At 36.2% G+C, this 97,202-nt stretch carries 80 protein-coding genes, 2 tRNA genes and 2 riboswitches; of the genes, 40 read left to right on the top strand and 42 right to left on the bottom strand.

The window, feature by feature from the left end:
* Positions 1-246 precede the first annotated feature (246 nt).
* The 6 genes from ACE3RB_RS07120 (at position 247) to ACE3RB_RS07145 (ending at position 7,458) form a co-directional block, all read left to right on the top strand.
* Complete coding sequence (locus ACE3RB_RS07120) at positions 247-1,476, top strand: phage integrase SAM-like domain-containing protein (protein WP_374463590.1); 1,230 nt, start codon at positions 247-249, stop codon at positions 1,474-1,476.
* Between the two features lie 849 nt (positions 1,477-2,325).
* A complete protein-coding gene (locus ACE3RB_RS07125) occupies positions 2,326-2,835 on the top strand; it encodes a hypothetical protein (protein ID WP_374463591.1) in 510 nt (169 codons plus the stop codon).
* A 352-nt stretch (positions 2,836-3,187) separates the two neighbouring features.
* Positions 3,188-4,648, top strand: a complete 1,461-nt coding sequence (locus tag ACE3RB_RS07130) for a hypothetical protein (protein ID WP_374463592.1) — start codon at positions 3,188-3,190, stop codon at positions 4,646-4,648.
* Positions 4,645-5,751: a hypothetical protein gene (locus ACE3RB_RS07135; protein WP_374463593.1), complete on the top strand. Its 1,107-nt coding sequence runs from the start codon at positions 4,645-4,647 to the stop codon at positions 5,749-5,751. The genes ACE3RB_RS07130 and ACE3RB_RS07135 overlap by 4 nt, the downstream gene beginning before the upstream one ends.
* A 10-nt stretch (positions 5,752-5,761) precedes the next feature.
* Positions 5,762-6,964, top strand: a complete 1,203-nt coding sequence (locus ACE3RB_RS07140; RefSeq protein WP_374463594.1) for an RHS repeat-associated core domain-containing protein — start codon at positions 5,762-5,764, stop codon at positions 6,962-6,964.
* Positions 6,965-6,978: 14 nt separating this feature from the next.
* Positions 6,979-7,458, top strand: a complete 480-nt coding sequence (locus ACE3RB_RS07145) for a hypothetical protein (protein ID WP_374463595.1) — start codon at positions 6,979-6,981, stop codon at positions 7,456-7,458.
* Between the two features lie 93 nt (positions 7,459-7,551).
* Here the strand turns inward: ACE3RB_RS07145 and ACE3RB_RS07150 are convergent, their stop codons facing one another.
* The 4 genes from ACE3RB_RS07150 to ACE3RB_RS07165 all read right to left on the bottom strand — a co-directional run bounded on the left by ACE3RB_RS07150 (position 7,552) and on the right by ACE3RB_RS07165 (position 12,848).
* Entirely contained in the window at positions 7,552-8,610 is a 1,059-nt protein-coding gene (locus tag ACE3RB_RS07150; RefSeq protein WP_374463596.1) for a hypothetical protein, read from the bottom strand.
* A 327-nt stretch (positions 8,611-8,937) separates the two neighbouring features.
* Entirely contained in the window at positions 8,938-9,264 is a 327-nt protein-coding gene (locus ACE3RB_RS07155; RefSeq protein ID WP_374463597.1) for a helix-turn-helix domain-containing protein, read from the bottom strand.
* 1,077 nt (positions 9,265-10,341) lie between these two features.
* Positions 10,342-10,698 (bottom strand): hypothetical protein, encoded by a 357-nt coding sequence (locus ACE3RB_RS07160; RefSeq protein ID WP_374463598.1) that lies wholly within the window; start codon positions 10,696-10,698, stop codon positions 10,342-10,344.
* Between the two features lie 2 nt (positions 10,699-10,700).
* Entirely contained in the window at positions 10,701-12,848 is a 2,148-nt protein-coding gene (locus tag ACE3RB_RS07165) for a zincin-like metallopeptidase toxin domain-containing protein (RefSeq protein WP_374463599.1), read from the bottom strand.
* Positions 12,849-13,125: 277 nt separating this feature from the next.
* Here ACE3RB_RS07165 and ACE3RB_RS07170 point away from each other — a divergent pair, with 277 nt between their 5' ends.
* The 6 genes from ACE3RB_RS07170 (at position 13,126) to ACE3RB_RS07195 (ending at position 16,067) form a co-directional block, all read left to right on the top strand.
* Entirely contained in the window at positions 13,126-13,446 is a 321-nt protein-coding gene (locus ACE3RB_RS07170) for a hypothetical protein (protein WP_002983076.1), read from the top strand.
* 66 nt (positions 13,447-13,512) lie between these two features.
* Positions 13,513-13,767: a 30S ribosomal protein S20 gene (gene rpsT, locus ACE3RB_RS07175; RefSeq protein WP_002983073.1), complete on the top strand. Its 255-nt coding sequence runs from the start codon at positions 13,513-13,515 to the stop codon at positions 13,765-13,767.
* A gap of 10 nt (positions 13,768-13,777) precedes the next feature.
* Positions 13,778-13,849: transfer RNA gene (locus tag ACE3RB_RS07180), tRNA-Glu, on the top strand.
* Between the two features lie 81 nt (positions 13,850-13,930).
* Positions 13,931-14,002: transfer RNA gene (locus tag ACE3RB_RS07185), tRNA-Glu, on the top strand.
* A gap of 289 nt (positions 14,003-14,291) precedes the next feature.
* Positions 14,292-15,065: a T9SS type A sorting domain-containing protein gene (locus ACE3RB_RS07190; protein ID WP_374463600.1), complete on the top strand. Its 774-nt coding sequence runs from the start codon at positions 14,292-14,294 to the stop codon at positions 15,063-15,065.
* A gap of 246 nt (positions 15,066-15,311) precedes the next feature.
* Positions 15,312-16,067, top strand: a complete 756-nt coding sequence (locus ACE3RB_RS07195) for a T9SS type A sorting domain-containing protein (RefSeq protein WP_374463601.1) — start codon at positions 15,312-15,314, stop codon at positions 16,065-16,067.
* Between the two features lie 136 nt (positions 16,068-16,203).
* Here ACE3RB_RS07195 and ACE3RB_RS07200 read toward each other — a convergent pair whose 3' ends face one another.
* The 20 genes from ACE3RB_RS07200 to ACE3RB_RS07295 all read right to left on the bottom strand — a co-directional run bounded on the left by ACE3RB_RS07200 (position 16,204) and on the right by ACE3RB_RS07295 (position 40,113).
* Positions 16,204-18,462, bottom strand: a complete 2,259-nt coding sequence (locus ACE3RB_RS07200) for a DUF5074 domain-containing protein (protein WP_374463602.1) — start codon at positions 18,460-18,462, stop codon at positions 16,204-16,206.
* 35 nt (positions 18,463-18,497) lie between these two features.
* Positions 18,498-19,691 carry a cell surface protein gene (locus tag ACE3RB_RS07205; RefSeq protein ID WP_374463603.1) on the bottom strand — a complete coding sequence of 398 codons (1,194 nt, stop codon included), beginning with the start codon at positions 19,689-19,691 and terminating at the stop codon, positions 18,498-18,500.
* A gap of 15 nt (positions 19,692-19,706) precedes the next feature.
* On the bottom strand, positions 19,707-20,840 hold the full coding sequence (locus ACE3RB_RS07210; RefSeq protein WP_374463604.1) for a YncE family protein: 1,134 nt from the start codon (positions 20,838-20,840) through the stop codon (positions 19,707-19,709).
* The gene (locus tag ACE3RB_RS07215; protein ID WP_374463663.1) at positions 20,837-21,517 is read right to left on the bottom strand and encodes a TonB-dependent receptor domain-containing protein; all 681 of its coding nucleotides are present in this window, start codon (positions 21,515-21,517) and stop codon (positions 20,837-20,839) included. Before ACE3RB_RS07215 ends, ACE3RB_RS07210 begins: the two co-directional genes overlap by 4 nt.
* A complete protein-coding gene (locus ACE3RB_RS07220; RefSeq protein ID WP_374463605.1) occupies positions 21,457-22,866 on the bottom strand; it encodes a TonB-dependent receptor in 1,410 nt (469 codons plus the stop codon). Before ACE3RB_RS07220 ends, ACE3RB_RS07215 begins: the two co-directional genes overlap by 61 nt.
* A 108-nt stretch (positions 22,867-22,974) precedes the next feature.
* Positions 22,975-23,161: riboswitch (cobalamin riboswitch) on the bottom strand.
* A gap of 92 nt (positions 23,162-23,253) precedes the next feature.
* Positions 23,254-24,201, bottom strand: a complete 948-nt coding sequence (locus tag ACE3RB_RS07225; RefSeq protein WP_374463606.1) for a transporter — start codon at positions 24,199-24,201, stop codon at positions 23,254-23,256.
* An 11-nt stretch (positions 24,202-24,212) separates the two neighbouring features.
* Entirely contained in the window at positions 24,213-25,262 is a 1,050-nt protein-coding gene (locus ACE3RB_RS07230; RefSeq protein ID WP_374463607.1) for a cytochrome-c peroxidase, read from the bottom strand.
* Positions 25,255-26,085, bottom strand: a complete 831-nt coding sequence (locus ACE3RB_RS07235) for an MbnP family protein (RefSeq protein ID WP_374463608.1) — start codon at positions 26,083-26,085, stop codon at positions 25,255-25,257. Before ACE3RB_RS07235 ends, ACE3RB_RS07230 begins: the two co-directional genes overlap by 8 nt.
* A gap of 213 nt (positions 26,086-26,298) precedes the next feature.
* Positions 26,299-26,667: a hypothetical protein gene (locus ACE3RB_RS07240; RefSeq protein WP_332388356.1), complete on the bottom strand. Its 369-nt coding sequence runs from the start codon at positions 26,665-26,667 to the stop codon at positions 26,299-26,301.
* Positions 26,668-26,671: 4 nt separating this feature from the next.
* Positions 26,672-27,346: a superoxide dismutase gene (locus tag ACE3RB_RS07245; RefSeq protein ID WP_374463609.1), complete on the bottom strand. Its 675-nt coding sequence runs from the start codon at positions 27,344-27,346 to the stop codon at positions 26,672-26,674.
* A 186-nt stretch (positions 27,347-27,532) separates the two neighbouring features.
* Positions 27,533-28,210, bottom strand: a complete 678-nt coding sequence (locus ACE3RB_RS07250) for an SCO family protein (protein WP_374463610.1) — start codon at positions 28,208-28,210, stop codon at positions 27,533-27,535.
* Complete coding sequence (locus ACE3RB_RS07255) at positions 28,197-28,472, bottom strand: YHS domain-containing protein (protein WP_374463611.1); 276 nt, start codon at positions 28,470-28,472, stop codon at positions 28,197-28,199. Before ACE3RB_RS07255 ends, ACE3RB_RS07250 begins: the two co-directional genes overlap by 14 nt.
* A 176-nt stretch (positions 28,473-28,648) precedes the next feature.
* Complete coding sequence (locus ACE3RB_RS07260; protein ID WP_374463612.1) at positions 28,649-29,011, bottom strand: hypothetical protein; 363 nt, start codon at positions 29,009-29,011, stop codon at positions 28,649-28,651.
* A 598-nt stretch (positions 29,012-29,609) separates the two neighbouring features.
* Positions 29,610-31,583 (bottom strand): heavy metal translocating P-type ATPase, encoded by a 1,974-nt coding sequence (locus ACE3RB_RS07265; protein WP_374463613.1) that lies wholly within the window; start codon positions 31,581-31,583, stop codon positions 29,610-29,612.
* 44 nt (positions 31,584-31,627) lie between these two features.
* Positions 31,628-32,047, bottom strand: coding sequence for a Fur family transcriptional regulator (locus tag ACE3RB_RS07270; protein WP_002983024.1), 420 nt, complete (start codon positions 32,045-32,047; stop codon positions 31,628-31,630).
* 17 nt (positions 32,048-32,064) lie between these two features.
* A complete protein-coding gene (locus ACE3RB_RS07275; protein WP_374463614.1) occupies positions 32,065-32,961 on the bottom strand; it encodes a cation diffusion facilitator family transporter in 897 nt (298 codons plus the stop codon).
* 18 nt (positions 32,962-32,979) lie between these two features.
* Positions 32,980-33,861: a bestrophin family protein gene (locus ACE3RB_RS07280; protein WP_374463615.1), complete on the bottom strand. Its 882-nt coding sequence runs from the start codon at positions 33,859-33,861 to the stop codon at positions 32,980-32,982.
* A 134-nt stretch (positions 33,862-33,995) separates the two neighbouring features.
* Positions 33,996-35,225, bottom strand: a complete 1,230-nt coding sequence (locus ACE3RB_RS07285) for an efflux RND transporter periplasmic adaptor subunit (protein WP_374463616.1) — start codon at positions 35,223-35,225, stop codon at positions 33,996-33,998.
* Position 35,226: 1 nt separating this feature from the next.
* Complete coding sequence (locus ACE3RB_RS07290; RefSeq protein WP_374463617.1) at positions 35,227-39,588, bottom strand: CusA/CzcA family heavy metal efflux RND transporter; 4,362 nt, start codon at positions 39,586-39,588, stop codon at positions 35,227-35,229.
* Positions 39,589-39,735: 147 nt separating this feature from the next.
* Positions 39,736-40,113: a DUF6660 family protein gene (locus ACE3RB_RS07295; protein ID WP_374463618.1), complete on the bottom strand. Its 378-nt coding sequence runs from the start codon at positions 40,111-40,113 to the stop codon at positions 39,736-39,738.
* A gap of 321 nt (positions 40,114-40,434) precedes the next feature.
* Between ACE3RB_RS07295 and ACE3RB_RS07300 the strand changes: the two genes are divergently transcribed.
* The 5 genes from ACE3RB_RS07300 to ACE3RB_RS07320 all read left to right on the top strand — a co-directional run bounded on the left by ACE3RB_RS07300 (position 40,435) and on the right by ACE3RB_RS07320 (position 47,957).
* Positions 40,435-41,289 (top strand): cell wall anchor protein, encoded by an 855-nt coding sequence (locus tag ACE3RB_RS07300; RefSeq protein ID WP_374463619.1) that lies wholly within the window; start codon positions 40,435-40,437, stop codon positions 41,287-41,289.
* Positions 41,290-41,295: 6 nt separating this feature from the next.
* Positions 41,296-41,763 carry a hypothetical protein gene (locus tag ACE3RB_RS07305; RefSeq protein ID WP_374463620.1) on the top strand — a complete coding sequence of 156 codons (468 nt, stop codon included), beginning with the start codon at positions 41,296-41,298 and terminating at the stop codon, positions 41,761-41,763.
* Complete coding sequence (locus ACE3RB_RS07310) at positions 41,726-44,314, top strand: SpvB/TcaC N-terminal domain-containing protein (RefSeq protein WP_374463621.1); 2,589 nt, start codon at positions 41,726-41,728, stop codon at positions 44,312-44,314. The genes ACE3RB_RS07305 and ACE3RB_RS07310 overlap by 38 nt, the downstream gene beginning before the upstream one ends.
* 248 nt (positions 44,315-44,562) lie before the next feature.
* Positions 44,563-45,831, top strand: a complete 1,269-nt coding sequence (locus ACE3RB_RS07315) for a hypothetical protein (RefSeq protein WP_374463622.1) — start codon at positions 44,563-44,565, stop codon at positions 45,829-45,831.
* Positions 45,828-47,957: an RHS repeat-associated core domain-containing protein gene (locus ACE3RB_RS07320; protein ID WP_374463623.1), complete on the top strand. Its 2,130-nt coding sequence runs from the start codon at positions 45,828-45,830 to the stop codon at positions 47,955-47,957. Before ACE3RB_RS07315 ends, ACE3RB_RS07320 begins: the two co-directional genes overlap by 4 nt.
* Before the next feature lie 275 nt (positions 47,958-48,232).
* Here the strand turns inward: ACE3RB_RS07320 and ACE3RB_RS07325 are convergent, their stop codons facing one another.
* Positions 48,233-49,726 (bottom strand): RagB/SusD family nutrient uptake outer membrane protein, encoded by a 1,494-nt coding sequence (locus ACE3RB_RS07325; RefSeq protein WP_374463624.1) that lies wholly within the window; start codon positions 49,724-49,726, stop codon positions 48,233-48,235.
* 18 nt (positions 49,727-49,744) lie between these two features.
* Positions 49,745-52,678, bottom strand: coding sequence for a SusC/RagA family TonB-linked outer membrane protein (locus tag ACE3RB_RS07330; protein ID WP_374463625.1), 2,934 nt, complete (start codon positions 52,676-52,678; stop codon positions 49,745-49,747).
* Between the two features lie 83 nt (positions 52,679-52,761).
* Positions 52,762-52,861, bottom strand: a riboswitch (SAM riboswitch).
* Between the two features lie 245 nt (positions 52,862-53,106).
* Between ACE3RB_RS07330 and ACE3RB_RS07335 the strand changes: the two genes are divergently transcribed.
* Positions 53,107-53,514: a type II 3-dehydroquinate dehydratase gene (locus ACE3RB_RS07335; RefSeq protein WP_374463626.1), complete on the top strand. Its 408-nt coding sequence runs from the start codon at positions 53,107-53,109 to the stop codon at positions 53,512-53,514.
* A 165-nt stretch (positions 53,515-53,679) separates the two neighbouring features.
* Here the strand turns inward: ACE3RB_RS07335 and pckA are convergent, their stop codons facing one another.
* The 12 genes from pckA to rimP all read right to left on the bottom strand — a co-directional run bounded on the left by pckA (position 53,680) and on the right by rimP (position 73,269).
* Positions 53,680-55,296 carry a phosphoenolpyruvate carboxykinase (ATP) gene (pckA, locus tag ACE3RB_RS07340; protein WP_374463627.1) on the bottom strand — a complete coding sequence of 539 codons (1,617 nt, stop codon included), beginning with the start codon at positions 55,294-55,296 and terminating at the stop codon, positions 53,680-53,682.
* Between the two features lie 127 nt (positions 55,297-55,423).
* The gene (locus ACE3RB_RS07345) at positions 55,424-56,329 is read right to left on the bottom strand and encodes a GYDIA family GHMP kinase (RefSeq protein ID WP_374463628.1); all 906 of its coding nucleotides are present in this window, start codon (positions 56,327-56,329) and stop codon (positions 55,424-55,426) included.
* Positions 56,330-56,339: 10 nt separating this feature from the next.
* Positions 56,340-57,215, bottom strand: coding sequence for an ACP S-malonyltransferase (fabD, locus tag ACE3RB_RS07350; RefSeq protein WP_374463629.1), 876 nt, complete (start codon positions 57,213-57,215; stop codon positions 56,340-56,342).
* A 71-nt stretch (positions 57,216-57,286) separates the two neighbouring features.
* Complete coding sequence (locus ACE3RB_RS07355) at positions 57,287-59,257, bottom strand: LysM peptidoglycan-binding domain-containing protein (protein WP_374463630.1); 1,971 nt, start codon at positions 59,255-59,257, stop codon at positions 57,287-57,289.
* Between the two features lie 38 nt (positions 59,258-59,295).
* Entirely contained in the window at positions 59,296-60,882 is a 1,587-nt protein-coding gene (gene bshC / locus ACE3RB_RS07360; RefSeq protein ID WP_374463631.1) for a bacillithiol biosynthesis cysteine-adding enzyme BshC, read from the bottom strand.
* A 12-nt stretch (positions 60,883-60,894) separates the two neighbouring features.
* Positions 60,895-62,835, bottom strand: coding sequence for a putative porin (locus ACE3RB_RS07365; protein ID WP_374463632.1), 1,941 nt, complete (start codon positions 62,833-62,835; stop codon positions 60,895-60,897).
* A gap of 89 nt (positions 62,836-62,924) precedes the next feature.
* A complete protein-coding gene (locus ACE3RB_RS07370) occupies positions 62,925-63,749 on the bottom strand; it encodes a hypothetical protein (protein ID WP_374463633.1) in 825 nt (274 codons plus the stop codon).
* A 20-nt stretch (positions 63,750-63,769) separates the two neighbouring features.
* The gene (locus tag ACE3RB_RS07375; protein ID WP_374463634.1) at positions 63,770-65,308 is read right to left on the bottom strand and encodes a RagB/SusD family nutrient uptake outer membrane protein; all 1,539 of its coding nucleotides are present in this window, start codon (positions 65,306-65,308) and stop codon (positions 63,770-63,772) included.
* A gap of 13 nt (positions 65,309-65,321) precedes the next feature.
* Positions 65,322-68,213, bottom strand: coding sequence for a SusC/RagA family TonB-linked outer membrane protein (locus tag ACE3RB_RS07380; protein WP_374463635.1), 2,892 nt, complete (start codon positions 68,211-68,213; stop codon positions 65,322-65,324).
* 305 nt (positions 68,214-68,518) lie between these two features.
* Positions 68,519-71,473: a translation initiation factor IF-2 gene (gene infB, locus ACE3RB_RS07385; protein WP_374463636.1), complete on the bottom strand. Its 2,955-nt coding sequence runs from the start codon at positions 71,471-71,473 to the stop codon at positions 68,519-68,521.
* 76 nt (positions 71,474-71,549) lie between these two features.
* Positions 71,550-72,785 carry a transcription termination factor NusA gene (gene nusA / locus ACE3RB_RS07390; RefSeq protein WP_002982960.1) on the bottom strand — a complete coding sequence of 412 codons (1,236 nt, stop codon included), beginning with the start codon at positions 72,783-72,785 and terminating at the stop codon, positions 71,550-71,552.
* A gap of 16 nt (positions 72,786-72,801) precedes the next feature.
* Positions 72,802-73,269 (bottom strand): ribosome assembly cofactor RimP, encoded by a 468-nt coding sequence (rimP, locus tag ACE3RB_RS07395; protein ID WP_374463637.1) that lies wholly within the window; start codon positions 73,267-73,269, stop codon positions 72,802-72,804.
* Positions 73,270-73,482: 213 nt separating this feature from the next.
* On the opposite strand from rimP, the gene ACE3RB_RS07400 reads away from it, so the two are divergent.
* The 18 genes from ACE3RB_RS07400 to ACE3RB_RS07485 all read left to right on the top strand — a co-directional run bounded on the left by ACE3RB_RS07400 (position 73,483) and on the right by ACE3RB_RS07485 (position 90,969).
* Positions 73,483-74,796: a UDP-glucose/GDP-mannose dehydrogenase family protein gene (locus ACE3RB_RS07400; RefSeq protein WP_374463638.1), complete on the top strand. Its 1,314-nt coding sequence runs from the start codon at positions 73,483-73,485 to the stop codon at positions 74,794-74,796.
* 4 nt (positions 74,797-74,800) lie between these two features.
* Entirely contained in the window at positions 74,801-75,880 is a 1,080-nt protein-coding gene (gene rfbB, locus ACE3RB_RS07405) for a dTDP-glucose 4,6-dehydratase (RefSeq protein WP_374463639.1), read from the top strand.
* Positions 75,881-75,882: 2 nt separating this feature from the next.
* Positions 75,883-76,332 (top strand): hypothetical protein, encoded by a 450-nt coding sequence (locus ACE3RB_RS07410; RefSeq protein ID WP_374463640.1) that lies wholly within the window; start codon positions 75,883-75,885, stop codon positions 76,330-76,332.
* A gap of 3 nt (positions 76,333-76,335) precedes the next feature.
* On the top strand, positions 76,336-77,199 hold the full coding sequence (gene rfbA, locus ACE3RB_RS07415) for a glucose-1-phosphate thymidylyltransferase RfbA (RefSeq protein ID WP_374463641.1): 864 nt from the start codon (positions 76,336-76,338) through the stop codon (positions 77,197-77,199).
* A gap of 174 nt (positions 77,200-77,373) precedes the next feature.
* Positions 77,374-78,222 carry an ABC transporter permease gene (locus tag ACE3RB_RS07420; protein ID WP_374463642.1) on the top strand — a complete coding sequence of 283 codons (849 nt, stop codon included), beginning with the start codon at positions 77,374-77,376 and terminating at the stop codon, positions 78,220-78,222.
* Positions 78,223-78,254: 32 nt separating this feature from the next.
* Positions 78,255-79,490 (top strand): polysaccharide ABC transporter ATP-binding protein, encoded by a 1,236-nt coding sequence (locus tag ACE3RB_RS07425; RefSeq protein WP_374463643.1) that lies wholly within the window; start codon positions 78,255-78,257, stop codon positions 79,488-79,490.
* Positions 79,491-79,493: 3 nt separating this feature from the next.
* A complete protein-coding gene (locus ACE3RB_RS07430) occupies positions 79,494-80,798 on the top strand; it encodes a glycosyltransferase (RefSeq protein ID WP_374463644.1) in 1,305 nt (434 codons plus the stop codon).
* Complete coding sequence (locus ACE3RB_RS07435; RefSeq protein WP_374463645.1) at positions 80,795-81,919, top strand: acetyl-CoA carboxylase biotin carboxylase subunit family protein; 1,125 nt, start codon at positions 80,795-80,797, stop codon at positions 81,917-81,919. Before ACE3RB_RS07430 ends, ACE3RB_RS07435 begins: the two co-directional genes overlap by 4 nt.
* A complete protein-coding gene (locus ACE3RB_RS07440; RefSeq protein ID WP_374463646.1) occupies positions 81,916-82,548 on the top strand; it encodes an acetyltransferase in 633 nt (210 codons plus the stop codon). Before ACE3RB_RS07435 ends, ACE3RB_RS07440 begins: the two co-directional genes overlap by 4 nt.
* Positions 82,549-82,550: 2 nt before the next feature.
* Positions 82,551-83,693, top strand: coding sequence for a dTDP-4-amino-4,6-dideoxygalactose transaminase (rffA, locus tag ACE3RB_RS07445; protein ID WP_374463647.1), 1,143 nt, complete (start codon positions 82,551-82,553; stop codon positions 83,691-83,693).
* Between the two features lie 33 nt (positions 83,694-83,726).
* Positions 83,727-84,341 carry a DapH/DapD/GlmU-related protein gene (locus ACE3RB_RS07450; RefSeq protein WP_374463648.1) on the top strand — a complete coding sequence of 205 codons (615 nt, stop codon included), beginning with the start codon at positions 83,727-83,729 and terminating at the stop codon, positions 84,339-84,341.
* A gap of 1 nt (position 84,342) precedes the next feature.
* The gene (locus ACE3RB_RS07455; protein WP_374463649.1) at positions 84,343-85,467 is read left to right on the top strand and encodes a glycoside hydrolase family 99-like domain-containing protein; all 1,125 of its coding nucleotides are present in this window, start codon (positions 84,343-84,345) and stop codon (positions 85,465-85,467) included.
* Positions 85,460-86,305: a glycosyltransferase family 2 protein gene (locus ACE3RB_RS07460; protein WP_374463650.1), complete on the top strand. Its 846-nt coding sequence runs from the start codon at positions 85,460-85,462 to the stop codon at positions 86,303-86,305. The genes ACE3RB_RS07455 and ACE3RB_RS07460 overlap by 8 nt, the downstream gene beginning before the upstream one ends.
* A gap of 44 nt (positions 86,306-86,349) precedes the next feature.
* Positions 86,350-87,018 (top strand): NAD-dependent epimerase/dehydratase family protein, encoded by a 669-nt coding sequence (locus ACE3RB_RS07465; RefSeq protein WP_374463651.1) that lies wholly within the window; start codon positions 86,350-86,352, stop codon positions 87,016-87,018.
* A gap of 185 nt (positions 87,019-87,203) precedes the next feature.
* Complete coding sequence (locus ACE3RB_RS07470; RefSeq protein WP_374463652.1) at positions 87,204-88,070, top strand: glycosyltransferase family 2 protein; 867 nt, start codon at positions 87,204-87,206, stop codon at positions 88,068-88,070.
* A gap of 109 nt (positions 88,071-88,179) precedes the next feature.
* Positions 88,180-89,007: a glycosyltransferase gene (locus ACE3RB_RS07475; RefSeq protein ID WP_374463653.1), complete on the top strand. Its 828-nt coding sequence runs from the start codon at positions 88,180-88,182 to the stop codon at positions 89,005-89,007.
* 15 nt (positions 89,008-89,022) lie between these two features.
* Positions 89,023-90,021, top strand: coding sequence for an acyltransferase family protein (locus ACE3RB_RS07480; protein ID WP_374463654.1), 999 nt, complete (start codon positions 89,023-89,025; stop codon positions 90,019-90,021).
* 9 nt (positions 90,022-90,030) lie between these two features.
* On the top strand, positions 90,031-90,969 hold the full coding sequence (locus ACE3RB_RS07485; RefSeq protein ID WP_374463655.1) for a glycosyltransferase family 2 protein: 939 nt from the start codon (positions 90,031-90,033) through the stop codon (positions 90,967-90,969).
* A 22-nt stretch (positions 90,970-90,991) separates the two neighbouring features.
* On the opposite strand, the gene ACE3RB_RS07490 is transcribed toward ACE3RB_RS07485, so the two are convergent.
* Positions 90,992-92,026: an acyltransferase family protein gene (locus ACE3RB_RS07490; protein ID WP_374463656.1), complete on the bottom strand. Its 1,035-nt coding sequence runs from the start codon at positions 92,024-92,026 to the stop codon at positions 90,992-90,994.
* Between the two features lie 165 nt (positions 92,027-92,191).
* Here ACE3RB_RS07490 and ACE3RB_RS07495 point away from each other — a divergent pair, with 165 nt between their 5' ends.
* From ACE3RB_RS07495 to ACE3RB_RS07505, 3 genes are read left to right on the top strand one after another with little or no spacing between them, the layout of a single operon-like run.
* Positions 92,192-92,734, top strand: a complete 543-nt coding sequence (locus tag ACE3RB_RS07495; protein WP_374463657.1) for an acyltransferase — start codon at positions 92,192-92,194, stop codon at positions 92,732-92,734.
* Entirely contained in the window at positions 92,734-93,573 is an 840-nt protein-coding gene (locus tag ACE3RB_RS07500) for a glycosyltransferase family 2 protein (RefSeq protein WP_374463658.1), read from the top strand. The genes ACE3RB_RS07495 and ACE3RB_RS07500 overlap by 1 nt, the downstream gene beginning before the upstream one ends.
* Positions 93,573-94,727, top strand: a complete 1,155-nt coding sequence (locus ACE3RB_RS07505; RefSeq protein ID WP_374463659.1) for a glycosyltransferase — start codon at positions 93,573-93,575, stop codon at positions 94,725-94,727. The genes ACE3RB_RS07500 and ACE3RB_RS07505 overlap by 1 nt, the downstream gene beginning before the upstream one ends.
* Positions 94,728-94,733: 6 nt before the next feature.
* Here ACE3RB_RS07505 and ACE3RB_RS07510 read toward each other — a convergent pair whose 3' ends face one another.
* The 3 genes from ACE3RB_RS07510 to ACE3RB_RS07520 are packed head-to-tail and all read right to left on the bottom strand — an operon-like array spanning position 94,734 to position 96,722.
* Positions 94,734-95,492: an SDR family NAD(P)-dependent oxidoreductase gene (locus ACE3RB_RS07510; RefSeq protein WP_374463660.1), complete on the bottom strand. Its 759-nt coding sequence runs from the start codon at positions 95,490-95,492 to the stop codon at positions 94,734-94,736.
* Positions 95,492-95,725, bottom strand: a complete 234-nt coding sequence (locus ACE3RB_RS07515; protein WP_047380387.1) for a phosphopantetheine-binding protein — start codon at positions 95,723-95,725, stop codon at positions 95,492-95,494. Before ACE3RB_RS07515 ends, ACE3RB_RS07510 begins: the two co-directional genes overlap by 1 nt.
* A 25-nt stretch (positions 95,726-95,750) precedes the next feature.
* The gene (locus ACE3RB_RS07520; protein ID WP_374463661.1) at positions 95,751-96,722 is read right to left on the bottom strand and encodes a 3-oxoacyl-ACP synthase III family protein; all 972 of its coding nucleotides are present in this window, start codon (positions 96,720-96,722) and stop codon (positions 95,751-95,753) included.
* A gap of 53 nt (positions 96,723-96,775) precedes the next feature.
* Between ACE3RB_RS07520 and ACE3RB_RS07525 the strand changes: the two genes are divergently transcribed.
* Positions 96,776-97,202, top strand: a 427-nt coding sequence (locus ACE3RB_RS07525; RefSeq protein WP_374463662.1) for an acyltransferase, incomplete at its 3' end; no start/stop codon positions are given.

A 97,202-nucleotide genomic window follows, 5' to 3' on the forward strand; every position in this document is an offset into this window, starting at 1 on the left:
AGGACTCAAGATTTTCATTCTTGCAACAGGGGTTCGATTCCCCTATAGGCTACCGAAAGCTATACATAGCTTTACGCAAGATTAGCTAAAGACCCCTTTTAAACAATGTTTATCAGGGGTTTTATTTTTAGCAATATAAAGTAGTGTAAAGTCCCGTAAAGTGTTTTTTGTCCCTAAGATGTCCCCATTCTTTTTAAATTAATATTCTATCTCAAAATTATTTTTAACTTTAAATAAATATTTGATATGAACGTTAATTTCTATTTGAAAGAACCAAAATCTAAGGATGAAACATTAATCCACTTTAGTATAATAATTAATGGTTCAAGAGTAAAACGCTCAACAGGTGTAAAGGTCAAGCCAAATCAATGGAGCGGAACTAAAGTAAAACCATTAGCACCCAATTCCGAAAACAAAAATCTGAAACTAGAAAACATTCAACATATTATTAATGAAATTGAGAGGGACTATTTAAGGGACAGGAAAGATTTAACAATAGATTTATTCAGAAATGAATTTGATAAAAAAATCAATCCTGAACACACAAATACAGATAATCGTTCTTTTTCAAACGTAATTGACGAGTTTATTAAATTAAAAACTCCTATTTCCTCCGAAAATACCATAAAGGCATATAACACTCTAAAAAAGACAATTTTAGAATTTGAAAAAGAAAAAAAATATAGTGTTGATATGCAATCATTTAATTTGGTTTTTAATGACTACTTTCAAAATTATCTGATTGAAAAAGAGTTTTTGAACTCTACAATTAACAAATACTGTAAAAATCTGAAAGCTTTTCTAAATTGGACGTATAAAAGAGGTTATCATAACACTACTGATTACAAACAATTTGATTTACCCAGCTATGAGACTGATAAAGTTGTATTAACGGCAGAAGTTATCGAAAAACTTAGAACACAAGATTTTAAAAATGAGTTAAAGAATTGCATACGAGACATTTTTATTCTAAGTTGTTATACAGGTCTCCGTTATATTGATATTTCATTAATCACTAAAAACGATTATGATGACAAATTTTTGAATTTACACATCAAGAAAACGAGGGAAAATTTAACTATCCCCTTACTTCCACAAGCAAAGGCAATTTTAGATGCTCAATTCGAGCATTTTGGTAAAATGAATGTTCCACCAAATCAAACATGTAACCGAATATTGAAAGATTTGTTTGAAGAGATAGAATTTACTCACACTGTAAAGTTTACAAAGCACTCAGGCGGTAATAACATTATTTTAGAGCAACCTGCAAATAAATTTATTACTGTTCATTATGGTAGATCATTTTTTATAACCAATTCTTTAACATTAGGAATGAATGAAGAACTCATTAGAAAAATTACAGGACATAAAGACTATAAATCCTTTAAGAAATATGTTAATTTTTCAAAAGAAATGGTAGCTGAAAACTTACATTCTCACTGGACTGTAAAGAAAGAACCTGAAATTGTGAAATAATAAAACGGTATATAAAAATTTTATGAACCTGATATTTGCTATCGCAGAAATCTGGTTTTTTCTATTGCGTTCATCATATCATTAAAAATTGCACTACCTTATTATTTTGAAACATCAACAGGAAAGCATTTTTAGTACCATATTACACATATAGAATATATAAGGAGCTAGAATTTTTAACAATGAATTTTAGCTCTTTTTTAATGCTTTTATTTATAGTAAAAATAAACAATTCCATTTTTAGGAGTGCATCACACCTTTGTTTTGATATATCAATCCCCTTGATTCCTTTTTCAATACATACATCATTGAATAATCAATCATCTACACAATAACAGCTACATGGTTTATGAAGTTGTAGACGTTCTCTGAAAAAGTATCTGAAAAAATGCTGAGATTGCTAAATGGTTAGTGAAAATAATTTATTGGATGTAAAAGGCAGGGGGTGTAGGCAAAAACGCCTTTTCAGGGTATCCCTTAGACTGATATGGGTACAATATCGACACATATTTAATAAAAATTGGAAAAGAGCAATTATCTTTTGAATAATTTCCTCAAATTTGCAATAATCAACATTTTAAAATGGTTTAATTATTGATATAGAAAACAATCTAAATGGCTAATATGTTCATTTAGAAGACATCAACGGAAATAAATAAGTGTTAGACTTATTTGCTTGTTAAATAAAATTTGGCGATTTTAAAATAACAAACCGAGCAAATAAAGTTGAACTCTCACGCTTTGGCGTGGGCTGTTCTGCTTTGGTTTGTTAGGTTACGCCAAATACCTTTTTAACGAAGCATAGAATTAGTTCACGCTTTTTTGTTGCCTAACAACAAATTAAAAGGTATGAAAAATTATTTATCGCTGACTTTACTAACTTTTGCTTTTTACGCAAAATTACCAGCTCAAACACAAGACAACCTCCCTGCTTCTTTTCCTATCGAATCAAGTATGTATAATAGAACAGGTAGCGGAATAAACAGCAATGAAGCGCCCCCAAATAGTCCACTCCCACCACCACTTAAATTAAAAAAATTAGAAGAATACTCATCCAGCTTGGACTCTATTAAATATAAAAGTGAAGAATTAGAGGTTTCACCCGAAACAGCAGAATTTAGAAGAGGAGCAATGGGAAATAATCCCGATGTGTTTAGTCAATTAACAACTCCTAAAAATCCTGTTGAAAGCTCAAGCAATACAAGTGTTAATACAAGCGATTACAACCCAAATATCACTTTAAATAGTGAATCACCTAATCAAAATAAATCTTGGCAATGGCTAATGTTATTAGGGATAATCTGCTTTGCTATTTATCTCCTTAGAAATAGAAAAACATTTACTCAAAAGCACAAATAAAATGATAATACAGTCTCTAACCTCTACAATTGGATTTGGATGTTATAGTCCACCTTTTAAGCCATATAGCATTTGGGACGACATTAATTTATTCCTGATGTTAATCTCATTTGCTGTTTTGTATATTGGGTGTGCTTATTATTTGCTGTCTGGTTTAAAGTTTATTACTGATAGACTACGAAAGCATTTTAACAGAGGAAAGGTAAAATAATTAAATCCGTTTATAACACGTCACGTTTTGACGCTATGCCAAAATACATTTGTGAAAAACTTATATAGATTGTTATTTTCACCAGTCATAGAAAAATTGTAAATTGCAGGAAACACAAAACAAACTAAAATATTAATATCCATGATGAAAAAACTACACGTTTTTCCCTTATTGTGTTTAAGTATTGTAAGTTTCGGACAAATCCCAAACTTTCCTACTCCACAAGCAAGTAGTTTAGGTAATTATTCTAATAATAATTTTGGAAGTCCTACAAATAGCAGGACTTCCAAAAGGAACTATGAGCCATCTTTACCAAGTTCTTATCAAAAATCCTCAAATACAGTTCAACAACATAAGGCTTACGAATCACAGGCAAGATCACAAAATGATGCTATAATGCGAGGTATAGAACAAGATATGGTAGAAGTTCAACAAATGCAGTTCCATAAATGGGTAGAGGGCGGCAGAAGCATATCATACAAAATGCCTTCCTTATCAGGAAAAGCAGGAACACAGGCATATTATGATGCATTTAGCAAACTTTCTGGAATGGATACAGAAAACTATTCATTAGCAGAAGCTAATTTCACTGTGGAGAATGCTTTTTATGACAATAAACAGAATTTGCAACAATTTAAATCGGGAATACAGAGAACTGCAAAACAACTGTTGCAGAAAATGAAAGAACAGAAACAGGATACTGAAAGCCATGTTTCTAAAAATCTGATGATTTTTGAGTATTTTTCTAAGGATATGAAATTGGGAGGAACTACCCACAAAGCCTTTGAATACGATTTTAAGGATTATTTGGGCGAAAAGGATTATTCCAAAATGTTTGTATCAAAACTTCTTAAAACAGGATCGGGGCAATGCCACTCAATGCCGTTGTATTATCTTATTCTTGCGGAAGCTATGGGAACAGAAGCCTATTTGTCATTAGCCCCAAACCATTCTTATATCCGTTTTGTGGATGATGAGGGAGAAATGAGAAATATAGAACTCACTAACGGAGTTTTTTCTACTAATACCTTTTTATTAGAATCAGGATATATTAAATCAGAAGCATTACAGAATAAAATCTACATGGAAAACCTAACCAAAAAGGAACTTTTGGCAATGGCATATTTTGATTTAGCGAGGGGATATGTGCATAAATTCGGATATGATGAATTTGTAGGCAAAGTAATTGAAAAAGCATTAGAATTATACCCTAATGGAATAGCGCAGAATATGGAAAAGGCAAATGTTGATCGGGCAAGAATATTATCCGTATTAAAACAATTAGGCATTAATCCTGATGATAAAAGAGACATGCAGAATGTCGGTTATTTCCCAAAAGCAGTTGAGCAATTTAAACAACTTCAAGAACAGTTTAAGCATATTGATAATTTGGGATATGCAGAAATGCCTGCATCTGAGTATGAAGCATGGCTTGGAAGCCTGAAAACAGAAAAGGGCAAACAGGAAAGTGAAGCACTGGCGCAAAGAATACGTTTGTACCAACTTCAAAAACAAAAGGAAAAGCAAGAACAGGAAGCCATTAAAAAGAAAAAACAAGAACAAAAGCCTAAGTATTTCCCAATTGATCCAAATAAACTATGATGAAAAATTTACAAAAAACATTCTTTTTAATTGTGTTATTATTTTTGAATACAGGAATAACTAAAGCACAAAATAACCAATTTTACAATGATGCTTACCAAACTATTGACAATATGCTTAATGATAGACAACAATACAGCTTCAAAGAAGCCGTTTTTAGCGTGGAAAATGCGTATTATCAGGGTAAGTTAGATATTGATAAATTAAACGGAGAAATAGCCTTTTTAAAGAACTTTGCTAACTCCATTTTACAGAGCCGAGATTTAACCTACAAAGAAGCAGATAAAGACAAAGTAAGCAAATATGCTACTGTATATTCAATTATGTGCCAGTCTTTGCCTGTTGCCACAAAAGATACAGTAATACAGTATAAACCATTTTCTTATGATTTTACAGATGTATTCGGGCATAATGACATTACGAATTTGTTTGTATCAAAATTATTAGCAACAAAAAAAGGGAATTGCAATTCAATGCCATACCTGTACAAGATTTTAGCCGAAGAAATCGGAGCAGATGCAAATCTGGCGTTAGCACCGAATCATGTTTACATCAAGCACAACATTAAAGCAGGAGGTTGGTTTAATACAGAGCTTACAAGTGGTATTTTTCCAATTGATGCATGGTTGACAGCTTCGGGGTATATTCATTTGGATGCTATTAAAAATGGTGTATTTATGAAAGCCTTGAACAATAAGGAAAGTTTAGCATTATGTCTGTTTGATTTAGCACAGGCTTATAACAGAAGTTTTCCAGGAAATGACGGAGAATTTGTATTGAAAACAGTCAATAGAGCATTAGAGATTTACCCTAATTTTGCCAAAGCATTAATATTAAGAGCTGAAACCCACAAAGAGCAATTTATAAGGCTAATGGATAAACATAACCTTAAAATAGATAATCCTGAAAGTATGAAACTTGTACAACAGCAAGACCCGAAAGCTAAGGAGTTAATGGATGTAATGAATAAGGAATACGGACATATTTATGAGATTGGATATAGACAAATGCCCGAAGAAATGTATTTGGATTGGTTGGTATCATTAAAAACTGAAAGAGGTAAATACGAGAATAAGAAATTAATAAATAACTTTACAAAATAACCAAATGACTATGAAAAGAATATTATTGATTGCTTTTGCAGGGTTAACAGGCTTGACACAGGCACAGGTCAAGAAAAAGAACTCAACAGTACAGAAACAGAAAACCGAAAAGAAGTGGGTAAACCCTGTGAAACTAACAAAGGAAGAGCGTAATCGTCCATATATGGATGAGGTATTGAAAACAAAGGACACAATAACACCAGAAGAAGCCGAAAGACGAAGAAAAAATATCGCTGTCGGAAATCCCTTTGCTAAATATGGGGTTTATCCAAAGATTGCAACACTTAGTAAAGGAAAATATCTAGAGTTTCACGATTTGGAAAAAGTTGTGAATATCGGCTCGGTAAAATTTGACAGAAGAACAAAAGAAATTACAGAGTTCAGGAAAATAGATTTGAGTGATCCTGATGCACAACCATATTTAGATACCGCAGGGCGCTGGATCAGTCCTGATCCACTTAGTGAAGAATTTTCTAGCTGGTCGCCATATAACTATGCATTTAACAACCCTGTTAAAAATGTTGATCCTGACGGTAGAGCCCCTTTTTCTGTTGTGCCCCCTGATGACCATTTTAACCAATTTGGACAATTTTTATACACAGACAATAAACCAACAAATAATATTGTTATAGATTTTCAAAACCCTATCACGGGAAAATTAAATACAGCCCCTTGGCTATCAACCGAATTAAAAGATTATAGTTTTAATAAGGGCAATATGCAAACGTTAATAAATATTGGAAATTATTATGCCGATCAAGCTGGAGTTGATGTCGGAAATTTAAGAAATGAATCCGTTTCTGTTGCTATGTGGAATGATAAAGTTTATTCAGGAGGTAGCCCAGATAGAGACAAAGGAGAATATAAAACATTTAATGGTGGGCAATATTGTTACGATTGTTTGATGCAGAGCAATAAGGAAGAAAAGACAATTAGCATTCAAGTCAACGAACATAAAGTTGATTCTAAATTAAATAATAAGTATAACTTTATGAGCACTATGGAGCACGAAGGAAGCGCAAAAACTCCAAGCCATTTTTCAGTCAATGTAAAACCTAGAGATATTTCGACTAAAGGGCAACGTAACGAGCATCTTAAAATTTATGAATACCAAACAACTAAATCATCATTCTTTAAAAAAACAACACCTGAATTTCAAAAATTGATAAATAACAATTATAGAGATGTAAAAAATGGTGCTACTGGAAATTAAGACTATATTACATTATGAAAGATAAAGTATACATATTAATTATTTCATTAATTACAATCTGTTGTAGTAATAGCAGACATGAAAACAATTACTCTATAAATACTCATTATCAATATGTAGTTTTTAAAGGAAATGATTTGAAAACATATAATATCTATGTTGAGAATTTTTTAAATATTAAAAATAATACTAAAGATACATTGATTATTCCACATAAAGATATTAAAAATCATTTGAAAATGGTTTATAAAGGAGATTCTTTATCATTGAGCTTTATGTCAGATAGTGATATTAAAATAGCTCCATTAGATTCAATTGATTTGAATTGTGCTGTAAATTTGAATGATTTCGTGAAGGAAATTCCTACTAAATTAGATAAAGAAAATTATAAAATTTATAACAACTATTCAAAGAAATATTTATCTAATACTGATGATTACGACATAATCAGAACTACAAAATTTGGAGTTTTTAAAGAAAAGTATTTGAATTAAAAAGAAAAAAGTAGGAAGGCAAGAAAACTCTCCTACTTTTTCATTTTGATTTGTTTTTCATTATATACATTGTTGAATAATCAATCATTTATACTATTCTATATCTTGTATATAATCATCCACAACCCCATAAAATAGCTGTTCATATTTCCTATCCAAAAGGTCTTTGAAATACTCTTTTGTTTGCAACATATCATTTTCTGCCAGTAACTTTTGAAACTTTTGTTTAACCCTGTTGAGATTAGGTTTACCCTTTAAATCACGCCAAAATGAGGGCTCTAAATAATTTCCAATCGTCTGTTTTACATTTTCTGCAAGTCCTTCTTTTTGGTTTCGGTTATCTGTCAAAATAAAATTATTCATTTTCTCACAAAAGTATGCGTACAATTTCTCTATACTACTATCCGCAAATAAATCACCGAATTGATTTATACCCAGTTCCCTTAAATGGTTAGACTTTAAAACAATCTCGACCCTCATAATATTAGTATGTAAATGTTTTTGTTTCTTTTTACTGTACACCTTAAAGCCGAATTTACTATGTAAGAATTTTACAAAGCCTGTATTAGCGTCATTATAATTACTTGTTGGGGCTTTATAATCATACAGCAGAAAATTATAGTTAATATAATAATCTGGATCATGTTCCACTTTTAAATTGAAACCGAACTCTAGCTCCGTTATGGTCGCATCATTTAAATCCAGTCCCTCAAAAAATTCCTGTAATGTTTCCAATGCCTGTAGAATCTGCGTATGGTAGAAATCATTATAATTATTATCCTCTAAATGACTGTAATCATCATTACCCCTACTACTTAAATCTTTATGTACTAAATGATTAAAATACTTATGTATAGAACCCTCTAAAACAGCCATCTTTTCGCTTATTCTTAATTTTAGATTCTCTACATCAGCTATTATAGGATAAGTCGTAAATGAGGCTTTATTTTCCGTTGTTTTCTTTTTCTGCAAAGCAGGAATATTATTCCTAAGAACATCTAAACATTTCTCTACTAAAGTTTTTTGTTTGGATTCCGCAACATTTGTAGTGATGTGTTTTCTCTGTACAGTAGGAAATTTATCTCCATTAGCATTTAACCACTTTTCTACAACGGTTTTATCTTTAAATTGTAGTTTTATATTATCTAACATTATAAGCGGTTTTAAGGTTGTACAAAAAATTCACATCACTATTTTTAATGAAAACAGGAGCATTAGCTCCCGTTATTCTTATTTTGTTATATATCTGTCTGAACATAATTATTTAATTTTTAGGCAATAGAAACCCTATACAAAGGGATTTTCCAATGCAGATTATAGATTAACTTTAAAATTTTAGTTTTAAAGCCTGAAAGGGTCTAGAATGTTCAGACTTTTATAGATTATAGTTCTAAAACCTCAGATTATAAGAAGTTTAGAATGATTTGTTACGATTTTATTCATAATTTTTTATTTGATTTGGTTATTAAAGATTACAGCTCAGGCATTACAAACCTTTCCTGAATTACTAATAAAATTCAATACATCGCTTTTCCTGTAAAGATAATTTCTCCCTGATTTACCAAAAGGTTTTAAAATACCTTTTTTACGCCAATCAATAATAGTAGGTCTCGTTTTTCTAGTAAGTTTACATACCTCATTAGTTAATAAATATTCTTCATCTACATTTGAAGAAACTTTTTCAATACTTTCTATTTTAGAAAGAATTACATTCATTTTTTCATCAGAATTATTTACTGAGGAAAAAGCTGTTAAAAACTGTGTAAGTGCAGTAATAACATTTGAGTTTTCAATATTTTTACTCATTTTTTATTTTATTTTTATATTAATTACTATTTCACGCATAATAATTTTTTGGGTATAAAAAAAAGGCCTCCTCATTCAAAAGGTCTTTAATCTATCTCAAATTATTATATGTTTATTATTCTTTTTCTACTATTCTATTTAATACATTTTTAATTAAATGACATAATCCTGTTAAACAGCAAAATTTTACTTATTGCCTTTAAAGCAAAAAACCTATCAATGCTAATGTAACATTTATAGGTTTTCTATAATATTTCAACTTTTATTTGTCAAAATATTTAATGAAAGTTGATTTATGCTATTTATTTAACAAAAGCATTGTTTAACCTTCTAATTAACCTCCTATCAATAATCGTGCCAAATTTTTATTATTTTTTAAATACTTACATTTTTTTATAATTTCTTTTGGAAGCATTACATTATACAATACACTTAAATCATACTATAATTGTAATGTTAGAAAAATTGCTTAATTTTGCAACCACATTATTCTTTAAAGAATTGAGGTCAAATTAAGACACAAGTCCCCAAAATGTCCCCAATTTACAAGAGAGAAATGTAAGTTATTGAATATTAATTAAATGGGTCACAGGGTGATATTCCCCTATAGGCTACAACAATAAACAATCCCTGATCAGTAAGATTCAGGGATTGTTTATTCCAAAATTCAACGGCATACACAAATTTTAAAAGAACTCTTGTATACGCTTTATGCAAAGCAATTGCATCTTTCTGAAGTCCTATTTGAGGAACAAAAAATTTTCTTATTGATTGATGGGATTCTCTGACATTTAGAATTGAAAACTTCGATTTTATCAACCGAAACTTTTGCTTTGTATTTTTTGCATTCAATCGCAATTTTAATTTCAAAATATTAATTGCTGATTCAATCAAAACATCAATTTCGCTTTTATTCCCACTTTCGTTGGAATTTTATAATTACTATGGACTTTTGTGTTCGGATTGGTTTTGTAGACCTCTTCAACAATTCTTGCCATTTTTCGCCATGTTTAATGATTTTTGCCTTTTTGTTGTCTGTTGATTTATTTTTTCAATTGTCTCATTTTTTCTTCACATTTATTGCTTGTTGTAAGGAAAAGAAGGGCTTATAAATTTTTTGTTCTTTGCTTCTCCTTTATCATTGTAAATAATTTCCCACACCCCATGATCAACTTGGATCCCTTTTACTTTCATTGTTTCTGCATCTATGTAACAAGTACATAATTTTGCTTCTCCAAATACTTCATTATATTCTGTATAAAAAGAAACATTATAGTAATCCCATTCTTTTTCATCAAACATTTTTTCTCTTTTATTATAATACGCAGTCATAGATTCAAGCTCTTCTTCACTTTTATCATAACTAAATTTCAATTGATCTAAGGTTTTTAAAGCAACCTCTATAAGTTGTTTTTCTTTAGCTTTATCTTCCATATTTATAAATTTTTAACATTAATACCAAGTTCCTCAAGTCTTTTAATAGCTATATTTAAAACTCTGTCGGCATCTTTTAATTCTAACTCATTAAACAAATGCTTCTTTTCCATTATTCTGTCATACACATATTTTTCTCTTTTGTAGGTTCTAATTACTTTTTCTACTCTTGTTCCGTTGGCTCCAGCCAAATACGCTTCTTTTCCTAAAAGTTTAAATTCCAAAGCGTGTTGTATTTCGTGAAAAGCCTCATAAAAAGTAAATCTTCTTCTAAAGAATAACTCTCTGCTCACTGGAGAGAAACCCGCTTGAGCTCCACTGGCATCTAAAAACTTATCTTCTCCCTTTCGCATAACTATTCCAACATCTCCTAAAACTTCCGCAATGTATTTTTCGAGAGCCTTCATTTGCCTGTTATTCATATATTCTCTGCCCAAGAATTTTCCACGTTTACTCGCTTCTTTTCCTTCCCAGCCTAATTCATCCAACAATTCATCAAAAACCTCTTCTTCTCTGCCTAATAATTGATTAAATTTGGTCTTTAAGTAATTTGCTAATCTTCCATTCTTTATCGCTTCTACCAATTCCAAAAACTCCTTTTCCAACCATTTATAAAGGTCTTTTGCAGAATTAGCAACTTTCTTTCCTAAACCTTTTCCAAAATTAAGAGCTTTTGCTCCTGCTTGCTCTGCCTTAGCTGTTATTCTGCTGATCTTCGCAGAAACTTGTGCTGCTAAGGAACTACCTCCTGTAAAATAAGCAATAACAGCATCTAAAATAAATTCAAAAGCAACAGCACCAATGAAGTATGCCCAGAAATACTCATTCAGGTCTTTTATTTGGATGAATTTCTTTTTCAGCATATCAAAGAACTGAGAAATTTCTCTCCCTATCTTTCCCTCACTGAAGAGATTCTTAATACCCTCAAAAAATTCTTTGGAGTTTTTTGCAAATAAATCTACAAAATCTTCTATAAATTCCAATTTTTCCTGATGCTTTGCCAATTCCAAAGGACTGCTTTTTTCTATCTCAAAAAGTGGAAAATTTTCCACTACCATAGACAAAAGCATAATAATGGTTTGTACCAATGAGATAAGTCCATTGAGTAAACCACACAAGAAAGCATTAATTTTAGCTATCTCGCTATTGAGTTCCGCTTTAATGAAGTTTTCAATTCCTGAAACAGTATTCAGCAGCTCATTAAAAACAATTTTTAGCTTGTTGAATACAATTTTAATGCTTTCAGGCATATTGTCTTCTATAACATTTTTCACTAAAAAAGTGACAGCAAAAAGAATCTCATCCGCAATAGTAGGTGTAGCCCGTACAATATTGAAAACGGCAGCAGTAGAAATTTCATCAAATGAAGCAATGAAATCTTTAAGATTTTTCAAACCGTTTGCCACAATATGTGGAGATTCGGACATATTCTTGTATTGATTGTTAGGAAAAGGAATAGGAATTACAGGTTTGTATTTCATTTCCTGTTGCGGAAAGCCAATTGTTCCTATTTTATTTTGATAGTTGCTGTACATAGGCAACACATAATATTTTATGTAGTCGTAATTTTCCTCTGTGAACTTCCATTTTTCAGTAGCTTCTATACCACCACTCAACCAATCTGCCAATTGATTGTTCAATGAAGATACTTTTTTAAGAGCATCATTTATCTTGCTTTTATCCAATATTTCCAAATAAATAGCACCTTTCAAAAGGGTTGCATTAATTCCATAATCTTCTGCAATAACTTTCATAAGACTATTGAAATCCGATACACTTCTGTCTAAAGTATTTCCGTCATAATTGATTGTTTTTCCTTTAATATTATAGTGTTTTATCAATTGCTCCCTTGCATAATCTCCCATTTTTACCCGACATGCTGTTCCAAAAAAATTACTGGTATTTTTGGAGGTCATTTCGTAATAAATTGTAAAGTAATCAGGCTCAATAGGATCTTTTTCATACCTATCAAAAACCTCTGTTCCACTTTCACAAAAAACAGCCTGATGATGAACCACACTGTATTTTTCTGATTGAGGATAACTGTCTTTTAACTCTGGAGGTACAACAAATGTTTCAAAAAACACACTGTTTTCTCCTAAAGGGCTGTCAATGTCTCTGCTCAAGACATAATCTAATCTTTGTATCATATCATTTGAATTTATTGTGAGCCAAATGTAGATACAGGTAGCGACAGAAGTTGACGTTTTATTTGAGTTTAATTTCTAAATCATTCTTCTAAATTCTATCAATCTTTGTGATGTATTGAATTATTTAAAAGGCATTCTATATATGTTATATGTAACAAAAGCATTATATTTGCAAAAATTTTAGCCATAGTTGGTCACACAATATGGTCACACTGATGAAAAATAATATTGATAAATCATTGTTTGTAGTTTGCTACAGGCTATCAAATTTTATATCATGCCGGATTTAAAAATACAAGAAGCGAAATTGCTTTTTAAGAAAATCCACTCTAACCCAAAAAGTTATGATTTACAAATCAATGAAGACGGGATTACAGGCAAAGATGATAAAATCAGTTTCAGACTTTACAGGACTGGAGAAAGGGTTGCTTTTGAAGTAACAATTGACGGACTTACTTTCACCAATACTACTGGAGAATGGAACAATGCACTGATCATGCTGGGAAATACGATCAAAAAATTAGAAAAAGAACAAGAAAATTTAAAAATAGAACAGGCAATAAATAAACTCAGAAAGTACCTATCAGAAGAAAATTAATTTTTTTAAAAATAAATTTGGTAGTTTAAAAAAAAGTTTATAGTTTTGCACTCACATTTAAACGATATGGCAAATCATAAATCAGCACTAAAGAGAATCAGACAAAACGAAACTAGAAGACTTCGTAACAGATATTACCACAAGACTGCTAGAACAGCTTTAAAAGCTTTAAGAAATGAAGAGAACAAAGCTGCTGCTACAGAACAATTGCCAAAAGTTATCGCTTTATTGGATAAATTAGCTAAGAAAAATATTATCCACAAAAACAAAGCGGCTAACTTAAAAAGCAAATTAACAAAGCACGTTAATAAATTAGCGTAATAATATAGCCGGCCCGTTCGTCTATCGGTTAGGACCTCAGATTTTCATTCTGGTAAGAGGGGTTCGATTCCCCTACGGGCTACTTACATCTTAAAAAACCATTGTATAACATCAGTGGTTTTTTAAAGACAAAGTAGTAAAGCTATATAAAACATAACTAACCGGCCCGTTCGTCTATCGGTTAGGACCTCAGATTTTCATTCTGGTAAGAGGGGTTCGATTCCCCTACGGGCTACAAAAGGACTTTTTCGGAAGTCCTTTTTTCGTTTCTATGCAAGACTTCAGCTATTATTCCAAAGCATCCGCAGATTCCTGCTTCTGCCATCATTATTCAGTCTAATATCAAATTAAGTGACAGCCTCTGGTAAATTTATCATTAACCAGGCAGGTCATGCTACTTCCATTATTACGATGAAGTATATTAAATTTTATTAAAAATATCACTAATAATGGAAATATTATTTCCTGTTTCTTCCTTTTATTCTTACATTTGAATAAAAACTATTCACTCTAAAATATATAACATGAAATTCAATTTACTTTTGGGAAACCGAACTTCTTTTAAGGCTGGTTTGATGGCTTTATTTTTATTTTCTGCCAGCACAATGTCCTTTGCTCAGAACAGAATTTATGCGCATGCACAAAGCTCAGGCGTATTTGGTGTTGCGTGCCTGGGATGTCATATAGATAATCCGCTCAATGCCGTAGGAGATAATGAAAATGATTATTCAACAATGGTATTGGGAACGGCTCTACTGGGAGGAATTCAGCAAACGCTGATTTTTCCTGACCTGAGATCAGACACAAGGCTGGTTGTAGGAATCGGGACGGATAACATTCCATTATCCGTACAATTATTAAGTGGTGTAACTCTTGAAACAATGAATGGAGGTACATCCAATGAGGACAGAAGAACGATTGATGTCAGCCTTCTTAAACTGGGAGCAATTCCCAACAGAGGTACAGTAGAATTCAAGCCAACAAAACCTTATGACGGAATAAGAATTGGTTTAACCGGAGGAGTGTTGAGTCTGGGTGGTGGCTTCAGGATTTATTATGCCTATCAGGATCCTCTGGTAAACATTATGGCACACAGCCAAAACGGACAGATTACTCTTGGAGGAAATGTTCCGGTGGAAGGTTCTGAAGTAACACTGTTCAATACTTCGGGAAAAGAGGTATTCCGTTCAACACTGAAATCAAACACATTTGAACCCAGACAACCAGACGGTCTTTATATAATGAACGTAGAAACTAAAGACGGGAAAACATATTCCAAAAAAGTTTTAATTAAATAATTCAATACCGACAACAAAAGTACGGTAGGTTCTAGCCTGCCGTATTTTTCATTTACTTTCAAAGCGGTTTTAAAAATCACATTAAATAAAACAAATTCATAATCACAAATATCAACAAATTATTAACAAATCACATAAATATGAAATAAAATAAACAACATAATCATTTTATTTATAAATTTACAAAAAGCTAAAACCCAAAATTTTCTACATATGAAAACTTATTTATTACTTAGCCAACGCACAATGAAAGCTGCAATTTTGGCATCATTCCTATTTTTAACGAGCGCAATGTCTTTTGCACAGATTGTAAAAACTTATGCAAGCAGCCAAACCAATCAGGTACTTGGTATATGCTTAGGTTGTGGTGTTTTGAATCCTCAAAATGCAGTAGGAAGTAACGAAAATGACTACTCTACCCTTCAGGTTTCAGTAGGTCTTCTGGCGAGAACGGAACAGACATTGATCTTCCCTACTACCAATATCGCGAACAATACCAACAAGCTTGTTCTAGCCATTGGTTCAAACGGAACTCCTCTGTCTGCCCAGGTATTGGGAGGTGTTTCTATTGAAACATTTAATGGAGATGTTTCCAACAACGATTACACAAGTCTTGCCACAAAACTGATCAACCTTGGCGCCGGAGATCCAAGCAAAGGTGAAATCGAGCTTACAATGAATATTCCTTTTGACCGTATCAAAATCAATGTAAATTCAGGATTATTGAATATTGGCGGTGAGCTTAGAGTATATTACGCTTATCAGTATAAAGATCCGTTCATCAACTTTATGGCTCATAACCAAAACGGACAGTTTACTCTTGATAAAAATATTTCTGCGGCCGGTTCAGAAGTAACCCTGACCAATACTTCAGGAAAAGAAGTATTCCGTTCCAAGCTGACATCCAATACATTTGAAACCAAGCAGCCGCAAGGAGTGTACATCATGAATATCACTACAAAAGAAGGAAAAACATATTCTAAAAAAGTGACCATCAAGTAAGGAAAAGATACATAACAGATCGGGCCCGGCAAGCTTTTAAGCTTGCCGGGTTTTTATTTACAATTCAATATTTACTAAAAAACCCTGACCAATTTGGCCAGGGTTAGATTAACAAGATTGACTATCTAAAATAGTATTAGTTTTTGATAACTTTTTGCTGATATACCGCTTTATCTGTTACCGCTTTTACAATATAAACACCCTTTGGAAGAGCACTTACATTGATTTGTCCATTATTCAGCTGTGCATTGATAACTCTGCCAGAAGCATCATAGATAGAAACATTCTGAATTTTCTCCTGTGTTTTAATGGTAAGAATATCAGTAACCGGATTAGGATAAATGCTGAATTCAAGTTTCTTCACCTCAGCAGTAGCCAGAGTTGATGTTGTACTGTTCACCGTAAGTGTTTTCTCCACTAATTTACCATTGGAATTAAAGCTGATCACAATATCAGATGTACCTGAAGCAAGTGGTGTCAAAACAAGCTCATCATTATTATTAATCACTGCGGCAACAGCTGTAGGATTGCTGTTTGATTTTATAGACTTTACAACGGATACCGTCATGTTGTCCGCATCAGAAATTACTGATTTCAGATCAATCGAAGTCGTATTAGTTGCTGTAAGCTGTGAAGGTAAAGTATTGCTTACAACAGGAACTGAATTATTGGTAAATACCGTCAATGCAGGGAACCAATAATAATCATTCAGTGTTTTGGTATTGACAAGAGTTCCGCTCATATTGTAGATATGAATCCAGTTTTTCTGGAAGTGTGCACCATACCCGCTTTCTGTGGTATTCAGAACAATTTCACCGGTAACGGGGTTTACACGAAGAGCTGCACCGTAAGGAATTTGCTTAAACTGCCCTGTCTGTCCCGGAATTGCTGCAAAGTTTTCGTTAAATGTTTTTGTTGTAACATCAAATCTTACAATCTGTGTTCCTGAACTAAAGCTGCTGATAGAATTGATCCAGTATAAGGCATTTTCTTTATTACTTGCCGTAAATCTTCCCGCATTCCATGCTCCCCAGTCCCCAATGTATTTAGTGGTAGGAATATTATAAACCTGTGTTGCAAAGGTGGTAGGGTTGATGCCGATCAGCTTCTGATCCTGAATTCCCCATACACTTCCGTCTTTAGCCTGAACTACTGAATAGAATCCCCCGGCAACAGTGCTCACGATAGTATCAGTATTGGGATCGATTACTAAAATTCCGACCCCCTGCTTCACTGCAAATACATATTGTGAAGTACGGATCATATTTCCAATCTGACCGGTTCCGCCGGTTCCGGTAATCAAAGAACCTACCTGCAGATTATCAATATTGAAAAGGACAATTCCGGTAGAAGTACCGATATAACCTTTATGTACATTCACTCCTACAAAAGATCTTCCATCACCACCTCCGATGTTATTAAATCCTGCAATTTTCTGCATGGTCTGCGCATTGGCTACAACCAGTCTTCCACCCGGCGTATACTGGGTATCTCCTCCATCGGCAGCCTGCTTTGATACGAAGTAAAATTTATCCCCGTAGATTGTTCCGTATTGTGTAGTGGCACCGAAAGCCTGGTTATTGTTTGCATTACTGTAGACACGATAATTGATCTGACCATTATTATCAATAAAATTTACAGAACCGTTGGTATGGCCAAACCATTCTTCGTTTACCATAAAATATCCGTTGGTATAGTTTGTAGAGGCTACATATGGAGAAACCGGAGTAATAGTAGAAGAAACAGGTGTTTCATTAAATCCTACATTGAAATTCCATACATCCCATGAACCATTTTGCAATGTACGTGAGGAAGCTCCAACACTGGAATATCCGAAATCTGCATCAGTCGGATTTTTCACCCAATACGCCCAGTATCCGTTAACGGTCCATCCTGACTGCCAGTGATCATTGGCCGCGTCTACAATTGTATAGCTGTCGAAATCATAAGCCGTTGTGTTTACAAAACCGTTTACAGGATATAACGGATATGTGGTATTTCCGTTTTTAATGAGAGCATTGGTACCTTGACCGTTAAGATCAAAACCTATTCCCCCGACTGCTGATCCGAACTGTGTTCCCTGATACAGCAATGTGTACAGCCTGTGATCTGCTTTAGCAATAGCTTTCAGCATGTCTTCTCCTGTGGCATTTCCGTCCCATTTGAATCCCCAGACCATAGCATCAGGATTTTTAGCGTCATTCCACTGTACTACAAAAGCAACCTGGTTGGCTCCTGACCCTACCCAATACTGAATATCAGAAAAACTGATGGTAGTGGTATTAAGTTGACTGATCCCCGAAATATCATTTCTAGGTACTCCCTGAACTTTTATCTGTGCATTGGATAAACATGCAAACAGAAAAAGCATCATAAAAAGATAAAACTTTTTCATTTTTATTAATTTAAATAGATTGTATTATTGACTTGTTATTTGAAATGTAAGTCGTAAGCTCCTGCCACTTCTGTAGAAACCTCTCCCAGCCAGCCGGCTTCCTGATTAACTCCTGTATATATTTTCATAAAATCAATTCCGGGAAGTTTTACATATTTTCCGCTTCTGTCTACTGCCCAGGAAATATCGATGTTGGAAGCTTCATCATTATTCGGAGCATTATCAGCATATCCAAACGCATACGATTTTCCTACCCAATAGGAACCGTCTCCGTTCTGATCGAAGAAATTATTTGCAAGCCTTGTCCCCGAAAAGCCGTAAGAACTATCGGTAAACCACAAAGGATAATAGCTTTGTGCGTGAAAGGTATTTTTTGTTTTGAATCCCTGATTACCCAGATTGTCACTCCACTTGATATATTCCACATCGGTCTGCCAGAATTCAGTTCCGGCTACAGGTGTTTTATTTTCGTTAGGTTTATAATAGGTTATGCTGTAATCTTTTACGGTTGTGTTTTTAAAATATTCACTGCCAGCAATTTCGTACCATTCATCATTATCCGGCTTTCCGTTTTTGTTTCTGTCATAAGCGACCATAATAACTCCCGGTTCACAGGATCCTGAACGTTGATCCGCGGCATCATTTCCAAAGAATGCATTTCCGAGTATTTTAAAATCACGTCCATTTAAATTCGGAATGGTATGATCAAAACCGAACACTACATATCCTCCATATCCTCCCAGGCTGATCATGGTAGAATTTCCTCCCACCAAAGATTCATTGGCCTTCTGAAGCATATTCGCAACAGTATTTCCTGGTAAATATTCCGGGATTTCATTCATGAACTGCCCTACCGCAGGACGAAACTCCAATACTTTTGAAATGTATTTACTGTAAGGTGTTTTTTCTTTGTTAACAATGATTTTAGAATGAAAAATCTGTTCGTTTCCTTTACTGTTAATCTTTAAAGTCAGAGGATAAGCATCTGCATTCAGACTTATAAATTCAAGCTCAGGGCTTTGAGAAATAATAGAATCGTTAATACTCCACGTAACCGATCCTGATGCATTCGTAGGAATACTTAATACTTTCAAGCGCTCAATAGTGTAAGAATCATCAAGCCCTTTAAATGTAAATTCATCTTCGTCATCGTGTTTACATGCTATTACTCCTATAAGGAAGCATGATAGAATTCCGGCTTTTAAATAAGTAAAGCTATTTCTGTTCATTTCTTTAATGTTTGGTTATTTGTATAAAAAAGCGAAATGGGCAGGGATATTTCCGCCTTCCGTTTTCCATTTAAAGTGTCCGTTTTTATCAAAGCAGTACACAAATCCCATGGAAACGTAATTTCTGGCATCTGTGATGTAGATATCTTCTGTAATGGGGTTTACGGCTATTCCGTAAGGGGTTTTAATAGCGGTTTCATATTCTTTATCAAAAATACTGTTGGCGATAATCTCTTCTGTTTTCACATCAATGATCCCGAATGATTTTTTATAGCTGTGGGTATTGTAATTGAATTCATTGCCATAGAAATAGAGTTTATCATTAACAATTGTCATTTCACTGACTGAGAGGTGAAAATTTTTCTTGACAGCTCCTGTTGATGCATCTATTACATAAAGGTTGGAAGGAACATTATAATAGTCTCCTCTGGAGCTCACATACAGATCACCGTAATTGTCTTTTTTAATGTGATGAAGATTAATGGCAACTTCTATTTTTTTAATTTCTGTAAAAGTATTCAGATCGACTACGGAAACTGTATTGTCATAATCAGGCGCTTTGTATCCTCCGGAATTGGCTACAAATAATGTATTTCCCACAATTTCCATTTCTTCAGGCTGGTATCCTACTACAACTTCACGCTTGATAGTGAGAGATGTTGTGTCAATTTCCACTACTTTCCCTTTCGGGGCTTTCGGGTTAATCGCTACCGGGCCGGCATAACTGCTGGCATAAGCTTTTCCATCTTTGAACACAAGATATCTGCAGTTTTGCAAAGGAATTGAAGTAATACGTTTCGCGGTTCTGGCATCCAGCACTTCAATTTTGTTGGAAACGTTAACAACAATATAGAGTTTGCTACCATAGATTTTAATATCATTTCCCACATCTCCCAGTTCTTTTACCACATTGGGATTGATTTCCGCATAAATATTTCTGAAATAAGTTCCCTTCGTATAATCAAAAAAATCAAGGGTACATTTGTTACTTCCCATATTGCCCTCATTCAGCATATAAAAACCTTTTATGGCTGTATTTTCTGAAGGCAGCCCTTCCACCACTTCCTGGCGTACAATAATATCATCTGTACGGCATGACGCAAGAAAAGCTAAGACAAGAAATAAAAAATAAAAGTTTAGTTTTCTCATAGGGTGAAGTTTAGAATAAGTTTAAAGTTTCTTCCTGGCATCGGATAATTGATGACCACATCATAGTATTGATTGAAAATATTATTCATCTCAAGGCTTACTTTAAATTGATGATTCGCCCAGTTGAATTTTTTCTGAACAGAGAGATCATGCGTATACCAGGGCTGCACATAATTGTACTGAATATTGTCCTGGTTCACATCATATCTTTTTCCTACGTACATTGCACTGTAATTGAAACTCCAGTCTTTATAATCTGCCATCAGACTGAAAGATCCGCTATGCCATGGCGTATAGGGAATCTGATTTTTGTAGAAAGTATCTTCAGGATCACTCACATCTCTTGCACTTTGATAAGTATAGGAAAGCAAAGGTCTAAGAGTTACTTTTCCCAGCTGAAGTTCTGTCTGTATATTCACATCAGCACCAATGATTTCAACCATTCCAAGGTTCATCATCAGCCAGCGGAACATGCTTCCGTTGGGAGCGGCTACAATTTTGTCCTGTACTTTATTGTAATAACCATCTACTTTAGCATAAAAGGTTTTAAAGAAACGATTGGTATAATTCTTCTGATAGGTAAATCCAAGGTCATACTGATTGGTAAATTCAGGCTTTAAATACGTGTTCCCGATATTGGTATAATACAGATCATTAAAGGTTGGAAGTCTGAAGATTCTTTTATAGAATTAAGGGTAAGCTCCGGAATGATCTCCGGCTGATAACTCATAAATACGGCTGGCGTCCATTCTCTGGCATCTCCCGGCCTTTTGTTTTTCCTTACTTCTTCAAATGTAAAGGTTCCCAACAGGCTCCCCAGAATTTTGAATCTGTTCCACTGATAGGTTGTTGCCAGGGCAACCAATGTGGTATACCGTGTAGGATAAGAAAAGTTATCCAGATTAGCATCCAGATTATTGTACTGAAAATCCCCACTCAGGCTGACATCCCAATTGGGAGTAATTGAATAAATATTAGATGAAGAAAGATAAAGCTCCCTTTGAATATAGGTGTTATCAGTATGAATAATAGACTGCGAACGAACCGTATCCATAAAATGGGTATAATCATAAGCGAATTTAGCTTTTAGCTGAGTTTCGAATTTCGGAAACAGCTTTTTCCTAAGATTGGCCTGTACAAAATAATTCTCATCGGAAAGTCTCGCTCCTCTTCCTCCAAAACGGCCATTCACAATGGGAGCCGGCATTCCACGGTCTGAAATATAACCATACCCTCTGATATTCCAGCTTCCGTTATTTAAAGTTCCGTTGAGAGCAGTTTCAAAACGTTTTGCTTTGATATCTGAGTCCTGTCTCTTTGCGATGGTATCATAAGCCTGCTGTCCGTCCGGGTATTTCTTGGCATACCGGAACCTGTAAATTCCGTCACTCTGCATAAATTCTCCGCTGAAGCTGGCAGAAACTCTGTCTGAAATCTTCTGTTCCAGCCTGAATGAAGGATTAAAGAGATCTATGGAAGCACTTTTGGCTCTTATCACAAGATTGGTTTTTCTTGTTCCTTTAAACAGAGGAGTTTTAGGCTGTAAATAAATAGATCCTGAAGAACCGAAATCTTTTGCAGGTTGAAAAATCTCACTTTTCTGTCCGTTGTATAATGATATTTCTTCAAGATCATCCAGAGAATATCTTCCGAGATCAACAAGTCCGTTCTGGGCATTCCCCAACTGAATTCCATCATAGAAAACCCCTACATGCTGGCTTCCCATACTCCGGATATTAATGGTTTTTAAACCACCTAATCCGCCGTAGTCTTTAATCTGGACACCTGAAAAATACCGTAAAGCGTCAGCAACAGAGTGGCTATTCAGCCTTTCCAGCTGCTCGCCTTGTAATGTTTGTGCAGGAAGGATTTCTTTAAAATTCTTTTTATAAAGATTGATTCCTTTAATGGTCTCCTCCTGAAGACTGTCTTTTTTCTTAGTTTGGGAAAACAAAAGCTGAGATGTTAACACCAGTATGGTGAAAACAGCTTTATGAATTGCAGAAGTAGTTAGTTTTGCCACCATTAGCTCATTTAGGATAATGATGACGCTAATGGATATAAGAATACAACGATAAAGCACAGCTGTCACTGCACAGAATCATTGATGTCCTAAGCTTTATTCCACGAAAGCGTCAAACGATTATTATCTGGCAGGTCTTCTGACTTACTCCATTTTTGAAATCCTTCCCATTCCTAAAAACAGTGGATATATTCTTCAAAAACTTTGGTGCGGAGCTTACAGCAGCGGGTCTGTCCCGGATTTGCACCGGATTCCCTTTTAAGAGCTTTTACGGCTCACCAAATTCCGGCAAAGATAAATAATTATTCCTAATACCCAACTAAAATCATGATTTATAAACAATTAAAGCTCCCGAAGGAGCTTTAACATGATTTCAACAAGGGTTTCTTTTTAAATTCCAATATTCAGAAAAATACTGAATCTTGATCTGGCTTCAATATCTCCTCCTGCCAGATGAGTGTACATGGGAAGCATGACTTCACTTCCCAGGCTCAGCTTTTTATAGGAAGCTTCAAAGCCTAATTTTCCGTACAAGGCACTTCCTGCAGTATTCGGTAGCGCTTCATCAAACTGTTTATTCTGAGCATATACTTCTCCCTGAACTCCGGTTTTTACAGAGAATATAGATTTTTCGTTTCCGGCAACCTGATAAAAACCTGTCGCAGCATAGTTCCATTGGTTTCCGAAACGGTAATTTTTCTTGTTCTCTGTTTTGATCGTATAGTCTGTATTAACCAATACTGCTAACTTATTTTTCTGAAATTTGTAATTCAAAGCTGCCTGATAATCCCAGCTTCCGGTCCCCAATTGAAAACTTGGATTGACACCGGATGCTCCTTTCTCATCAAATTTTCCCAGAGGAATTTTCACACCCAAGCCTCCGCTCACATGATGGAAATTATCTTTAGAACTCATCAACTGGTAAATTCCCATCAGGTTCAGGTCTCCTATCCCATTGATTTTAATATCTCCCTGCATCGTTTTCTTTTCATGGAAATGGAAGGGCAGACTTGCGTAAACGCTCAGTTTTTTCGTCAATGGAATTTTCCCCCAAAGCTGCAGGGTATTAAAATACTGATCTTGGGTAAGGTCTTTTACAAATAAATTCTCTTTGGCTTTGTAATGCTGGGCGAAGTATTTGATTCCAATAAACTGTGGATTCAGCAAAGATTCAAAACCGGAAGATCCGTTTCCTGCTGCACAACCACAAGCATCACAATCATCATCAAAATCGAATCTGCTAAAGGTCTCCGGAGCGCTATAAGCACTGTCTCTTATGGTTTTTGCCTGATACTGATTCAACAGGATCAAACTTAGTATCATTATAATCTTCTTCATATTTCTATAAATTATTCTGCAAATTTTGGATTGGATATAAAGCTTTTATCCGATAATGTTTTCAGGAATGCAATGATCGATTGCTTTTCCTGACTGTTCATGGCAATTCCTACATGATCGTTCTGTTTCAGCCGAGGATCAAGATTGGGATTATCTTCCACCTGATCTGAATAGAAATTGAGCACAGCCTCTAAGGTGTAAAACCTTCCGTCATGCATATAAGGCGCTGTGTATTCTACGTTTCGCAAGCTTGGGACACGAAATTTCATCCAGTCAACCTGATTGAGAGAAACTCTGTACCGTCCGGCGTCTTTGAACTCCGTATTGTAATACATTCCTGTGTTCCGGAAACTTTCGTCAGTAAATAATTCTCCGCTATGGCAAGAAGCACATTTCTGATTAAATAATGCCATTCCCTGAGATTCCGCCAAAGTCAATTGTTCTTTTCCCTGCCTGAATCTGTCATATTTTGAATCTGCAGAGATTAAAGAAGCCATAAACTGTGATAATGCCTTTAGAATTCTTTCACCGGTAATGGTTTCGTCTCCATATGCTTCTCGGAACAGTTTTTTATATTTCTGATCGTCTTTTATTTTCGAAATCGCTTCCGGTATAGAGCTGTCCATTTCATTCACATCTGTAATGGGACTTATTGGCTGTTCATTCAGATTATGAATCACACCGTCCCACATATATCGTTTCAAAAAAGCCATATTCTGAATAGGTGGCGCATTCCGGATTCCTATTCTGTCATCCACGCCATGGCTTACAGTATGGCCGTGATGAGTAAAAGCATTTTCCTGGATATGACAGAAACCGCATGAAATGGTATTATTCCTGGAAAGTCTGCCTTCATAGAATAATTTTCGTCCCAGCTCCACTCCGTTTTTTGTCACAGGATTGGCTGACTGATCGAAAGTCATTTCCGGGAAATACGAAGGAAACTTCAGGTTGTAAGCTTCGTCCTTTTCCAGTGGCTGGATAATCTCATCAGAACATGAAATAAAGCTTAATACGAATACAAGCAGAACCAGGATTGTTTTGATAAAAAAATTAATCATTGTGAACGTGGTCTACTTTGAACATTTTTGTAAGATTATTGGTAACATCTACCAGGTGCTGATTTGAGCCCATCAGCATGTCATTGGCTGTGGTAAGTGTAAGGGGTTTATCTCCGCTCAGGAACTGGTTCAGATCTGCCAGAATATGAAGAGATGGACGAATCTGTCCTGTTACTCTTGCTGTTGTCGGAAGATTTAATGTGATTTCACGGTATAGGTCAGCCTGTTCGTTAGCAACAACATTTCCCATGTTTCCGGTATGGTTCATAAATTCCTTGGAAGGAGCATCTGCACCATATTTTCCTTCCAGTTTTACAAAAACATATCCTGCAGCCCATGACCAGGACATTCCTTTCTGCTTGGCTTTCGTCCAGAATTCAGCCTGTCCGTCCTGTCCCAGCAGATACGCTTTCTGACTGATTCCCAATCCGAATCTTATTTTTTTATAATTGTTTTTCGGAATGCCATCCAGATTAAGGTAGATAATTCCGGCTACGGCATCTGCCTGATCGACAATAAATGCACCTTTATCAGGGTTGTTTTTATTGTATTTAAACTCGTTCCCGTTCTCGTCTATCAGTGCGATATTACTGATGACGTATTTCAAAGCAGAAAAATTATGTTTCTGTCCGTTGGAAGAAGTCTGAACGGTCTGATTCAGGACAATGTCTCCTACGTTATTAAATCCGTTTTCAAACTTGATCTGAAGTTTCCCGGGTGTAATATCCTGTGGATTATCATCATCTCTGCTGCTTTCGCAGGCTGTAAAAGAGAATAAAATAAAGGCAATACAGAATAGTGATAAAAATTGAGAAATTTTCATTGTTGATTTTTTTAAGTTGAATGTTATTTTGGATGTGTTATTTTGAATGTGAAAACATTCTTTTTTACCACAAAAGACACAAAAGCTCTTACACTCAAGCTATATAAGTGATAAGTGTATCTATAATAAAAACACTTAAGCTTTTAAAAATCAAAGACTTTTAATTTAAATAAGCTTTTGTGACTTTTGTGGTTGAATAGTGAGAGTTTTAACTTAAAAAACCGGTGGTTTGAAAATGTGGGTAAGAAACAGAAAAGAATAGGCTGTTTCGTAAGTGAAGTTGAAATTGAAAAACGGTCGTCTTTCCGTAGCATTAATAGCCGTAGTTTCAGGAAGGATATAAATATCAAGAATTTTCTGTCCTGAGTTTTTAAGTTTCTGGAAAGGTGAAGATTCTGAATCATTAGCTTTGGCCAATTCTTTACTCAGATAACATTTTCCATTACAGTGAATCTCTGGTCTGTTTTTATTAATGCAGAGAACCTTAACGATATAATCATAATTTACAGCATACTCTACCACGGGTACTAAAGGTCTTAGCACCATATAAAAAGTAAAAAGTATGCTGTAAAATAATTTCATCAGATTATTTCTTGCTTATCGCATCGTCATATCTTCTGCTGATTTCTTTCCAGTTGGTAACATTCCAGATTGCGGTAAGATAATCTGCTCTTTTGTTCTGATATTTTAAATAATAAGCATGTTCCCAGACATCAATTCCGAAGATAGGAGTTCCTTTTTCTTCTACGACATCCATCAGAGGATTGTCCTGATTTGGAGTTGATGAAACGAATAGCTTCCCGTTTTTATCTACAGAAAGCCACGCCCAACCGGAACCGAAACGGTCTGCTCCTGCTTTGCTCATTTTCTCCTTGAAGGCATCCAGACTTCCGAAAGTTTCATTGATGGCTTTTGCTAATTTTGCAGAAGGCTGTGTATTTTTCTGAGGTGTAAGAACCGTCCAGAACAATTCATGGTTGTAATGTCCTCCGGCATTATTTCTTACTGCAGCAGGCAGTTTTGATACATTGGAAAGAATCTGAAACAACGTTTCTTTTTCCTGTGGGGTTCCTGCAATGGCTTTATTCAAATTGGCTGCATAAGCTGCACCGTGTTTTGAATAATGAATTTCCATCGTTTGGGCATCAATATTTCCTTCCAGAGCATTATACGCATAAGGCAGAGGAGTCTGCTTAAACTGAGCCAGTACGAACTGAGCCGCGAAAACTGCACTTAAGGCAGCTATTTTCATAATCTTCATAACGTTTTTGTTTATGGTTGAACAATGTTTATTCTTAAGATGGAAGATGGGAGATGGAGGCTGGAAGTAATGAATGTAGTAACATATTTCTTCAACTTCTATTTACCTTTACGGCCATCTCAAAAATCGCCAGAGCTGCATCGTCTGGAATAACTTCCAGCTTCAGGCACCTAGCTTCCATCTTCCCTATTTCAATAATTTCTTAATATCCTCAATCAGAATTTCTCTGTCCGGGTGGTATTTTCCTGTGAGCATTGGAGTTTTACCTTCCGGATCTTCATAGTTTAATCCTGAATAATAAAGGATCGGCATATTTTCTTTATTATATCTGCAGCGGATATTTCCGTCCTGATCTACCAGAGCAATCATTCCGCTGTGGTTCAGGCTTTCTCCTTCATCTTCTTTATCGCCAACGTAGATATTAAATTTATCCGCAAGATCACCAATATAGGTTCGGTCTCCAATCAGGAAATGCCAGTTCGGGGATTTTGCTCCTATTCTTTCAGCATGTTCTTTCAATGCTGCAGGGGTATCATTTTCCGGATCAATACTGATGGAGATAATACCGAAATCTGGGTCATTAATCTGATTCTGAATCGCCTTCATATTGGTATTCATCACCGGGCATATGGTAGGGCATTTGCTGTAGAAAAACTCAACAAGATATACTTTTCCCAGCATGTCTTTATTGGTGATTTTTTTACTGTTCTGATCGGTGAGTTCAAAATCCGGAACTTTCATCACAGTGTAAAGATTCTTTTTAAAATAACCCATTCCTACGCCAATTCCCAGGAAAAGCAATGCAAATAACGCGATAGGAATGATTACTTTACTTTTATTATTGGGCTTCTTATTTTTGGGCATATTTTTCAGGATTTTTTTTGAATTCACCTTTGCAGTACACACTGCAAAAACCGTACGTTTTATTTTTATATACCACGGTATCTTTAATAGATCCGGCTGTTTTCATATGACAGACAGGATCTTCTTCGTTCACTACCTGAACATTTTCTATTTTCTTTCCGGAGGAGTCCATGTGGCTTGCATGCTTTACCTTAGGCGTTTCTTTGGTACATGACAGCAATGATACCGACAGCACAGCAGCCGAAATAATAAGATATTTCATTGTAATGTTAAATTGAAATTAATAATGTTAAATAAATTAATAACACAAAAACACAGGTTTAAACTTACGGAATCATAAGTCGTTTATTGTATTGTGCAGTGTGTTTTCAATGAATATAAGTAAAAGCTTTTAAGAACCTCAACTTATAAACTAAAAACATAGTTTAAAAATAAAAATTAAGCTAACGGAGGATGGAATATCCTTGAAAAGTATTCTGAAGAATGAGAATTAAAGTAGCCCGAATCCGGAACATCAGTAAGTAACTCCGAGTTCAGCTGTGAGGAAAATGAAAGAATATCATGAGATATAAAGACATCTAACCCGGCAATCTTTATCGTTTGAGAGCTATTGGACTGTTTTTCTGTTTTGGCTAGTTCTTTTTCCACATAGCATTTTCCGTTACAAGTTGATTGCGGTACATTTCTGTTCTCACAAAGGTTTTTAACAATATAATCATAGTTCACAGCATAGTTTACCAGTGGCAAAACGGGACGTAATGCAATGGTAAAAATGATGAATATAGAAAGTATTAACCTCAATGATTTATTCTCTGTTACAAATATACTACTTCAAAATTGTTTTACCACAGATTTATGATGAATGTCATTATGGCTATCTACTGTTACCTATAAAAATCGCAAAACTGTGCCTGTCGCCGGTGTAATATTATTCCGAACTTTGAGTAAGACTTTAAACCTGAATAAAAATTTAGTTCTTTATATACAATTTAATCTTGTTGATAAAAGCTTTGCTGATGTTTTTGGCAGAGCTTTTTTATATTCTTTGTTTTGTTGGAAATCGCAAAGGCGCAAGTTTTTTTTAAATGCTTACTGTTTTAAGGCGCTAGGATTTTATCTTCGATAAAATTGCAATGTTAGTGTGATTTCTCTTTTTAGAGATTCCTACGGAATGACAAACTGTGTGTGTTATTTTATACTCGTTATAATTGTCAGACAGATAGTTTATACGGAAAATAAAGGCAATCCCGTTGTCGCTCTGTAGGAGTCTCTTCTACATTATATGCATTTAAACGGAATGACCGGCATTATATTAATATGTTATTTAAAACAAAAAGCCCCACTGTAGACCAGCAGAGCTTTTATTAAATATAATTGAGTTGTGTTTATTATTTGCTTCTTAAAATTTCATCCTCTGGATTCTCACTGCATTTAAAATAGCGAGCAGCGCTACTCCTACATCGGCAAAAACTGCTTCCCACATGGTTGCCAGTCCTCCGGCACCAAGGATTAAAACAACAGCTTTTACTGCAAAGGCAAGAACTATATTCTGCCAGACTATCTTTTTCGTTTGTTTCCCGATGTTGATGGCCATTGGAATTTTACTCGGTTTATCATCCTGAATCACGACGTCTGCTGTTTCAATGGTAGCATCACTTCCTAAACCTCCCATTGCGATACCCACGTCACTTAAAGCTACTACAGGTGCATCATTCACTCCATCACCTACGAAAGCTACGGTTTGGTTTTTAGCTTTGATTTCCTTAACCTTATTGACTTTATCTTCAGGCAACAGATCCCCGAATGCATTGTCAATACTCAGTTGATCCGCTACATATTTCACGACTGTACTTTTATCACCACTCAGCATCGTGGCCTTTACATTCATTTTGTGCAAATTGTCTACAGTTTCTTTGGCATCTTCTTTTATACTGTCTGCAATCGTGATATATCCTGCAAATTTTTTATCGTACGCTACCGCAATTACCGTGTACACAATATTGGCATGATTGAGATCATAAGTAATGTTGAACTTATCCATCAGTTTAAAGTTACCAACCAGAAGTTCTTTTCCGTTAACGGTTGCTTTCAGTCCGTGACCTGCAATTTCTTCAACATTTTCCAGAGGAATGGAATGGTTGATCTCTCCTACATAATTATGGATGGCCGTTGCGACCGGGTGTGTACTTTTACTTTCAAGGACATTCACCATCTGAAGGATTTCTTCTTTATTAAATTCAGGCCTCATACTTACTTCCTGAACTTTGAATACACCTTCTGTCATCGTTCCCGTTTTATCCATCACTACATTCTGGATTTCTGCAATGCTGTCCAGGAAATTGCTTCCTTTGAATAAGATACCGTTCCGGCTTGCCGCCCCAATTCCTCCGAAATATCCTAACGGAATAGAGATTACCAAGGCACAAGGACATGAAATTACCAGGAAGATCAATGCTCTGTACAGCCAGTCTCTGAATTGATAGTCACTTACAAAGAAATAAGGCAGTAAACAGATTCCTATGGCAAGAAATACTACGATAGGAGTATATACCTTGGCAAATTTTCTGATGAATAATTCTGTAGGAGCTTTCTGAGCGGTGGCATTCTGAACCAGCTCAAGAATTTTACTAAGCTTGCTGTCTTCGTAAGCTGTATTTACTTTAACCAATGCAATACTGTTCATATTGATCATGCCGGCAAGAACAGCTTCGCCTTTATTTTTGGTATCAGGTTTACTTTCTCCCGTTAAAGCTGCTGTGTTAAATGATGTAGAATCTGAAAGCAGTTCGCCATCCAAAGCCAGTTTTTCACCGGGTTTCAACTGTATGATGTCTCCAATTTTAGCTTCTTTAGCTTTTATTGTTTTAGGCTGATTATTTTCCATCACCGTTACCTCATCGGGGCGCTGATCCAATAAAGCTTTTATGTTTCCTTTGGCTCTGGTAACCGCCATAGACTGAAATACTTCTCCTACGGCATAAAACAGCATTACTGCTACGCCTTCCGGATATTCTCCGATAGCAAAGGCACCAATGGTTGCAATGCTCATCAAAAAGAATTCTGAAAATACATCTCCTTTAATGATACTTTTATAAGCATCTTTCAATACCGGGAAGCCTACAGGAATATAGGCTGCCAGGAACCATACCAGACGTACCCAGCCTGTAAACCATGCAGGTTTTATATAGTTATCAAGGGCAATTCCTGATAATAAGATGATAAAGGATATAATCGCAGGAAGAAACATCTGGAAGACTGTTTGGTCTCCTGAATCATGAGAGTGATCGTGGTCATGTCCGTCTCCTTCTGCGTGGTTATGTCTGTGTCCTTTTGTATCTGGTTTTTCCGGGGTTGTACTACAGCATTTTTCCATAACTGATATTTTTATACAAATGTAAAGATGTGACTGATGCAATGCTATTGCAAACTTTCAAGACAGTTTTCGCAGATTCCTTTGGCAAACAATCTTATTTCGTCAATCCTGAAATTGGTCTGTATGTTTTCAGGAAAGGAAATATCTTCTTTACAGGTGGTTTGTTTGCATATTTTACAGTAGAAATGCAGGTGCCAGTCTTTGTGTGTTTTTTCGTCACAATCATCTTCACAGAGCTTGTATTTCGTGGTTGTATTCTCCTGAATGCTGTGAACAATTCCTTTTTCTTCAAAGGTTTTCAATGTTCTGTAGATGGTGATTCTATCAGCATTGTCGAAATGATTTTCTATTTCAGAAAGGGATAAAGCCGCTTCCTGAGAGCTTAAGAAATCATATACCAGAATCCTCATGCTGGTAGGTTTGGTATTTTTATCAATGAGCTTATGTTCTATGTCTTTTTTCATTGTACGTTTTTAAAATTTTACAGATGTACTTCATTTTCTTCATAGCCTTCCTCTTCTATCTGAAAAGTTGTATGACTGATCTTAAAGTTATTCACAGTGATATCTGTCAATGTTTTTAATAATTGATTCTGGGAATACCCGTTCTCTTTTACAACATGTGCACTCATCGCATTCACACTGGATGTCAGCGACCATACATGCAGATCATGGACATCTTTCACTCCGGGAGTTTGTTCTAATGATTGGCGAAGTGCATGGATATCCACATCTTTAGGAGTTCCTTCCAGTAAAACATTAATGGCTTCTTTCAACAGTCTCCATGTTCTTGGGAAGATCAGCAGTCCGATGGCAGCTGAAATTAAAGGATCAGCATAGTACCAGCCGGTTGTCAGCATAATTATTCCGGCAATCATTACTCCTACTGAAGTAAGCATATCTGAAAGCACTTCAAAATAAGCTCCTTTCATATTGAGGCTGCCTTCCGAGTCTTTTCTCAGGATCATCATTCCGGCAATATTAACGATCAACCCGATTCCTGCAACGATCAGCATTGATTTGCTTTGTACTTCAGGCGGATTCTGAAATCTCTGGTATGCTTCAAACAAAACATATATTGAAATTCCAAGTAAAACAACAGCGTTGATTACTGCTGCCAGTATTTCTGTACGGTAATATCCGTATGTTCTGGAAGGATCTGCTTTTTTCTCTCCTATTTTGATGGCTATAAATGCCAGCAATAATCCTACCACATCAGTCAGCATATGTGCTGCATCTGCCAGTAATGCGAGACTATTGGTAAGAATCCCTCCAATCACCTCGGCAATGAGATAGGTACCACTAAGGCATAATACGATCAGCAGGCTTTTTTTATGTCTGCTTCCTGCAGAAACGGTTTGTGTTGGTGTGTTTTCCATATTGTATGTATGGTTTAATTACATTTCGTAATAAGATGTATTTTCTTTTTTGGGTGGAACATTTTGTTCACCGATCATTTGTCTGATATTGATTTCTATGGTCTGCGCCAGAGAAGTCATCGGAGTATCTACAGGGCCATTTTCAAAAGGATCCTGCATAATGATGGATGTCTTCTCAATAGCAATGAATGTCACCGGAACCAGGAAAGTGATTGCAATTTCTACCAGCAGCTGTGAATCATCAAGCCCAAACGGAAGTATGGCAGCAAAAACGTAGATCAAAATATGGACTAAAACACTGTAAGAACGCGGAAAAACCGTATTCTTCAGTCTTTCGCATTTTCCCATACTGTCACAGAGCCTTGTGATGATATCATTCAGTTGCATCTGCTGGAAATCCGTCAATCCTTTGGATGCTGCAATTTCTTTCAGCTGTCTGGAGTGTTCATCCAGGATTGCATTGGGAATATTAACCGCTTTGATCTGATGTTTATCCACATATTGCTGAACTTTTTCAGAAAATGGAAGCTTTCTCAGCGATTCTCCAAGGGCATAGGTCCAGATGATCTGTCTTTCGGCAAAATCTTTTATGGTTTTATCATCTCCGGCAGGCATAAACTGGATAACCAGTCTTACAAAAGTTCTGGAATCATTTACTATGGCTCCCCAAACGGTTCTGGCTTCCCACCATCTTTCGTAGGACTGGGAAGTACGGAATGCCAGCAGCAATGATACTGCTGTTCCCAGCAATGCAGGGATATTCAAAGGCAGCGAGATCTTACGAAACCATGGCAGCTCGTCCAGAAGACCAATCGCTATGGCAAATATCCCGATGAACAGAATTTGGGTTTGTATTTCACGAATGAAATACCAGACTGATATTTTTTTGTTCAGTAACATAATCAGATCATTTATTAAAAATTCGGTGAGATACTCTTTACTTTTTTCCTGCCGTTTTTATTCAATAAAAAATTCCGTAAACAGCTCTAATATAAGGATAAAAATCGACATTTTACGGGTTCCGGCTGCTTTCATTAATGTTCGTGCTCCCCTGAATTCACCAGTTTTGCGTTCACGAAAAAGGCTCCTTTCACCACAATTTTTGCATTGTCCGGAATATTCCCAACTGGGGTAATCGCAGTATATCCCATGTCAGTTGTTCCTTTTACGACTTCTATTTTTTCAAAGTTCAGGGTCTTTGGATGTGGCTTCCCTTTTTCTTCGTGCTCTTCTTCCACTTTTTTATCGGTCTGAATAAACACGTAATATTTTCCGTCTGCTTCTACAATAGCCTCTGTAGGAACGGCTGGTGTTGTACTTTTATCAAGGCTTACAATTCCGGTGATATTCATTCCGTCGATCAGCCCGGATTTGTTTCCGATCACTTCGCAATGCATAGAGATGGTTTTACTTTCGTTCTCAAAAGAAGATCCTATGCTGTAAATTTTTGCATCATATTCGGTTTCCGGATTGTTGGTCAGTTTAAAATGAACAATCTGCCCTACTCTCATTTTGGGAAGATCCTTTTCAAACACCTGAAGATCGAGATGGATAGAGCCGTTATCAATTACTGTCGCCACCGGAGAAGAAATATCAACATAGCTTCCTATCTGTGCTGTAATACTACTGATCGTCCCGCTGATAGGTGCCGTAATCACCAGACCGGATTTCATATTTCCATTGCTGACTTTTCCCGGGCTTATTCCCATCATCTGAAGCTGTTTCAAAAGGGAAGCCCTTTTTGTCCTTAATGTTTTAAGCTCTGCATCGGCACTCTGAAGGTTTTTCTTCGCTCCTGCATCATTATCAAAAAGTTCTCTCTGTCTTCTGTATTCCTGTTCTGCATAGGTAATTCTGCTGTTGGTGGTCAGATAATCTTCCTGAAGCTGGATGTATTCCGGATTGGCAATAGTGGCAATCACCTGTCCTTTTTTTACAATACTTCCCACCTGAATATTGATGGTTTTAATGATCCCTCCATAAAGAGATGTGATAGTAGCCTTATTGCTGTTGGGTACACTCAGCAAACCATTTGCTTTTATCGTAGACGTAAGCTCTTTCATTTCTACAGTTCCCAAAGCAACTCCTACAGATTTCATTTGTTCTTCTGTAAGAGAAGCTATGTTTTGGGGCTCTTCGTCATGGCCTTTTTCGGACTGCTCAGTTTTTACATCAGCATTTTCCGTTTCCTTTTTCTGTTTTCCGCAGCTTATGATCGAAAAGGCTGTGACTGCAAGATATATGATATTGTGTTTTAGTTTCATGTTATTTATTGATGATTGAATTAATAGTAACGACAGATTGGTTCACCTGCTGGATAGATTCCAGGTATTTTAACTGAATATTGGTTGCAGTCTGCAGGGCAAAAAGATATTCCACATAGGAGATTTCCCCTGTTTTATATCCTAATTGCGCTGCTTTCACGATTTTCTCAGCGTTAGGAAGCGCCTGACCTGTGTAATATTCATATTGCTGGATATCCTGCTGATATTGACTAAAAGCATTTTCCAATTGTGCAGAAAGCTGTTTTTGCTGCATTTTCGCATTGGTTTCAGCAACCTGCCTGTCATATTCCAATGCCTGAATTCTTGCTTTTGTAGCTCCAAATGTCAATGGAATTGCTACTCCTACTGTTGCTGACTGAAAACGCTTTCCTGAGTTATAAAAATTCTCCTGTCCGTTAACAGTATGGAAACCTATCAAAGACTGATTGGTATATCCTAAGCTGAAATCAGGAAGCCCGAGGGATTTTTCAACTTTCTTGTTTTTCTCGGCAATCTCCATTTGCTGATAAAAAGCTTTTACAGCAGGATTGTTGGCAACAACTGTACTGTCGAGTACATTTTCTGCTTTCAGAGGAATATAGTCTTTATTAAACGGTACTTCAATATCTTCTGAAGTGTTCATAAGGGTTTTTAAATTCTTATACGCATTGTTCAGAAAGACTTCATTTTGTCTGAGCAGCAGATCAATTTCTCCTTTCTGGGTTTCCGCAGTACTTATTTCTATCTTCTTAATATCACCTGCTTTGAATCTTACGGTTGCAATTCTAATGAATTCCTCATAATATTGATCCAGACTGGTCAGCTGGGCCTTGTTATACTGAAGGTATTCAATCTGATAATAGTAGGTGCGCACCTGTTTTATCAACTCATTGGCTGTAATCTCCTTATCAATCTGTTTGCTTTTAATATTCTCATTGATTAAATCTTTTCTCGCTTTAAAAAGTGTCGGAAAAGGGATGCTCTGCGAAATCGCAAACGACTGGTCAAACTTCGGACTGTTGTATTGTCCAAGCTGTGCTTCAAAATTTAACTTAGGAAGTTCTTTTGCCGTGGGCCTTAATGCTTCGGCGGATTTAATACTCAAGTCTTTTGACTGTAAAGTCAGATTATTATTCAACGCCTGCTCTACTGCCTGTTCTACAGAAACCGGTCTGGACTGTGCTTTGAAGGTCTGTCCCAGCATTATGAACCCTACAACAAGGATCGCAGTATACATTCCTGTATTAGTCTTTTTTCTTTTCAAAATCTTTGTGTTAAAAATGATGTACAGCATCGGTAAAACAAATAGCGTAAGGAAAGTTGCCGTTACCAAACCTCCGATCACTACTGTAGCAAGAGGTTTCTGTACTTCTGCTCCTGCTCCGGTGGAAATAGCCATCGGCAAGAACCCTAATGAAGCTACTGTAGCCGTCATTAATACAGGTCTCAATCTGGTTTTTGTTCCTTCAAATACCCTTTTCAGAATATCTGTTTCACCCTCTTTTTCTAATTGGTTGAATGTCCCAATCAAAACAATTCCGTTCAGTACCGCTACTCCGAAAAGTGCAATAAACCCGATTCCGGCACTGATACTGAATGGCATATCTCTTACTAAAAGCGCAAATACACCACCAATAGCACTCATAGGAATCGCAGTAAAGATCAGGGTTGCCTGCTTGAACGAACGAAATGTGAAATACAGCAGCATAAAAATAAGAAGCAACGATACGGGAACAGCAATCATCAGACGCTTGCTCGCTTCCTGCAGATTTTCAAACTGTCCTCCATAGGTAAAGTAATAGCCGGAAGGAAGTTTCATTTTATCCAGTTTTGCCTGAATATCTTTCACCACGCTTTCCACATCCCTGTCTTTCACATTGAACCCGATCACAATTCTACGTTTTCCCTGTTCACGGCTGATCTGTGCCGGTCCAAGTTTATAACTGATATTTGCCACCTGTGACAATGGAATCTGAGCTCCGCTGGCGGAAGTAATCATCAGATTATTCACATCCGAAATGTCTGTTCTGTGAAGACTGTCGAGACGGACTACCAGATCAAAACGTCTCTCATTTTCAAAAACCTGGCCGGCAGCTTTTCCGGCAAAGGCTGTGCTTACTGCATTATTGACATCTTCGATATTCAATCCGTAATTGGCAATTCTAGTTCGGTCATATTGTACATTGATCTGCGGAAGACCGCTCACCCTTTCAATCTGAGGTGCTGTAGCCCCATCAACAGTCTGAATGACCTTCCCAACTTTATCTGCATATATGGCAAGAGAATCAAGGTTTTCCCCAAAGATCTTTACGGCAACATCCTGTCTGATCCCGGTCATAAGCTCATTGAAACGCATCTGGATAGGCTGGTTTTTTTCAAAGAATACTCCAGGAATCGTTTCCAGCTTTTCACTGATCTCATCAGCCAGTTCGTTGTAGGATTTCTTGGTCTTCCATTCGCTTTGCGGTTTTAATACTACAATCATATCTGTAGCTTCGGGGGGCATCGGATCTGTAGGTACCTCAGCGGAACCGGTTTTCCCTACTACCATTTTCACCTCATCAAACTGCTTGATAATCCTTGATGCCTGCATGGAGGTTTCTATACTCTGGCTCAATGAACTTCCCTGCGGTAAAATACAGTGGAAAGCAAAATCTCCTTCCTGCAGCTGTGGGATAAATTCCCCACCCATATTTTTAAAGATAAAAGCAGAGATAAGAAAGACTACAGCCGTTGCAGAAACAATGATATATTTTACTTTAATCGCTTTCTGCAATAGCGGCTGGTATATTTTCTGTAAACGGTTCATCATTTTATCCGAGAATGTTTCTTTATGGGATATTTTCTTGGATAAAAACAGGGCACTCATCATCGGAATGTAGGTTAGTGACAGAATCAATGCACCCAGAATGGCAAATCCTACTGTTTTAGCCATTGGAGTAAACATTTTTCCTTCTACGCCGGCCAACGTAAGAATCGGAATGTATACAATAAGGATGATGATTTCTCCGAAAGCAGCACTACTTCTGATTTTTGATGCAGAAAGGAAAACTTCTTCGTCCATTTCAGACTGTGTCAATGCCCGGACTGATTTTCTTACGCCTAAATGATGTAAAGTAGCTTCTACAATAATTACCGCACCATCTACAATCAGCCCGAAATCTATGGCTCCAAGGCTCATCAGATTGGCACTTACTCCGAAAACATTCATCATTCCCAGAGCAAACAACAAGGAAAGCGGAATGGCTGAAGCCACGATAAGTCCCGCTCTCAGGTTTCCAAGAAAAATCACAAGAACGAAAATAACGATCAAAGCTCCTTCGATCAGGTTTTTCTCCACGGTATTGATTGCCCTGTCTACAAGGTCTGTTCTGTCAAGGAATGGCTCTATCACCACATCATCCGGAAGAGATTTCTGAATAGTGGGAATTTTTGCCTTAATATTGCTTACTACTTCATTACTGTTGGCTCCTTTTAACATCATCACCACACCGCCTACAGCATCTACTTTTCCGTCATAGGTTAATGCACCATAACGGACAGCACTTCCTAAACGGACATCGGCAACATCCTTTATAAAAATCGGAACGCTTCCTGTTTCGTTTTTAACAGCAATGTTTTTGATATCCTCAAGTGAAGTTACCAAGCCAATTCCACGGATAAAATAAGCATTCGGCTTTTTATCAATGTAGGCTCCTCCTGTATTCTGATTGTTTTTTTCAACAGCTGTAAATATTTCGGTGATGCTGGTTCCCATTGCTTTTAAACGATTAGGATCAATAGCCACTTCATATTGCTTTAACTCACCCCCGAAACTGTTAATCTCTGCTACTCCCGGTGTTCCATTCAGCTGTCTGCGGACGATCCAGTCCTGCATGGTACGGAGTTCCTTGGCATTGTATTTCTTCTCACTTCCTTTTTTAGGGTGAAGAATATACTGATACACTTCTCCAAGGCCTGTACTTACGGGAGCCAGCTCAGGAGTTCCTACTCCTTTGGGAATTTCTTCCACTGCATTTTTCAGCTGTTCATTAATGAGCTGTCTCGCAAAATAGACGTCTACATTTTCTTTGAACACTACTGTAATTACAGAAAGCCCGAATCTTGAAATACTTCTTGTTTCCTGAATATCGGGAACATTGGCAATACTCTGCTCAATGGGAAAAGTAACCAACTGTTCCACTTCCTGCCCTGCCAATGTAGGACATACAGTAATAATCTGTACCTGGTTATTGGTAATATCCGGCACAGCATCTATGGGTAATCTGGTAGCACTCCAGGTACCCCAGATGATCAGCACCAAGGTCATCAAACCAATGATCACCTTGTTTTTAATACTGAATTTTATGATTTTATCTAACACGATTTGTATTTAATTTTTATTGAAAAGTGAATGCACGCAGTATAAAATACTGCAGCAAAAATATCCTGAAAACCTCTGCAATGGTATTGCAAAGTTTCAAGTACAGATAACTATCAGAAAGTAAAACTTTCTGAAAATCAATAAAAATTAAATTTTAGGAGGCTGCCAGATAGGATCATAAATCTGGTAAGCAAAATCGTTTTTGTGAAATAAGATCTTTTTTGAAAAGTAAGCTGGAATTTGCTCAGGAACTTCAAATAATGGATCCATCTTAAATGCTGAAACCGTCATCTGGCAACAACTGCAGGCACACAGCGGAGAACAGATATCTCCTTTTTCTTTTGAATGATTTTCCTGAACACTCAGGGAAACTATTTTCCCTGAATTCTGCGGATGAGACACATCAGCACATGGCATCAATGATAACGCCATAAAGTAAATTGCCAGTATCCATCTTAAGAGATTCATGGGTACAAAGGTAGAGATTTTTTGTAAAGTCGAGATCTTTTTATATAACCGGCTCATAAAAAGCCTAAGTTTTTAGCTACAGTTCATTTGATAGAACAGATTTTGGCTAAAAAAATTCACTACATAGGCACTTGTCACAATAAAAAACAACAACAAAATAAAATATTCATTAAATAAATTTAAAATTAAACAATTTATATTAAAATATATTAATATATAAATTCAAAACCAAAAATACCCTATAAATTTTATAAATTTGCAAATAAAACAATAACTCATTAAAAGGTATTTATCAATTGCTTATAAAATTATTTAAACACGACACCAATTGTCGCCTTACAGTCATAGTTTTACAAAAATAAATTTTAATTAATAATTATGAAAACACAATTATTTTCGATGGCACTTTTAGTGTCATCATTTACTTTCGCACAAAGTTGGAATATCACAGGAAATTCAGGAATTAATCCATCCAACAATTTTATTGGGACTACAGACAATCAGCCCCTGGTTCTTAAAGCCAATAATAATCCTTCACTTCGTATACTTCCCACAGGAGCGCTAAGAGTGGGATTAAACGATACGGACACCAATCCTTATACTACCTTGAGGGTATACAGTAATGAAAACACACTTCTTGAAGTTGCTAACACCTTGGGAAGATTCCAAATTGGAAAATCTTCATGTAATGGCTGTTATGGTGGTGGTGTAGGAGATACTGTCTTAAGAAACCTTGATGTTTCTCATAATATTATTGTTGCTCAGCCTAACGATGGTAATGATGGTTCTACTTATTTCGGTATTCAGGATGCTTATAACGGAACCTGGGTCAAGTTCTTTAATAATGCCATTGCCAGATTTGACGGTAAAATTAAGGCTAAAGAAGTTGAGGTAAAAGCCAATGTATGGGCAGATTATGTCTTTAAAAAAGATTATCAATTAAAATCTTTAGAGGATGTTGAGAAACATATTACTGAAAAAGGACATTTGCCTAATATTCCGGCTGCCCAGGAAGTACTCAAAAACGGAATTAACGTTGCTGAAATGGATTCCAAGCTTCTTGAGAAAATTGAAGAATTAACACTTTATTCAATTGACCAGAATAAACAAATAAAGCATCAGGCAGCACAACTAAAGCAACTTCAAGATGAAAATAAAGTATTAAAAAACCAGTCTGTAAAAATTGAAAAACTGGAACAACAGATTCAACAACTTTTATCAACACAAAAATAACCACAAATGAAAAGAAAAATACTCTCACTATCATCACTGATGATAGGATTCTTCGGCTTTTCCCAAACCGAAGTTTATTTTAAATATGATGAAGCCGGAAATCAGAGATACAGAGGAATCGATGCTGCTGGCAAACAGGCCGGAGAAATGGTTTCAAAAGAGTCAAAGGTAGCAGCCGTTACCAGACAAGCTGCCGCTATTGATGAAAAAACATTCCTGAAACAAATACGCCTCTACCCTGTTCCTGTTAATGACTATCTTACCATAGACTGGACAGAAGAAGTAGATGGATTAATAGAATCCGTTTCATTGTATCAGCACAGTACAGTTCATTGGAAATTCCAGCAACAGAATATCTCGGACTTAAACCGTCAGGTTAAAATCAATATGACAGGTTATGACTGGGGAGTGTATGTTGTACGCTTTACGCTAAAAGATGGAAGAATTTTCAGTAAAAACATTACCAAACGATAAAATCATGAAACGTTACGATAAGAAAATACAACTATTTTCATCATTTATACTGTCATTATGGTCAGTATTGGGCTTTTCACAGACCATACTATATCAGGCAGAAAGTACCTCAAGAACGGTTCAGGATCCACAAACAGTGGTGCTGGTACCAGGATTTCGTGCGTCTTCAAGCTCATCTAATCCCTTTGTTGCTAAAATTGGTCCAGCTACTGATAATCCGGGAGGTGGTCCCACAGATTCAAATGCGGGAGCAACTAATCCATCGGGAACGACAGCTCCAGATGGACAGAGTTTTCATGATACCAAAGGTAATATTGAGGTTAACGGAGCCGGGCAATTACAAATTACTTTACCTATTGCTTTGCCTCCAGGGATAAAAAGTGTAGCTCCACAAATTAATTTGATGTATACCAGCGGTTCTTCTAATGGAATAGCAGGTTACGGCTGGAATATTTCAGGTATTACCTCTATCTCCAGAGTTGGAAAAAATATTGATAAGGATGGAGAAGTAAAAGGAATACAATTGGATTATTCCGATTATTATAGTTTCAATGGCCAGAGATTGATTTTGAAATCTGGAGAATATGGTAAGGATGGTGCAGAATATGTAACAGAAAAATATTCCAATATCAAAATAAAATCTATTGGATCTATAACCGGACAAGCATGGCAAGGTCCCGAATATTGGGAGGTTACTTTTGAAGATGGATCTCAGTCATGGTACGGAGCAATCGATTACGGAAATAGTACAGCCAGAACACCATTGGAATATAATATTGTAAAATGGAAAGATGCACAGGGGAATTATATTATTTATAACTACACCCAGAACAATTCTAATAATATAGCCATACTTTCGAGTATTAGCTGGGGAGGAAATGAAACCTTAGGTAAAGCTAATTTTAATACCATTGAATTTGCTTATTTAGCCAGAAAAAATATTGAAACTTCTTATCTGAAAGGAATATTATTCAAACAGGATAAAATATTGGATCAAATAAAAGTTAAAGCTAACGGTTCACAATTTAAAAGCTATTTAATTCAATATTCCGAAACACAAAATATTGTTAATAATGATTCTAATAATAAAATTAATTATGATTTTGTTGAAAAGATTATTGAAATCAACTCTGAAGGAAAGGAAGCAAATCCTATAACACTATCAACAAATCCATTGCTTACAGGTTCAAATGAATTTGATTTTGGGGATTACGATAATATTATTACAACAGGAGATTATAATGGTGACGGACTTATTGATTTTATTGTTAGACAACCAGCTCAGAATTCTCGTCCGGAAGGTTATTACTTATACTTTAATGCTCTAAACAACAGTAATCCTTCTTTTGTTTATTTAGGTGCTACAAGTGTTTTCTGGCCAAGCAGCAGCTTAACCACTGTTAATATAAAATCAGCTGATAATTTTATTAAACCCAGACAAGGGTTAGTAATAACAAAGTCAAATGTAGGATACAATCCTCCATCTACAGGAAATATAGAGCTAGCATATTATTCAATCAAAAGTGATGCATCTGTTATTAATACTTATAATAATCCTCTGATATTTGAATACTCAAAAACGATACAAAGTAATAATTATTTATTTGACAGTTCTCTATATCCACCGGAAACTGATCCTGAATACCTGGGAGGGCTTAATCAATCTGGATTATCAGTATTAAAAGAAGTCGATATTGATTCAGATGGAATATCTGAGCTGGTGTTGCCAATAGAAGACAAAAAATGTAAATATGTTGTTATTGTACCTGATCCTCCTAAAGGAAGATGGCAATGTAAGACATTAGGATATAGATATATCGCTGTAGATAATGATAATATACAAAATAATACAATTAGTATCATTCCAGGAACTACTTCTAAAAACATTTTAAGTAAAGGAGGTATTATGGACTTTGACAATGATGGAAAACAGGATATTATGTTTCTTGAGCCAACGGACTCGAAAGTTAATGTAACATTTTATACCCAAGTCATTAATTCAGGAAGTAATAATTCTTCACCTGTATCTCTTACTACTGAGGCTTCTTTAAATAATTTAAAACAATATGAATTAAAAAAGGTAGGGAATAATTACACAATTAATTTAAAAAACACAATTTCTGTTAAAGGACTTGCAGATGGGCTACAATTTGGTGATTTAAATGGTGATAGAAATATAGAAGTTCTACTACCTGTTGGCAACCCTTACATAAACCGTCTTCAAGGGTGGTCCATTTATTTAAATACGGGTAATGGGTTACAAGAAGATATCCAAGGTCTTATGCCTTATTTCCCTTATACATCTAGCAATACTGATAATTATTCATATACTATTCCAAAATTAATGGATTTGGATAATGATGGGAAAAGTGAGATTATCAATTCTAATGTGTCATTTGGGCCCGATGTTACCCCAAGTAATGGTTCCTATCATTCTTCCTGGTACATTGATAGTTATGGTGAAGCTTCATACGACCCAAATAATTCACAATTTAAATGGTCATTTGCAAAAAAAAGAATCTTTAGTTCAGTAAGGAATGAAGTAGTGTAAGCCCTATATTTGGTGACTTCAGAGTCAATAATTCTTCTTCCAAAATATTATTTCTGATAAAAGGCATTAATGGTAATAATGAAAGAAAAATCATAAGCTACAAACATTATAGTCTGAATCCTGATAAAAACATTTCATTAATCTCACAAGGATCACAAAATTATTATATAGATTATAAAGAACTTGATCCTTCTTTTAATTCTAATATTTATGCTCCTGTAAAAAAAGAACAATATCCATTTGTTGAAATGGACAGGCTATCTCAAACTTTTGGTGTTTCTCAAATTCGTCAAACTGATGGTCAGACTGTTCGAAAACAGGATTTCCGATATAGGGGATACATTGTTAATTTACATGGTAATGGCGTAACTGGTTTTCGTCAAGCCGCTCGTTCTTCCTGGTATGCTGATGGGTTTGAGAATACCAAAATTTGGTCAGGAACTGAAATGGATCCCTTAAATGAAGGCGTGCCAGTAAAAGAGTGGTCTATTAGAACCAATAATGAAAACCAGATATTTCCCGCAGATATTTCAGAGAATAATACCCAGTTGTTAAGTTTTAAATCTACTAACTATCAAATAGATAAATTACTAAATGGTCAGGTTGTGAGCACAGTTGCTGATTCAGATAAGCCTAAAGTGGTAACTGTTGTTGCTCCTAAGATAAGTAGAGTTAAAGACTTTTTAACAGGTACAATTACCGAAAGTACTATAACTTATGGAAATTATTATCTTCCATCACAAAGTGTATCGAACGTCAATAATGGATATACTATTACAACTTCAACATCTGAATATATCCACAACCCTTCAGGAATTGGGTCAGATTATTATATTGGGCGACCAAAATCGAAGATTAATGTAGTACAGGCATATGGCGATACCAAATCATCGAAGGAAGAATATATTTATGAAAATAGCTTTGTAAAAACTCTAAAAACCTGGAATCGAGACAATACCGGGTATTTACAGGAAACCTATAATTATGATGGATTCGGAAATATTACCGGAAAAGTAATAAGCAACAGTATTGATTCTCAAACTCAGACTACCACGAGTAGTTATGATCCTAAAGGAAGATTTGTAGTGAAAAAAACTGATAACTTAGGGTTAGAGACCAATATTACTTATAATGATTGGGGGCAGATTTTAACTCAAACTGATCCATTAGGAAATGTTCTTACCAATACATATGATGGGTGGGGCAAAATATTAACTTCTAAAACTAATTTAGCAGGAACAATTACTTATCAGTACGAAAAAGATAATAATTTCAATATTATTGTTACTCAAAATGACCCTGATGGAGATATTTCGAAAAAGTTTACCAATAAATTGGGACAAGAATATAAAACATCAACTAAAGCTTTTGGACAAGGGCAATATATTACCAAAACTATTTTATATGATGCTTTGGGAAGAAAAACCTCTGAATCCGAATTTACCTTTAGTCCTGATGGCTTAGGTGGTCCGTGGAATCTCATTGCTTATGACGACACAGTATCCCTACAAAAGTGACTGCCACATCATTCAATGGAAAGAAAATGGAAACTTCTATGTCGGGTTTAACTACAACTGTAAAAGAGCTTAATGGTAACCAAAGAATAACCTCAAAAACTACTGATCCATTAGGCAATGTAATTTCTTCCACCGACAAAGGCGGAACAATTCAGTTTACTTATAATGCGGCGGGCGAACAGATAAAAGCACAATATGCTGAGAATATCGTGACTACCAAATATGACTCCTGGGGTAGGAAATCAGAGTTTAATGACCCTTCCAATGGAATCTACAAATATGAATACGATGGATTCGGGCAACCCAAAAAAACAATCAGTCCAAAAGGAACGAAAGAATTTACCTATAATAGCTTAAGTCAGCTCATCTCCCAAAAAGAGATTTCAACAACAGACGGAGGGCAGGTGACCAATAAACTGATTTCGTATTCATACGATAATAAAGGAAGGCTTATTTCCAAATCGGGAACATCTAAAGGACAATCGTATAGTTTCAGTGTTTCTTATGATCCACAAGGAAGACTCTTATCATCATCCGAAAGCAGTAATGGAAAATATTTTATCCAGAAAGGAATTACTTATGACGATAAAGCAAGAGTAACCTCTTATGAAAAGCAACTCTATTCTTCTGGTGTCCTTACTAAAGTTCAGATTGAGAATGTGTACAGCGCCTGGAGTGGCGAGTTGTACCAGGTTAAAGATAAGGCAGCAGGAAAGATATTGTGGGAACTTAAAGAAGCCAATGCCAAAGGGCAGTCACTTAAATCTAAATTAGGGGCAGCAGATATTAACAATATCTATGATGCCAATGGTTTCCTGACAAGTGTTAATCATTCCTCGCAGGTAAAAGCAGGTATTCTGCAAATCTCCTATTCATTCGACGCTATAAAAAATGAGCTGAAAAGCAGAATTACAGGTGGAGATTTTAATATTAATGAGTCATTTGATTATGATGACAATAACCGTTTGGTAAACTGGACTAATCCGGTTACCGGAATCAAACCAACAACCAACAGAAATGTTTATGACATTAAAGGAAGAATTACCCAAAACGACCAGGTAGGAACCATCAAATTTGAAAACTCTTCTAAAATCTATCAACCTTCCGGAATGACCCTTAATGCAGTAGGAGAACAAAATTATAATAACGATTTAATACAAAGCATCACCTATAACGAAAATAACGACCCGGTTTTCATTGATGGAATGAAAGGAGATGTTGCCTTCCAGTATGGATTAACTTCAATGAGGCAGAAAGTCACGTATGGTGGAAATTTCAGTAATGATACAGAAGGTAAATTCACGAAATTTTATAGTGAGGATGGGAGCTTTGAAGTGGTAAAAGATAATACAACCGGAAAAGAAAAACACATTCTTTATATTGGAGGGAATCCTTATGAATCAAATATTGTATATTTAAAAAACTTTACGGAGAGTAACGGTTCTTACAAATTCTTACATAAAGATTATATCGGAAGTATCCTGGCGATCAGTGATGAAGCCGGAAACAAATTAGAACAAAGGCATTTCGATGCATGGGGTAATTTCACACATTTACAAATAGGAAATGGGGCTATTATCACTGATAAAAATATAATTGACAATACTTCGTTGTTATTGGAAAGAGGCTATACCAGCCATGAGCATTTTGCAGAGGTAGGAATCATCCATATGAATGGAAGGCTGTATGATCCTTTACTGAGAAGATTCTTAAATGCAGATGAAAATATTCAGGATCCTTACAACACTCAGAATTACAACAAATATGGATATGTAATGAATAATCCGTTGATGTTTAATGATCCTAGTGGGGAGTTTATTTGGTTCTTAGGGGCAGCATGGGCAGCATCTCATGTATTTTTAGCAGGGCTTATTACAGCTGCTGTTGTAGGAACCGCTGTTGGTTTGGCAGCATATTCTTTAGGTGTAGCAATTAGTGGAAGTAAATGGCAGTTAGGAGGAGCTCTTAAATCCATGTTTTGGGGAGGTGTAAGTGGAGCCGTCACCTTTAGGATAGGAAGTGCATTTACTCCTGCCGCAGGGACAGTATTAACTTTGACAGATAAGGTGGCAAGTGCCAACAACATACAGATGAAGAATTATACAACCCATACAAGGATCCCATAGAATTGACAATGGGGAGCTTAGTTGAGGATTGGGAATTTTTGCAAAATGTTTTAGATGGAAAGCGAGAGATGATAGACTATGATCTAACTAAACTCGCATCTCTTTTAAGATTTCTAAGGAAAAGTATGATTATTACAAAAGCTCAGAATATAAATAATCCTTAAATAGTAAAAATAATTTTAAAAACAAAACCGTTGCTAAAGCAACGGTTTTTTAATAAAAAAAACCACAGCAAATGCAGTGGCTTAAAAAATCAAATCTAATTATGGGCTACCTCATAAATTCGGGTTATTCTCAAATTCTCTTTGTGGAATACTAAATAAATAATAGTTACTATTCGATACAAAAGCAGATTTATCCGGGAAATCAAGAACAGAATGCCCTTTACCGTCTACTGTTTTCACGGTTCCGTCCGGTGTAGTGATCTGAACTTTTATCGGTTTGCCGTCAGCATCTACAAACGGTTTTCTTACTACTGTCCCTTGCGTTCTGATAATATCTGAAAGGGAAAATCCTTCTCCGAATAATTCTTTTCTTCTCTCGATCAGAACTGCATCTACTACTGCATTCTGTGCTAATGAACCATTATAAATATTGGCATTTCTGGCAGATTTCAACTGATTCAGGACGACTACTGCCTGAGATACATTTCCGTTTCTTGCTTCAGCTTCCGCTTCGATCAGATACATTTCAGCAGTTCTCATGTACACAATATCCGCAATAAGGGTGGGTTTAAATTTAAACTTGGCATACCTCAGCAATCCTTCTCTTCCTTTCTGCCCATCCCATGAAAATAACTGGTATCTGATGTCATTGGAATCAAAAAGATCTTTGAAATAAGGATCCGCCATAAAGCTGTAATAATAACTTCCTGAAGAAGAAACATCCAGATAATGGAAGGCATAACTTTCATCAGACTGTTCCTGGGTCTGTGCGTGTCCCCAGATCCACTCGGCATTGTTGATATCATTAAAGCCTTCTTTATACTTTTCAGGAGCCATCAGAGGGAAACCTTCCCTTGCAATTTTCGCTGATGCTGAAGCTTTGCTCCATTCACCCGTATTCAGGTAAGTTCTTGCTAAAAGCCCGTTTACTACAGAACGGTTGATTTTATCTTTATTATTTCTTGTATAATTTTTCAACAGGTTATCTGCATCGGTAAGATCACTTTTAATCAATGTATAGATTTCTTCAAGACTTGCTCTTTTCCTCCCTACCGTGCTTGTTGTGGAAGGTTCTGTATAAATAGGCGCAGTCAACGCTGATTTGTCTTTAAGGTAGCTGAACTGATAAAAGCTCGCCAGATTCAGATAACAGAAAGCACGTAATGCTTTTGCCTGTCCCTTCACCTGGTCTTTTTTCTCCTGGCTGCCTTCCGTACCGTCAATTCTTGTAATCACATTATTCATATTATTGATGGTGGAATACAACAGAGACCAGATAAACAACGGCCGGCTTGCCGTGCTGTTCACCATTTCGGTGAAAGCATAGGTGGAAGCAAAACCGTACTTATTCGTTAATACGGCAACATCACTTCCCATCGCATCACTGGCTCTTAACACAGTGGAATACCCGATGTTGGCATAGGTTGTCCCGTCATTATTAAATTTTGCCCAGGTACCGTTAACTACTGTTTCAGCACTTTCAGCGGTTTTGAAAACTTCTACACTGTTAGCCTGATCAGTCGGAGCAGTGTCCAGATCGCTTTCACAGCTTGCCAGTGACAAAAATCCAATGATTGCAAACGATATATATTTTAATTTTTCCATTGTTTCAATTTTAAAAGGTTAAAGAGTTGCCTGAAGACCAAAAGTGATCGTTCTCATTGCAGGATATCTGTAATACGTTGTTCCGTCTAAAGCCTGTTCAGGATCCATTCCCTTATGTTTATAGAAGGTCAGAAGGTTTTCCGCCTGAATATAAATTCTGAATTTTTTAAGTCCTATTTTCTCAAAATAATCTTCTGGAAGTGTATATCCTAAACTCACATTCTTAAGTCTTGCATACGTCCCGGAATACAGGAATCTTGAAGACGTGGATGTCCAGTTATTCGTTGTTGTACTTAATGCAGGAACATCTGTGTAAAGATTATCAGGCGTCCATCTGTTCAGGATTTCAGAACTCCATGCGCGTCCTCCGGCACTTCCGTTATGCATGATGGAAGTATAATCTGTATCTAAAATTTTACCTCCGATTTTGAATGTCAGTAATCCTGAAAAATCAAAATTCTTATAAGTAATATTGGTACTGATTCCTCCTGTCAGCTTAGGTAATGCAGAACCTTGCAGCAGTTTTGTTGCTTTAGAATATTCTGAAGTAGTTCCTTCTACTGAGTTTCCGCTGGCATCGGTAGTCACCGTTTTCCACAAAGGCTTTCCATTACTCGGATCCACTCCTGCCCATTCCGGAATAAAGAAATCATATACTGAACCTCCTACTGTCAGCAACTTCGTCCCTACCACTAAGGAACCTCCGGGTAGCTTGGTCACTTTATTATTTAAAGTACTCAGATTCACATCCACATTCCACTGGAAATCATCATTTTTAATCGGGGTTGTGAATAATGAAAATTCAAACCCTGTATTTTGAATCGTTCCGATATTGGCAGGATAATCACTGATTCCCAGCGATGGAGCCACCGGCATATTAAAGAGAAGATCCTGGCTTTTTCTTTTGAAGTATTCGATATTTCCTTTAACTCTGTTATTCAGAATCGCAAATTCCAATCCTACATTTAAATTAAGGTTGGTTTCCCACTTCACATTATTGGTATATGTTTTTTCAAGGGTTGTTCCCGGTTCTCCGCCAAGACTGATAAACCTGTACAGCTCCTGATAAGCGTAATAAAGTGGCTGACCATTTGGACGAAGTAATTTATCATTCCCCTGCCCTCCATAGCTGGCTCGTAATGTCAACTGATTGAAAACATTTAAGCTTTTGATGAATTCTTCATTGGATATTTTCCATGAACCTCCCACTGACCAGAATCTTCCCCATCTGTTATCTTTCGCAAATCTTGAAGAGCTGTCTGCCCTTCCTGATGCTGAAATGAAGTAAGTATTATTGTAGTCATACTCTACTTTTCCTAGGAAACTCAACAAACTTAATTTATTGCTGTTGCCGCTGAAACTTCCCAGCAGAGAAGCCGCATCTGGCTCATAGTAATAAGGCAATGAAAACTGGCTTCTTGTTCCGGAAATCGTCTGATAATCGTACTTATAAAATTCCTGTCCCGCTAACGCATTAATGTGATGCTTTCCAAACTTTTTATCATAGGTCAGAATATTGCTGGTTGTATACGAAAGTGTTCTGGTATTCGTTTTCGTCACCGAACCTCCAATTTCCGCTCCCTGACCAAGCAATGGATTTGAATAATAATGTCCGTTATAATTCACAAGATCAACAGAAAAGCTTGTCTTGAATTTCAACTCCGGTAAAAAAGTGAATTCCATGAATCCTTTTCCTGAAAAGTTATCTTCTTTATTTTCGTTTTTGTCTAACGGAAGGGTTGCAGCAGCATTTTGATTCTGTAAAGCATTCGTAGGCCTGTATTTCCCAAAATCATAAACCGGATTTCCATCAGCACCCAAAACGTAAGTTCCATCCGCATTCCTTTCATAATAAGGATAGAATGAAGGAATAAATCTTGCTGCATTGATGATATTACTGGCCTTGGAATCCGAAGAAGTAGGTGCCTGCTGAATACTGTTGGTATAGCTTAAGTTTACTCCAACATTCAACCATTTCTTAACTTCAGAATTAATTTTCAGCCTGGTATTATATCTTTTAAAGCCAGATTCAATAGCCATACCTTTGTCATCCAGATAACCAAGGGAAAAGAAGTAATTGCTTTTCTCACTTCCTCCGCTGATATCAAGATCCACCTGGTTTCTTGATGCTACTCTCTGTAAAATATCTCTCCAGTCATCATTCCAGAGTGGTGATGCACCAGCTAATAATTTTCCATCTGTTCCTACAGGTTTCGGATAAGCTGTCCCGTATGGATTGATTCCAAGGTTAGAAACGAGGTTATCTGTAGCCATCTGAGCTGCCTGCTGGGAAGAAACTTTGCCGGACTGATATCCATTTCTCAATGCCTCCCAATACAATTGAAAATACTGATCGGTACTGACCTGCTCGTAATCTTTTACTGCTCTTCCGGAAAAACCCTGGCTGATATTAAAATTAACTTTGGCTTCTCCTTTTTTTCCTGATTTTGTGGTAATAATGATAATCCCATTTGCTCCTCTTGAACCATACAGTGCACTTGCTGTTGCATCTTTCAGAACACTGATAGATTCGATATCGCTCGGACTGATAGAATTCAGGTTACCGTCAAAAGGAATTCCATCCACTACATACAATGGATCACTGGAGGCACTTATTGAACCAATTCCTCTGATTCTGATGGTTGAAACAGCACCTGGCTGACCTGACGCACTTGTTGTCTGAATCCCCGCTACCTGCCCTTCCAATGCTTTGGTAATGTTGGTAACAGGCCTGTTATTGATCTTATCACTGGAAATTGTCGCCACAGAACCTGTATAGCTGTTTCTTTTTGCTTTTCCATAAGCTACCACTACCACTTCATCAATCTCCTTTTCATGAAGGCTGTCTTTTTTGGGGTTTGAATTCTGCGCATTTACATTAGCTACTCCCAAAAAAAATGCAGCTACCGGAGGTATCCATATTTTAGAATTGAATAAATTTTTGCTAATCATAATCAATTTTATTTATCATATATTAAAATTTTGCCCTTTGCAGAAAAGTCAGCAAAGGGCATCGATAAATACGATAAACCAAATGCTTATTTTTCCTTAAAAGGCTGAATGTAACACCTTGCCCCCATGGGTAGGTTGTTAAGATTTCACAGGGTCAGTTCCCTCCATCTTTCTTTATAAGCCGATCGAAATATGGTTGCAAAGCTAAAAACTTTTAGTCTGCAAAACAAGTAGACTTATTATTTTTTCATGATAAATTTTCATTAATTAACATAATTTTTTATTAAAATCCGTTACAATAAGAAGTTACAGACGTTACATTATTTTCAAACATGACAAATATCATTATCAATAATTCAATAATGGAAAAATTCAGCACAGTTTAATTTCTATGTGATTTTATTGGAAAAACTTTTTAATTTTATGGTATGAAAGTTTTAATTATAAACGGACCAAATCTTAACCTTTTAGGTACTAGGGAACCGGAAATCTATGGAAGTGTTTCTATGGAGAGTTATTTGGAAATTTTAAAAACCGAGTTTCATTCTCACGAATTAAAATATTATCAGTCGAATATTGAAGGGGAACTCATCAACAGGCTTCAGGAAGATGATTTTGATGCAGTAGTAATTAATCCGGGAGCTTATACCCATTACTCTTACGCCATTGCTGATTGTTTAAAAAATATTCGCAAACCCAAAGTAGAAGTTCACATCAGTAATATCTATAAAAGAGAAGAGTTCAGACAGAAATCTGTAACAGCAGCTAATACGGATGCGGTTTTATCAGGCTTTGGAATGGATGGATATAGATTGGCTTTATTGAGTTTGAAGTGATTTACACTTTTTATTTAACCACGGACTGCACGGATTTTCACAGATGATTATGGTTATATAATATGAGGATCAAATTTATTTCAATAATATAATCTAATCCACATTACGAAGAAAAATAAAAAAACCTCATCAGTGATGAGGCTTTTTTATGCTTATTGATAACTATTAAATAGTCTGTTCCTGCAATTGAGGTCCTGAAGCAACTAACTTCTTCCCTTCTTCTGTACCACAGTACTGTTCAAAGTTCTTGATATATCTTGAAGCAAGATCTTTTGCTTTTTCTTCCCATTCTGAAGCATTTTCATAAGTATCTCTAGGATCCAGGATACCTGTAGAAACATTTGGCAATTCAGTAGGAATTTCAAGGTTCATGATCGGAACCTGAGTTTTAGGAGCATTGTCAATAGAACCGTCAATAATTGCATCGATAATTGCTCTCGTATCTTTCAGAGAAATTCTCTTTCCAGTACCATTCCAGCCAGTGTTCACCAAATAGGCTTTAGCACCATGTTCCTTCATTTTACCGATCAATGTTTTAGAATACATTGTTGGGTGTAATGTAAGGAATGCTTCACCAAATGCAGGAGAGAAAGATGGTTCTGGTTCTGTGATTCCTCTTTCTGTTCCGGCTAATTTAGAAGTATATCCGCAAAGGAAGTGGTATTGAGCCTGATCTTCATTCAGGATAGAAACCGGAGGAAGTACTCCGAATGCATCTGCTGAAAGGTATACAATCTTCTTAGCATGACCTGCTTTAGAAGGTAATACAATTTTATTGATATGATAGATTGGATAAGAAACTCTCGTGTTCTCAGTGATTGATCCGTCTGTATAATCTGCTACTCCATTGTTCACTACAACATTTTCAAGAAGTGCATCTCTCTTGATGGCAGCGAAGATATCCGGTTCTTTTTCTGCAGATAAGTCAATAACTTTAGCGTAGCATCCGCCTTCATAGTTGAATACTCCGTTGTTATCCCATCCGTGCTCGTCGTCACCGATAAGGTATCTCTTAGGATCTGCTGATAGAGTAGTTTTTCCTGTCCCTGAAAGACCAAAGAATAAAGCAACATCACCTTTTTCTCCTACGTTGGCAGAACAGTGCATTGAAGCCATACCTTTTAATGGAAGATAGTAGTTCATCATTGCGAACATACCTTTCTTCATCTCACCTCCGTACCATGTTCCTCCGATGATCTGTAGTTTTTCAGTAAGGTTGAACATGATGAAGTTTTCAGAGTTAAGCCCCTGAGTTTCCCAGTTAGGGTTTGTTGTTTTTGATCCGTTGATTACTGTGAAATCCGGCTCACCGAAGTTTTCAAGCTCATAGTGAGAAGGACGAATGAACATATTGGTCACAAAATGTGCCTGCCATGCTACTTCAACGATAAATCTTACCTTAAGTCTTGTGTCTGCATTCGTACCACAGAAAGCATCTACAACATAAATTTTCTTAGCTTCGGAAAGCTGATTCATCACTAGTTCTTTACAAGACCCGAAAATTTCCGCAGTTGTAGGTAAATTTACTTTACCATCCCAGAAAATGGTATCTCTTGTAACATCATCCTGAACAATATATCTGTCTTTAGGTGAACGACCTGTGAAAATTCCTGTTTTTACTGATACCGCGCCAGATTCTGTAAGCTCAGCTTTCTCAAATCCCTGATTTTCAAGAGAAACCTCAGCCTGGTATAATTCTTCATAAGAAGGATTATACACTACTTCATAGTTTCCTTTAATCCCTAATTTCTCTAAATCCTGGATGATTTTAGTGTTTTTCATTTTACTTATATTTTCTATTTCTTTATTGCTTTCAACAAAAATAATATTAATTATTTGTTAAAGGTGGTTTAAATATACTGATATAAGTCAGAATGGCAAACAAAAAAACGGTTTTGTAAATTACTGATTATGAATTAATTATTTCAAACCATTCAAAAACGGCTGGAAAACCTTTGTCCCAAAAATAGTTCTTATAGTCCCCAAATTTGGCACTCATTACAAAATCTCCGCCCCATGCGCCCAAACTTTTAACAAATGAAGGGCAATCCGAGAACAATCTCTCTTTAACTGTGAGAATTTCAAGAAAATTGGCTATTTTTCGCTCATGAATCATCATTAATTCGGAAAAATTTTCCAATTCATCGCATAACATTATTTTCTTTGTGATTTCCGAAAATTCACTGATCAGTTTCGGAGACTTCTTTTTGGATTTGTAAAAACTGATTCCTTCCCTGCTGTCCTGTTTCTGATTTAAGTGGATAAAAATCAGCTCATTTTTAAAAGAAGGATTAAAAGTGACCTTTTCATATTTAATCTCAGGCTTACTTTGGAAAAGGACTGCAGATTTTTCTTTTGCTACCGCAATATCATATCCGCTTCCTCCCAGACTTATCATATTAAGGTGAAAAGGATCAATCTCTGCCCATTCTGCCAGGTTGGTCATCAGGGTAGAACTGCTTCCCAAGCCATAGTCTGCCGGAAACTGAAGATTGGTTTTTAAATGGTAGGTAAGGTTAGTCTTGAATTTAGTGTGAGAAAGCTGTTGAACATTCTTTAATGTTTTGGTAATAAATTCAGCGCTTGAAGGGATATTGGTCTCCAGAATCTGCCATGTTTGATAATCAATGACAGCTTTTAACCATAATACATTCTGATGATAGGCCTCCCAGATAATGAGAGATTTTTTATCATCTGCTTCTTCAAAGAAAAACTCTTGTCCCAGCCTGGTAGGTACCGCTAAGACAAGAGCTCCATCGATTGCGAAATATTCTGAAGTAAGCATAAGCTTGCCCGGTGAAAATATCGCGTTCATATATTTGTTTTTAGATGGCAGAAGTAGCTTCTACTGATCCGTCAATTTTCTTGATTAATCCCTGAAGGGTTTTCCCTGGTCCTACTTCTACGAAATTAGATGCACCGTCTTTAATCATATTCTGAACAGATTGTGTCCATTTTACAGGACCGGTAAGCTGATCAATCAGATTCTGCTTGATCTCATCGGGATTTGTTACCGCTGTAGTAGTGATATTCTGATATACAGGAATCGTTGCTTTTCTGAATTTGGTTTTTTCGATTGCTGCCGCCAGTCTTTCCTGTGCAGGCTGCATCAATGGTGAATGGAAAGCTCCGTTTACCGGTAACAGCAAAGCTCTTTTTGCTCCTGCTTCTTTCAACTTTACACAAGCTTCTTCTACCGCTGGTGTTTCACCTGAAATTACCAATTGTCCCGGACAGTTATAATTTGCAGGAACAACAATTCCGCTGATCTGCGCGCAGATTTCTTCAACCTTTGCATCGTCTAAACCTAAGATTGCCGCCATAGAACTTGGATTTGAATCGCAAGCCTCCTGCATAGCTTTTGCTCTTTCGGAAACTAATTTCAAACCATCATCAAAGGATAAAACTCCGTTGGCAACCAAAGCCGAAAACTCTCCTAAAGAGTGTCCTGCTACCATTTCAGCACCAAGCCCATTTACTGCTTTTAATGCTGCTACTGAATGTATAAATATTGAAGGCTGGGTAACCTCTGTTTTCTTAAGATCCGCATCCGTTCCGTTAAACATGATGGAAAGAATATCGAAACCTAAAATTTCATTGGCAGATTCCATCAGATCTTTAATATCTTTTCTAGAATCATACAATTCTTTTCCCATTCCTACGAACTGAGAACCCTGCCCTGGAAATACAAGTGCTTTCATGTATTGAATTAAATATTATGCAAATATAACTATAATGTTAACAATATTATTTTAAAGAGCTATAAATCATGTTACGGTACTAACCTGATTACTCTGTAACCGGTATTTACATAAGCACCGTTAGCTTTGGATTTTACAAACTCAAATTTGGTAGCAAGCTGAGTCTGAACTTTATTCATCTGTTTAAAGATTTCTCCTTTTTTATTTTCTCTGGTTAACATGTCATTTACCACATCAAAACCTACGATAGCATATTTTGGCGGAGTTTTGCAGTATTTGCTCTTATAGGCAGCCAGAATTTCTTTTTCAAAGCTACCATCTGTATTGATTTTTCTATCCATCAGATAAACCAGATTGGCCTGGCTTAATTCATCCACTTTCTTCTCAAAAACCGGAGCGTAGAACATACTGAATGCTTTCACTCCCTGAACTTCTTTAGAAATAGCAATGATTCTGTTGGCAAAAGCATCTCCAACTGCATTATCATCATTTGCCAGAATAGCAATAACCGGAGCAGACTGTCCTGTCATCATATTCTGGTCAAGCTGAATATCTGCCGGAGAATTAACAATAATGATATTTGGATTTTTTACAGCCTTTTCAAGTCCTGCCTTGATGTAATTGGCATTTTCTTTCCTGGCATCTGCCACCACATATATTTTCTGGTCTGAATAGATTCCTTTTACCTCTTCTACAATTTTATCAGCATAGGTCTGATTATTGGTTTCAACGATAATAAGGTTATTGTAATTATATAATTCCGGAGTGTTGGCAAATGGTGCTACTACCGGAATCTTCTGATTTTTTGTGAAATCAAGGACGTCAATTACATTGGATTTGAAGAAAGGTCCTATGATAAGATCGGTATTATCAGGGTTGATCTGCGTCAGAGAATTTTTAAATGACGCCTCATTTCCTGAGTCTACTACTTTAACATCCAGTTTCTGTCCTCCTCTTGCATTTCTTTCAATAGCAAGTTTAGCTCCTGTTAAAAAGTCTAGTGCCATTCCCCTGTATTGGGTTTCGTTGGTACTGTACCCGAAAGGAAGCATTAAGATGACACTTAAAGCATCACCGTTTTTCTTTACATATGCTGCATCCTGTTTTTTGATTTTTAAAACCATTCCGGTTTTCAAACCATGTGAAAGATCCGGGTTCAGAGCAATAAGCTCATCTATAGAAACACCAAATTTGTTAACGATAGAGAAAACAGTATCACCTTGCTGTACAGTATAGGTAACGTAATCATCTCCTGCGACAACATTGGAAGAGGTTGTTGATTTTTCGTTCCCGGAATCCATTTTTGCTTTTGGATTGGCAGGTTCAGCAGCTGTGTCAGTATTAGTACTGCTAGTATTGGTTGTTTTTACTTTAATCGTATCACCAGGTTTAAGTCCTTTTTCTTCCAATCCCGGATTTAAGGCAAAAAGATCCTGCTGGCTGATGCCAAACTGTTTTGTGATTCTGTAATAATTATCTTTTGACTGGATGACATAAGATTCTCCTTCCACAGCAGTGGTAACCGTTGTAGGCGTAATCGTAGTGATATTTTTTTCTACAGCAGGTTCAGCATGCTTTCCTACTGCTACTGCCTGTTGTTCACCACCATATTTCTTAATACTGGCAAGAGGTAAGGTAATTTCATCTCCGATTTTCATGTGAGAATCCAGTTCAGGATTCAGTTTTCTAAGATCAGTTTCAGAAATTCTGTATTGTTTTGTGATACCATAGATGGTTTGCTTTGGCAGTAAAACAATTTTACCTAGAGCAGAAGCATTTGTGGCTGAAGTTACTTTTTCTGCCGGAGCTGATTTTGTCACAACCGGAGTGGCTGCTTTATCTGATTTTATGGTTAAAACATCTCCGAAAGCCAGTTTGCCGTCTTTATGTTTTGGGTTTAGCTTCAGCAATTCATCTACAGTCATTCCATACTTTTTTGCAATGTTGTAAGGATTATCACCTTGCACAACCGTATGTGATTTCTGGGCTGAAACTCCCAAAACCATACATAAACTGGATAGAATAAAAAACCTCTTTATCATATTCGATAATTATAATTTACAAAAATACTTCTTTAAAATTAAATGGCAACAATTATTAATTTGGAATCTTGAACCACCATTTCTTCCAAACAATTTTCAAGCCATGAATAGCCATAATCTGAAAAGAATACACTAAAGTTATACACTCTTTCCTGCCATGTTTTGGCCGGATGAACATCTAAAAACAGATTTTCAAGTCTTTCAAGCAATTCATTCTGTTTTATTTTCTCGGCACGAAGCAGGCGTTTTTTCATTCTTTTAAACGATTTCAGCTGTCGCACTTCTTCTGCTTTCACCATGTTTCCGAAAGATTTTTCAGTAGTTTCTGCTGAAGCCTTCAATGTTGAAAAATTACTTATCAGCAATTCTTCTTTTTCTTCCAGCAACCGTAAAATTGGATTATCTTTTAAAATCTTCTGGTTGGTAAGTACTGTAAAGTTTTGGAAGAAATCTTCTATTTTAAGATCCAGTTTCTCAATTTTCCCCAGAGTTTTTTCTTTCAGGAAAAGCATAGAGTTTCTTGGAATCAGGATAGGAAAAGGGATATTGATTTTAGAAAAGTAATCTTTCAGTTCCAGCCAATACATAATTTCGGCATTTCCTCCGATATAAGCCAGATTGGGAAGTACATTTTCCTGGTATACCGGGCGCATCAAAGCATTCGGACTGAATTTTTCAGGATGATTTTCCAGTTCAGCCAGAATTTCTTCTTCTGTAAAGTGAATTCCTTTATCTACAATGATGTATTTCTGTCCGTCAAATTCAATTCTGTCTCTGGTTTCAGAAAGATAAAAAAGATTTATTTCACGTGGGTTTACCTGCACTTTCCCATATTTCTCTGTGAGAAAATCTACTTTAGCTTTAGAAGCCTTTTGCAAACTGCAGTTAAGAAGTTCATCCTTAAAAATCGTTTTCATCTGATTTTTAAGTTCCACGGAATCACCATCAAGAATCAAAAGCCCGAATTCTGAAAAAAGACGATTGACAAGAATTTTAATAGCTTCTGTCAACGTATTTCCGTTTTTGTAAGCTTCCTTCATCATCAGAATAAGCTCTGTACCGAAAATAGAATCTTTGAATTCTTTTTCAAATTCAGAAATAAAATAGGTATCACTGATTGCAATTCGTCCTACCGGGCCACCCGATTTTTCATTGGTTTCGTAATAGTTATTTTCGGTTTTAAAATGGTTGATCTCTGCAAAATCATGGTCTTCCGAAGCCATCCAATATACCGGAACAAAATTAAAATCAGGGAAATTTTCTTTCAGATAGGTACATGTCTTAATGGTCTGAAGAATTTTATACACAAAGAAAACAGGTCCTGAAAACAGGTTCAGCTGATGTCCCGTCGTAATGGTAAACGTGTTGGGTAATTCAAGATTTTCCAGATTTTCTTTCTGTTTTGAAGAAAGAGAAAGACTTGTTAACTGGCTTTCGAATACTTCAGCTAAAATATTTCTTTTCTCTGCTGTAAAAGACTCTTTTTTAAGATGAATCTGTTGCCTGAAATGTTCTAAGGAAAATATATTATTTTCAAAACCCTCTATTTTCTGATTTAAAAAATCTTTTACTAATTGAGGAATGCTTTCTATATCGTTAAATGATATTTTATTAATTGTTTTCAACCTGTACAGTTTTTAGTTGAACAAATACCACACGATCCCGATGTTCAATCTGAAATCATATACCGGATAATGTGGAAATGCGTATGCTTTGTTATTGGAAATAACAGTTCCTATCTGCTGCCCTTCTATGAAAAAGAACATTTTTTTCACTTTCATATTAATATAAACATCGGCAATAGGCTGTCCTCCAATTGAAAATGAATCTGCTCTTGGAAGAATATATTCGTTAAGAATAGGGAAATATTCTCTTGAAGCGAATTTAGAGAAGTAATATACCTTAATACCAGCCTGAATTTCTGCTGCTTTTTTAAACGCCTGTGTCTGGTAGAAGAAATTAGCTCTACCAACAAAGCCTGGCAGTGGAAGTAGTTCTTTGTTAGTTAAAGTATTCTGGAAATGTAATCTTGTATTCAAATGGAATTTATTGAAACTAAATGTTGCATCTCCTCCAATCTGAGAGATATTTACAGAATTATCACTTTGCTTCGGACTTCCGTTGCTGTCAAGGTATGTATAGTTATCGATCCTGAAGTAGTTGGCAAAAATCTCTGTTTTAAACCATTTCAAATTGATACTTCCTCCCACTTCCATTACAGATTGGTTCTTCGCATTTTCAAGATAATAGTTGAAATTGTTATAAACGGAAGTATTCAGCAAGTAATTGAACGAAGGATATGCACTTTGGAAATTCACTTTTACATTAACGAAATAATCTTTAACAGGTTCAAATTTCAGATTATTGGTTGTTTTCAGATAGCTTTTAAACTGGCTCCCGTTTGAAAATTCCAAGAATGAATTCAATTGAATTTTATCCCAAAGTTTTACCTGCAGATTTCCTACAGCACCAATTCTGTTTTCTTTAAGTTCATTCGGAAAAGGAAATCCATTATCAATAGACGCAATATCTGTTACCCCAAACTTAATGATCTGATAACGCACACCTGCATCCAGTTTGAATTTTTCATTATTAAAAATCAGGCTTACCGTATTGCTGAAATTTTCAGAATATTTTTTTGTTGTCAGCGGAAAACCATTCACTAAATCTGTAGGGGCATCATACCAATATGTTTCAGGTGTTGTCTGGTTATAATAATATTTATTTCCCTGATGAAAAATAGTATGTCTGATACTGAAAGGAAATTTTTCAGCATTGAATGGAGTCAACTGATGACTCAGGTAGTATCTTCTGTAAGAAAACTGAGAGCTGGAAGAGGCTAAACTTACCTGAGCGTTTTGTCTGTTGCTATAATTGCTGTCGCCACTCTGAAACAGATTATCCTCAGTAATACCACCACTTTCCTGATTGTTTACATTCTGGTGAAGATAGTGGGCAAAAATCTCATAGTTTCCACTTTTTGAAACATAGTGTCCGGAGAATAAAGTATTATTATTCGCCGCTAATGAATTTCTGTAAAGTCCCTGAGAACGAAGCCCCATATATTCAAGGGCAAAATTGAATCTCTTTCCGATATTCTGGGTATAAGTAGATTTCAGAGCTGCACCGTTACGCATTGCATTATGATAAATAAATGATGCAGTAGGTGTTTTTACGTCATAATACTTCACATCATTGGCTCCAATGATCATGTAAGATTTATTGGAAGGCAGTAGGGAAAGGTTTTGTTCATCATTCACTTCAAAAACAAGAGGATTGAACCCCGAACCAATATTGGCCGGCTGTATTCTTCCAAAGTTATCTTTATTATTTTGCTGTGAAAAGATGTATGTTTTATCAAAAGTCATTACGGTATCAAAAACTTTCTTTTCAGAAAACTGAGTCTGATACTGGTAATCATTAATAGTAGGTTTGAAAATTTTCAGGGAATCTTTTTTCCCGGAGTCTATCACCAGTGTGTCTTCTTTTTTAGGTTGAGGCTTCACATCGGCCTTATTTACTACCTGTGCCCTGACAACAAAACTTAAAGAGAAGAGTATGAAAAGGATGTACTTCATTATTCATTATTGTACAGCAAAAATAAGAAATAAAAGGACATAAAAAACCCCACAGAAAATGTGGGGTTTATTTGTAAGTATGTAATTACTTATTGACCTGTAAATGTTTCGTCGTAATCTCCATAACTTCCCAGTGAAGCACCAGTAGTAGGATTTTTAACAAAATAATTAACACGAAGTTTCAATATTCTTGTGCATGCATTGAAGCTTGATTTACTTCCATCAACGGCATCTTTCATATAGTTGATACCGCCATTAGCAGCAGAACCTAAACTCTGTTCAGGAGTAGTCACAACATATGTATCAGGATTATATTTCAAAGTAAGATCACTACCATCATCCATAAATCCGATCACTTTAAATGTACCTACACCATTTACAACACCTAAATCCTGGATAGTATAGTTTACACCAGCAGTCCCCCAAGAAGCTAAAGTATTCTTGAATACTCCATTTCCAACGAATGATGATGATGGACAGGCTTTAGTATATGTAAGAGTATAAACCTGATCAAATGAAGCATTAGCAATGGATGAAGATTGCAACTTAAATACAATTACCTTAGGGTCTACAGTAGCCCCTGCTTCCAAAAGTTTCACTTGGAATTGCCCATCTATTTTACCTGCATTCACAGTCTGATTCTGGTTAACAATCTGAAAATCAGTACCCTCAACTACTGTTGAAAGACTTGTATCAACAACAAGCTTTACTTGCGCTGATCCAGAAAGTGCGTGAGCTGTACCAAAGCTAATTCCTACAGTAGTAGGTCCTGATCCCATCTTTACAACAGCTTCACTTCTTGTTCCTTTATTAAAGTGTAAATAAGATTCGCCATCATAAACCTGAGCTTCATCTTTACAACTGTTGATAAAGAACACAACAAATGCTAATATTAAAAATGCAATTTTTTTCATAAATTTTTAGAATTATTTTATTAGTACCCAGGGTTTTGTTGAATATTTGGGTTAGCATTAATTTCATCCAATGGAATCGGCAATGTAAACCTATAATCACTAGCAGGTAATGTAAGCGGCAATGTCTTGTTATCATCATCATAAACATCTCTGTCAACCCCTACTCCAGCAGCTACACCCATTCTTTTTAAATCTAAGTAACGATGTCCTTCTAAGCACAATTCTCTTCTTCTTTCTAAAAGAATATCTGCATATACTTGTTGAGCCCCTGTGTATACAGGTAAAGGAGATGTTCCATTTTTAGATCTAGCTTTTCTAACCTTATTGATATTATCTGCTGCAGTAATCAGGTCACCTTGATTTGCTGCTACCTCAGCTAAAATAAAATACATCTCAGAAAGTCTGAACATCTTAATGTCATTTCGAATCTGCATTAAAGAACTTGCAAGACTTCCTGATTTCCCTGGATATTTGTTAATAACGATTACATCATCTTCTCTTGCATTAGCTCCGTTAGGATAAAACGCATCAAATATACTTGTAGCATCTACATAAACATCACGTCGGATATCTCCTGCTCCAGAATTAGATAGTTGATTATTGATAACGGAAAACAATTTTCTTCCCATATCATAATTTACTGATCCATTAAGATCTGTAGAATTAGTAGTCCATAACCCTGCGATATTAGACCAAGAACCAGTAGAACTGTTTGGCCTGTATAAGGACCAAAGGATTTCACCTCTTGCAGTATCTGCCCACATAGTAGAATATGATGAACTAGGTGTTAAAACTAACCCACTTGTATTGATTGCTGCTTCAGCATTAAGTTTTGCATTAACATTATCTCCTTTATAATTATAATATCTTGCAGCAATTGCGTTAATTGAGGCTTTTTTATCAAAGTAATGCTGTGCAGAAACTCCTGTTGAAACAACACTTGAGTTAAAATTTGTAAGTGCATATTGTAAATCGGACTCAATCAATGCAAAAACTTCAGAGTTCTTAACTCTTGGTAATTTAGTATTAAAAATGTCCGCTGGTTTAGTACTTAGCATTACTCCAAGCGCATTCGGATCTTTCATATTCGTAGAGAAATAAGACTCTAAAGTAATATAAGCATATGCTCTTACTGCTCTTGCGTTTACCAAAATACCCGTATATAAAGCTTTATTGGCCGGTGATAGTGAATTATAATCAATCAGAGCACTTCCTTCAAGAAGAATATTTACTTTGTTGATAATATTATAATTGCTCACCCAGATTCCAGAAACCTGACTTGTTGTAGAATTAAGAACAAACCTATGCGTTAGAATATCTGAAGTGCTCACACTACTCGGTCCAAATCCAACCTCATCTGTAAAAAGAGATGTAAAAAAGATCTCATTTGTTGGGTTTACAGCAGGATAGACACTTCCATTAAGAAACTTCTGCATGTCATCTACTGACTGAAAAGCAACATTTGCATCATTAATCTCTCCACCCTGGACAATTTCAAGTGCGTCATTACAAGAAGTCAGCACTAAGAAAAACGATAATATATATAATACTTTTTTCATTTTAATAATTTTTTTAGAAATCAATTTTCACCCCTACTGTATACATTCTTGGGTTAGGATATACACTTAAATTAGATCCTGTAATTGGTTCAGGGTCGAAACCTCTCCATTTTGTCCACGTATAAAGGTTTTCCCCTTGTACATATATTCTAAGCCCAGTAATTGGCAGGTTCTGTAACTGCTCTTTTCTTAGCTGGTATCCTATGGTTACGGATCTTATTTTTAAGAAAGAAGCATCTTTGATAAAATAATCAGAATCTGCAGTATACCCCCAGTTGGTAGCTCTTAAGCTTGGAGTGTCAGAATTTGAATTTTGAGGAGTCCATGCGTTAAGTAAGTCTGTTGACATATTTGACGATCCAACCGCACTAGATCCTAATCCTTCAGGATTGGCCAACCAGTAAAGTGCATTATCAAATTTCTTAACCCCTTGTTGGAATGTAAATAATCCATCAAAGAAGAACCCTTTATAATTTGTTTCGAAACCAAAACTTCCTGCATATTTAGGAATAGGACTCACATCAAGGAATTGTGCATCTTCGACTTTCGGAGCTTCAGTAACTCCTCCGTCTTTGGTATAGAATAATAAGTTACCATTACTTTTATTAACTCCAGCATATTTATAAACATACCACTCACTTAGAGTATGACCAGCCATATTAACTGTTGAGCCCGGTTCAGGATCTCCGAAAATTGTATAGTCATTAACTTTATTATTGTTATAAGAACCGTTAGCAAATATACTTAAAGTAAGATCACTCGTTTTTATAACATTATAACGTAACCCAAGTTCAATACCTTTATTTGTCATAGCCCCGTTGTTACCTGCAATAGTATAAGAACCAGACACACCTGAAACTGGTATTGTACTGAATAGATTGGTTGTTTTCTTCTGGTACACATCAAGAGTACCTTCTAATTTATTATTAAGTAGTGTGAAATCTAGACCAATGTTTGCCTGAGCCACATCCTCCCATTGTACTAATGGATTTCCATAAGCAAACCCAAAACCAATAGCATTACCATATCCGATAGGAGAAGTATACAAATCTCTAACAACTTGGCTAGCCGTTAATAGTGGGTTTGAACCAGGAGTAGCTGCAACAATATTTTGATTACCATTTGTACCATAAGATGCTCTTAACTTAAGAGTATTGAATGTAGATCCTTCCATGAAGCTCTCCTTATCAATATTCCATCTACCTGCTACTGACCAATAAGTCGCCCATCTGTTTTCTCCAACAAATCGGTAGGATGCATCTCTTCTCAATGTACCACTTAAACCAAATCTTCCAGCATAATCGTAGTTAACAGTTCCAAAAACAGCTACAGTTCCTGCTGTAACTCTTGAAGCACTTACTGAAGGAATGTAAGGTGATGTTGCTGAGTTGTCAAACGGAATATATCCTGTACCCGACCCAGGCACATAAGTTCTTGGATCTAATCCATTCTGCCTTCTTGTAGTAGATCTGTAATACACTTTATTATATTCCATATTTACGGAAGCATCTACAGAGTGTTCATCTAATTTCCCACTATATAATGCAGAAATTACGTTGTTAATAGTCAAATCTCTTGTTGTTGACTGATCTTCAAAACCTGTATATTTATTTGCGCCTTGTGTTGCTAAAGCCAAATATGCCCAAGGAGCTCTACCAGAGATTCGATCACTTTGTCTATAATCAATACCTAGTTTATTACTAAGGGTAAAATTCTTATTAATATTATAAGACGCTCCTAAGTTTGCACCGATGGATACCTGATCTACAAAGTTTGGAAGATTTCCTCTTGTTAATAGATTTTGTAGTACATAGATGTTGTTACCATTATTGAAATTAGTTCCAATACTATTAAACAATTGCTGTCCGTTAGCATATTTAGTAGGGGACAAATATGGTAGCCCCTGAAGAACTCCTAAAAGTGGGTTTTGTACGGAGTTATTTCTGATACCAGTGTTTGTTTCTTCTAACAATTCGTTTCTTCTAGAGAAAGCAAGAGCAATCTGCGAGTTAACATTTAACTTACTATCTTTAGATTTAGCCTGAATGTTTGATCTAACTGTGAATCTTTTGAAATCTGTAGTTGGCACAGCACCCCCTTGCTCCATGTAGCCAAATGAATTATAGGAAGATACATTCGCCCCACCTGTAGAAAGTGCGACATCGTGAGACTGGAACATCTCCGGCTTAAAGAAGTAGTTTTTCCAATCCGTATTAATTCCTTGTGCTAAAGCATCTTTAGCTTTAATATATTCTGAGTTAGTATCAGAAAAACCATATAGTTTCATAATCCCCATATACTGTTCAGTATTAGCAAGATTATATTTATCAAGTGGTCTTAGAGACATCCCCGTCATCCCTGTATAGGAAAGCTTAAATCCACTGTTATATTTACCCCTTTTTGTTCTGATAACTACAACTCCGTTAGCACCACGGTTACCGTATACAGCAGTTGCTGCTGCATCCTTCAAAATGGTTGTTGACTCGATATCATTAGGGTTCAGGTTTCTGTATTCCGAAGCGTTAGATGGAATATCATCAATAACGATTAAGGCATCTGTGTTACCATTAATAGAACTCGTCCCACGAATCAATAAGCTAAACTTAGCAGAACCCGGGCTACCAGAACCTCCGTTCATAATCACCCCTGGAGCAGATCCCTGTAAAGAAGTTAACATATTGACATTTGGCCTGTTCTCGAAGAATACTTCCCCAACAGTATTAGAAGCTACAGTTGACTTCGGTTTCGTAATACTTTTTGAGTATCCTAGCAAAACCACTTCATCAATTGATGTTTCTTTTTTTACCGTGTCTTTTTTCTTAGTTGTTGTCTGCTGCTGCGCAATAACCATTCCTCCAAAGAAAAATAGCGCCCCAGCACTCAATACACGTAATTTAACATTCATATTAACAAATTTTAATATATTTAATGGGCAAATATGTTAATAAATATTAACATTCACAAATTAAACCACTGTTTAAACAGTGGTTTTTTTTAATATTTTATTTATAAATCACGTAAATAGAATGAGATTCAATAATAATAGCTGGCTTTTATTTAATAAAAAATAATTTTTAAGCTAACCATTTTAAATTTAACAAATTATTGATAATTCAAAAATAATTATTTAGAATAGTTATAAATTACAAGAGGCTGGAAAATAAAAAAACCACTTTATAAAAAAGTGGTTTTCACATATTTAGGATATATTTATTTCAGTTTTTTCTTAACCGCTACTTCCTCGTATACTTCAAGAATATCTCCGATTTCGATATCATTATAACCTTTCAGGTTCAGACCACATTCGTAGCCTTTTGTGACTTCTTTAACATCATCCTTGAAACGCTTCAAGCTTTCAAGTTCTCCGTCAAATTTCACAATACCGTCTCTTAGCAAACGTACTTTAGACTGTCTTGTTACTTTTCCGGTAAGAACCATACAACCTGCAATTGTTCCTACTTTAGAAATCTTGAATACCTCACGGATTTCAACGTTACCGATCACCTGCTCCTGAATTTCCGGAGAAAGCATTCCTTCCATTGCTTCTTTTACCTCATCAATTGCTTTATAGATGACAGAATACGTTCTGATTTCAATTTCCTCACGATCCGCGAGCTCTTTTGCATTAGCACCTGCTCTTACATTAAATCCAATAATAATTGCATCTGATGCTGCTGCCAAGTTGATATCAGATTCAGTGATCTGACCTACACCTGAGTGAAGAATTTTAACACTGATTTCTTCTGTTGATAATCTTTGTAACTGATCAGAAAGCGCTTCTACAGAACCATCCACGTCTCCTTTCAGGATAATATTCAATTCTTTGAATTCTCCTAAAGCAATACGTCTACCCAATTCTTCAAGCGTCGTATGCTTCTTGGTTCTGATTGATAGTTCTCTTTGTAACTGTTCTCTCTTATTGGCAATAGCTTTACCTTCACTTTCATCAGCATATACACGGAATTTATCACCTGCAGTAGGCGCTCCGTCCAAACCTAAGATTGTTGCAGGAATTGACGGTCCCGCTTCTTTAAGATTTTTCCCTCTTTCATCAAGCAAAGCTTTTACTTTACCATGGTTTTTACCTGCTACCACATAGTCTCCAACTCTTAAAGTTCCGGACTGTACCAACATTGTTGCCACATAACCTCTCCCTTTATCTAAAGATGCTTCAATAACAACTCCATTTGCAGAACGGTCAGGATTAGCTTTTAACTCAAGCATTTCAGCCTGTAATAAAACCTTCTCCAATAACACATCTACATTATTACCGAATTTAGCTGAAATCTCTTGCGCCTGAACGTTTCCACCCCATTCTTCTACAAGAACCGGAGGATTCAAACCAGAAAGCTGCTGACGGATGTTATCAGGGTTTGCATTAGGCTTATCAACCTTATTGATCGCAATAATCATTGGAACCTGTGCAGCCTGTGCGTGAGCAATAGCTTCTTTCGTCTGCGGCATCACATCATCATCGGCAGCAATTACGATAATTGCAATATCCGTAATCTGCGCTCCTCTCGCTCTCATCGCTGTAAAGGCTTCGTGACCAGGAGTATCTAAGAAAGTAATTCTCTGACCATTCTCCAATTTCACGTTATAGGCACCAATGTGCTGAGTAATTCCACCGGACTCACCAGCAATTACGTTTGTTTTTCTAATGTAATCCAGTAATGAAGTCTTACCGTGGTCAACGTGTCCCATTACAGTAACTACAGGAGCTCTTGACACAAGGCTTTCCTCCGTATCCACTTCATCTTCCGAATCTGTATCTTCAAGATCAGCATCTGAGAATTCGATTTTATATCCAAACTCATCTGCTACCAATAATAAGGTATCAGCTTCAAGTCTTTGGTTCATAGTAACCATTACCCCTAATGAGAAACAAGCAGAGATTACTTCAGTTGGAGAAACGTTCATCAAACTTGCCAATTCACCTACTGTGATGAATTCTGTTACTTTAAGAGTTCTGTCTTGTGCTTCAAGCTCCTGCTGACGCTCATCCTGCTCTCTACGGAAAGTTCTTTTGTCTTTTCTGTGTTTTGCAGATTTAGATTTCCCTCCTTTATTGGTAAGTTTTTCTAATGTTTCCTTGATCTGATTCTTAACTTGCTCATCAGTCAGTTCAACCGGCATAACTCTTTGTCCGGGTCTGTTGTTCTGGCCTCCTTTTTTGAAGCCACCACCTTGACCTTGACGGTTTCCACCACCCTGGTTATTTCCAAAACGGTTTCCACCCTGGCCTCCCTGACCTTGAGGGCGATTTCCTTGTCCGCCCTGACCCTGACGGTTTCCACCTTGTCCACCGTTACTATGCTGACGGTTTCCCTGGCCCTGGCCACCCTGGTTGTTATTTCCTGAGTTTTGATTATTCCCCTGACCTTGTTGGTTATTCTGGCCACCAGGTTTTTCAATCCTCTTTCTTTTCTTTTTTGCTCCCGCACCCGGTTTTGGTGCAAACTGAGTTAAGTCTATCTTTTCCCCAACGATCTTAGGACCATCAAGCTTCTGATAAACTGTTTCAATTTTCTGTGGTTCCTGAGATTCAGACTCAGTCTCTACTTTTGGAGTTTCCACTTTTTTCTCCTCTGCAATCACTGGTTTTGGAGTTTCTTTTACCGGTTCTGCCGGCTTAACTTCTTCTTTTTTCTCCTCCATTTTTGGTTTGTCTTTTTTCACAGGTCTGTTTCTAGATTCTATTTGAGACAAATCAATTTTATCCAAAACCTTAAATTCCTGCTTTTCAGGCGCTGCTTTAACTTCCGGCTGTTCTTCTTTCACGATTTCTTCTTTCTTTTCTTCAACCGGTGTCGCAACAGGAGCCACAGGAGCTTCTTCAACTTCAGGCTTTTTAGTTTCTAAGTCTATTTTACCTAAAATTCTAGTTTCTGGTTTATTTGCTTTAGCTCTTATCACTTCAGGGGTTTTCTTTTCTTCAATTTCCAGCTTTTCTTCCGGAACTTTAGTGATCACCACCTCATGGGAAGCCTTTCTTTGTTCGCCGTCTTTAGCAAACTCAGCTTCCAATGCAGAATATGCCGCTTCTTCCAATTGAGCGTTAGGATTGCTTTCAACCTCGAAACCCTTTGACTGTAAAAATTCTACTAATCTGGACATCGAAATGTTGAATTCCTTAACCGCTTTATTTAATCTAATTTTTGGCATTTATATTATTTACTGTTTTTTAATTTTTAAAATTAAAGTATTTCCTTTTTACTGTTTATTAAAATTTATTTAAATCTTAATCTTCAAATTCTTCTCTCAGAATACGTTTAACCTCTTCGATCGTTTCTTCTTCAAGGTCTACCATATTTAAAAGACTCTCAGTTTCTTTATCCAATACTGATTTTGCAGTTGTAAGTCCTACTTTCTTAAACTCATCCAAAATCCACTGCTCGATATCATCGTTAAATTCTTTCAATTCAACATCATCATCCTCGCTGGACTCTCTGTATACATCAATCTCATATCCTGTCAACCAAGAAGCCAGTCTGATATTCTGACCTTGTTTTCCGATAACTTTAGAAATTTCCTCAACCGGAGTATACACCAACGCATAGTTGGTCTCCTCATTGATTTCAATTTTGTTAATGGTAACGTTTCCTAATGCTCTCTTCACCAAGATCTCAGGGTTTTTAGACCACTGAATAACATCGATGTTTTCATTTCTCAACTCTCTTACAACGCCATGAATTCTGGATCCTTTTACTCCAACACAAGCTCCTACCGGATCAATTCTATCGTCATAAGCATCTACTGCAATCTTCGCCTTTTCACCAGGAATTCTTACTACCTTTTTCAGGATAATTGTACCGTCCTGGATCTCAGGAATTTCCAGCTCTAATAACTTCTCAAGGAATTTAGGTGCAGTTCTGGAAATAATAATCTGCGGTTTAGAACCTTTAAAATCTACTGTCTCAACAATAGCTCTGATATTCTCACCCTTTTTAAAGAAATCGGATGGGATCTGGTTTTCTTTCGGTAAAATAAATTCATTTCCTTCATCATCCAGCAAAATCACGTGCTTATGACGGATATGGTGGATTTCTCCTACAACTATTTCACCAATTTTATCTCTGAACTGTTCGTACAGCATTGCATTATTATGCTCCTGAAGTTTTGTAGCCAGAATCTGCTTCAGGGTAAGAATATTTCTTCTTCCCAACTGCGCAACAGGAATTTCCATTGTAAAGTCTTCGCCTACTTCGAAGGTAGGGTCTATCTTTTTCGCTTCAGAAATTTCAATTTCCAGATCATCATCTTCAGACATTTCGTCCTCTACAATTGTTTTATTTAAAAATATCTGAAAATCTCCTTTATCCGGGTTTACAATCACATCAAAATGGTCATCTGAATCAAATCTCTTTCTTAAAAGAGTTTTCAGTGAATCTTCAATAATTGCCATAAGATCAATCTTACTGATCCCTTTTTCGTCTTTAAAATCACCAAAGGATTCAATCAACGCTATATTATCCATCTATTCTTTTTTCTTTTTAAAATTTAATTACTACTAATGCTTTTTTGATTTCAGAGTAAGGAATCTCTTTTTCCTCCTCTACATCTACTTTTCCTTTTCCGATATCTTTCGGCTTACGGTAACGCAAAACAAGTGTGATTTTCTCATCATCTACTTTTGACAATTCCCCTTCAATTTTAGAAGAATCCTCCAGCATCACCTCAATCTCTCTTCCAATGTTTTTACTGAACTGTCTCGGTGTGGATAATGGCTCACTCAGTCCGGCAGACATCACCTGAAGGCTGAAGTCATGTTCTGCACGATCCATATTGAATTCTATCGCACGGCTTGCATCAAGGCAATCCTGCAAAGAAACTCCGTTATCACCATCTAAAATCACTGTAATATCATCCCCTGCAGAAATTTTAAGATCAATAAGAAACAGATCTTTTCTGGTCTCAAGGAATTCATTTAATAATTCTTCAATTCTTTTTCTAAACTCCATATATTTTTATTTTGATTTACAGTACGAAAAAAGGCTTTCTTCCGAAGCCTTCCCATTTTTTCCGTAAATCCATTGCAAATATAAGCTTTTTTTCTAAAAATGCAAAATTATCTTAAGTATCAAGCAAATAGCGCCCGATTCATTTACCATAAATTAAAAGAATATGTCACAGGATTTTATTACTTTTGTCTTTAGAATTTTAAAACAAACATTTTGAATATAACGATTGTAGGAACAGGTTATGTAGGATTAGTTACAGGAACTACTCTGGCAGAACTTGGCAATTCAGTATACTGTGTTGATATTGATGAAAAAAAAGTAGAAGGTATGAAAAACGGCATTGTTCCCATCTATGAGCCGAACCTTGAAGAAATGTTTCTGAGAAACATCCAGTCTGAAAGATTATTTTTCACTACCGATCTTAAAGAAGCTTTAGACAAAAGCGAAGTTATTTATCTGGCATTGCCTACTCCTCCGGGAGAAGACGGATCTGCAGATCTGTCTTATGTACTTAAGGTAGCCCAGGATATTGGCGAACTGATGACTGAATATAAAGTCATTGTCAATAAAAGTACCGTTCCTGTAGGAACTGCGGAAAGAGTAAGAGAGACGATCTCCTCCAGAACAGATATCCCTTTCGATGTGGTATCAAATCCTGAATTTTTAAGAGAAGGCTTTGCTGTTGAAGACTCTATGAATCCCTCGAGAGTGGTTGTAGGTGCCAGCTCAGAAAGGGCCAAAGATATCATGTCTAAAATCTACCAACCTTTTACCAATACAGGGATTCCCATTATCTTTATGGATGAAAAATCCTCGGAGCTTACCAAATATGCAGCGAATTCATTTCTGGCAGTAAAAATTACCTTTATGAACGAAATTGCGAACTATTGTGAAAAAGTAGGTGCAGACGTAGATAAGGTAAGACTGGGAATAGGTAGCGACGACAGGATCGGGCACAGATTCTTATTCCCGGGTATCGGATATGGCGGAAGCTGTTTTCCTAAAGATGTAAAAGCCCTTATAAAATCAGGAAAGCAGGAAGATTTTAATTTCCAGATCCTGGAAGCTACAGAAAAGGTAAATACAACCCAGAAGGTAATCTTGGTTTCTGAAATTGAAAAATATTTCGGAGGAAATATTGAAGGAAAGAAAATTGCCATGTGGGGACTTGCCTTCAAAGCCAATACAGATGACATCAGAGAGGCTTCCTCTTTAGACAATATCGCTCTTTTGTTAGAGAAAGGTGCAGAAATTATAGCTTATGATGCTGTTGCTGAAAATAATGTTCAGAAGCTTTTAGGCAGCAAAATCAGATATGCCAAAGGAATGTATGACGCACTGGAGGATGTAGATGCCTTGTTTATTGCTACTGAATGGCCGGAATTCAAAAATCCTAATTTTGAACTTATGGCTAAAAAAATGAAAAACAAAGTCATTTTTGACGGCAGAAATATGTATCCACTGGAAATCCCTGAGCAAAACGGATTTCATTATAAAAGTATAGGAAGAAAGACCATCACAAAATAAATCAATGAAAAATATTATCATTACAGGAGGTGCCGGATTCATCGGCTCCCACGTTGTAAGAGAATTTGTAAAAAACAATCCGGACACTACGATCATCAATCTTGATGCTCTCACCTACGCCGGAAATCTGGAAAACTTAAAGGATATTGAAAATGAACCTAATTATGTTTTCGAAAAAGCAGACATCACAAAACCGGAAGAACTCAGAAAGGTTTTTGAAAAATATAACCCGGATGCTGTTGTACATTTAGCTGCAGAAAGCCATGTAGACAGAAGTATTACAGATCCGATGGCATTTATCAATACCAATGTGAACGGAACCACCAATCTTCTGAACCTGTGTAAAGAATTCTGGACATTAAATCCTGATCATACCCATGGCAGATTCCCGGATGAAAAAAGAACAAACCTTTTTTACCATATTTCAACGGATGAAGTATATGGAAGCTTAGGCGAAACAGGATTCTTTCTGGAAACAACACCATACGACCCTCAATCTCCATATTCAGCCTCAAAAGCAGCTTCCGACCATTTGGTAAGAGCTTATGGAAATACATATGGAATGCCATTTATCGTATCCAACTGCTCCAATAACTACGGACCTAATCATTTTCCGGAAAAACTGATTCCGCTTTGCATTTCGAATATCATCAATGAAAAAACGCTTCCAATTTATGGCGACGGAAAGTATACCAGAGACTGGTTATTTGTCATTGACCATGCCAGAGCGATTCATCAGATCTTTAAAGAAGCAAGAACCGGAGAAACATATAATATCGGAGGCTTTAATGAGTGGCAGAATATTGACCTTGTAAGAGAGCTGATCAGGCAAATGGACGCTAAACTGGAAAGACCGGAAGGCTATTCTGAAAAACTGATTACTTTTGTTAAGGACAGACCAGGTCATGATAAACGTTACGCCATTGATGCCACAAAACTGAATAAAGATCTGGGCTGGAAACCATCCGTGACTTTTGAAGAAGGATTAGGAAAAACGATTGACTGGTATCTGGAAAATAAGGAATGGCTGGAGCATGTAACGAGTGGAGATTATCAGAAATATTACGAGACTCAATATAATTAATCATGAAGCTGGTTTTTCTATTGCTATTTGTCATATCTTCTCTTTTTAATGCTCAGGCACTCCCTCCGCCTCCGGCAATGGCAAACTCTTCACAGCAAAAGCTTATTGATGAGTTTATAGAAGTTTCCCATTATAAGGAAGCATTGATTAATTATGCAAAAGATTATCTGGAACTGAAAATGTTTGATTACAGTGTGGATCCGCCCAAAGAACTGATCACAAAGGAACAGGCAAGATCTATTATCAACCGTTTTAATTTTGATGAGTTTAAAATTTCATTATACAGCTCATTCTCTTTTATTCCGGAAAAAAACTTAAAAGAACTTATACAATTTCATAAAGGCATAGGAGGAAAATTATCCAAAGATAATTCGGTATTCCTCATAACTCCCACCATAGATTTAAATATTAAAAATCAAATGGATTATGCCATAGAAAACATACAAAAATAAAAGATGAAAGGAATAATATTAGCCGGAGGATCCGGAACAAGACTCTACCCTCTAACGATCGCAGTAAGTAAACAGCTGATGCCGGTTTACGACAAACCCATGATCTATTATCCGCTTTCCACATTGCTTTTGGCAGGAATAAAGGATATTCTGATCATCACTACCCCGCATGACCAGGAAGGCTTCATCAAACTTCTGGGCGACGGTTCCCAAATCGGCTGTAATATAGAATACGTTGTACAGCCGAGCCCGGATGGTTTAGCACAGGCATTTATCTTAGGCGACAGATTTATCGGCAGTGATTCTGCTGCACTGGTACTGGGTGATAATATTTTTTACGGTTCGGAAATGGGAACTTTACTGAAAAACAAAACCAACCCGGACGGTGGTGTTGTTTTTGCCTATCATGTAGCTGATCCTGAAAGATATGGTGTCGTGGAATTCGACAAAGATCTGAAAGCTGTTTCTATTGAAGAAAAGCCTTTAAGCCCTAAGTCAAATTACGCAGTACCCGGACTTTATTTTTATGACAACAATGTGGTCGAAATCGCTAAAAACATCAAGCCTTCTGCAAGAGGTGAACTGGAAATTACCGATATCAACAATGTTTATTTAAAGAATGGAAAACTTGAGGTGGCTGTTCTTGACAGGGGGACCGCATGGCTGGATACAGGAACTTTTGACTCTCTTCACGATGCTTCAGAGTTTGTAAGCGTTATTGAAAAAAGACAAGGATTTAAAATAGGCTGTATCGAAGAAATTGCGTTCAGAAATAGATTCATTAATGAAGAAAAACTGCTTGAAACGGCTACCAAATATGGTAAAAGCGGATACGGTGAATACCTGAAACAACTTATCGGAAAATAATCAATATAATTTATAAAAATCACAGACTATTGGCGTTATGGCCAATAGTTTTTGTTCATACCGCCAAATATCAATATATTAGTTGTTGATTTTTAGTTTTATTGACTATGAAAATTCATAAACTAAGCGAGACGGTAAGAATTAATTATTATAAATTTGCAAAAACTTACACAGATGAATGAACCACAACAGAAGTGGACAGAAACGATTGATGCAGATCATTCGTTATTTGACTTGAAGCTAAAAGAAGTCTGGCGATACAAAGATCTTGTTTACATGTTTGTAAAAAGAGATTTTGTATCCAGCTTTAAGCAGACTATTTTAGGGCCAATCTGGTTTTTTATCAATCCCATCTTAACAACCATAGTATATCTGGTTATTTTTGGAAGAATTGCCAAATTACCTACAGACGGTGCACCGCCACTTCTTTTTTATCTGGCTGGTGTTACTCTTTGGAATTACTTTTCAGCCTCATTACTGGCTACCTCCTCTACATTTACCGGAAATGCCGGAATCTTCGGAAAGGTGTATTTCCCGAGGCTGGTGACTCCGTTATCCATTGTCATTTCCAATCTGATGAGGTTTGGGGTTCAGTTTCTTTTATTTATCCTTGCATGGGCATATTATCTGAGTGAAGGAAAAGTTCATCCTAACATATGGATCCTTGCAACACCCTTTCTGATAATCCTTATGGCCCTATTTGCCTTAGGATTGGGTATGATTTTTTCTGCTCTTACAACAAAATATAAAGATCTGGCAATGCTGCTGGGGTTTGGAGTAAGCTTATATATGTATGCAACACCGGTGATATATCCTATTTCCTCATTACCGGGATTCTTTAAGAAACTTGCTCTATATAATCCTTTAACAGGTATTTTTGAATGTTTTAAATATGCATGGTTAGGTGTTGGTGATTTCTCTCCTCTCATGCTAGGTATGAGCTCTGTTATCATACTCATCATCATGGCAATAGGAGTTGTTATTTTCAACAAAGTTGAAAAAACGTTTATGGATACAGTGTAATTATTTGCTGTTTAAAATTTAAATTAAAAAAAATGCTGGCTTTAAAAGCAGAAAACATATCTAAACAATACCGCCTGGGACAAGTCGGGACAGGTACTCTTTCCCATGACCTCAACAGGTTCTGGCATAAAGTAAGAGGGAAAGAAGATCCTTATCTTAAAATTGGAGAAACGAACGACAGAACTACAAAAGGAGATTCTGAGTATGTATGGTCTCTCCGTGATGTTAATTTTGAAATAGAAAAAGGTGATGCAGTAGGAATCATCGGAAGAAATGGTGCCGGGAAATCTACCTTATTAAAATTATTGAGTAAGGTAACAAAACCTACTACAGGAAAAATATATACGAATGGTAGAATTGCTTCACTGTTAGAAGTAGGTACAGGTTTTCATCCGGAAATGACAGGCAGAGAAAATGTATTTTTAAATGGGGCTATTTTGGGAATGACCCGTAAGGAAATCAAACGTAAATTTGATGAAATTGTGGCATTTTCAGGTGTTGAAAGATACATAGATACTCCTGTGAAAAGATATTCTTCAGGAATGTATGTTCGTCTGGCCTTTGCAGTTGCGGCTCATTTGGAATCTGAGATTCTGATTGTAGACGAAGTTTTAGCTGTAGGTGATGCTGAATTTCAGAAAAAGTGCCTTGGAAAAATGAATGATGTAACCAAAGGAGAAGGAAGAACAATCCTTTTTGTAAGTCATAATATGGCAGCTGTTAAGCAACTTTGTACATCAGGCATATTAATGAAAAACGGGCAGGTCGCTCATCGCGGAGATATCAATAGTGTTTTGGAAAATTATATCATCAATGAATTATCTCCTAATGTTGACTTCAGGTATATAGAAGATTTAAGCAAAAAAGCTCAGATTCAAAAAGTAAAAGTATATAATAATAAAGCTGTAGAAACTACTGAGTTTGGCCATAATGAAGATATCAACCTTGATATAAGTTTTGTCAACAGAAATGTAAATGCAGGTATCAGAGTCAACATTGCTGTTTTGGATAAGTTTGAAAATGTAATCTTCATTACGAGAAAAGTATTTGAAGGGAAAAATGAAAATAATTTCAAACTCAAGATTGAAGGAGGTAAATTAATACCCAACACTTATGTACTTTCAGTTGCTATAGATACTCCCTCGGTAGAATTGTACGATATGATAAAAGGAGGCATACAACTTAATATCATTGAAACGGGACATGAGAATTTCCTTGCCGGAGATACGGATAACGGAATTATCACTCCACCTGTAATATGGATGTAAACAATGAGCAAAAAAATATTAATTCTCTCTACAGGCGATGTAAATGGTGCATACGAAGCCATGTATAAAGTCGCTCATATTATGAAAAATATGAGTCATGAGGTTGTCATGTGCGTGAAACATAAAACAAAAAATGAAGATTTTATTAAAACGTACAGACATCAACACTCTTCACCACATCCAGGTTTACTGACAAGAGTTATCAGCAAAATAAAAAATAAAATAAATCCTGTACAGCCCCCAAAAGCACTTAGCACAGACAGAAAATACTCATTTTTCAGCAAAGATGAATTATCAGAAAATATTCATGTTGAGAGTATGCTGAACATTGTAGGCTTCATACCTGATTTTATCTTCACGGGGATGACTATTGATTTTCTCAACAGTACAGATCTTCTCAATATATATAATGCTACCAAAGCAAAAATATATAATGTTACGGTAGATATGAATCATTTCACCGGAGGATGCCATTTTTCATGGGGATGTGACGGCTATATCAAAGGATGCGATGAAAATTGTCCCGCAATTACAAAGAATGATGAAAAGATAACAGCTAAAAATAATTTTGAAAGGAAATATGAAAATGCAAAAAAAGCTAACTTTCAGATTATTGCCGGTTCAGGACTGACATTGAAACAAGCACAGGAATCAAAGATATATAAGGATCAGGAAACCATTTATAATGTCAACAGCCTTATTGACACTAAATTACTTAATGATAAAAACAAATCAATCGCAAAAAAAATATTTTCATTAGCTGATGATCACTTTTATATTTTAACGGGTGCCCAAAATATGGAAGATCCAAGGAAAGGGTTTTCCTATCTTCTAGAAGCTCTTGAAATATTAGATAAAGAATTGCCTATTGAGCAAAAAGAAAGAATAGTGCTTCTGGTTGTTTCCAATAGTGTAAATGAAGAGTTCAACAGAGTGACCTTCAAAAAACAAAAAATAGATTATATAAAAGATTACAGATTATTATCATTACTATATCAGGCTGCTGATATCTTTATCAATTCATCCATTGAAGATTCCGGACCTATGATGGTTTCCGAAGCCCTTGCCTGTGGTACGCCTGTGGTAGGCTTTGATACCGGAGTGCTCACCAATATGGTAGTAAACGATTACAATGGATATAAAGCTCCATTGAAGGACAGTGAAAAATTAGCTGAAGGAATAAGAAAGATCTTTGAATTAAATAAAGATTCTTACAAAACCTTTTCTAAAAATGCAGTCAAGCAGGTCGAAGAATTTTCGTCTTATGAGTATGCTGAAGAAATCTTTAAAAACATCCTTGAAGCATGAAAAAAGTTGCCATTTTAGGGGTAAGCTATCTCCAGCTGCCATTAGTAAAAAAAGCGAAAGAAAACAATCATGAAGTACATTGTTTTGCCTGGGATGACGGGAGAGCAGTTTGTAAAGAATATGCAGATTATTTTTATGATGTTTCTGTTCTGGAAAAAGAAACCATTCTTGCAGAATGCAGACAAATTGGTATAGATGGTATTCTGACTATCGCAACTGATATCTGCATTCCTACAATTGCCTATGTAGCCCATGAATTAAACCTTCCCGGAAACAGCATTGAATGCTCATTACTAACGACAAACAAGGCACTGATGAGAAAGTGCTTTGAAGAAAATAATATTGTATCTCCCCGATCCATTTCAGTTTCTGAATTCAATCCTGATGATTTTAAGTCATTCAATTATCCTTTGATCATAAAACCTTCTGACAGATCAGGAAGTTTGGGAGTAATAAAGGCAGATTCTCTTGAGGAATGTAAAGAAGCAGTAGAAAATGCAATACGCTATTCTTTCTCTAAAACCTGTGTAGTTGAAGAGTACATCAAAGGCAAAGAAGTAAGTGTTGAAACAATAAGTTTAAACGGCGAGCATAAGATTATAACAATCACAGATAAAATTATTACAGAAGAACCTTATTTTGTAGAACTGGCACATCATCAGCCCAGTTCATTCCCTCAGGATATTCAAAATAAAATACATGATATTACATATGCCATGCTTAAAGCTACCAAGGTTGAAAGCGGAGCTTCGCATGCAGAACTTATGATCACGGAAGATGGTAATGTCTTCCCTATAGAAATAGGAAGCCGTATGGGAGGAGATTTTATAGGTTCGGATCTTGTTCAGCTATCAACAGGATTTGATTATGTACAAGCCGTTTTGGATATTGCTTTGGGAGAATTTAAATTCCCTTCTGAAATATCACAAAAAAAATATTCGGGAGTCTATTTTTTATCAGAAAATACAAAATACCTGCTTCCTCTCTTTGCTGAAAATGCATTGGAAACATTTATCGTAAAAAAAGAAATAACAAACCCTTCATTACAGCAGGCACACTCAAGTAATGACCGTTCAGGATATTTGATATATCAGTCTGACAAAAAAATTGATTTGGCATGAAACGCATAGCTATTATTGGATCAGGTCATCTGGGACAACAAATTCTGCATCATATTCATACTGATACAGAAGATAAGGTTATTGGTTTTTTTGATGATTTTCAGGAAAAAGGAAATACCATTAAGAACCTTCCTGTTTTAGGTGGCATGAACAATATTATGACTTCTTTTGAACAAAACCTTTTTGATGAACTTATAATTGCTATCGGATATAAACATCTGACGTTTAAAAAGCAAATATTCAAACAATTTAAAAACACAATTCCATTTTATACCTTTATCCATTCCACAACCATTGTTGATTCTTCAGCAAAAATAGGAGCCGGAACCATTGTGTATCCCAATTGCATGATTGATCAGCATGTGGAAATCGGTGAAAATATACTCATCAATATTTCATGCTCCATTGCGCATGATTCGGTTATTGGCAACCATAGTTTTCTCTCTCCCTCAGTTTCAATAGCTGGTTTTGTTACTATTTCAGAATTATGCATTCTTGGAATAAACAGCACAATTATTGATAACATCAGTATTTCAGAAAATGTACAATTGGGAGGAGGAACCGTAGTAATTAAAAATTTAGATACATCAGGATTGTATGTTGGTAATCCTGCAAGATTTATAAGATAAATATGATCCCATTCAACAAACCTTTTATTATAGGAAACGAGCTAACGTACATTGAAGAAGCTGTAAAAAGTGGCAAAATTTCAGGTGACGGAATGTTCACAAAGAAGTGTCAGCATTTCTTTGAACAGAAATACAATTTTCCTAAAGTTCTGATGACAACTTCATGTACTGATGCTCTGGAGATGGCAGCCATTTTATGCAATGTAGGACCTGGTGATGAAGTAATTGTTCCCAGTTATACTTTTGTTTCTTCTGCCAACGCTTTTGCCCTTCGTGGTGCCAAAATAATTTTTGTGGATTCTTATGCCAATAATCCCAATATTGATCCGGCAGAAATAGAAAAGCATATTACAGAAAAAACTAAAGTTATTGTTCCTGTACACTATGCAGGAGTAGCTTGTGATATGGAGAAAATCATGAATCTTGCCCATAAACACAATCTATTTGTAGTAGAAGATGCTGCACAGGCTATTGATAGCTATTACACCTTCTCAGATGGCACAAGAAAAGCATTGGGATCTATAGGGCACTTTGCTGCTTTTTCTTTTCATGAAACCAAAAATATCATTGCCGGAGAAGGCGGAATGCTTGCTATTAATGATCCCCAATATTTTGACCGTGCTGAAGTAATTCGTGAAAAAGGAACCAACAGAAGTGCTTTCTTCCGTGGAGAAGTAAATAAATACGGCTGGGTAGATCTGGGTTCGTCTTTTTTGCCTTCTGAGATCATATCAGCATTTTTATATGCTCAACTGGAAAACCTGGAAATCATACAGAAAAAAAGATTAGAGATCTGGCATAATTATCGGAACGGGCTTTCTTCGTTACAGGAAAAAGGATTCATTACACTGCCGGATATCCCTGCTTCTGCAACCAATAATGCCCACATGTTTTACATCGTCTGTAAAAGCTATGAAGACAGGAGTAATCTAATTCAGCACCTGAAAGCACAGGATATCCACCCCGTTTTTCATTATCTTAGCTTGAATAAAAGTGATTTTTTCTTAGCAAATAATCCTAAAATAGATATTCCTAACTCAGACCATTTCACCGATTGTCTGCTGAGACTTCCCTTTTATTATGAACTATCTGAATCTGAACAAAATAAGATTATAGAATTGATCAACAGTTTTTATAAAAAATAATATAACTGCCCCGCCACTTCTCAATAATAAAATATGAATTTTTTAAAAAAATATATTGTTAATTTTTTGTTCGATGTTCTGAATTCGAATGCTTATAAAGCTCACCGGCAAAATAAACTGAATGCATGGGCAAAGAAAAGCTTTAAACAGTTTGGAACGAATTCTGTATTGCCAGAGGACCATTGGATAAAAAACCCTCAATATATATCAATAGGTAAAAACTTCAGTTCCCTATTTCACCTCAGGCTGGAAGCATGGGATCGTTTTCAGGGAGAACATTTTACTCCTGAAATCATAATCGGGGATGATGTCATCTGTAATTCCGACGTCCATATTGGTGCTATCAATAAGATTATTATTGGAAATAACGTACTTATGGCCAGCAGAATATACATTTCTGATCATTCCCATGGAAATATAAGCATTGAAGATCTGGAACATGTTCCTGGAATGAGGCCTCTATATTCCAAAGGCCCTGTAATTATTAAGGATAACGTATGGATTGGCGAAGGCGTATGCATCCTCCCGGGAGTTACCATTGGCGAAAATTGCATCATAGGAGCCAACTCTGTGGTGAATAAGAGTTTTCCTAAAAATTCAGTTATTGCAGGAAATCCCGCCAGATTAATAAAAACATTAGAAAACTGAAATGAAAAAAATAAAACCTCTAGCATTTTATCTCCCTCAATATCACCCCGTTCCTGAAAATGATGAATGGTGGGGAAAAGGATTTACGGAATGGACCAATGTAAGTAAGGCCAAACCATTATTTGAAGGGCATGAGCAGCCCATATATCCTGCAGATCTGGGCTATTATGATCTTCGGGTTCCCGAGGTCAGGGAGCAGCAGGCTCAGATGGCAAAAGACTATGGAGTGCATGGATTTATTTACTATCATTACTGGTTTGGCAGCGGCAAACAATTGCTGGAGCGTGTTGCCAATGATGTATTGCAGTCAGGTAAGCCTGATTTCCCTTTTTGCTTCTGCTGGGCCAATGAGACATGGTCAGGAATATGGCATGGATTGTCAGAAAAAATACTGGCCAAACAGACTTATCCGGATGAACAGGATTTAATTGCTCATTTCGAATATCTGCTGCCTTTCTTCAAAGATGAAAGATATATTAAAGTAGACAACAAGCCTCTTTTCATTATCTATGATCCGAATCATTTAAATGAAGGTGATCCTCACTATATTTCAAAATTCAGAACGCTTGCGAAGAAAAACGGATTTGACGACCTGTATGTTATGGCATCCAATAAACTCCGTGATGATTTTGATTTTAAATCCATGGGATATGACAGTAAAATCTCCAATGCCTTTCAGAAAGCATGGGTCCCTCATATTGATAAAAAAGAATATATCTCCCACTCCCAATATTATAAAAACAGGATAAAAGGACTGATCGGGATTAAGAAAAAAGAGCAGCCTAAAGTCAGAATTCAGGATGCCCGGGCCGTTGTAAATGACTTAAAGTTCGAAGAAAGTAACGTTCCTACCTATCCATGTATCCTGCCTAACTGGGACAATACTCCGAGAAGTGGCTACAGGGGAATTATATTAGCCAATAATTCCCCGGAACTGTTCGAAAAGCAGGTAGAAAAAGCCGTACAATATCTCGAAAGTAAAAAAGAGTATCCGGAACAGTTTTTAATTGTTAAATCCTGGAACGAGTGGGCTGAAGGAAACATTCTGGAACCAGACAGAAAACACGGCTTCGGATATTTGAATGCACTAAAAAAAATATTGAATAAACACAGCGGAAATGAGTAAATTCAGTGTACTTATCGCTAATTATAATAATGGTCATTATTTTGAAAAATGTTACCAGAGTTTGATTGCGCAGACTGAAACAGACTGGGAAGCGGTAATTTTAGATGACGGTTCTACTGACAATTCTCTTGAAATCATCAAAAAGATCATTGGTGGTGATCCCCGGTTTAAAATCAATCAGAATGACGAAAACAGAGGAATAGGATATACAAAAAGAAAATTAATTGCCCTTGCTGAATCCGAAGTATGCGGTTTTTTAGACCCTGATGATGCGCTGGCACCACAAGCCCTGGAAATTGTCTTAAAAACTCATTCCGAAAATCCGGAAGCGGGTTTGGTATATTCAAACTTTGTCCGTTGTGATGAGCACCTCAACCCCATATCCGTTCATAAGGCCAAACAAATTACAGAGCTGGATCAGTCTTATTTTAACTTCAATGCTGAAATCTCGCATTTTGTCACCTTCAAGAAAAAGATTTACGAAAAGACATCAGGTATTGATCCTTTTCTCAAAATTGCCGAAGATAAAGACTGGTACATGAAAATGTGCGAAATAGCCCCTGTTAAATACATTGATGAGGATTTATATTTATACAGAATCCATGACAGCGGCATTTCTACTACAAAAAATGCGGAAAAGGCATTGTTTTGGCACTGGGTAGCACTGATAAAAATGGCGGAAAGAAGAAACATCAGTGTGGAAGACCTTTTCCTCCAGAGCTATGTTCCGAAAAATAAATATGATCAGGCACTCAATAAGCTGAATCACGTGAAAAATTCAAGATGGGCAAAACTGGGAAATAGGCTTGGACTTTTTAAAATATTTAAAAAACTTTAACCCTGTTGAAATAAATTAACGTCTTAACGAGATAAGAAACACATATGATAATTGGTAATGGAATTCTGGCAAACGCCGTAAGATTGTACGATAAAGAAGATGTTATTTTTTTTGCATCAGGGGTTTCCAATTCACTGGAAAAAAATCCTGTTGAATTTGAAAGAGAAGTATCACTCCTGAAATCAGTTATTCAAGACCATCCTGATAAAAAACTGATTTATTTTTCCACCTGCAGTATTTACGATCCCAGTAAAACCGGAAGTCCTTATGTGATGCATAAACTTACCATTGAAAAGATAATCGCTGAGCATTGTTCAGACTTTATTATTTTCAGGGTAGGAAATGCTGTAGGCCGCGGAGGAAATCCCAATACGCTGATCAATTTCTTTAAAAATTCGATTCTGTCTGAAAATAAGCTGACAATCCATAGCAATGCAAGAAGAATCCTTATCGGGACAGATGATATTGCTGCATTTGTAGGAAAATATATGAAAGACTTCAATAATGAGATTGTCAATCTCGCCTACCCTTACCAATATTCGCTGCCGGAGATATTATCCCAGCTGGAATATCATCTTGCAAAAAATGCAGATTATGAAAGCATAGAGGAAGGTTCCCTATATAATATAGAGTTCAACAGCATTACTGAAGATTTTTTCAGGGGCATATCACCTGATGAATATTTAAAAAAGCTTTATACATCTTATTTATAAACCAGAATGATGATGATGCATACAATTAAACCGGCAGCTTCATCTATAACCTGAAAAAATAATTTTTGTACCTTCGAACAGAAAAATTCAGAAACCATGAGACCAGGCGGAAACAATTTATAAAGCCTGAACTTGTAATTAACTGAAGATTAAAAACACAACTAACCCATTGAATAAAAATGAAAATGAACCCCAAAATATCCGTAATTGTTCCCTGCTACAAGCAGGCCCAGTTTTTAGATGAATGCCTGCAGTCTATACTGGATCAGACTTATGAAAACTGGGAATGTATTATTGTCAATGACGGATCACCCGATAATACTGATGAAGTAGCTGATAAATGGGTAAAAAAAGACAGCCGTTTCAGATACCTTTATAAAGAGAACGGAGGTTTATCTTCAGCAAGAAATGCTGCTCTGGAAATCGTTACCGGAGATTATATACAGTTTTTGGATTCTGATGACCTCATACACAAGGAAAAGTTTGCCAAAAGTCTTTCCGGAGATAAAGAATATCCCTTAATCGTAAGCCAATATACAATTTACAGAAACCGGGAGCATCTTCCTGGCTATAAAGATATTCAGCAAAGCTTCCTTACATTTGATGGAATTGTATACGGCTGGGACCTGAGTTTTTCTATTCCTATCCATTGTGCTTTGATCAATAAAAAGCTTTTGGAAGGTTTTCTTTTTGATACGACTCTTACCAGCTGTGAAGACTGGGTTATGTGGATTTATATCACCAAAGATAACCCTGATGCCCTTTTGATCAATGAAGCTCTTGCCCATTACCGAAAAGATGTCAACGACAATATGTCTGCTGATCCGCTCAAAATCATGAAGCAGCGCCTTAAAATTTTACCCACATTAAAGAAGCTTTACGGTGAAGAGGTACATGACAAGCTTGCCTATCATATCATAGAAGTTCGTACAACCCAACTGATACAACAGAGACGCGAATTTCAAAAAATGATTCCTCTGGCCGTTGTGGCAAGATATCTCTCCTTTAAAAAGCTTTATTATAAACTTTTCAGGAAGAAAGTAGACGGCTAGCTTCCACAGCTGTATTTCCATAAAACCACACAAATGAATCTGGTAATGCCAGGCAGATATTGAGCAGAAACCCAAATAACATGCTATAACTTTTAATAAATTTATTTAGATGAGTCAGTTTATACACGTAATCATGACAAGATTCAATGTTCCGACAAAAGGATGGAACGAAACGCGTTCAGGATTTAAACCCCTTACAGAAGAATGGCTGGATGATCGGTTTAAGCTATTCAGCACATACGTGCTTCCTTCCTATAAAAATCAGACCAACCAAAACTATGTCTGGCTTACTTTTTTTGATACCAATACATCTGATAAGTTTAGAAAAATCATCAAAGAAATTGAAGCAGAATATCCTGTCTTCAGAGCCGTATTCGTAGAGGATTTTGATGAAATGAAAACCAAAGCGGTGGAAGTAATTCCCCAATACTTCACTTCTGACACTAAATTTGTCATTACCAGTGAGCTGGATAATGATGATATGCTTCATCAGGACTATATAAAAACCGTACAGGAACTCTTCAAGCCGGTTCATGACCTTGTCATAGATCTGAGAAGAGGATACCAGCTTACTATGCTGCCTGATCGAAAAGCAGTGGTGAATGTTTATAATGATGTGGTAAATCCTTTTGTAAGTTTAGCCGAAAGTGTGGATAACTTCAAAACGATGTTAAAAGAAAGAGCACACAACAGTTACCGTCATTACCCGAATTTTTCTGTTGAAAACAGCAGGGAGATGTATATTCAGATCATCCATCAATATAATCTGATGAATGTTACCTTTAAGCATAAAGCAGTTTATGACGTTGATTTCTCTGAATATGGGATGACAGAAAATACCAGGTTTACCATTGACCGCTTCAGAACCCTTCAGCATAATATTGCCAGGGTACCTTTCGTAATGGGACTTATTCTGAAGAAAATTTTTAAAAGATAAGGCTCTCCATCTGTCATGAAGCTTAATAACCTCCAGATATTAAGAAGAATTTCGGCATTGCTGGTGTGTTGTTTTCATTTTCGTGAAACAATCAACCTGCCAGGCCTGAATCTTGGCGATATACTTTTTAAAAAAGGGAGTATCGGTGTACCTGTTTTCTTTATTATCAGTGGATTTATTATGGCTTTTACCACTCAGAAGCTCAGTTTCAGTAAAGATTCATTTCAGCAGATCACTCTCTTTTATAAAAGAAGAATCATCAGAATTGTTCCGTTGTATTATCTTCTCACATTGGCTGCGATGATACCCGGAGGTGGTTTCCTGCTATATTTTTACGGGCCGGGCCTTCATGAGCTTATCCATTCTTTATTATTTCTTCCGACACGGAAAGAATTCCCTGTACTTTTTCTGGGCTGGTCATTAAATTTTGAAATGTTCTTTTATCTTATATTCGGGATCTCATTACTGTTTAAAGAAAAAAGATATTACTTCATCACAGCCTTTTTTATCCTGACAACTATTTTAGGATATTTTATCCATTTTGAAAATCCTTATCTCAGGATGGTAACCCATTCCCTGAATCTCTATTTTGTAACAGGGATTCTTTTTTCACTTTTACTGAACAGATTTACCGTTTCAAGAACCTGGGCAGGAATTATTGCTGTGGCAGGAATCACATCATTCATACTTGTTTTGCTTAGTATCATCCCGATAGACAATGACTGGGTAAAGCTGACCATTATATCCCTGTTCGTCTTTTCTTTTTTAACTTTTGATTACACATTCCGTTGGAAAGGAAACAGATTTTTAGTCTTTCTGGGTGATATTTCCTATTCATTATATTTGTCTCATCCTTTTGTGGAAATAGTATTCAAGAGGTTTAAAGTTGAAGGTTATCTCAATATTCCTTTTTTCCTTTTAAAAATTATTATGGCTGTTACAGCAGCTTCGTTCCTGTATTATTTTGTAGAAAAAAAGGTAACCCATTATTTAAAAATAAAATTAAAAGCATAATTGATCAAAATGAAAATTTCAGTAATCATCCCCGTCTACAACGCTGAGAAATATGTTGCCCAGGCTGTAAAGTCTGCTCTTCAGTTTGAAGATGTATATGAAGTAGTACTGGTAGAGGACAAGTCTCCGGACAACGCTTTGCAGGTATGCCAGGAGCTTGCTGCACAATATGACAGGGTAAAGCTTTACCAGCATCCTGATAAAGGAAACCATGGGGCAGGCGCAACCAGAAATTTAGGAATTGAAAAATCAGAAGGAGATTTTATTGCATTCCTTGATGCCGATGATTACTATCTTCCGAACCGTTTTGATGCAGAAAAAGAATTGTTTACCAACAAAGATGTGGATGGAGTGTATGGTGCCATAGGCGTCCATTATTATTCTGAAAAGGCAAAAGAACAGTATTATAAAGTTTTCGGAGACCGCCTTACTACGGTTTATAAAAAATATCCTCCCAAAGATGTATTTCCGGGACAGCTTAATATGATAGGAACTTTTGGACTTTTCAGTATTGATGCCCTCACGATCCGTAAAAGTTCTCTACAAAATATGGAGTATTTCTTCAAAACCCATTTAAAGCTTCATCAGGACACAGAATTTTTATTCAGGCTTTCTTACTATCTGGATTTATATCCGGGAATCCTGGACAAAGCAGTAGCTGTAAGAGGGGTTCATGAGAATAACAGAATTACCAAAGTAGATTCCGGACAAATAAAGCCGGCTTCTACAAGGGTTGTATTATGGAAAGAAGTCAATACCTGGGCAGAGAATGAAAATACAATTCCCGAAGATATTAAGCTCCACATCAAACGGGTATACAGAAGTTTTCAGATTGCCAATGCTCCCCTTCTGAAAAAATGGGGAATGATCACAAAGTATCTGCTAACGGATTATAAAAGCATCCGATCCGGTCTTTACAATATTAATTTCAGAAATGATCTGTTTTAAACTAAGAAATTAGTTTAATAATTTAATGTTTTGCAAAATGGATCTTTCTTAAAAGATTCCGCATCGGCTTTTCAATACACTGGTAGAAAACTGCAGAACTCAACAGCATCACAACAATGTAAATCACAAATACCATATCGATACCGAATGTATATTGCTGAGACTTTAGAAACTCCCTTACAAGATAAAGAACAGGAATATGCGTAATGTATATGCCATAGCTTATTTCTCCCAGATACTCCAGTGGCTTCAATGAAAACAATCTGCTAACCCGGCCGTTATTGGCAGAAATCAGGATGATGGCAGGAACAAAAAGTAAGGCCATCAGACCATTATGGTAGAAAAGCGGCACAAACATCAGAGATATGAGGATCAGTAAAAAAACTGCAATAACCTGACGGTCGTAATTTTTTTGTCTGTAATTTTTTACGAAAAATATCCCCGCAAGGTTTCCGATCAGAAATTCATTAAGATGCCAGAAAGGGAAATAGTAAAGGAACTCATGGCTTTTTGTATGAGGCCCTTCATACGCCCCATACACGGGGTAAAGATTAGAAAACACCTGGGTAACCAGCCAGAGAACAATGGCAAACACCCAGATCATTTTATTCTTCCTGGCATAAAAATAATTATATAAAAGCGGAAAAAGCAGATAGAAGAAAAACTCTACGGAGATAGACCATCCCGGGAAATTCAGGATCATGGCTTCTCCGGGTATCCAGCTCTGAATGCCCAATCCATATAAAACCAGTTTATACCAGTCGAACATCTCATACCGCGTCATAAAATACAGCAAAAGCCCAAGCATATAAAGCGGATAAATCCGGGCAAACCTGTTTTTATAAAATTCCAGATAATCAATTTTGTCTTTCTTATGGTATGCTATAATCATAATAAAACCTGAAAGGATAAAAAAATAGCTGACCCCTACATTAGCCCTCAGAAAAAGATTGGAAATGTAGTCTATCTTATATAAAAACAGATCTTTATTAAAATGGGAAACAACGATTGCCATGGCGGCAACAAACCGGGTAAATGTAATCTGACTTATCTTCACAGAAAAACAAAATGCTTTACTTTATCAAAAGATACTCCTTTCAAAGCGGCAGGCTGTTTATCTGATATAAAGTATTAATTTTAAGGCACAAAAATAAGATTTATTCTTATAATTATGTAAAACAAATTATATTTGTAGGCTACAAATGTGAAAATAAATTCAGGTATGCTATATGAAATTTTAGCAAAAATTCAACGGAAAAGTCAGATTTCTCGTCTCAGAAAACACCCTAATGTTTCTTTTAAGGGGATAAAGCTTGGGACCAGCAATCATTTTGTTCTGCACGGAAATTTAAAGAAAATGACCATCGGGGATTCCGTGAGTTTCAGAAATTATGTACACGTTCTGGTACAGCAAAATGCGACTTTAGAAATCGGGAATCATTTTTTCATGAATAATTTCTGTTCCATCAATTGTCTTGACAGCATTTCAATAGGTGACAACACGCTGTTTGGGGAAAATGTTAAGCTTTACGACCACAATCATGCTTATCAGACACATCCGGAATTTAAGCTGTTTTCTTCTGAGTTCACCACCGCTCCCATCAAAATTGGAAGTAACTGCTGGCTCGGAAGTAACGTAACCGTTTTAAAAGGGGTTACCATAGGAGATAACTGTATTATCGGAGCAGGATGTACCATTTACAAAGACATTCCGCCTAACACTACTGTAATCAATCGTCAGGATTTAATATTTAAGGAACAATAATGAAGTTTTCGATCCTTATCGCACACTATAACAATGCTCTTTTTTTCAAAGACTGTTTTGAAAGCATTCTTCAGCAAACCTATACAGACTGGGAAGCCATAATTTTAGATGATGCTTCTGTTGAAAATGAAAAGAAAATAATACAGGAAATGATTTCAAATGACAAAAGATTTAAATTTTTTGAAAATGAAAAGAATTCCGGTGTAGGAGTCACAAAAAGTAAGCTGATTGAACTGGCAGAAGGAGACATCTGTGGATTTCTGGATCCTGATGATGCCATTACCCCTACAGCCATTCAAAAGTGTATGGAGGTATTCCAGGCTAAAAAAGATATAGTTCTTACCTACTCAAGATTTATGACCTGTGATCAGAACCTGAAACCGATTGCACCATTCAGATCTGCCATGCAGGTGCCGAATGGTGATCCTTATTTTTTCAATTTCCCGATTCAGATTGCCCATTTTGTGACTTTCAGAAAAGCAGTTTATGAACAGACTGAAAAAATGAATCCCAATTTAAAAATAGGGGAAGATCAGGATTTATACCTTAAAATGTATGAAAAAGGGAAAGTTCAGTTTATTGATGAAACCAACTATTTTTATAGAACACATCAGGGCGGAATCTCTCAGAATGACAATAAAAAGAAATCCCACGACTATTTTGCCCAGGTGATTTTCAATACCATGAAGCGCAGAGGACTTATCACCATTAATGGAGAAAAAGTTCCGGAACAATATACAAATGCAGATGAAATATTCGGACTGCTGCAATACCAGCACCAGCTCCCTTTCCGTATCAAGAAAAAAATAAAAATTACTTTACAATCAATCTTCAGATAATGTTAGAAAAAAAAATAAAAATTCTGTTCAGGCATCGTTCCATGGAAATGGGAGGCGTAGAAAAAGTATTACTGGCTCTTCTCAATAACCTTGATCCTGACAAATTTGAAATGACGGTATGCCTGACCCTTAATCAGGGGAAATTGCGTGATGAACTTCCGAAACATATCAGAAAATTATATCTTACCGATGGGAAAGAAGATTTTTCCGACAACTCTATTTTACAGAAGCTCCAGCTTGTTAAAAGAAGACTGAAGCTGAGAAAGCTGAAAAATAACCCAGCCATTGCCGACCGCCTCATCAATGATACTTTTGATATAGAAATCGGTATGGATTACAGGGATTACGATGCCATTCTTAATTCTACCAATAAAAAATCAAAAAAAATAGGATGGTTTCATTCTGAAATTAATGTTCCAAAATTCCAGCCGCTGGTCCCCGATATTTTAAAGAGCTTTCCTCAGTTTGATCATATGGTATATTGTTCTCACAAGATAAAAGATATGATGCACCAGCACTATCCGGATCTCAATTATCCGGCAGAAAGTGTAATTATCAATCCTATTCCTATTGAAGAGATCAAGCGGAAAGCGGAAGAAAAACTGGAAAATTTTCCTGAAGGGCCTGTCTTTGCATCTATCGGAAGGCTTCATTCAAGAAAAGGCTACCATAAACTTATTGAAGCTCATACAAGGCTTATTAACGAAGGTTTCCATCACAGTATTATTGTCATTGGTGATGGTGACGAAATGAAGAATCTCAGAGCTCAGACAGCAAAAAACAATGTTGAAAAAACATTTATTTTAGCAGGGAATCAGATGAACCCATACCCTTACATCAAAAAGGCGGACTATTTTATCCTTCCTTCAGAATCTGAAGCCTGGCCATTGGTAATTGCCGAAGCATTAATCCTTCAAAAACCGATTATTGCGACAGAAGTAGGAGATGTAGGTCTTATGATCAAAGACCGGGAAACGGGATACCTCATCAATTATGAGATCGATGAAATGTATTCGGCAATGAAAAAATTCCTTACGGATCCCGGCCTTGTTCTTCAAATCAGGGAGAATCTGAAAACTATTGAAAGCCAGTTTGACAATAAGAAAATATTTGATAGCGTAGAAAATATGATAGAAACGCTGTACAGAAAATAGACTACTCTACTGTGCGGAATATCCTCCGTCTATCACGAGATTGGTTCCTGTGACCCATCTTGAGGCATCAGACAGCAGAAAAATACAGGCATTCGCTATATCTTTAGGTTCACCTATTCCCAGCGGATGCTTTTTTATGATCTCTGATGAAGCTTCTTCACCAATATCTTCAAACATTTTTTCTAAAATCGGAGTGTTTACCATTGCAGGGCTTATGCTGTTTACACGGATATTACTTCTTGAAAGCTCCATGGCCAATGAACGGGCCCCGGCAATTACAGCTCCTTTACTCGCAGAATATGCAGCTTTCCCTGCCTCTCCTACCATTCCTGCAACCGAAGAGATAAATACAAAACTGGAGGTTTCATCTTTATATTTTTTTAAAGATAAAATTTTAGCAATTTCGAGTCCTGCAATGACATTTACAGCAAATATGTCCTGATACAGTTGAGAATGGTGTTTTTTTAGCGGTAATGTTTTTTCGATACCGGCACAGTGTATAAATCCTGATATCTTACCCAAAGCCGAAACTTTATCAGCAATGATTGTTTCAAGGTTTTCAGACCGGGTAATATCTTCGGTAATCGTTTCCACTTTTGTTTCAGGATCCAGCATGGAGACGGTTTTCATCAGTTCTTCATAGTTTCTTCCTACAAGAATCAGATCAGCACCACTTTTGCTGCATTCTACAGAACAGCTTCTCCCGATTCCGGAAGAAGCGCCTGTAATGAGAATAATTTTATTTTTTAATGAGAAAGCATCCATTAATCTTCAAAATTTTCTTTCCCTATAACATTCATTAAATCTGATACGGTTTCGATATCTTTAAAGTGCTTGGTATCAATTTTCTTGCTGAAATTTTCGTCTACAAACGCAATAACAGAAAGCAAGCTGATAGAATCATAGCTTTCCAGAGATTTCAGATTCGTTTCAGTAGTTAATGTTTCATCTTCTTCTAATTCCTCTTGTAGTTTTTCTAAAAAAACGGATGTTTTCATATTTTATAATTTTAAATGTTTGTTTTTAAATTTCCATAATGGTAGCCCCCCATGAGTACCCTACTCCGAACCCTGCCATTAAAACCTTATCTCCTTCTTTCAGCATTCCTTTTTCCATCATATTTTTAAGAGCAATAGGAATGGTTGCAGAAACTGTATTCCCAGTTTTTTCCATATCAATATAGAACTTTTCCGCGGGAATTTTCGTTTTCTTTCTTAAATAATTCAGCATAAAAGAATTAGCCTGATGAAAAACAAAATGGTCAATATCATCCATGGTCATTCCGTTCACCTCCAGCGTTTCTTTTACCAGTCCGGGAATATTCTCAATCGTGAAATTAAAAATTTCCGGACCGTTCATATAAATATTTTCCGGACTGAATTCATGTTCAGGATTCAGTTCAAAATCTTTTTTGAAAGCCCCTTTCTTCACAATAAGATTTTCTGCACCGCTTCCGTCTGTTCCCAGACAGAATTGATAATCATTACCTTCAGCCTTTTCGATAATGGCAGATGCAGAGGCATCCCCGAATATGCTTCGGTTTCCTTTATCATCGGGATGAATATGTTTGGTATACGTTTCTGAAGTAACCAAAAGAATACTCTTTGCAATTCCTGCAGAGATCAATCCTTTTGCAAAAGCCAGTCCGTACACAAATCCCGAGCATCCCAGGTTAAAATCTATGGCTCCGATATTTTTTCTAAGCCCTAGTCTGTCCTGCAAAATACAGGCCGTTGTAGGCAGGAAATATTCAGGACTCTGGGTACAGAACAAAATAAAATCTACTTTGTTCCTGTCATAGCTTTCGAAAATTTTTTCTGAAGATTGTACGGCCATATCCAGTACGGTTTCATTATCAGAAGAGATGTGGCGCTGGGAAATGCCTACTTTCTCCTGGATACGTTCTGAGCTCCATTCGGGGAACTGTTTTTCAAGATCATCGTTAGTTAACACCTGCTGAGGCAGATAATATTCTATTTTTGAAATTTTCATCATATTAATAAATTCTCTTTCTTTGCAAAAGTAACGAAAACAAATTTACACTTGTGATGATTTTTATATTCAGAATCTTGTTAAAAATAGACGCTCTCTATCATACTTTTTTGAACAGAGCCAGTCTTGAAGTGGCAAAATACAGAGGGATGAAAGTAGGTAAAAACTTCAACATGCCTGATAAAGTGTATTTCGGAACAGAACCTTACCTTATCGAAATTGGTGATAATGTGAATATTGCCGGGGATGTAAGGTTTGTAAATCACGGGGGAACCACTACTCTTCTGAGAAGGCTTCCCGGATATGAAGATGCCAGAATCCTCGGAAGAATAAAAATCGGAAATAACTGTACCATTGGCCTCAATTGTGTGATCATGCAGGATGTACAGATTGGAAACAACTGTATTCTGGGAGCTAATTCTGTGTTATCGCAGTCTATGCCTGACAATACGGTCTTTATCGGAAACCCTGCACAGTTTCTCT

The organism is Chryseobacterium sp. (assembly GCF_041914225.1).
Lineage (GTDB): Bacteria > Bacteroidota > Bacteroidia > Flavobacteriales > Weeksellaceae > Chryseobacterium.

What these genes read in the sequence shown, in the direction of transcription:
- ACE3RB_RS07120 (WP_374463590.1), top strand. Translation starts at nt 247, where the DNA reads ATGAACGTTAATTTCTATTTGAAAGAACCAAAATCTAAGGATGAAACA.
- ACE3RB_RS07125 (WP_374463591.1), top strand. Translation starts at nt 2,326, where the DNA reads ATGAAAAATTATTTATCGCTGACTTTACTAACTTTTGCTTTTTACGCA.
- ACE3RB_RS07130 (WP_374463592.1), top strand. Translation starts at nt 3,188, where the DNA reads ATGATGAAAAAACTACACGTTTTTCCCTTATTGTGTTTAAGTATTGTA.
- ACE3RB_RS07135 (WP_374463593.1), top strand. Translation starts at nt 4,645, where the DNA reads ATGATGAAAAATTTACAAAAAACATTCTTTTTAATTGTGTTATTATTT.
- ACE3RB_RS07140 (WP_374463594.1), top strand. Translation starts at nt 5,762, where the DNA reads ATGAAAAGAATATTATTGATTGCTTTTGCAGGGTTAACAGGCTTGACA.
- ACE3RB_RS07145 (WP_374463595.1), top strand. Translation starts at nt 6,979, where the DNA reads ATGAAAGATAAAGTATACATATTAATTATTTCATTAATTACAATCTGT.
- ACE3RB_RS07150 (WP_374463596.1), bottom strand. Translation starts at nt 8,610, where the DNA reads ATGTTAGATAATATAAAACTACAATTTAAAGATAAAACCGTTGTAGAA.
- ACE3RB_RS07155 (WP_374463597.1), bottom strand. Translation starts at nt 9,264, where the DNA reads ATGAGTAAAAATATTGAAAACTCAAATGTTATTACTGCACTTACACAG.
- ACE3RB_RS07160 (WP_374463598.1), bottom strand. Translation starts at nt 10,698, where the DNA reads ATGGAAGATAAAGCTAAAGAAAAACAACTTATAGAGGTTGCTTTAAAA.
- ACE3RB_RS07165 (WP_374463599.1), bottom strand. Translation starts at nt 12,848, where the DNA reads ATGATACAAAGATTAGATTATGTCTTGAGCAGAGACATTGACAGCCCT.
- ACE3RB_RS07170 (WP_002983076.1), top strand. Translation starts at nt 13,126, where the DNA reads ATGCCGGATTTAAAAATACAAGAAGCGAAATTGCTTTTTAAGAAAATC.
- rpsT (WP_002983073.1), top strand. Translation starts at nt 13,513, where the DNA reads ATGGCAAATCATAAATCAGCACTAAAGAGAATCAGACAAAACGAAACT.
- ACE3RB_RS07190 (WP_374463600.1), top strand. Translation starts at nt 14,292, where the DNA reads ATGAAATTCAATTTACTTTTGGGAAACCGAACTTCTTTTAAGGCTGGT.
- ACE3RB_RS07195 (WP_374463601.1), top strand. Translation starts at nt 15,312, where the DNA reads ATGAAAGCTGCAATTTTGGCATCATTCCTATTTTTAACGAGCGCAATG.
- ACE3RB_RS07200 (WP_374463602.1), bottom strand. Translation starts at nt 18,462, where the DNA reads ATGAAAAAGTTTTATCTTTTTATGATGCTTTTTCTGTTTGCATGTTTA.
- ACE3RB_RS07205 (WP_374463603.1), bottom strand. Translation starts at nt 19,691, where the DNA reads ATGAACAGAAATAGCTTTACTTATTTAAAAGCCGGAATTCTATCATGC.
- ACE3RB_RS07210 (WP_374463604.1), bottom strand. Translation starts at nt 20,840, where the DNA reads ATGAGAAAACTAAACTTTTATTTTTTATTTCTTGTCTTAGCTTTTCTT.
- ACE3RB_RS07220 (WP_374463605.1), bottom strand. Translation starts at nt 22,866, where the DNA reads ATGGTGGCAAAACTAACTACTTCTGCAATTCATAAAGCTGTTTTCACC.
- ACE3RB_RS07225 (WP_374463606.1), bottom strand. Translation starts at nt 24,201, where the DNA reads ATGAAGAAGATTATAATGATACTAAGTTTGATCCTGTTGAATCAGTAT.
- ACE3RB_RS07230 (WP_374463607.1), bottom strand. Translation starts at nt 25,262, where the DNA reads ATGATTAATTTTTTTATCAAAACAATCCTGGTTCTGCTTGTATTCGTA.
- ACE3RB_RS07235 (WP_374463608.1), bottom strand. Translation starts at nt 26,085, where the DNA reads ATGAAAATTTCTCAATTTTTATCACTATTCTGTATTGCCTTTATTTTA.
- ACE3RB_RS07240 (WP_332388356.1), bottom strand. Translation starts at nt 26,667, where the DNA reads ATGAAATTATTTTACAGCATACTTTTTACTTTTTATATGGTGCTAAGA.
- ACE3RB_RS07245 (WP_374463609.1), bottom strand. Translation starts at nt 27,346, where the DNA reads ATGAAGATTATGAAAATAGCTGCCTTAAGTGCAGTTTTCGCGGCTCAG.
- ACE3RB_RS07250 (WP_374463610.1), bottom strand. Translation starts at nt 28,210, where the DNA reads ATGCCCAAAAATAAGAAGCCCAATAATAAAAGTAAAGTAATCATTCCT.
- ACE3RB_RS07255 (WP_374463611.1), bottom strand. Translation starts at nt 28,472, where the DNA reads ATGAAATATCTTATTATTTCGGCTGCTGTGCTGTCGGTATCATTGCTG.
- ACE3RB_RS07265 (WP_374463613.1), bottom strand. Translation starts at nt 31,583, where the DNA reads ATGGAAAAATGCTGTAGTACAACCCCGGAAAAACCAGATACAAAAGGA.
- ACE3RB_RS07270 (WP_002983024.1), bottom strand. Translation starts at nt 32,047, where the DNA reads ATGAAAAAAGACATAGAACATAAGCTCATTGATAAAAATACCAAACCT.
- ACE3RB_RS07275 (WP_374463614.1), bottom strand. Translation starts at nt 32,961, where the DNA reads ATGGAAAACACACCAACACAAACCGTTTCTGCAGGAAGCAGACATAAA.
- ACE3RB_RS07280 (WP_374463615.1), bottom strand. Translation starts at nt 33,861, where the DNA reads ATGTTACTGAACAAAAAAATATCAGTCTGGTATTTCATTCGTGAAATA.
- ACE3RB_RS07285 (WP_374463616.1), bottom strand. Translation starts at nt 35,225, where the DNA reads ATGAAACTAAAACACAATATCATATATCTTGCAGTCACAGCCTTTTCG.
- ACE3RB_RS07295 (WP_374463618.1), bottom strand. Translation starts at nt 40,113, where the DNA reads ATGAGCCGGTTATATAAAAAGATCTCGACTTTACAAAAAATCTCTACC.
- ACE3RB_RS07300 (WP_374463619.1), top strand. Translation starts at nt 40,435, where the DNA reads ATGAAAACACAATTATTTTCGATGGCACTTTTAGTGTCATCATTTACT.
- ACE3RB_RS07305 (WP_374463620.1), top strand. Translation starts at nt 41,296, where the DNA reads ATGAAAAGAAAAATACTCTCACTATCATCACTGATGATAGGATTCTTC.
- ACE3RB_RS07310 (WP_374463621.1), top strand. Translation starts at nt 41,726, where the DNA reads ATGGAAGAATTTTCAGTAAAAACATTACCAAACGATAAAATCATGAAA.
- ACE3RB_RS07315 (WP_374463622.1), top strand. Translation starts at nt 44,563, where the DNA reads ATGGACAGGCTATCTCAAACTTTTGGTGTTTCTCAAATTCGTCAAACT.
- ACE3RB_RS07325 (WP_374463624.1), bottom strand. Translation starts at nt 49,726, where the DNA reads ATGGAAAAATTAAAATATATATCGTTTGCAATCATTGGATTTTTGTCA.
- ACE3RB_RS07330 (WP_374463625.1), bottom strand. Translation starts at nt 52,678, where the DNA reads ATGATTAGCAAAAATTTATTCAATTCTAAAATATGGATACCTCCGGTA.
- ACE3RB_RS07335 (WP_374463626.1), top strand. Translation starts at nt 53,107, where the DNA reads ATGAAAGTTTTAATTATAAACGGACCAAATCTTAACCTTTTAGGTACT.
- pckA (WP_374463627.1), bottom strand. Translation starts at nt 55,296, where the DNA reads ATGAAAAACACTAAAATCATCCAGGATTTAGAGAAATTAGGGATTAAA.
- ACE3RB_RS07345 (WP_374463628.1), bottom strand. Translation starts at nt 56,329, where the DNA reads ATGAACGCGATATTTTCACCGGGCAAGCTTATGCTTACTTCAGAATAT.
- fabD (WP_374463629.1), bottom strand. Translation starts at nt 57,215, where the DNA reads ATGAAAGCACTTGTATTTCCAGGGCAGGGTTCTCAGTTCGTAGGAATG.
- ACE3RB_RS07355 (WP_374463630.1), bottom strand. Translation starts at nt 59,257, where the DNA reads ATGATAAAGAGGTTTTTTATTCTATCCAGTTTATGTATGGTTTTGGGA.
- ACE3RB_RS07365 (WP_374463632.1), bottom strand. Translation starts at nt 62,835, where the DNA reads ATGAAGTACATCCTTTTCATACTCTTCTCTTTAAGTTTTGTTGTCAGG.
- ACE3RB_RS07370 (WP_374463633.1), bottom strand. Translation starts at nt 63,749, where the DNA reads ATGAAAAAAATTGCATTTTTAATATTAGCATTTGTTGTGTTCTTTATC.
- ACE3RB_RS07375 (WP_374463634.1), bottom strand. Translation starts at nt 65,308, where the DNA reads ATGAAAAAAGTATTATATATATTATCGTTTTTCTTAGTGCTGACTTCT.
- ACE3RB_RS07380 (WP_374463635.1), bottom strand. Translation starts at nt 68,213, where the DNA reads ATGAATGTTAAATTACGTGTATTGAGTGCTGGGGCGCTATTTTTCTTT.
- infB (WP_374463636.1), bottom strand. Translation starts at nt 71,473, where the DNA reads ATGCCAAAAATTAGATTAAATAAAGCGGTTAAGGAATTCAACATTTCG.
- nusA (WP_002982960.1), bottom strand. Translation starts at nt 72,785, where the DNA reads ATGGATAATATAGCGTTGATTGAATCCTTTGGTGATTTTAAAGACGAA.
- rimP (WP_374463637.1), bottom strand. Translation starts at nt 73,269, where the DNA reads ATGGAGTTTAGAAAAAGAATTGAAGAATTATTAAATGAATTCCTTGAG.
- rfbB (WP_374463639.1), top strand. Translation starts at nt 74,801, where the DNA reads ATGAAAAATATTATCATTACAGGAGGTGCCGGATTCATCGGCTCCCAC.
- ACE3RB_RS07410 (WP_374463640.1), top strand. Translation starts at nt 75,883, where the DNA reads ATGAAGCTGGTTTTTCTATTGCTATTTGTCATATCTTCTCTTTTTAAT.
- rfbA (WP_374463641.1), top strand. Translation starts at nt 76,336, where the DNA reads ATGAAAGGAATAATATTAGCCGGAGGATCCGGAACAAGACTCTACCCT.
- ACE3RB_RS07420 (WP_374463642.1), top strand. Translation starts at nt 77,374, where the DNA reads ATGAATGAACCACAACAGAAGTGGACAGAAACGATTGATGCAGATCAT.
- ACE3RB_RS07425 (WP_374463643.1), top strand. Translation starts at nt 78,255, where the DNA reads ATGCTGGCTTTAAAAGCAGAAAACATATCTAAACAATACCGCCTGGGA.
- ACE3RB_RS07430 (WP_374463644.1), top strand. Translation starts at nt 79,494, where the DNA reads ATGAGCAAAAAAATATTAATTCTCTCTACAGGCGATGTAAATGGTGCA.
- ACE3RB_RS07435 (WP_374463645.1), top strand. Translation starts at nt 80,795, where the DNA reads ATGAAAAAAGTTGCCATTTTAGGGGTAAGCTATCTCCAGCTGCCATTA.
- ACE3RB_RS07440 (WP_374463646.1), top strand. Translation starts at nt 81,916, where the DNA reads ATGAAACGCATAGCTATTATTGGATCAGGTCATCTGGGACAACAAATT.
- rffA (WP_374463647.1), top strand. Translation starts at nt 82,551, where the DNA reads ATGATCCCATTCAACAAACCTTTTATTATAGGAAACGAGCTAACGTAC.
- ACE3RB_RS07450 (WP_374463648.1), top strand. Translation starts at nt 83,727, where the DNA reads ATGAATTTTTTAAAAAAATATATTGTTAATTTTTTGTTCGATGTTCTG.
- ACE3RB_RS07455 (WP_374463649.1), top strand. Translation starts at nt 84,343, where the DNA reads ATGAAAAAAATAAAACCTCTAGCATTTTATCTCCCTCAATATCACCCC.
- ACE3RB_RS07460 (WP_374463650.1), top strand. Translation starts at nt 85,460, where the DNA reads ATGAGTAAATTCAGTGTACTTATCGCTAATTATAATAATGGTCATTAT.
- ACE3RB_RS07465 (WP_374463651.1), top strand. Translation starts at nt 86,350, where the DNA reads ATGATAATTGGTAATGGAATTCTGGCAAACGCCGTAAGATTGTACGAT.
- ACE3RB_RS07470 (WP_374463652.1), top strand. Translation starts at nt 87,204, where the DNA reads ATGAACCCCAAAATATCCGTAATTGTTCCCTGCTACAAGCAGGCCCAG.
- ACE3RB_RS07475 (WP_374463653.1), top strand. Translation starts at nt 88,180, where the DNA reads ATGAGTCAGTTTATACACGTAATCATGACAAGATTCAATGTTCCGACA.
- ACE3RB_RS07480 (WP_374463654.1), top strand. Translation starts at nt 89,023, where the DNA reads ATGAAGCTTAATAACCTCCAGATATTAAGAAGAATTTCGGCATTGCTG.
- ACE3RB_RS07485 (WP_374463655.1), top strand. Translation starts at nt 90,031, where the DNA reads ATGAAAATTTCAGTAATCATCCCCGTCTACAACGCTGAGAAATATGTT.
- ACE3RB_RS07495 (WP_374463657.1), top strand. Translation starts at nt 92,192, where the DNA reads ATGCTATATGAAATTTTAGCAAAAATTCAACGGAAAAGTCAGATTTCT.
- ACE3RB_RS07500 (WP_374463658.1), top strand. Translation starts at nt 92,734, where the DNA reads ATGAAGTTTTCGATCCTTATCGCACACTATAACAATGCTCTTTTTTTC.
- ACE3RB_RS07505 (WP_374463659.1), top strand. Translation starts at nt 93,573, where the DNA reads ATGTTAGAAAAAAAAATAAAAATTCTGTTCAGGCATCGTTCCATGGAA.
- ACE3RB_RS07510 (WP_374463660.1), bottom strand. Translation starts at nt 95,492, where the DNA reads ATGGATGCTTTCTCATTAAAAAATAAAATTATTCTCATTACAGGCGCT.
- ACE3RB_RS07515 (WP_047380387.1), bottom strand. Translation starts at nt 95,725, where the DNA reads ATGAAAACATCCGTTTTTTTAGAAAAACTACAAGAGGAATTAGAAGAA.
- ACE3RB_RS07520 (WP_374463661.1), bottom strand. Translation starts at nt 96,722, where the DNA reads ATGATGAAAATTTCAAAAATAGAATATTATCTGCCTCAGCAGGTGTTA.